The sequence below is a fragment of the Butyrivibrio sp. XPD2002 genome, from assembly GCF_000423945.1.
Lineage (GTDB): Bacteria > Bacillota > Clostridia > Lachnospirales > Lachnospiraceae > Butyrivibrio.
Genome location: NZ_AUIY01000012.1, coordinates 1 through 115,343 on the forward strand (window position 1 = coordinate 1; position 115,343 = coordinate 115,343).

Annotated in this window: 85 protein-coding genes and 1 pseudogene (1 of these 86 running past the window's edge); 78 read left to right on the plus strand and 8 right to left on the minus strand. The window is 42.4% G+C overall.

Going from position 1 to position 115,343, the window contains the following annotated elements; genetic code table 11:
• A pseudogene (locus G587_RS26745) lies at window positions 1–219 on the minus strand (transposase); the annotation flags it as partial.
• 160 nt (window positions 220–379) lie between these two features.
• Between G587_RS26745 and rsmH the strand changes: the two are divergent.
• The 10 genes from rsmH to G587_RS0107190 all read left to right on the plus strand — a co-directional run bounded on the left by rsmH (window position 380) and on the right by G587_RS0107190 (window position 13,020).
• Window positions 380–1,423: a 16S rRNA (cytosine(1402)-N(4))-methyltransferase RsmH gene (gene rsmH / locus G587_RS0107145; protein WP_026491681.1), complete on the plus strand. Its 1,044-nt coding sequence runs from the start codon at window positions 380–382 to the stop codon at window positions 1,421–1,423.
• Window positions 1,424–1,550: 127 nt separating this feature from the next.
• Entirely contained in the window at window positions 1,551–2,957 is a 1,407-nt protein-coding gene (locus G587_RS0107150; RefSeq protein WP_026491682.1) for a PTS transporter subunit EIIC, read from the plus strand.
• Window positions 2,958–2,994: 37 nt separating this feature from the next.
• On the plus strand, window positions 2,995–3,477 hold the full coding sequence (locus G587_RS0107155; protein WP_035786053.1) for a PTS sugar transporter subunit IIA: 483 nt from the start codon (window positions 2,995–2,997) through the stop codon (window positions 3,475–3,477).
• Window positions 3,478–3,518: 41 nt separating this feature from the next.
• Complete coding sequence (gene nagE, locus G587_RS0107160; RefSeq protein WP_026491684.1) at window positions 3,519–4,961, plus strand: N-acetylglucosamine-specific PTS transporter subunit IIBC; 1,443 nt, start codon at window positions 3,519–3,521, stop codon at window positions 4,959–4,961.
• Between the two features lie 223 nt (window positions 4,962–5,184).
• Window positions 5,185–6,159 (plus strand): hypothetical protein, encoded by a 975-nt coding sequence (locus G587_RS0107165; RefSeq protein ID WP_026491685.1) that lies wholly within the window; start codon window positions 5,185–5,187, stop codon window positions 6,157–6,159.
• 24 nt (window positions 6,160–6,183) lie between these two features.
• Complete coding sequence (gene ybaK, locus G587_RS0107170; protein ID WP_026491686.1) at window positions 6,184–6,657, plus strand: Cys-tRNA(Pro) deacylase; 474 nt, start codon at window positions 6,184–6,186, stop codon at window positions 6,655–6,657.
• A gap of 124 nt (window positions 6,658–6,781) precedes the next feature.
• Window positions 6,782–8,551, plus strand: coding sequence for a glycoside hydrolase family 13 protein (locus tag G587_RS0107175; RefSeq protein WP_026491687.1), 1,770 nt, complete (start codon window positions 6,782–6,784; stop codon window positions 8,549–8,551).
• A 104-nt stretch (window positions 8,552–8,655) separates the two neighbouring features.
• On the plus strand, window positions 8,656–9,603 hold the full coding sequence (locus tag G587_RS0107180) for an AAA family ATPase (RefSeq protein WP_026491688.1): 948 nt from the start codon (window positions 8,656–8,658) through the stop codon (window positions 9,601–9,603).
• Between the two features lie 89 nt (window positions 9,604–9,692).
• Window positions 9,693–10,694 carry a DUF58 domain-containing protein gene (locus G587_RS0107185; RefSeq protein ID WP_196812531.1) on the plus strand — a complete coding sequence of 334 codons (1,002 nt, stop codon included), beginning with the start codon at window positions 9,693–9,695 and terminating at the stop codon, window positions 10,692–10,694.
• Window positions 10,648–13,020 (plus strand): transglutaminase-like domain-containing protein, encoded by a 2,373-nt coding sequence (locus G587_RS0107190; RefSeq protein WP_026491690.1) that lies wholly within the window; start codon window positions 10,648–10,650, stop codon window positions 13,018–13,020. The genes G587_RS0107185 and G587_RS0107190 overlap by 47 nt, the downstream gene beginning before the upstream one ends.
• A gap of 3 nt (window positions 13,021–13,023) precedes the next feature.
• Here the strand turns inward: G587_RS0107190 and G587_RS0107195 are convergent, their stop codons facing one another.
• Entirely contained in the window at window positions 13,024–13,875 is an 852-nt protein-coding gene (locus tag G587_RS0107195; RefSeq protein ID WP_035786055.1) for a YitT family protein, read from the minus strand.
• Window positions 13,876–14,191: 316 nt separating this feature from the next.
• Here G587_RS0107195 and G587_RS0107200 point away from each other — a divergent pair, with 316 nt between their 5' ends.
• The 4 genes from G587_RS0107200 to pap all read left to right on the plus strand — a co-directional run bounded on the left by G587_RS0107200 (window position 14,192) and on the right by pap (window position 22,780).
• The gene (locus G587_RS0107200) at window positions 14,192–18,100 is read left to right on the plus strand and encodes an endo-1,4-beta-xylanase (protein ID WP_026491692.1); all 3,909 of its coding nucleotides are present in this window, start codon (window positions 14,192–14,194) and stop codon (window positions 18,098–18,100) included.
• A 120-nt stretch (window positions 18,101–18,220) separates the two neighbouring features.
• The gene (locus tag G587_RS0107205) at window positions 18,221–19,591 is read left to right on the plus strand and encodes a sodium-dependent transporter (RefSeq protein ID WP_026491693.1); all 1,371 of its coding nucleotides are present in this window, start codon (window positions 18,221–18,223) and stop codon (window positions 19,589–19,591) included.
• Window positions 19,592–19,822: 231 nt separating this feature from the next.
• Window positions 19,823–21,205 carry a uracil-xanthine permease family protein gene (locus tag G587_RS0107210; protein ID WP_026491694.1) on the plus strand — a complete coding sequence of 461 codons (1,383 nt, stop codon included), beginning with the start codon at window positions 19,823–19,825 and terminating at the stop codon, window positions 21,203–21,205.
• Between the two features lie 99 nt (window positions 21,206–21,304).
• The gene (gene pap, locus G587_RS0107215) at window positions 21,305–22,780 is read left to right on the plus strand and encodes a polyphosphate:AMP phosphotransferase (protein WP_026491695.1); all 1,476 of its coding nucleotides are present in this window, start codon (window positions 21,305–21,307) and stop codon (window positions 22,778–22,780) included.
• Window positions 22,781–22,835: 55 nt separating this feature from the next.
• Here pap and G587_RS0107220 read toward each other — a convergent pair whose 3' ends face one another.
• On the minus strand, window positions 22,836–24,086 hold the full coding sequence (locus G587_RS0107220; protein WP_026491696.1) for an AraC family transcriptional regulator: 1,251 nt from the start codon (window positions 24,084–24,086) through the stop codon (window positions 22,836–22,838).
• Between the two features lie 325 nt (window positions 24,087–24,411).
• On the opposite strand from G587_RS0107220, the gene G587_RS0107225 reads away from it, so the two are divergent.
• The 26 genes from G587_RS0107225 (at window position 24,412) to G587_RS24275 (ending at window position 59,925) form a co-directional block, all read left to right on the plus strand.
• The gene (locus G587_RS0107225) at window positions 24,412–26,367 is read left to right on the plus strand and encodes an ABC transporter substrate-binding protein (RefSeq protein WP_026491697.1); all 1,956 of its coding nucleotides are present in this window, start codon (window positions 24,412–24,414) and stop codon (window positions 26,365–26,367) included.
• 141 nt (window positions 26,368–26,508) lie between these two features.
• Window positions 26,509–27,513 (plus strand): ABC transporter permease, encoded by a 1,005-nt coding sequence (locus G587_RS0107230; protein ID WP_026491698.1) that lies wholly within the window; start codon window positions 26,509–26,511, stop codon window positions 27,511–27,513.
• A gap of 16 nt (window positions 27,514–27,529) precedes the next feature.
• Window positions 27,530–28,774, plus strand: coding sequence for an ABC transporter permease (locus G587_RS0107235; protein WP_026491699.1), 1,245 nt, complete (start codon window positions 27,530–27,532; stop codon window positions 28,772–28,774).
• A 19-nt stretch (window positions 28,775–28,793) separates the two neighbouring features.
• Window positions 28,794–29,837: an ABC transporter ATP-binding protein gene (locus G587_RS0107240; protein ID WP_026491700.1), complete on the plus strand. Its 1,044-nt coding sequence runs from the start codon at window positions 28,794–28,796 to the stop codon at window positions 29,835–29,837.
• A complete protein-coding gene (locus tag G587_RS0107245; RefSeq protein WP_081679364.1) occupies window positions 29,794–30,660 on the plus strand; it encodes an ABC transporter ATP-binding protein in 867 nt (288 codons plus the stop codon). Before G587_RS0107240 ends, G587_RS0107245 begins: the two co-directional genes overlap by 44 nt.
• Window positions 30,661–30,884: 224 nt before the next feature.
• Window positions 30,885–31,871 carry a diaminopimelate dehydrogenase gene (locus tag G587_RS0107250; protein ID WP_026491702.1) on the plus strand — a complete coding sequence of 329 codons (987 nt, stop codon included), beginning with the start codon at window positions 30,885–30,887 and terminating at the stop codon, window positions 31,869–31,871.
• A 135-nt stretch (window positions 31,872–32,006) separates the two neighbouring features.
• Window positions 32,007–32,996: a helix-turn-helix transcriptional regulator gene (locus G587_RS0107255; RefSeq protein WP_026491703.1), complete on the plus strand. Its 990-nt coding sequence runs from the start codon at window positions 32,007–32,009 to the stop codon at window positions 32,994–32,996.
• A gap of 82 nt (window positions 32,997–33,078) precedes the next feature.
• Window positions 33,079–34,743, plus strand: a complete 1,665-nt coding sequence (locus G587_RS0107260; protein ID WP_026491704.1) for a SulP family inorganic anion transporter — start codon at window positions 33,079–33,081, stop codon at window positions 34,741–34,743.
• A 96-nt stretch (window positions 34,744–34,839) separates the two neighbouring features.
• Window positions 34,840–36,486 (plus strand): ABC transporter substrate-binding protein, encoded by a 1,647-nt coding sequence (locus tag G587_RS0107265; protein ID WP_026491705.1) that lies wholly within the window; start codon window positions 34,840–34,842, stop codon window positions 36,484–36,486.
• Window positions 36,483–37,406: an ABC transporter permease gene (locus G587_RS0107270; RefSeq protein ID WP_026491706.1), complete on the plus strand. Its 924-nt coding sequence runs from the start codon at window positions 36,483–36,485 to the stop codon at window positions 37,404–37,406. The genes G587_RS0107265 and G587_RS0107270 overlap by 4 nt, the downstream gene beginning before the upstream one ends.
• The gene (locus G587_RS0107275) at window positions 37,403–38,224 is read left to right on the plus strand and encodes an ABC transporter permease (protein WP_026491707.1); all 822 of its coding nucleotides are present in this window, start codon (window positions 37,403–37,405) and stop codon (window positions 38,222–38,224) included. Before G587_RS0107270 ends, G587_RS0107275 begins: the two co-directional genes overlap by 4 nt.
• 3 nt (window positions 38,225–38,227) lie before the next feature.
• On the plus strand, window positions 38,228–38,977 hold the full coding sequence (locus G587_RS0107280; protein ID WP_026491708.1) for an ATP-binding cassette domain-containing protein: 750 nt from the start codon (window positions 38,228–38,230) through the stop codon (window positions 38,975–38,977).
• Window positions 38,978–38,991: 14 nt separating this feature from the next.
• Window positions 38,992–39,732, plus strand: a complete 741-nt coding sequence (locus G587_RS0107285) for an ABC transporter ATP-binding protein (protein ID WP_026491709.1) — start codon at window positions 38,992–38,994, stop codon at window positions 39,730–39,732.
• 33 nt (window positions 39,733–39,765) lie between these two features.
• Complete coding sequence (locus G587_RS26180) at window positions 39,766–40,554, plus strand: class I SAM-dependent methyltransferase (protein WP_051200866.1); 789 nt, start codon at window positions 39,766–39,768, stop codon at window positions 40,552–40,554.
• Window positions 40,555–41,325, plus strand: a complete 771-nt coding sequence (locus tag G587_RS26185) for a class I SAM-dependent methyltransferase (protein ID WP_026491711.1) — start codon at window positions 40,555–40,557, stop codon at window positions 41,323–41,325.
• A gap of 115 nt (window positions 41,326–41,440) precedes the next feature.
• Window positions 41,441–42,670, plus strand: coding sequence for a DUF2130 domain-containing protein (locus G587_RS0107300; protein WP_026491712.1), 1,230 nt, complete (start codon window positions 41,441–41,443; stop codon window positions 42,668–42,670).
• Window positions 42,671–43,029: 359 nt separating this feature from the next.
• The gene (locus G587_RS0107310) at window positions 43,030–45,594 is read left to right on the plus strand and encodes a glycoside hydrolase family 2 TIM barrel-domain containing protein (RefSeq protein ID WP_026491714.1); all 2,565 of its coding nucleotides are present in this window, start codon (window positions 43,030–43,032) and stop codon (window positions 45,592–45,594) included.
• A 24-nt stretch (window positions 45,595–45,618) separates the two neighbouring features.
• On the plus strand, window positions 45,619–47,964 hold the full coding sequence (locus tag G587_RS21755) for a glycoside hydrolase family 95 protein (protein ID WP_051200868.1): 2,346 nt from the start codon (window positions 45,619–45,621) through the stop codon (window positions 47,962–47,964).
• On the plus strand, window positions 47,961–50,309 hold the full coding sequence (locus G587_RS0107320; protein ID WP_026491715.1) for a glycoside hydrolase family 31 protein: 2,349 nt from the start codon (window positions 47,961–47,963) through the stop codon (window positions 50,307–50,309). The genes G587_RS21755 and G587_RS0107320 overlap by 4 nt, the downstream gene beginning before the upstream one ends.
• Before the next feature lie 49 nt (window positions 50,310–50,358).
• Window positions 50,359–51,414 (plus strand): glycosyltransferase family 4 protein, encoded by a 1,056-nt coding sequence (locus G587_RS0107325; protein ID WP_081679368.1) that lies wholly within the window; start codon window positions 50,359–50,361, stop codon window positions 51,412–51,414.
• A 202-nt stretch (window positions 51,415–51,616) separates the two neighbouring features.
• Window positions 51,617–51,985 carry an ACT domain-containing protein gene (locus G587_RS0107330; RefSeq protein ID WP_026491717.1) on the plus strand — a complete coding sequence of 123 codons (369 nt, stop codon included), beginning with the start codon at window positions 51,617–51,619 and terminating at the stop codon, window positions 51,983–51,985.
• 68 nt (window positions 51,986–52,053) lie between these two features.
• Window positions 52,054–53,616: a carboxypeptidase M32 gene (locus tag G587_RS0107335; RefSeq protein ID WP_026491718.1), complete on the plus strand. Its 1,563-nt coding sequence runs from the start codon at window positions 52,054–52,056 to the stop codon at window positions 53,614–53,616.
• A 33-nt stretch (window positions 53,617–53,649) separates the two neighbouring features.
• Window positions 53,650–55,170: an ATP-binding protein gene (locus tag G587_RS21760; RefSeq protein ID WP_051200870.1), complete on the plus strand. Its 1,521-nt coding sequence runs from the start codon at window positions 53,650–53,652 to the stop codon at window positions 55,168–55,170.
• 27 nt (window positions 55,171–55,197) lie between these two features.
• Complete coding sequence (locus G587_RS0107345) at window positions 55,198–57,012, plus strand: ATP-binding response regulator (protein WP_026491719.1); 1,815 nt, start codon at window positions 55,198–55,200, stop codon at window positions 57,010–57,012.
• 10 nt (window positions 57,013–57,022) lie between these two features.
• Window positions 57,023–57,391 (plus strand): response regulator, encoded by a 369-nt coding sequence (locus tag G587_RS24270; RefSeq protein ID WP_051200871.1) that lies wholly within the window; start codon window positions 57,023–57,025, stop codon window positions 57,389–57,391.
• Window positions 57,392–57,438: 47 nt separating this feature from the next.
• Window positions 57,439–59,925, plus strand: a complete 2,487-nt coding sequence (locus G587_RS24275) for an HD domain-containing phosphohydrolase (RefSeq protein ID WP_051200872.1) — start codon at window positions 57,439–57,441, stop codon at window positions 59,923–59,925.
• On the opposite strand, the gene G587_RS0107360 is transcribed toward G587_RS24275, so the two are convergent.
• Window positions 59,922–60,641 (minus strand): LytR/AlgR family response regulator transcription factor, encoded by a 720-nt coding sequence (locus G587_RS0107360; RefSeq protein ID WP_026491720.1) that lies wholly within the window; start codon window positions 60,639–60,641, stop codon window positions 59,922–59,924. The genes G587_RS24275 and G587_RS0107360 overlap by 4 nt on opposite strands.
• Before the next feature lie 328 nt (window positions 60,642–60,969).
• Here G587_RS0107360 and G587_RS0107365 point away from each other — a divergent pair, with 328 nt between their 5' ends.
• The 6 genes from G587_RS0107365 (at window position 60,970) to G587_RS0107390 (ending at window position 72,707) form a co-directional block, all read left to right on the plus strand.
• Window positions 60,970–61,515 (plus strand): hypothetical protein, encoded by a 546-nt coding sequence (locus G587_RS0107365; protein ID WP_196812532.1) that lies wholly within the window; start codon window positions 60,970–60,972, stop codon window positions 61,513–61,515.
• The gene (locus G587_RS0107370) at window positions 61,512–63,152 is read left to right on the plus strand and encodes a diguanylate cyclase (protein ID WP_026491722.1); all 1,641 of its coding nucleotides are present in this window, start codon (window positions 61,512–61,514) and stop codon (window positions 63,150–63,152) included. Before G587_RS0107365 ends, G587_RS0107370 begins: the two co-directional genes overlap by 4 nt.
• Before the next feature lie 250 nt (window positions 63,153–63,402).
• The gene (locus G587_RS0107375; RefSeq protein WP_026491723.1) at window positions 63,403–70,698 is read left to right on the plus strand and encodes an InlB B-repeat-containing protein; all 7,296 of its coding nucleotides are present in this window, start codon (window positions 63,403–63,405) and stop codon (window positions 70,696–70,698) included.
• A gap of 86 nt (window positions 70,699–70,784) precedes the next feature.
• Complete coding sequence (locus G587_RS0107380; protein ID WP_026491724.1) at window positions 70,785–70,964, plus strand: hypothetical protein; 180 nt, start codon at window positions 70,785–70,787, stop codon at window positions 70,962–70,964.
• A 181-nt stretch (window positions 70,965–71,145) separates the two neighbouring features.
• On the plus strand, window positions 71,146–72,120 hold the full coding sequence (locus G587_RS0107385) for a nucleoside hydrolase (protein ID WP_026491725.1): 975 nt from the start codon (window positions 71,146–71,148) through the stop codon (window positions 72,118–72,120).
• Between the two features lie 23 nt (window positions 72,121–72,143).
• A complete protein-coding gene (locus tag G587_RS0107390) occupies window positions 72,144–72,707 on the plus strand; it encodes an ECF transporter S component (protein ID WP_026491726.1) in 564 nt (187 codons plus the stop codon).
• 6 nt (window positions 72,708–72,713) lie between these two features.
• Here the strand turns inward: G587_RS0107390 and G587_RS0107395 are convergent, their stop codons facing one another.
• The 3 genes from G587_RS0107395 to G587_RS0107405 all read right to left on the minus strand — a co-directional run bounded on the left by G587_RS0107395 (window position 72,714) and on the right by G587_RS0107405 (window position 75,719).
• Window positions 72,714–73,358, minus strand: a complete 645-nt coding sequence (locus tag G587_RS0107395) for an SDR family NAD(P)-dependent oxidoreductase (RefSeq protein WP_026491727.1) — start codon at window positions 73,356–73,358, stop codon at window positions 72,714–72,716.
• A 130-nt stretch (window positions 73,359–73,488) separates the two neighbouring features.
• Window positions 73,489–74,589: a hypothetical protein gene (locus G587_RS24280; protein WP_051200873.1), complete on the minus strand. Its 1,101-nt coding sequence runs from the start codon at window positions 74,587–74,589 to the stop codon at window positions 73,489–73,491.
• 269 nt (window positions 74,590–74,858) lie between these two features.
• Window positions 74,859–75,719, minus strand: coding sequence for a YitT family protein (locus tag G587_RS0107405; RefSeq protein WP_026491728.1), 861 nt, complete (start codon window positions 75,717–75,719; stop codon window positions 74,859–74,861).
• 82 nt (window positions 75,720–75,801) lie between these two features.
• Between G587_RS0107405 and G587_RS0107410 the strand changes: the two genes are divergently transcribed.
• The 27 genes from G587_RS0107410 to G587_RS0107540 all read left to right on the plus strand — a co-directional run bounded on the left by G587_RS0107410 (window position 75,802) and on the right by G587_RS0107540 (window position 108,805).
• A complete protein-coding gene (locus G587_RS0107410; RefSeq protein WP_196812533.1) occupies window positions 75,802–76,458 on the plus strand; it encodes a sugar transferase in 657 nt (218 codons plus the stop codon).
• Window positions 76,459–76,466: 8 nt separating this feature from the next.
• Window positions 76,467–77,462: an ATP-grasp domain-containing protein gene (locus tag G587_RS0107415; protein ID WP_196812534.1), complete on the plus strand. Its 996-nt coding sequence runs from the start codon at window positions 76,467–76,469 to the stop codon at window positions 77,460–77,462.
• A 3-nt stretch (window positions 77,463–77,465) separates the two neighbouring features.
• On the plus strand, window positions 77,466–78,572 hold the full coding sequence (locus G587_RS0107420) for a glycosyltransferase family 4 protein (protein ID WP_026491731.1): 1,107 nt from the start codon (window positions 77,466–77,468) through the stop codon (window positions 78,570–78,572).
• An 89-nt stretch (window positions 78,573–78,661) separates the two neighbouring features.
• On the plus strand, window positions 78,662–79,978 hold the full coding sequence (locus G587_RS0107425) for a nucleotide sugar dehydrogenase (protein WP_026491732.1): 1,317 nt from the start codon (window positions 78,662–78,664) through the stop codon (window positions 79,976–79,978).
• Between the two features lie 77 nt (window positions 79,979–80,055).
• Window positions 80,056–80,859, plus strand: a complete 804-nt coding sequence (locus G587_RS0107430; protein ID WP_026491733.1) for a DUF2334 domain-containing protein — start codon at window positions 80,056–80,058, stop codon at window positions 80,857–80,859.
• 2 nt (window positions 80,860–80,861) lie between these two features.
• Window positions 80,862–82,139, plus strand: coding sequence for a glycosyltransferase (locus tag G587_RS0107435; protein WP_026491734.1), 1,278 nt, complete (start codon window positions 80,862–80,864; stop codon window positions 82,137–82,139).
• A gap of 31 nt (window positions 82,140–82,170) precedes the next feature.
• The gene (locus G587_RS0107440) at window positions 82,171–83,406 is read left to right on the plus strand and encodes a glycosyltransferase (RefSeq protein WP_035786056.1); all 1,236 of its coding nucleotides are present in this window, start codon (window positions 82,171–82,173) and stop codon (window positions 83,404–83,406) included.
• A gap of 25 nt (window positions 83,407–83,431) precedes the next feature.
• Entirely contained in the window at window positions 83,432–84,526 is a 1,095-nt protein-coding gene (locus tag G587_RS0107445) for a glycosyltransferase family 4 protein (RefSeq protein WP_035786057.1), read from the plus strand.
• A 77-nt stretch (window positions 84,527–84,603) separates the two neighbouring features.
• On the plus strand, window positions 84,604–86,553 hold the full coding sequence (gene asnB, locus G587_RS0107450) for an asparagine synthase (glutamine-hydrolyzing) (RefSeq protein ID WP_026491737.1): 1,950 nt from the start codon (window positions 84,604–84,606) through the stop codon (window positions 86,551–86,553).
• Window positions 86,538–87,791 (plus strand): glycosyltransferase, encoded by a 1,254-nt coding sequence (locus G587_RS0107455; RefSeq protein ID WP_035786059.1) that lies wholly within the window; start codon window positions 86,538–86,540, stop codon window positions 87,789–87,791. Before asnB ends, G587_RS0107455 begins: the two co-directional genes overlap by 16 nt.
• An 85-nt stretch (window positions 87,792–87,876) precedes the next feature.
• Window positions 87,877–89,331, plus strand: coding sequence for an MBOAT family O-acyltransferase (locus tag G587_RS0107460; RefSeq protein ID WP_242830049.1), 1,455 nt, complete (start codon window positions 87,877–87,879; stop codon window positions 89,329–89,331).
• Window positions 89,332–89,346: 15 nt separating this feature from the next.
• Window positions 89,347–90,456 (plus strand): hypothetical protein, encoded by a 1,110-nt coding sequence (locus tag G587_RS21780; protein ID WP_051200874.1) that lies wholly within the window; start codon window positions 89,347–89,349, stop codon window positions 90,454–90,456.
• Window positions 90,457–90,471: 15 nt separating this feature from the next.
• A complete protein-coding gene (locus tag G587_RS0107470) occupies window positions 90,472–91,515 on the plus strand; it encodes a glycosyltransferase family 2 protein (protein WP_026491740.1) in 1,044 nt (347 codons plus the stop codon).
• A 48-nt stretch (window positions 91,516–91,563) separates the two neighbouring features.
• Window positions 91,564–92,433 carry an alpha-1,2-fucosyltransferase gene (locus tag G587_RS0107475; RefSeq protein WP_051200875.1) on the plus strand — a complete coding sequence of 290 codons (870 nt, stop codon included), beginning with the start codon at window positions 91,564–91,566 and terminating at the stop codon, window positions 92,431–92,433.
• Window positions 92,434–92,446: 13 nt separating this feature from the next.
• Window positions 92,447–94,270, plus strand: a complete 1,824-nt coding sequence (locus G587_RS0107480; protein ID WP_026491742.1) for an ABC transporter ATP-binding protein — start codon at window positions 92,447–92,449, stop codon at window positions 94,268–94,270.
• Window positions 94,239–95,405: a hypothetical protein gene (locus G587_RS0107485; protein WP_026491743.1), complete on the plus strand. Its 1,167-nt coding sequence runs from the start codon at window positions 94,239–94,241 to the stop codon at window positions 95,403–95,405. The genes G587_RS0107480 and G587_RS0107485 overlap by 32 nt, the downstream gene beginning before the upstream one ends.
• A gap of 27 nt (window positions 95,406–95,432) precedes the next feature.
• Entirely contained in the window at window positions 95,433–96,842 is a 1,410-nt protein-coding gene (locus G587_RS0107490; protein ID WP_026491744.1) for a sugar transferase, read from the plus strand.
• Between the two features lie 14 nt (window positions 96,843–96,856).
• Window positions 96,857–97,891, plus strand: coding sequence for a glycosyltransferase family 2 protein (locus G587_RS0107495; protein ID WP_026491745.1), 1,035 nt, complete (start codon window positions 96,857–96,859; stop codon window positions 97,889–97,891).
• Window positions 97,891–98,934, plus strand: coding sequence for a glycosyltransferase family 2 protein (locus tag G587_RS0107500; protein ID WP_026491746.1), 1,044 nt, complete (start codon window positions 97,891–97,893; stop codon window positions 98,932–98,934). Before G587_RS0107495 ends, G587_RS0107500 begins: the two co-directional genes overlap by 1 nt.
• Complete coding sequence (locus tag G587_RS0107505) at window positions 98,931–100,340, plus strand: DUF3329 domain-containing protein (protein ID WP_026491747.1); 1,410 nt, start codon at window positions 98,931–98,933, stop codon at window positions 100,338–100,340. The genes G587_RS0107500 and G587_RS0107505 overlap by 4 nt, the downstream gene beginning before the upstream one ends.
• 14 nt (window positions 100,341–100,354) lie before the next feature.
• The gene (locus tag G587_RS0107510; RefSeq protein ID WP_026491748.1) at window positions 100,355–101,566 is read left to right on the plus strand and encodes a polysaccharide pyruvyl transferase family protein; all 1,212 of its coding nucleotides are present in this window, start codon (window positions 100,355–100,357) and stop codon (window positions 101,564–101,566) included.
• The gene (locus G587_RS0107515; RefSeq protein ID WP_026491749.1) at window positions 101,566–102,480 is read left to right on the plus strand and encodes an alpha-1,2-fucosyltransferase; all 915 of its coding nucleotides are present in this window, start codon (window positions 101,566–101,568) and stop codon (window positions 102,478–102,480) included. The genes G587_RS0107510 and G587_RS0107515 overlap by 1 nt, the downstream gene beginning before the upstream one ends.
• Before the next feature lie 45 nt (window positions 102,481–102,525).
• Entirely contained in the window at window positions 102,526–103,335 is an 810-nt protein-coding gene (locus tag G587_RS0107520) for a DUF4422 domain-containing protein (RefSeq protein WP_026491750.1), read from the plus strand.
• Between the two features lie 27 nt (window positions 103,336–103,362).
• Window positions 103,363–106,128, plus strand: coding sequence for a sulfatase-like hydrolase/transferase (locus G587_RS24285; RefSeq protein ID WP_051200876.1), 2,766 nt, complete (start codon window positions 103,363–103,365; stop codon window positions 106,126–106,128).
• Window positions 106,129–106,185: 57 nt separating this feature from the next.
• Window positions 106,186–107,109, plus strand: a complete 924-nt coding sequence (locus tag G587_RS21790) for a LicD family protein (protein WP_051200877.1) — start codon at window positions 106,186–106,188, stop codon at window positions 107,107–107,109.
• A 134-nt stretch (window positions 107,110–107,243) separates the two neighbouring features.
• The gene (locus tag G587_RS0107535; protein WP_026491751.1) at window positions 107,244–107,969 is read left to right on the plus strand and encodes an IspD/TarI family cytidylyltransferase; all 726 of its coding nucleotides are present in this window, start codon (window positions 107,244–107,246) and stop codon (window positions 107,967–107,969) included.
• Window positions 107,966–108,805, plus strand: a complete 840-nt coding sequence (locus G587_RS0107540) for a LicD family protein (RefSeq protein WP_026491752.1) — start codon at window positions 107,966–107,968, stop codon at window positions 108,803–108,805. The genes G587_RS0107535 and G587_RS0107540 overlap by 4 nt, the downstream gene beginning before the upstream one ends.
• Before the next feature lie 44 nt (window positions 108,806–108,849).
• Here G587_RS0107540 and G587_RS24290 read toward each other — a convergent pair whose 3' ends face one another.
• Complete coding sequence (locus G587_RS24290) at window positions 108,850–109,803, minus strand: glycosyltransferase family 2 protein (RefSeq protein WP_051200878.1); 954 nt, start codon at window positions 109,801–109,803, stop codon at window positions 108,850–108,852.
• 110 nt (window positions 109,804–109,913) lie between these two features.
• Between G587_RS24290 and G587_RS0107550 the strand changes: the two genes are divergently transcribed.
• The 5 genes from G587_RS0107550 to G587_RS0107570 form a co-directional block, all read left to right on the plus strand.
• Window positions 109,914–111,629, plus strand: a complete 1,716-nt coding sequence (locus G587_RS0107550) for a CgeB family protein (protein WP_026491753.1) — start codon at window positions 109,914–109,916, stop codon at window positions 111,627–111,629.
• Window positions 111,630–111,709: 80 nt separating this feature from the next.
• Window positions 111,710–112,513, plus strand: a complete 804-nt coding sequence (locus tag G587_RS0107555; RefSeq protein WP_051200879.1) for an ABC transporter permease — start codon at window positions 111,710–111,712, stop codon at window positions 112,511–112,513.
• Window positions 112,514–112,536: 23 nt separating this feature from the next.
• The gene (locus G587_RS21800; protein WP_081673397.1) at window positions 112,537–113,478 is read left to right on the plus strand and encodes an ABC transporter ATP-binding protein; all 942 of its coding nucleotides are present in this window, start codon (window positions 112,537–112,539) and stop codon (window positions 113,476–113,478) included.
• 1 nt (window position 113,479) lies between these two features.
• Window positions 113,480–114,580, plus strand: a complete 1,101-nt coding sequence (locus G587_RS0107565; protein WP_026491755.1) for a glycosyltransferase family 2 protein — start codon at window positions 113,480–113,482, stop codon at window positions 114,578–114,580.
• A protein-coding gene (locus G587_RS0107570) for an NAD-dependent epimerase/dehydratase family protein (RefSeq protein WP_026491756.1) crosses the window boundary here: on the plus strand, window positions 114,577–115,343 show its 5' portion. The gene runs 283 nt beyond the window's last position; 767 of the gene's 1,050 nt are visible here — the first part of the coding sequence; its start codon is at window positions 114,577–114,579; its stop codon lies beyond the right edge, outside the window. Before G587_RS0107565 ends, G587_RS0107570 begins: the two co-directional genes overlap by 4 nt.

Here is a 115,343-nt window from a genome sequence, read left to right on the forward strand (position 1 = left end):
ACGCCACTGAAGGTAAGCCATGAAATCCCTGTAATCCCAGGGCTCTACATTCAGAATCAAAGGGAGCTTATCAATCTTAAATTTTTGATATTTGGGAGAATGAGAATCCTCATAAGCCCACTGTTTAAGCGGAATATATCTACAGATAAAGTTGATCAACCAGCAGTTTTGTTGATAGAGCTGATGGATGATTTCAAGTAAATAAAGTATAATGTTCACGAGCATTGTTTCCTTTGCGGGATGTTTTCTTGGTCGTTAACATTATACCAAAAGGGAGGTCAATGCTCTTTTTATTTTGAACTCCCGAAAAATAGAGGATTTATAAAGAAAAAAGGAGTGTCGATTAGACACTACCTGGTAAATGGAGAAGGATAGATAAATGGAAGAAAAAGAACATAAGAGAAGGGTTCATTACTCAGGTAAATACCCAAAGAAATTTGAAGAAAAATATAAAGAGCATAACCCTGAAAAGTATGCCGATACTGTGGCTCATGTTATAGCAAAGGGCTCCACTCCTGCAGGAATGCATATCTCAATTATGGTTAAGGAGATTCTGGATTTCCTTGATATTAAGCCGGGGCAGAAGGGACTCGACTGCACCCTGGGATATGGCGGACATACCTCCAAAATGCTGGAGAAGCTTCAGGGGAGCGGATGTATCTACGGTCTTGATGTTGATCCTATTGAATCCAAAAAGACAGTTGAGAGGCTTAGGGCAGCAGGCTTTGGTGAGGATGTTTTCCAGTTCAGACTGATCAACTTTGCCAATATAGATGAGGTTTCAAAAGAGGTGGGCAAGTTTGATTTTGTTCTCGCTGATCTTGGAGTATCCTCCATGCAGATAGATGACCCGAAGAGAGGCTTTTCATATAAGATAGACGGACCGCTGGATCTGCGTCTCGACCCCGACCATGGAGAGTCGGCAGCAGAGAGACTTCACAATATCACCAAAGAGGAGTTTATTGGAATGATGGTAGAAAATTCCGATGAGCCCTATGCCAAGGAGATAGCGGATAAGGTATTCTCACTTATGAGTAAAGGAAAGCCCATGGACACCACTAAAGAGCTCAGGGAAGCAATAGAGTCTGCGCTGTGGAAGGTTCCGAAGGAAGAGAAGGATCAGGCTATAAAGAAATCCTGCGCAAGAGTTTTTCAGGCGCTGCGCATAGATGTAAACAGTGAGTTTGAGGTTCTCTATTCTTTCCTTGAAAAGCTTCCGACTATTCTTAATCCCGGTGGACGTGTGGCGATTCTGACCTTCCATTCGGGAGAGGACAGACTGGTGAAAAAGTCCTTTAAGGAATTAAAGAAAAATGGCGTATACAGCGATGTTTCAAGTGATGTGATACGTCCATCCCAGGAGGAGTGCAGGCTGAATCCAAGAAGTAAATCTACAAAAATGAGATGGGCAATAAAGATATAAAAAATGACGTTATATGGTATAATGTAATTATATTTAAGTGATGATTTTGCATGATGTTTTACTGGATAAATAGCAAGGCTTATTGAAGCATAAGACGTGGTACGTATAGCACAGCGGAGACATAGAGATGAACTGTGATGCGATATGTAAACAACTGCTGAAATTCCTTGGGGGTAAAGAGAATGTCATAAACAGTGAAGCCTGTATGACAAGGCTCAGGGTTGATGTTCATGATCTTTCTAGGGTGGACATAGATGCAATAAAAAAAGTTGAAGGCGTGCTTGGAGTTATTGAGGGCGACACTCTGCAGATAGTGTTTGGCCCCGGTAAGGTTAATGAAGTTCATGAGGCATTCTCTCAGCTTCTGGGTGGCACAGATCCTTCTGTTTATGATGTTGCCAAGGAGAACAAGACAGCTCAGAAGGCTAAGCACGACAAACCTGTGCAACGCTTTTTAAAACGAATCGGTGACATTTTTGTTCCGCTCCTACCGGGAATCGTGGCGTGCGGACTTATCAATGGTATAACCAATGTCATAAAGGTTGCTTCCGGAGGAGCATTTAGCGGTTTGTGGTGGTATGAGAGTATTCGTACTATGGGATGGGCCGTTTTTACTTACCTTCCGATATTTGTTGGCTATACCGCGGCGAAGGAGTTTGGCGGATCTCCTGTGCTCGGAGGTATTGCGGGAGCGATATGTATATCCAATCCGTCGATGCCGCTTCTTGCAACCTATGGCAACAGTCAGATAATACTTCCAATGACAGGGCAGCCGTACAACCCCGCTCATGGTGGTCTTATCGCAGCATTTATCGCCGGTGCAGCATTTGCATTTCTTGAGAAGAAGATTCGAAAGATAATGCCCAAAATGATTGATACCTTTATCAGTCCGTTGCTTGTTCTGATAATAGGTGTCGTAGCAATCGTGGCAATTATCCAGCCGCTTAGCGCTGTTCTGACAAAGGGAATTTATAATGTCATAGAATTTGTCTATGGCAAAACGGGATTTATCGGTGGCTATATTCTTTCAGCAGGATTTCTTCCGCTGGTGGCGACCGGACTTCACCAGGCACTTATACCTATTCATGCCATGCTAAATGACCCGTCAGGACCGACAGGTGGAATCAACTATCTGTTACCCATCCTTATGATGGCAGGAGGCGGGCAGGTAGGAAGTGGTTTTGCACTTTATTTTAAGACGAAAAATAAGAAGCTGAAGGGCTTCATACGTGATTCCATACCGGTTGGAATTCTGGGGGTTGGGGAACCCCTGATGTATGCGGTTACTCTTCCGCTGGGTAAATCTTTTATAACAGCTTGTCTTGGCTCCGGCTTTGGGGGTGTTGCTGCATCTCTTTTCCATATCGGAGCAGTAGCGCAGGGAGCTTCAGGATTGTTCGGACTACTTATTGTTGAGCCTGGAAAACAGGTACAATACGTGATAGCAATGCTCATTTCATATACTGCAGGATTTATTCTCACCTGGTTCTTCGGGGTGGATGAAAAGAGAATAAATGAAGTGTATGGGGAGTAAATACATAAACGTTTTTCTTATACAAGGGGGCTTCTGAATGGGTTTATTCAACAAAATTTTCCAGGGCAATAAAATTGAAATTGCTTCTCCTGTAAACGGAGAAATTGTACCTATATCACAGGTCAGTGATCCTACCTTTTCCGAGGAGATGGTGGGTAAAGGTGTTGCAATCATACCTTCTGATGGCAAATTCTACGCACCCGCTGATGGAGCACTGATATCACTGTTCCCGACAGGTCATGCTTTTTGCATAAATACTGTTGATGGAGCAGAGCTTTTGGTGCACATAGGGCTTGATACCGTTAACCTGAAGGGTGAATTTTTCACGACACATGCGACACAGGGAACAGATGTTAAAAAGGGAGATCTTATAGTTGAGGTGGACCTTGATGGCGTTAAAAATGCAGGATACGAGGTCATTACACCGGTTGTTATTTCAAACCACAGCAAATTCTCAAAGTTTGAGAAGAAGTCCGGAGCCGTTGCTGCCGGGGATACAGCTATTCTTTTAAGTAAATGATATTGTAGTGACAATTTCATAAATAAAGGAGGAAAAGTGGTATGATGAAGTATTTGCAAAAGATCGGTAAATCTCTAATGCTTCCTGTTGCAGTTCTTCCTGCGGCAGGTATTCTCTATGGTATTGGTTATTGGATCGATCCGACGGGATGGGGTGCTAATAACATTTTAGCGGCGTTTTTCATTAAGGCCGCATCTGCTATTATCGACCAGATTCCTATTTTGTTCGCTATCGGTGTATCTGTGGGAATGGCACAGGATCATGATGGAACCAGCGCTCTGGCAGGTCTTGTTTCATTTCTTATGATCACAACACTCCTTAGCACCGGTGCTGTAGCTATGTATAAGCACGTTGACCCCTCTGAGGTTAATGCAGCCTTTGGTAAGATCAGTAACGCGTTTATTGGTATCCTTTCCGGTGTAATCGGTTCCTCGTGCTACAACAGATTCAAGGATACGAAGCTTCCGGACTGGCTGGCATTCTTTAGTGGAAAGAGATGCGTAGCAATTGTTACCGCTGGTGCTTCAGTAATTGCATCTGTAATTCTGTACTTTGTATGGCCTGTTATCTATGGCGCACTTGTTCTGTTCGGAACTACTATTTTAGGTCTTGGCCCCATCGGCGCAGGTATCTATGTAATGCTTAACAGAGCACTTATTCCTTTAGGACTCCACCATGCTCTTAATGCAGTATTCTGGTTCGATACAGCAGGAATCAATGACCTTGGTCTTTTCTGGTCAGGTGCTGAAGGCGCGGTAAAGGGCGTTACAGGTCAGTATATGACTGGATTCTTCCCTGTTATGATGTTTGGTCTTCCTGCAGGTGCTCTTGCAATGTATCACACAGCCAAGGATTCCAAGAAAAAGACAGCAGCGTCCCTTCTTATGGCAGGCGCTCTTGCATCATTTTTCACAGGTATCACAGAGCCCCTTGAGTTCGCATTTATGTTTATTGCTCCGGGACTTTATCTTGTACATGCTGTTTTGGCAGGTATTTCCGCTATCATATGTGCAATATTGCCCTTCAGACTTGGATTTAACTTCTCAGCAGGTCTTGTAGACTGGGTACTTAGCTTCAAGGCACCGATGGCTGTTAATCCTCTGTTACTTATTCCGATAGGCCTTGTATTTGCTGTAGTTTACTACGTTGTATTCCGCTTCGTAATCGTGAAGTTCGATCTTAAGACACCCGGACGTTTCGAGGACGAGGATGAGGATGAAAACAATATCCAGCTCGCAAACGATGATTTCACAGCAATCGCACAGCTTGTTCTTGAAGGCCTTGGAGGAAAAGAGAACATTAAGGAGCTTGATTACTGTGCAACCAGAATCCGTACAGAGATAGTTGACTATACAAAGGTTGATGAGAAGACTATAAAGAAGGCAGGAATCGCAGGTGTTATAAGACCTTCCAAGACAACGGTTCAGGTTATCGTAGGACCTAAGGTTCAGTTTGTACATGATGAGATGAAGAAGATGCTGTAACAGGCAGATATAGAACTGATTTTAGTGTAAGACTGACAGTTTAAAAACTAAATAATTGATAATGAAAAGGGCATTTGAGATAAATCTTGAATGCCCTTTTTATGTCCTGGTTTGAAAAAGTTTACAAAAAAATCCGGGATGCTATTAAGTTATTTTGCATATTATCCGAAATATGGGATGAAAGCTGTAACTATGCCCTTTTATGAACACAAGGAGGTGTTTCATGAAGATACAGCAGAACATGGATGTGCAGAATTTCTTTATACGAAGTCAGTTTGGCGCTGATTCTGCGCTCAAATCCAAAAAGAATGATAAAAAGAATAAATCGAATCCACTGTCCCAGTTTGTAGATAAGGCATCTGATGAAACAAAGGGTGTTTCTGTGCAGATGAGGCATATGATAAGGAGCCTTAAGGAGGAGCAGACTGAGAAGACTTTGAATAATGCTTCCTCCAAGGATAAGCTGAATGGTTTTTTGCAGCAATCAGGTTCACCTGAAGCTGCTAAGGAAGAAGAGGTTTCTACGCCTCCAAAGTATAACTACAAGACAGTTGCAACCAAGATACAACAGGCGAAGAATTCCCTTAGTGCAGGCCAGGCTGTGCTTGCAGCAAAGCGGGAGACTCAGAAGATAAGAAGGATGATATCCGCAGGAAACGGTGATCCTGAGGAGCTTCAGATTGCTCTCACACACGCAAAGCGCATGGAGATGGTTGCCAGGAAAAAGAAGCATCACTTAGAGCTTGAGGAGCTTGTTAAGTATACCCAGAAGCTGGATGATGAGCTTGATAAGCAGGAAGAGGCAGCAGCATCCATGGAACAGGCGATGGTTTTTGCAAAAGAAGAAGAGGTGTCTGAAAAAGAGGATGAGATATTCGATGCCAGAATAGAAATGCTCGATGAAGTACTTGAAAATATGAAAGAAAGTGGAGTAGCATTATCTGATGATAAGCTTACTGAATTAAATGAGATGATTTCTGAATTCGGTGAGGAGGAGCTTGAGGAACTTGAGGAATCCATGGAGATGTTTGAGAATATGGAAATCGTGGATCCCCATATGAGTAAAGAGGACTTAGAAGACCTAAAGAGAAAGCACAGGGCATCGGAAGATAAAGCCATTATGAAAGCCAACATGGATTATCTTAAGGACATGATAAAGTATGTGTCGACCATGCCATCCATAGATATTCAGGTATAAAGGGTCCGGAGGAGTGAAAATATTATGGCAAAAGAAGAAAAAACAAACGTAATGAGAGTTCTTGATGGCAAGAAAATCGCCTATGAGAGCCATGCATATAAGCCGGATGCAACCATGAGCGGCGAGGAGATAGCCGGTATTCTTGGGGAGAACCCGGATAAGGTTTTCAAGACTCTCGTGACCCAGGGGAAAAGCGGGCAGTACTATGTTTTTGTCGTTCCTGTTAAGGAGGAGCTGAATTTAAAGAAGGCAGCATCAGCAGCTTCAGAAAAATCTGTTAGCATGATAAAGCAGAAGGAGCTGCTTCCACTCACGGGATATGTTCATGGCGGATGCTCTCCTATAGGAATGAAAAAGCAGTTTAAGACCTTCATTCACGAAACTGCAAAAAACTATGACAAGGTCTTTGTCAGCGCAGGGAAGGTCGGCTATCAGATAGAGCTTTCTCCTGAGGATCTTATTGCAGTCGTAGGTGCAAACCCGTCTGATATAGTCTGATTTTTCAAGAAAAAATTTAATTAGGATGGTCTATTTTTAATTGTAAAAAATAGGTATTGATTTCTGATTTACTATGGGGTATAGTTTTTATTGCAACGGAAAACGTTTTCCGAAAGGAGTGACTATGAATTTAAGTGCTATTTACCATAGAATGTCAGAGCAGTACTGCTATTCCATCGATCAGGACCAGCTCGTTATAAATATAAAGACCGGCTATGATGTGGACAGAATATATATCATTTACGGTGATCCCTATGACGCGGGAATAATGGGTGGATGCGAGCGCTGGAGCGGACAGAGAGAAGAGATATATTACAAAAAGAGACTCAAGGATCACATCTGGTGGACCACCACTTTAAGACCTGAATTCAAGAGATGCAAGTATTACTTTGAAATTCATTCAAAGGATGAATGTATCAACTACTTTGAGGATGGCTTTTACACAGAGGAAGAGATGATGATGGATGGCAAGACTCTGTCCTATTTCATCATGCCCTGGATGAATCCTGCTGATGTTTGCAGGACTCCTGCGTGGGTTAACGATACTGTGTGGTATCAGATTTTTCCTGAGAGATTCTGTAATGGAGACAAGAGCATTGACCCAGAAAATGTACTTCCCTGGCAGTCAGGTAAGGTAGAGCTTCATGACTACTACGGAGGAGATATAAAAGGTATCAGGGATAAGATCCCTTATCTTAAAGAGCTTGGGATTACGGGAATATATTTAAATCCTATATTCGAGGCCCACAGTAACCACAAATATAACACCAGGGATTACAAGAAGGTTGATCCGCACTTTGGAACAAATGAAGACCTTAAGCTCCTTGTGAAGGAAGCGCACGAAGCAGGAATCCGTATTATGCTTGATGCGGTTTTCAATCATACAGGGGCAGACCATCCCATGTGGGTGGATATTCTTGAAAAGGGTGAGACCTCTGAGTATGCGGACTGGTACATGATAAACAAGTGGCCAATTGAGCAGGGAAGAGATACCAGAGATGGAAGATATTATTCCTTTGCCTTTGCAGAATATATGCCTAAGCTCAATACCAGTAACCCTGCGGTTCAGGATTATCTTCTTGATATCATCAGATTTTGGATAGAGGAATTTGATATAGACGGACTCAGGTTCGATGTAGGTAATGAGATATCCCATTCATTCCTGAAGGCAGTCCGCTATATGACAAAGAGAATGAAGGACGACTTTTATCTGTTGGGAGAAATATGGCATGATTCCATATCCTGGCTTCAGGGAGATGAATATGACTCAGTAATGAACTATCCGTTATCCACAGCCATTGCAGATTTCTGGGTTTACAAAAACAGAGGCAGGGAGACCTTTGAATATGATATAAACAGATGCTTTACAATGTACTATTCACAGGTAAACGATGTTCTCTTTAATCTGCTGGACTCCCATGATACAAACAGGCTTTTTGAAAAGTGCGGAAGGAATGTTGACATATTCTATCAGCAGCTTGCGGTACTTTTTACTATGCCGGGAAGTCCCTGCATATATTACGGAACTGAGGTCATAATGGACGGCTCCTACGACCCCGATTGCAGAAGATGCATGCCGTGGGATGAGATAGATGCGGGTAAGTTTGATGCTGAAATCTCTGATATGAAGAAGCTTGTTAGCATGAGAAAGAGCATGGAGTCCTGCAAGAGCAGGAATTTCCATTTCCCCAATGATGTTAAGGAGGACAGAGTTATCTCTTACATCAAGCATGGTGAAAATGAAAGCCTGCAGGTTTATCTAAACTGCGAAGAAGCTGATGTTCAGATAGATATAAGTAAATTTAACGGAGTCGTTTATTCCCGCAAGTGGAATCAGACAGAGTCCGAAATAGGTACTTTGGAAAAGAACGGAATACTGATTCTTAAGGCATAAGAAAATACAGCTGGTTTTTTACGAAAACTACGAAATTTTCTGCACAAATTTGTTTTTGTGGTAAAATGATTTTTAATACTATATCGTAAAGTTTTGGGGGAAATATGGAAAAAATCAGTGTTGGGGCAAGGGATAAAATTGAACTTTTAACAAATAATATGAAGAACCGCCTGATCGGGAAGGATGATGTTATAAGGAAGGTTATAACAGTGCTTCTCGCGGGCGGTCATGTTCTTTTAGAGGATGTTCCGGGAGTTGGTAAGACCTCCCTGGCAAGGGCGCTCTCGGATTCTCTGTCATGTAGTTTTTCCAGAATTCAGTGTACACCGGATACAATGCCATCCGATATAACAGGACTGTCCATTTATCATATGGAAAAGGGAGAGTTTGAGGTTCTTCCGGGGCCTATTGTGAATCAGATAGTGCTGGCAGATGAGATAAACAGAACCTCTCCGAAGACTCAGGCATCACTTCTTGAAGCCATGGAGGAGAGACAGGTCACAATCGATGGCAATACAATTCCGATTCCGGAGCCGTTTATGGTTATAGGAACCCAGAACCCAATGGAGATGGCGGGAACCTATCCGCTTCCTGAGGCGCAGCTTGACAGATTCATGATGAAGCTCTCAGTCGGTTATCCTGCAGAGGAGAGTTCTGTGCAGATAGCATCGGAATTTTTAAATGGATCTCTACATGCAAAGACTGAGCAGGTTCTTGACGCGGAGGATATCATTTCCATGAAGACGGAAGTGAACGGAGTTGAGATTCATAAGGATCTTGTGGATTATGCCGTGAAGGTTATCGAGGAGACGAGAAAGCATCACAGCATAAAGTGCGGTGCCAGCACAAGAGCGCTTTTGGATCTCCTCAGGGCGTCCCAGGCAAGGGCGTATATCGAGGGCAGGGATTACTGCATTCCGCTTGATATTATGGAGACGGCAAAGGATGTTCTTCCCCACAGAATGATTCTGTCAGCGGAAGCCAAGATGAATAAAATGACCCAAGAGACAGTTATTTTGCAGATTCTGAACAATCATCCGGTGCCGCAATGAAAGTAAATTATAAAAGACTTTTTGTTTTCTTAATTATCCTGATAGCAGCTGTAATCTGGGCATCATATATGGGAGGTGCTCTCCCGTACATGTGTCTTTTCAGCGTGCTTTTCTATTTACCGATTTCCGCTGTTTATATTTTGATAAGTAATCATTTTTTTCAGGTGTTTCAGGAGCTTCCTTCCAGAAGAGTTATGAAAAACGAGGAGCAGCCCTACAGGCTTACTATAGAAAACGCCGGTCCCTTCAGAATAAATGATGTGCAGCTTCAGACTGAGGAGGAGCTTACGACAACGAGCTTCAAATCCGAGGATGAGAGCTCATCAGGTAATGAAAAAAAGCCGGTGATAAACTTGACTCCAGGGGAGAGAGTTCTTATAGAGGGGCTTATTAACTGTAAGTATGCAGGAAATTATGATGTGGGACTTTTAAGGGCGATGTTTTTTGATCCCTTTGAAATATACGGTGCATCCTTTTCTATTCCAGAGCCCTATCGTGTGACCGTAATGCCCATGATAACGGATATTGCAAACAGCGCTCTGGATTTTGAGAATCTGAAAAACTCAAGCAGGATTAAGAGCATTATCTTAAGGGAGCCTACTCCCGGAAATGACATGAGACCTTACAGACCGGGGGATCCGATAAAACAGATTCACTGGAAGGCTACAGCCTCAGCGGGTGAGCTTATAACAAGGACGCCTGAGGTTCTTGACATTAAGAGGATAGCGCTGGTACTTATTGCGGAAAATGGTATATCCCAAAAGAATGAGCCGCAGTTCATAAAACGGAGAGATTATTTTCTGGAGTTTGCGGTGTCAGCGGTGTACTACCATGCGCAGAAGGGTGAGAGCATACATGTGGTATATCCAAGGGGAGAGATAAAGAATATTCAGGTGGCATCCTTGGAGAGCTTTTCCGAGTTCTATGAGGATATATCTAAAGGACCTTTTTATAACAGAGAAAGTGACATAGAGAAGCTGGAAAAACAAAGCGAGAGTATGGCGGAAAATGAGCAGGACGGCATTATCATCACAGTCAGAGAAAGTGAATACGGCACAGAACATTTTCTGGAAATCAGAAACGGCAATTGAGCGTATCCTTTTGGTATTATCAGGAGTTTTACTGTGGAAACCGGGATTTTGGCTTATCCTGCTTGTTTGCTATGGGCTTTTTGAGGGGATTCTTTTACTTGGAAGATATGCTCAGAAAAAGGGGATCCTTATCGGAGCTCAGGTGGTTGTGACAGGGGCTTTGCTTCTGCTGTTCCATGAGATTCCTGTGATATATCAGGCGGAGGATGCAGAAGAGGAGGTTTCCTATCTGTCTTCAATAGGTATCATAGCGTCGCTGGCACTTGCTGCTTACGTGATCCTTGTACTACTATCAAAGATTCCTGTGGCAATGGGTGTGCTCATAGTGGCGGCGGATGTCTATATCGTGATAAAAAGCATTTATGGATATCCCCTTGAAAGGGCAGCAGTTGCAGCAGCAATAACACTTACGATTTTGGAGCTGTGGAGAGCTACTGCATTTTTGTCGGATAAGATAAATAAAAAAGATCGGGAAGTCAGTTATATGGGCGGAAGGCGGGAGAGTCTTGGCTATCGCTGGCTTGTCCTCTTTGTACTTTTAGAGGTACTGGTTTTTTCAGTTCCTGTTAATGAGAAGCCGATTGACTGGAGCTTCGTGTACAGGATAGGATATCGGGTGCGGGATGGCATAGAGACTCTTGCTGAAAATACAGGCTATTACCTCTCCGGAATAGGAGAAGGATCCCAGTATCAGAGTGGATATAGCGGCTTTTCGCTGGTGCCGGGAGAGATAAGCGGAAGCACCCGTGAGGAGCTCTATATCACAACGGAGGGGACAAAGAACAGCCTCTATCTTGCAGGTCATATAGATGGAGATCAGGCAGGAATTTCCGAGGAGATGAAGGGCGAGAGACTCCTTGATTTCCTGTATGCGCTGTATTCTCATGATGTCACCAGGGAAGAGGCAAGGTGCTTTGGACGGGTGATGAAGCTTACGATTGAATTTGGATACCTCAGGACCAGGGATATCATCAGACCCGCAAATACGCTGATCATCGATTATCTGAAGAAGGATGAGATTGCGGAGGATGGGCTTCAGTTTAAGAAGACACACAAAAAGGGCTGCAGGTATGATGTGTCGTATCTGAATGTGGATTACGGCAGCAGGTATCTTGAAAAAATCATGAGAACGGCAGCTAAGTCTGAGATGCCTTCCTATAGTGAGATGGAGGATTATTGCGGAAAGCTGTATGACTTTCAGCTTAGCAGATGTGTCACTGAGGCAGAATATAAGAAGTGGACCGAAAGGAAGGAGGATTTTACAGAGTATCTTGATCCGGGAGAGCTGGCAACCTCAAGAATGAAGGAGCTTGCAGATGATATCACCAGGGATGCGGAAAATGAGTATGACGCCTGCAGACGAATAGAGAAATACTTAAGGCAATACAAGTATTCAACAAATCCCGGAAAAGGACAAAGTGCATCAGAAAATAAGCAGGCTTCCGGCGAGGATAATTTTATAGAGAGATTTCTCTTTGAGACCGGGGAGGGGTATTGCGTTCACTATGCTTCTTCCATGGTGGAGCTTTTGAGGCTTAGCGGGATTCCTGCCCGTTATGTGGAAGGCTATTGCTACACTTTTCCTGAGGTAAGGCATGATATCTTCACTGTGACAGGAGACAGAGCCCATGCATGGGTTGAAGCCTATGTTGATGGTGTGGGTTGGGTTCCCTTTGAACCTACCACGGCAAGGAGAACTTCAATTGATTCTTCCTGGAACTATACATTTACTGAGGAAGAGCAGGCAGATGAAGCGGATGTAACTGCAGAATATGAAGCAGAACAGTTTGTACCTGATATTCCTGATAATACGGCAGCTAATCTGACTGGAGATGAATCCGGGGATGAAGAAGAGCCCAAAAGACATGTAATAGATGTAACGGTCATGGCAAAGACAATCGGGATAATACTGGCAGGACTTGTTATCTATGCGCTACTTATGTGGGCAGCGATTGTTATAATCAGGGCTTTGAGATATAGAAATTCTCCCCTTGCTGGTAAGCTTGAGAAAAACATAAAGGATATTCTCTGGTTTATGGACAGAGAGTTCATAGGTAAGGGAGAGCAGGCAAGGGTTCTGGAGGATTATGTTCTTGCGCTTCCTTCAGGAGAAACAGTAAGAGGAGATCGCCTTGAGATCACCGATCTTAAAGAGCTGTCAGGGCATATTTTTTCCGTTTATTACAGGCAGAGGTTTGCCGGAAGATCTGCAACAGGAGCTGAAGTCAGAGATTCCGAGTATTTAAAGAAGCATCTTATGAAGAGATATATACAGAAAAAATTACCCGGTAATAAGCTTAGAATGAGAATGAAGGCTGAGAGATGAGGACTATAGCAGCGTCATCTTCACATTTTTTCCAATGATCTCATCAATTCCGCTAATTGTGGCAAAGCAGTTAAAATCAGAGAGAATCTCGCGGACCTGTTTTAATTCATATTGAGAAACAACAAGATAGAGAGCTTTGTTGTCACCTCCGATGTAACCTTCAGTGTTCCATTCGGTACAGGTGCGGCCAAGCTCTTTATATATGCGATCTTTTATTGAGTCAACATCATCGTGGGTGAAGATGAAGCAGGCTCTCTGTGCATCGAAGCCCTCTTCAACTCTGGTCATTACAACGGATACAAGGACATAAGTGAGGATAGAGTACAGACCCTTGTTCCATCCATATAAAAATCCAATGATCATGTACAAAACAATATTAAAATACAGAACCTGACGACCGATGGGAATGTGGATTTTGGGACTGAGAATGGAAGCAATTATTTCCGTGCCGTCAAGGCAGCCGCCGTATCTTAACACGATTCCGACACCGACACCAAGGATCAGTCCGCCGAAGGAGACGGCAAGAAGATGTTCGTTGGTTACGTTCGGAGTAGTTTCGAAAAATGCCACAGCTATGGCAAATATTGTCATGGCATAGATTGATCGCAGGACGAAATGAGGTCCCTTTTTCTTCCAACCAAAAAGGAGGAAGGGGACATTTAAAATCCAGGTCAGGATACTCAGTTTGAGACCGGTGAAATTAGAAATGATCATGGAGACACCGACTATGCCTCCGTCAAAGATTTTGTTCGGAGCCAGGAAGTCTTCAATTGCGAAAGCTGCTATGGTTGCGCCTATACCAACCATTATGTAGCTAAAGATATCTGTTTTTAAGTTGTTATTATTTTTCAGCATACTCAATACCAGTTCCTCCCCCGATTGAGGCATCAATAGTAACGGCAAAAAATAATCAAATATCGATATCAATTCAATTATAAAACGTGATTAAGGGGTATAAAAGCAAATAAGTATAAAGAAAAAATAAACATATCTTCGGCAGGAATTTAATTATTCAATATCGTTAAATAATTATTGGCAAAAAGTGATAATAAGACCGCATTTTTTGGTAGGCGTACCGTCATAATTTACAGAATAATATGAATTACGACATTGTGCACTTTGGGGGGATTGCACAAAAGCACACATTTTTATAAGGAGGTTTAAGAAAGGTATGCACAAAAAGATGTTGGGGTTGTCTTCATTGCTCATGGCAGGAATGCTGACAGTTTCATCTGTAGGAACGGGGGCGTTACATGTTTATGCCGCAGAAGAGCCGGCTGTAACAGATTCTGCAGATGAAGAGCAAACGGACGAGGCGCAGGATGACGCAAAGGACGGGGATGTTGCTAAGGATCCTGAAGAGGTTAAGTCCGAAGAAGAGGTTAAGCCTGAGGAGACAAAAGCTGAGGACGAGGAAAAGCCTGCAGAAGAGGCAGCTGATGAGACTCCTGAGGTAGCAGAGACCAAAGAAGAGGTGGCACCTGAAGAGGACAAGGCAGAGGAAGATAAGGATGATGCTGTCAAGGAGAAGACTGAAGGTGAAGATGCTCCTGAGGCCGGCGATGAGGTTGAGCCCAAGAAGGAGTATGAAGTAAGTGAGAATGCTCCTACACTTTATCACAGATGGAAGAAGAATGAGGTAAAGGGTAGGATAGAGTTTTCCGGTCAGTATGATGAATACATCTACGATTTGGGCGAAGATATATCTGCTGAACAGTTAAAGAAGATAACAATCAAGATTAAGGATCAGGAAGGTAAAATAGCCGTTAAATTACATAATGCTGATACCATCAACGTTGGAAATTCTCAGGTTAAGGTAGACTATTTTAATGATCCGCAGGACGAAATTGTTTTTACAAATGATTTTGATGGTTCTGTAAGATATATTGGCATAATGTCGTTGGAGGATAAAGAGTATGGAGTTACTGTTGATGATATAAAGGTTGAAAAGGATGATAAATCTGACGAGCCCGGTGAGTATGAGAAATTCCTTACCTTCGAGGGCGAAGACCTCAAGTTCATCGAGCAGTGGGATGGAGAGGAAGTAGAAGGCTCCGAGCTTGTATTTGATCAGGAATGGCGTGAATACAGACTTGACCTTGGCGAGACAATTCCTGGAGAAGATGTTAAGTCTGTGACATTTACATTCGCTGAGCCTACAAAGAATCTTGCAATAAAGACCTATGGAGGCTTAACAGACGAAGGTAAGCACAAGGAGCTTAAGGCTGATTACGGTAAGAGCGGAAAGACAAGCTATACTTCATATCCCGGAGTAACAGGTGACGTTGATGCTGTTGCAGTTATGGCTATGAGTGAACAGGAATTTCCGTTTACCTGCAAAGTTGAGAAGGTTCAGGTTGTTGTTGATGTAACACCTGAGGAACTCAGACCCAAGAGCGGCGTTGAGTATGATATCGTTGATCTTCGTGATCCGGTGACAGCACTTCTTGGTGATGACTTCATTATCGGTACTGCAGCAAGTTATGATGAATTTGCAGATGATATGGAGATGGAGCTTGCTTATAAGCACTTTAATGGCGTTACACTTGGTAATGAGCTTAAGCCTGATTCAATGCTTAAAAAGAATGCCAAGATCATAACAGTAGAGATCGGTGGTGAGGAAATACAGGTTCCTGAGCTTGACTTCACAACACCTGAGAATCGTCTTGACAGATTTGTTGAGTGGAATGAAAAGAATCCTGATAAGCAGATCAAGATCAGAGGTCATGTACTTGTATGGCATTCACAGACACCGGAGTTCTTCTTCCATGAAGACTACGATACAAGTAAGCCTTATGTAACTCCTGATGTTATGAATAAGCGTCTTGAGTACTACATCAAGAGCGTAGCTGAGCATTTTACTGCTGAAGGAAGCAAGTATGCAGGTATGTTCTATGGTTGGGACGTTGTTAATGAAGCTGTAAGTGACAGCAGAGGGACCTACAGAAATGGTGATGAGAATTCATCATGGTGGAGAGTTTATGAATCACCGGAATTTATCCAGAATGCATTCGTATATGCAAACAAATATATGGATCCGAGCATTGCTCTTTTCTACAATGATTACAATGAGACAGTTTCAAGTAAGGTAGACGGTATCTGCGAGCTCCTTACAACAGTTAAGAATACACCCGGTGCAAGAATTGATGGTATGGGTATGCAGGCTCATTATCAGATCGATGCAGGTCAGCCTTCAATTGCACAGATCAAGGATGCAGCAAAGAGATATGCTAAGATTGTTGATCAGATTCAGATCACAGAGCTTGACTTCAAGGGTGCATCAAGTGCTAAGGATGCAAGACTTGCACAGAGATACAAGGATGTATATGACACAATCAGAAGACTTAGAAATGAAGGCGTAAACTTCACAGGTATGACAATCTGGGGAATCACAGATAAGCATTCATGGCTCCAGACTGCAAACAACAACGGTGGTGGTTCAAACGGAAACTCCAAGCAGTATCCTCTTCTCTTTGATGACTACTACAAGGCAAAGGAATGCTTCTATGCGATAGCAGAGGCAGGAGAGCTTGAGCCTGAAGTAAAGAATATTACACTTGTTCAGAAGCTTAGCGATGATTTCACAGCAGGAGAGTCCTACGAGTTCGGTGAGGGTGAGACTAAGGCTACATTCGTTCCCATGTGGAAGGATGGAGAGTTAGATGTAAAGGTAACCGTCACAGATGCTACAGATGATGCAAATGACAGCTTTACTGTTTTCACAGATGACGGAGCAGGCATCAAGTCTACAACAGTTAAGAGATCAGAAGCAGCAGCTACTGAGACAGGTTATGAGAAGGTACTGGTTATTGATGTAGATGCAGACGCTCTTATGGCTAACGCAGTTAAGATGGATGTTACAGTTACAGACGGTAACAAGACATTTGCATTTGGAGATACAACACTTAAGCAGGCAGAGTCCAGCAAGTACTTTGCAACAACAGTGGTTAAGCCCCTTCTTCCTGTAGGAAAGGGAACAGTAGAGATTGATGGTGATGCTTCTGATGATGCATGGAAGGATGCTACAAAGGTTCAGCTTTCAATCAACACAGGTTCTCCTTCAGCAGCAAGTGCCAAGATCCTTTGGGATGAGGAAAATCTGTATGTTCTTGCAGAGGTTAAGGACGCTGACCTCAACAAGGATAACTCCAATGCATGGGAGCAGGATTCAGTTGAGTTCTTCATCGACGAGAACAATGCTAAGACAAACTCCTATGAGGCAGATGATAAGCAGTACAGAGTAAACTTTGAGAATACACAGAGCTTCAATGGTACAAAGTGTAAGGAAGAAAATATCAAGTCAGCAGCTAAAGTAACTGAGGATGGCTATTTCATCGAAGCAGCCTTCAAGTGGACTGATATTACAGCTGTGACAGGAACAAAGGTTGGATTTGATGTTCAGCTCAATGATGCCGATAAGAGCGGAAAGAGAGTGGGAACAATAAACTGGGCTGACAATTCAGGCCAGGGATATGCATCAACAGCAGGTCTTGGAACACTTCTCCTTACAGATGATACTGCTAATGTTGAGCCCGCTAATGATGAGCCCGCTCCCACAGTTGAGGCAAAGGTTGAGGTTGAGGTTCCTGAAGGAAAGGTTCTTACATACAATGGTAAGGAACAGGTTGGTGTTGTTGATGGCGAAGGCTTCACACTTACAGGCAATAAGGCTGTTAACGCAGGCACATACAAGGCAACCGCAACTCTTAAGGATGGCTTTACATGGAAGGGTGGAAACACAGATAAGAAGACTATCACATGGACAATCAAGAAGGCTGAAAACACAGCTTCTGTAACAGGTAATACTGTTAAGATCAAGAAGTCCAAGGTTAGCAGGAAGTCCGTTAAGTATGCATTATCCAAGTTCGTAAAGGTTGAGCAGGCTGAAGGAGATGTTACTTATGAGAAGGTTAGCGGCAACAAGAAGATCAAGATAAACAACAAGACCGGAAAGGTAACCGTAAAGAAGGGAATCAAGAAGGGAACCTACAAGGTTAAGGTAAAGGTTACAGTAGCAGGAAATGACAACTTCGAAGCTACAGAAGAAACAGTAACATTTAAGGTTAAGATTAAAAAGTAATAAGTAATTATGTAATCGCCTGACCGGCCAAGGCTGGTCAGGTATTTTTCTATGATTGTTTTTTAACAAAGTTTGTAAATTTCTGATATAATAAACTGAATTTATACAGGGAGGTTTCTTATTTTGGAACAAGATAATCGTAGCTCATTTTCAGGGAAGATTGGTTATGTGCTTGCGGCAGCAGGTGCATCTGTAGGACTTGGTAATATATGGAGATTTCCATATCTCTGTGCCAGGTATGGAGGAGGAATATTCCTTCTGGTCTATATTATTCTCGCACTGACCTTTGGATACACAATGATAATTGCCGAGACAGCTATCGGACGTACTACCAAGAAGAGTCCGGTGGGCGCCTTCAGGGAGCTTGGCAAAAATGAACAGATGCAGATCGGCGGATGGATAAATGCCATCATACCTATGCTGATCGTGCCTTACTACTCTGTTATAGGTGGCTGGGTATGCAAATATCTGTATGAGTACATCACGGCAGATGCTGCAACAATAGCGACAGATGATTTTTTTGTAAACTTTATTACTGACGGTTCTAAGGCAGAGCTTTGGTTTATAATCTTTATGCTTCTGGTGGTTCTGGTAATTATCATGGGCGTGGAGAACGGCATTGAAAAGGTGTCAAAATTCATTATGCCCATTCTGCTGATATTGGCTGTGGCTATTTCAGTCTATTCTGTATCAAGACCCGGAGCTCTTGCAGGTGTTAAATATATGCTTTTACCGGATATGAAGCATTTTTCATGGATGACAGTGGTTTCAGCCATGGGTCAGATGTTCTATTCACTGTCCATAGCCATGGGTATTCTTATTACTTTTGGCTCCTATGTGAAGGATGATGTAAGTATTGAGGAATCAACAAAACAGGTTGAGATTTTTGATACAGGAATCGCTGTACTTGCCAGTCTTATGATCATACCTGCAGTATTTTCATTTTCAGGCGGAGATCCGGACAGCCTTAACGCAGGTCCTTCACTTATGTTCATTACAATGCCCAAGATTTTTGCAAGCATGGGCTTTGGAAGAGTTATAGGAATTCTTTTCTTTGCACTGGTTCTTTTTGCAGCAGTGACAAGTGCTATCGCTCTTACAGAGAGTGCTGTTTCTACATTCACTGATGAGTTTAAGTGCAGCAGAGGAAAAGCTACAGGAATAATGGTTCTTATAATGGTAGGCTTGGGAAGTCTTTCCTCACTGGGAAATGGTCCGCTTTCAAACATCACCATTTTTAAGATGCAGTTCCTTGATTTCTTTGACTTCCTTACAAACTCAGTTATGATGCCTATAGCTGCATTCGCTATCTGCATGCTGGTTGTTAATCATATGGGAGTTGAGAAGGTTGAAGAAGAGGTTACTCTGAACGGACATCCTTTCAGAAGACGTGCGGTATTCAGATTTATGATCAGATTTTTATGCCCGCTCTTTGTAATCATCATTTTGTTCAGCTCAGTGGCTCAGGTTCTTGGTCTTATAAGATTTTAATTTTTCTACTTTAACTGTAAGTTTGTGCGTGATATAATCATAAGGGCTTTCGGGTAACCCCGGAAGCCCTTTTTTTATTTCATAGATTCCTATGAAATAAAAACGCTCCGCGAGGATGCGCACTCGCGCGAGATGAATTTGTTGCATAAATGCAACCGCGCTCAGCGCGAGAATGCCGCAAGCGGCATTCTATCTCAAATTTTTTAATGTCTCATAACGGAGGAGATGAATATGGGAGAAAAAGGTAGAGCTATTTATGATGCGTCCACATTGGGGAAGAAACGGATGATGATTCTGGGACTTCAGCATATGTTTGCAATGTTTGGCGCGACGATTCTGGTACCGATACTGGTCAATGGTTATTTTCATGGCGAGGGACTTTCGGTACAGGTAACACTGTTTTTTGCAGGTGTTGGAACTCTTCTGTTCCATATATTTGCTAAATTCAAGGTTCCTGCATTTTTGGGTTCTTCATTTGCTTTCCTTGGAGGCTTCGCTACTGTAGCTGAGCTGAACACAGGTAAATTTGCAAATATGACATACGGTGAGAAGCTTCCGTATGCTTGCGGCGGTATTGTTGTAGCAGGATTTCTTTATCTTGTTCTTTCTTTATTTATTAAGCTGGTGGGAGTTAAGAATGTTATGCATTTCCTTCCTCCTGTAGTTACAGGTCCCATCATCATTTGTATAGGACTTTCTCTTGCACCCTCTGCAGTTAGTAATGCAGCAGTTAATCCTTTCCTTGCAGTAATTGCACTGGCTATCGTAATTGCCTTCAATATCTGGGGAAAGGGTATGTGGAAGATCATTCCTATCCTTATGGGTGTTGTTATTTCTTATCTTATTGCACTTGCAATGCACCTGCTTGGAATGACAAATGTCGACGGCAGTGCAATTTTGGATTTTGCTCCTATCGCTTCTGCAAGCTGGGTTGGACTTCCTCCCTTCATCATTGCAAAGTTTGACATCTCTGCAATCCTTGTAATGGCACCTATCGCTCTGGCAACAATGATGGAGCATGTTGGAGATATCTCTGCTATATCCGCTACAACAGGTAATAACTTCCTTGAGGAGCCCGGACTTCACAGAACTCTCTGGGGTGACGGCCTAGCAACTGCTCTTGCAGGATGCTTCGGAGGCCCTGCAAATACTACTTACGGTGAGAACACCGGAGTACTTGAGCTCTCAAAGGTTTATGATCCCAAGGTAGTAAGACTTGCAGCTTTCTATGCTATTATAATCAGTTTCATTCCTAAGATCACAGACGTTATAGGAACAATGCCCACAGCCATCATCGGTGGAATAAGTTTCGTTCTCTACGGAATGATCTCAGCTATCGGTATCAGAAATGTAGTAGAGAACAAGGTTGACTTCACAAAGTCAAGAAACCTTATTGTGGCTGCTGTTATTCTCGTAACAGGACTTGGCTTCACTGAAGGATTTACCTTTACAATTGGCAATACTTCCGTTACTCTTACTTCACTTGCTCTTGCAGCTATTTTCGGAATTGCACTTAATGCAGTTCTTCCCGGAAATGATTACAGCTTTGGTGAGAATTATCAGGGCGATATCAACAGAGGCGTAAGCTTTAACAATATTCCTAAGGAAGACTAAAACGGAATATTAAACTTTTCTAAACAAGATATAGTAAGCACCATATGTGGTATGATTACCATATATGGTGCTTATTTTCTTATATTAAGGGGGTTACGTATGCTGAAGGATTTCGTAGCAACTGATATTCCGGAAGAGGAAGAACTGAAAGCTAAGCTGAAGGAAGAGCGTTCAAAATTATCCGCTTTTCAGATGAAGATAAAAGAGGCAGGACTTCCTGTAATGGTACTGTTTGAGGGCTGGAATGCCGCAGGAAAAGGGGCTGTTATAGGTAAGGTAATACGAAACATCGATCCCAGATTTTTCAAGGTGGCAACGTTAGACAGAGAGCCCAGCCATGAGGAAAAGAGATATCCCTTCTTATATAGATATATGAAGGAGATTCCTGAGGCGGGAAAGTTTCAGTTTTTTGATACCTGCTGGATGGAGGAAATAGTTGACGGAGTTCTCCAGGGCAGCATGGATGAAGAGACCTATGCCACAAGAATACATTCTATAAATGTAATTGAGAGGCAGCTCTGTGACAATGGATATCTTGTTGTGAAGTTCTTCATGAATATATCCAAGAAGGAACAGAAAAAGCGCATGGATCACCTTCTGGACAACAAGAATACCAGCTGGCGTGTGACGGATGCGGATATAAAGCAGAATAAGCAATATGATGATATTCAGGAGGTCTATGACAGATACCTGTCTGATACAAACCAGTCAAGAACTCCCTGGTATATCATAGATGCAACGGATAGAAAGTTTGCAGAGCTCCAGGTTTTGCAGTTCCTTAATCAGGGAATAGACATAGCTCTTAAGAATCACGCACTCAATGTGCCGATTTTGCAGAATACCTTTCCTATGGAGAAGGTTCAGAAGCTGTCTGATATTCCGCTTAATGATAAGTTCCTTACAGATGAGGAGTACAAGCTTGAATTAAAGAAGCTTCAGAAGGAGCTAAAGAACCTTGGTCCCAAGATATACAGAAAGAAAGTGCCTGTAATCATCGCTTATGAGGGCTGGGATGCAGCAGGTAAGGGCGGAAATATCAAGAGGATAACGGCTGCGCTTGATCCCAGAGATTATGTGGTTGAGCCCATTGCAAGTCCGGAGCCTCATGAAAAGGCAAGGCACTATCTCTGGAGATTCTGGACAAGGCTGCCAAAGACAGGGCATATCACCATATTTGACAGAACCTGGTACGGCAGGGTAATGGTTGAGAGGCTTGAGGGCTTCTGTTCGGAAAATGACTGGCAGAGAGCTTACAATGAGATAAATGAGTTTGAGAAGGAACTTCATGACTGGGGCGCAGTTATCATCAAATTCTGGGTTCAGATTGATAAGGATACTCAGCTTGCCCGCTTCACAGACAGGCAGAACACGGCTGAGAAGCAGTGGAAGATAACGGATGAGGACTGGAGAAACCGTGAAAAATGGGATCTCTATGAAGAGGCAATTGATGAGATGATAGCAAAGACCAGTACGAGCTTTGCTCCATGGCATATCTTAGAATCAGTTGATAAGAAATATGCAAGAATAAAGGCGCTCAGGATTGTGATAGATGAAATAAAAAAGGTGCTGAAATAATAAGAAATAAAATAACCCGTCAGGTGGAAAGATTACCTCCTGACGGGATTTTACTTTAATTGGACATTACATTCTTCTGAAGTGCCCGCTCTCTATACTCCTTGGGAGTAAGATCTGTTTTCTTTTTAAATATACAGTTGAAATAACTCTGTGAGCTGAAATTAAGGAGCGTACTGATCTCCAGATAGGACAGCTCTGTATTTGTCAGCAGGTGCTTGGCTTCGTTCACCCTGAGATCCTGCATGAAATCTGTGATGGAAGAGCCGGTCTCCTTATTAAACAGTGCGGACAGATATTTGGCTGAGATGTGAAGCTCCTTGGCAAGCTCATCCAGACTTATCTTGTCAGGAAGACGCTCTATGATGCGCTGTATGCACTTGTTTGTCATAGGTGAGTAGGAATCGTTTGTATATTTACCCATGTCATGTGAATTGCGGGCAAACTCGATTGCACATTTCTCAACGATCTTGGATATTGCATCGTAGCTTTTAGCCTCTACCAGCTTTCTGGAATATTTCTGATATCTGTTGTAGCAGGAGATGTTGTCGTTTCCGCTATCATGTGAAGCAACTCTTGCCAGAGTAAGAAGCTCGGAAGCTATTACCTTGCAGCTCTGAACAGATGCTTTATTAGGGAAGAGAATACTTGTGGTATGCTCGTCCTTAAACATTGAATAAAGCTGATAAGTATTGCCGTTGGTGATATAAACCTGGAAAAGATCTTCAAGTCTGCAGATCTCTGAAACCTCTGTGGATTCTAATGCTTCATATTCTGAAGCGGATTCAAATTCACTATTTTCATCAGAGGAATACTTCTCTATTACAGTAGATAAATTACCGGTTTCAAAGGTGGGCGGTGCCACATCAATAACCTGCTTAAGAAAATTGGTGATCTCAAGCTTGAAATCCTCGGTTCCCATTACGGGAAGAGCTCGGGAGAGAACACGTTTTTGTTCTGCGAACAGATTACCTGAAAAGCCCAGCTCCGGCCAGATGTTTTCTGTGGGATTAACTGTAAGTACGGGACCAACAACCATTGTATAGGTGCTATGCTTTCCTATAGAATAGGAAAATTCAAAATACATTACATAGGGATTATCCAGATTGAGATGATAACCTTCTATTGAATGTGCGACCATGAAGTTTCTGGCAAGAGGGCGCACGCACTCAAAAAGGTTGAGGATAGCGGCGGTAGAAAAGTTGGTATACGCCACATCCAGATTCTGATCAAAGAACCATATTGGGACTTTTTTCTCCTGGTAATAACTCTCCAGTCTCCATTTAACTAAAGAAGTATTTGTCTGCATAAAGTATTTTCCATGACCCCTCAAAACAACTCTTACGCTCCCAAAAACATACTAATATGGTAATAAAAATACCAAGGTAAATTCTACATGAAAATGTGCGAAAAAACAAATTAATTGAGCAATATTTGTTATAACCGCAAGTATTGATTGTGAAAAGTGATATATAAAAGGTAGTTAAATTTGGATTAAATGTTAAAAATGAACAAAAGCGGAAATTTTTTTATAGATGTGGAATTTTTGATATAAAGACTTATGAACAAAATATTAAAATTCTATTATCAAAATATGAGCATGAGCTCACGATTAAACGAAAGGGAGGTAAGTTATGAAAAAGAACTTACAAAAGGTCATGTCACTTTTGTGCGTATCCGCTATTTCACTTTCTATGATCGCTGGATGTGGCGGCGGAAACAATGGTGGCACAACAACTGAGACTCCGGCAGCAACAACTGAGGAAGCTTCAACAGAAACATCTACTGAAGCTGCTGATGCTACAGCTGAGGAGAGTACAGAAGCAACAGAAGAGACAACAGAAGAGACCACCGAGGAAACTACAGAAGAAACAACAGAAGCTGCTGCAGACGGTGAGTCAACACCCAGAAATGAGACTCTTTATGAGGCTGGTCAGCAGTGGGGAACAATCAACGACTGGAACCCGATGTCAGCTAACTCAAACAACGGACTTGCTCTTTCAGCTAACGAGTCAGCTCGTGAACTTGTTTATGAGACACTTTTCATGTTCAATTCACTTGATGGCAAGCTCTATCCTCTTCTTGGATCAGAGTACAGCTGGAACGATGATCAGACAGAGCTTACTGTAAAGCTCAATCCCGATGCTAAATGGAGCGATGGCTCAGCTTTCACAGCTGAAGACGTAGCTTATACTTACGACACACATGTGAAGTATCAGTCTTCACAGGGTGCTGATTTCTCAACTTATGTTGATTCTGTAGAAGCTGTTGATGATTCAACAGTTCTCATCAAGGCTAAGGTTGAAAACGGCGTTGCTGTTAACCCTCTTAAGGTTACTTCAATCCTCAATACAATGTACATGATGCAGAAGGCTTATCTGCAGACTGTAGAGGAGAGAAACGGTGAGGATGCTGATAAGGTTAAACAGGATACTATGGAAGATCTTGTTCACACAGGCCCTTATGCTCCTTACATTTCTAACGACCAGAAGGCAGTTCTTCAGAGAGATGACAACTATTGGGGACAGGCAGACTCCATGTGGGGTAAGCTTCCCGTTCCGAAGTACATCGCTCACACAATCTATAAGGACAATGCAGCAGGTCAGGTTGCGCTTTCTCAGGGCGAAGTTGATGTCTGCCAGCAGTTCATCACAGATGTACAGAACCTGTGGCTCGAAGATAATCTTCCGATTTCCACATGGCTCGATGATGCACCTTACGGCGCATGCGAAGTAATGCCTTCAATGTTCTTCAACACAGAGAGAGAAGGACTTGATCAGAAGGAAGTTCGTCGTGCAATCGCTATGGCAGTTGATTATGAGCAGATCATTGCATCCGCTATGTCAGGCCAGTCACCTACATTTGCTGAGTATCCGAGATCAGTTGTTGGACCTACAGACGGCGAGAGAAAGTATGTAGATTTCGATGCTATCGCAGATCTTCAGTGGGATAACGCAGACGTTGACGGCGCTAACAAGCTCCTTGACGATGCAGGAATCGTTGATAGTGACGGCGATGGAATCCGTGAGTACAACGGCAAGAACCTTTCCTTCAAGGCTGAGTGCCCTACAGGATGGTCAGACTGGAACGCTTCTATGGAAATCGTAGCAGCAGCCGGCGAGAAGATTGGTATTGATATCCAGACATACTTCCCTGAGGCTTCTTCCTTCTACGATGACATGACAACATGTAACTTCGATATCTGCATGTGGTCAACACCCGGCGCAGGCGTTATGAACCCTTACTCAAAGGGAATGTTCTACTTCTCAGAAGAGTATGCAAAGCTTGCATCTAACTGGAGTGGTAACTTCGGTCACTACATGAACGATGATGCTGAGAAGATCCTTGAGGCTCTTCCTGCAGAGACAGACGAAGCTAAGCTTAAAGAGTACTATACAGAACTTTCAAGAATCCTTCTTGATGAGTGCCCTGCAGTTGCTCTTATGTATCGTCCTACATTGTTCTATGCTGTAAACGAGTCTGTATGGACAAACTATCCTGCAGCTGATGATGGAAGAAATATTCCTCCGACAGACTGCACAGATGGTTATGGTATTGCAGCACTTTACGAGCTTGAGCTTGTTGAGTAATACATAAACTAAATACTAGATTTAGGTAAACTGGGGCTGCCGTTAGTGGCAAAAAACGCTTGCGGCAGCCTTTTTATACGAAAAAATAAGCAAAAAATGGTAATGTAACCGGCGTATGATTGCAGAAGGGAGGTTTTTCAATTGAAAGGGTATAAAAAATACTATGGTCAGAAATTGTTCTGGTATTTTCTGACACTCATTTTCGCCGTAATCCTCAATTTCATTCTGCCGCGCCTGATGCCCGGAAATCCTGTTTCCGCTATAGCATCAAAGGCAGTAAGCGGTATGACAGATTCAACGGCTATTCAGAAGGTTTTAAATGATTATGCAGCAAAGTTCGGTATCAACGAACCTATGTACAAACAGTTCTTTATGTGGCTTGGAAATGCATTAAAGGGTGATTTTGGTGTTTCCTTCAGCCAATATCCTAGACCTGTATCCGACATTATTGCCAAGGCTGTTTGGTGGACAGTAGCTCTGCAGCTTCCTGCAATTATTGTTGGTTGGATACTTGGTAATCTCCTCGGAGCGATTGCTGCTTATATCAAAGGTGCTTTTGATAAGGTAATCCTTCCTGTTTTCCTTTTCATCGGAAATATACCGGCATTCGGAATGGCAACAGTTCTTCTTTATCTCTTTGCTATCAGACTTAAGATCGCACCTTCATCAGGTGGTTACGGATATGATCTTATTCCGAATATGAGCTGGACATTTATTAAATCGATTATCGCGCACTACCAGCTTCCTTTCTGGTCAATCGTTCTTATAACAATCGGCGGACAGGCAATCGGTATGCGTTCAATGTCAATATATGAGTTAAATGCAGACTATGTAAAATACTCAAGATTCCTTGGTATCAAGGACAGAAAGATCGTAGGTTATGTGTTCAGAAACGCTATGCTTCCTCAGATCACAGGACTTGCTCTTTCACTTGGAACAATGATGGGTGGTGCTCTCGTTGCAGAGATGATCTTCTCCTATCCCGGACTTGGAATGACACTTCTTACAGCTGTAAACGGTCAGGATTATCCGCTGCTTTCAGCATGTACACTTATTATTACTATCATGGTTCTTATAGCTAACCTTGCGGTTGAACTCCTCTATGGTGTTATCGATCCTCGAGTTAAGGCTAACCAGTTAGATTAAGAAAGGGGAATGAAAGATGAAAAATACAATTAAACAGATTTTCCATTCCGGTAAATTCCTCTTTGGTTTTGTAATTTTTATGTTCATACTGCTTACGGTTATCATCTATCCTATTTTTGTAACAGCTGATCCGTTGCAGATGATAGGACAGGGTAACTTCTTTAAACCGGGTACTTATGTATCTGTTGAGGAATCAACACTGGAAAAGTCATATACATTACAGATTCCCAAGCAGTTTTCAAAGCTTGAGATGGTACTTGATATTGATACAAGAGCAAATATTCAGGACTTCCTTATTAAGCAGGCAGGCGTTGCTGAAGCAGATATCGACGTAACTAATGCTGAGGAGCTTGTAGCATTATGGAAAGCTAATTATGATCCCAATACAAAGTATAAGGGACTTACAACAGCTAAGAGAAAGGCTCTTAAGAGACTTGATAACCAGATTACAGCAGCTATGAAAGAATCCGGAGTTATCATTGCAGAGAAAAATGAAGAGGGTGAGCTTAAACAGAGTAAGGTCATCAAGGATACAGATTATGTAAACATTAGCGATGTTACAACAAAGACCTTCCTTCTTGGAACTGATAACTTTGGTCGTGACGTTTTGACAGAGCTTGTTGCAGCAGCAAAGTCTTCATTAAAGATTGGTCTTCTTGCAGGACTTATCGCTACAGCAATTGGTCTTCTCCTTGGACTTCTTGCAGGATACGTTGGCGGACTTGTTGATAACATCATCATTTTCATCACAAACCTGTTTACTGTTATTCCTTCTTTCGTAATCCTTATCCTCATTTCTTACTCAGTAGGAGATAAGGCAAGAGGTATTGCAATGGTTGGTATTATCATCGGTATTACATCCTGGCCCTGGACAACACGTTCAGTTCGTTCACAGGTAATATCACTTAGAAACCGCGATCACGTTAACTTATCAAAACTGTCCGGACACAGCATGTTCAGGATCATCTTCACAGATATCCTTCCTTACATCGCTTCCTACGTTGTAATGGCTATGATCCTTCAGATCTCATCAGGAATCCTTGCTGAGGCACAGCTTTCCATGATCGGTCTTGGACCTGCTACAACAAAGACAGCAACTCTGGGACTTATGATGCAGTGGGCTATGCAGTATTCAGCACATCTGAATGGTTCATGGTGGGCATACTTCCCGGTAGTAATTCTGATAGCGCTGATTTCATTCTCCTTAAACCTTATGAACACAGGAATGGATCAGGTATTCAACCCGCAGCTTCGTGATTGATGGAAAGGAAAGGTTAAGTATGGGAAAAGTAATGCTTGAGGTTAAAGACCTCAAAACAAAATATGTAACCAGATTCCATGAGGATGTGTATGCGGTTGATGGTGTTTCCCTTAAGGTAGAAGAAGGAAAATCACTTGGTATTGCCGGAGAGTCCGGATGTGGTAAATCAACACTTGCACTTTCACTTATGGGTTACTATTTCGCCCCACTTCATTATATAAGTGGAGATATCATAGTAGACGGTCAGACAATTTCAAATATGAAGCCCGACGATGTACGTCGTAAGATACTTGGTAACGAGATCGCATACATCCCTCAGGCAGCTATGAATGCTCTGAACCCTACACAGAAGATTATTCGTTTCGTTGAGGATGTTATTCATGCTCATGGAATCAAGATGACAAAAAAAGAGATTTACGATATGGCAAGAGAGCGTTTTGCTGAGCTTGGTCTTCCGGAGGATGTACTTGAAAAGCATGCAGTTGAGCTCTCAGGTGGTATGAAACAGCGTACCGTTATTGCAATATCAACAATTCTTTCACCTAAGGTACTTATTGCCGACGAGCCTTCATCAGCTCTTGACGTTACATCTCAGAAGATGGTTATCAGAATGATGAGACAGCTTATGGAAAAGGGCTACATCAAGTCCATGATCTTCATCACACATGAGCTTCCCCTTCTGTACAATGTAACAGATGATATCGCAGTAATGTATGCTGGACAGTTCGTAGAACTTGGAACAGCCAAGGAGATGGTATTCGATCCGGTTCACCCTTATGCTAAGGGACTTATGGGATCCATCATCGTTCCTGAGGAAGGAATGAAAGCGCATGAGCTTACAGCTCTTCGCGGAACACCTCCGAACCTCAAGAACCCTCCGAAGGGATGCAGATTTGCTCCCAGATGTCCATATGCAGTACCTACATGTACAGCTATGGCACCGGATGAAAAAGAATTTGAGAATGGCAGATGTTATCGCTGCCTGATGTCAGTAAGAAAACTTAGGGAGGTATATGCTAATGGCAACGAATCAAAACCAGAGCCCGAAACAGAATTTGACTGATGCTAATAAGCCGGCACCGAAGCCTTGCCTCTCAGGAAGAGGATTAACAAAGGTATTTGGCCTTGGTAAAACTCAGAAAGTAGCAGTAGATCATGTTGATTTTGACTTCAATGAAGGCGAGATCGTTTCTATAGTAGGTGAGTCAGGAAGTGGAAAGACAACTCTTTCAAAGATGCTTCTTGGACTTTTGAGCACAACTGAAGGAACAATTGAATATCAGGGAAAGCCCCGTGATATAAGCACAAATGCTAAGAAGAAGGAGTATTGGAAAAACATCCAGCCCATCTTCCAGGATCCGTTTTCATCCTACAATATCTTCTATAAGATTGATGCGGTTCTTGATGACTGCTTAAACATGAGAGGCTTCAAGAATCTTCCTGAAGAGCAGAAGATACAGATGAAGACAGAGGCCTGTAGCTTCGTTAACCTTAAGTATGCAGAGCTTACAAACAAGTATCCCTTCGAGCTTTCAGGTGGACAGATGCAGAGACTTATGATCGCAAGAATCTTCCTTCTTAAGCCGAAGATCCTTATGGCCGATGAGCCTACATCCATGATCGATGCCTGCTCAAGAGCAACAATCCTCGATATGCTCTTAAAGCTTCGTGATGAGATCAATATGACAATCATTTTCATCACACACGACATCGGACTTGCTTATTACATCTCCGACAAGGTATATATCATGGAGCATGGCAAATTTGTTGAGTCCGGCACTGCTGAGGAGGTTATCATCAATCCTCAGGCTGATTACACAAAGAGACTTATCAGCGACGTACCGAAGATCTACGAGAAGTGGGATCTTGATACGGTAGTCAGCTGATAAAAACCGACAAACTTAAGCTTTTGACCTACCTTATAATGATTAGTGTATGCTTCGGATACCCCGCTGTTATGGCGGGGTATTTGAGTTTAGGCGAAAGGTGATCTGATTTTGATTTATCACGTTAAAAGACTAAAATTTTGTGTAGATTTTTTTATATTAAATGGCGTATAATGCGGTTTATGGAGTTTCGTTGTGAGCATAGGCTCACGGAAGGAGGATGAATGAGCACTAGAATCGGTATTATCGGATATGGAAATCTTGGAAAGGGAGTGGAACTCGCTGTAAAGGAAGCAAAGGACATGGAGCTTGTTGCTGTATTTACAAGAAGAGATCCCTCATCATTAACAATAAAGACTCAGGGCATCCCTGTTGTTTCTGTAAGTGAAGTTGAGAACTGGAAGGATAAGATTGACGTAATGATCCTTTGCGGCGGAAGCGCAACAGATCTTCCTGTTCAGACACCTGAGTATGCAAAGCTTTTCAATGTTGTAGACAGCTTTGATACACACGCAAGAATTCCCGAGCATTTTGCTAATGTTGACGCAGCTGCAAAGGAAGCTGGCAAGGTTGCGGTTATCTCATGCGGATGGGATCCCGGAATGTTCTCCCTTGCAAGAGTTTACTCAAATGCAATCCTTCCTGACGGAAATGATTATACATTCTGGGGAAAGGGTGTATCACAGGGACATTCTGATGCCATCAGAAGAATCGAAGGTGTCAAGAATGCAAAGCAGTACACAATCCCTGTTGAGAACGCACTTGAAGCAGTAAGAAGCGGTAAGAATCCTGAGCTTACAACAAGAGATAAGCACACTAGAGAATGCTTTGTTGTTCTTGAGGATGGCGCAGATGCTGCAAAGGTAGAGAAGGAAATCAAGGAGATGCCCAACTACTTTGCTGATTATGACACAACAGTACACTTCATCAGTGAAGAAGAGCTTCTTAAGAACCACAGCGGAATGGCTCATGGCGGTTTCGTATTCAGAACAGGTAAGACAGGCGCTGACAAGGAACACAATCATGTAATTGAGTACAGCTTAAAACTTGATTCAAATCCGGAATTTACAACAAGCGTACTTGTTGCAGTAGCAAGAGCAGCAGCTCGTATGAACAAGGAAGGCCAGACAGGCTGCAAGACAATGCTTGATATTCCTCCGGCATACCTTTCAGATAAGAGCGGAGAAGAGCTCAGAGCACATCTTTTATAATTTTACGATACCTAAAAGGAAGGCTTTATGTCTTCCTTTTTTGATTGCAATAAAACACACAAAAGTTTACTATATAAAGAGAACTATCTTTTCAGTATTTTACGTGACAAATGATGATTTTTTAGGAGATGAATTATGCCAAAGGGAACAAATCAGAAGCTTAAACTTTATTATCTGTCAAAAATACTTATGGAAGAGACTGATGATGAGCATGGACTTACCATGCCGGACCTTCTTAGCGAGCTGGAAGCCTATGGCGTATCAGCAGACAGAAAGAGTATTTATACGGATATAGAGGCTCTTAATGACATAGGTCTTGATATTGTCGGTGAAAAGAGTGGCAAGTACTATGTTTATCACATAGGAAGCAGAAAATTTGAGCTTGCTGAGCTAAAGCTCCTTATTGATGCTGTTCAGTCCTTCAAGTTCATTACTGAAAAGAAGTCAAATACGCTTATTAAGAAGCTGACTACCTTTGCAAGCATGTATGAGGCTTCGCAGCTTGAGCGTCAGCTTGCCGTTCAGGGCAGAATTAAGACCATGAACGAGAGTATCTACTATACGGTAGATGATATTCATGCTGCAATTTTGAACAATAAGAAGATCAGCTTCAGGTATATGACCTGGGATACGAATAAGAAACTTGTTCCCAGAAAGGATAAGACATATGTAATAAGTCCCTGGAGACTTACCTGGAATGATGAGAATTATTACCTTATAGCCTTTGATTCCGAGTCAGGTATTATCAAGCATTACCGCGTGGATAAGATGGACAGGCTTGAGATCCTTGATGAGAAGCGCGAAGGAAAAGAACATTTTAAAGCCTTTGATCTTGCTGCATATACAAACAGAGCCTTCGGAATGTTTGGTGGCGATGGGACAATGGTTACCCTGTCTATTAAGGATGAGATGATAGGCATTCTGATTGACAGGTTCGGAAAAGATATATCTGTTAAGCCGTCTAAGAAAAAGGGATGGACAGATGTCAGAGTTGAAGTGGCTGTGAGCGATCAGTTTTTCGGATGGATATTTGGACTTGGTACCAACGTAAAAATCACGGCGCCTGCTTCTGTAGTAAAAGCGTACAAGGAAGAGATAGATAATCTCATAGAATTCTACAAATAAAATAATGCTCCCATTTATGAAACTGTGCTATAATTTGTCTGCATTTTTGCTAATGTTTCATTAAATGGGAGATTTTTTAATTATGAAAAAGGACAAAATCAAGCCGATGCTGTTTTCCGTGATGAAAAAGTACACGGCGAAACAGTTTACTACTGATGTTATTTCCGGAATAATAGTTGCGATCATTGCGCTTCCTCTGTCAATAGCCCTTGCGCTTGCATCAGGCGTTGGACCGGAGGAAGGCCTCTATACTGCAATCGTTGCAGGCTTTATTATTTCATTCCTTGGTGGAAGCCGTGTTCAGATCGCAGGCCCTACAGCAGCATTTGCAACGATCGTTGCGGGCATAGTTGCCACAAACGGAATGGAAGGTCTTATGATGGCCACCATCATAGCCGGTATTCTACTTATTCTTATGGGACTTTTGAGACTTGGAACTCTCATCAAATTTATCCCCTACACAATCACAACAGGATTTACCGCAGGTATCGCGGTTACTATTCTTATTGGACAGATCAAGGATTTCCTCGGACTTACATATCCCAAGGGAACAGTTACTATCGAAACAACTGAAAAGCTTGAAGCTATTGTGAAGAACATAGCGACTATCAACTATCAGGCCCTGATAGTAGGTGTGGTTTGTCTTGCAGTTCTGGTTATCTGGCCCAAGTTCTTTGAGAAGATTCCGGCTTCACTTATAGCTGTTATCGTGGGAATCCTTATGGTAAAAGTACTTGGAATGAAGGTTAATACCATAGGTGACCTTTATACAATAAACGGTGGACTTCCTAAGTTCCATGCTCCTGTATTCAGCTGGCAGCTTATAAGAGCCTCATTTTCAAACGGTTTTACAATTGCTATCCTCGCAGCTATCGAATCACTTCTTTCAGCTGTAGTTGCAGATGGCATGATAGGCTCACACCACAGATCAAATATGGAGCTTATCGCTCAGGGTTGCGGTAATATCGGTTCAGTTCTGTTTGGAGGTATTCCTGCAACAGGTGCTATTGCAAGAACGGCAGCCAATATTAAAAACGGTGGTAGAACACCTATAGCAGGTATTGTCCATTCAATAGTTCTCTGCCTTGTGCTTGTGGTTCTTATGCCTTATGCAGCACTTATTCCCATGCCTACTATTGCGGCTATTCTTTTCCAGGTTGCCTACAATATGTGTCAGTGGAGACCTTTCACACATCTTTGTAAGACAGCTCCTAAGAGTGACATTATCGTGCTTGTATCTACTTTTGTTCTTACAGTAGTATTTGACCTTGTTGTGGCTATCGAAGTTGGTATGGTTCTTGCTTGCCTCCTTTTTATGAAGAGAATGAGCGAAGAGACTTCAGTTCGCGGATGGACTTATGTGGATCCTGATGATGACGATCTTGAAAAGAATGATCCTGACAGCATTGATCTTAAGGTTGTGCCTAAGCATGTCCGTGTTTATGAGATCAACGGCCCCATGTTCTTTGGTGATGCAGATGCTCTTGCAGGCATTACAACCAAGGAATTTACCAAGTGCCTTGTTATCAGAATGAGGAGTGTTCCTGCACTTGATGCTACAGCTATGAGATCACTTGAGATGCTCTATGATGACTGCAAGAGTAAGGGTGTACGCCTTATCTTTTCACATGTTAACGAGCAGCCCATGAGAACTATGGAGAAGGACGGCTTTGTTGAAAAGGTAGGAAGAGAGAACTTCGCTGCACATATTGATGAAGCCCTTGAAAAGGCAGCTGAAACAAAATAAATGAAAAGATATAACCCCCCAGGGGGCTTATAATATATTTTTTGTTGTACTAAACTTCTATTCGTGACTAATGATCATGAATAGGAGTTTTTTATTATGAAGAAAAAAGTTTTATCTATTTTACTTACCGCAGCTATAGCGCTTAGTGCAGTAGGCTGTGGAGGCACAGGTAATACAAATACCGAAAGCTCAAATGAAAGTGCTGAGAGCACAGAGACTACCGGAGATCAGTCAGATGCTGAGACAGGTAGCGAGGGAGCAGATCATGCTGAGGCAGATAGTCAGGATGCAGCAACTGAGGAATCAGCAGCATCCGATGGAACAAAGATCCTTAAAACTGCAGCATCATTTGCATATCCCAGCCTTGATGTGCACAAGGAATACTATGGCTGGTATACATCAATCTATGGTGTTTCCGAGGCGCTTTTCAAAATGAATGAAAATATGGAAGCAGCACCATGCCTTGCTAAGGATGCTACAGTTGACGGTAGTGTCTGGACAATCACATTAAATGATGGCGTTGCATTTTCTAACGGAACACCCCTTACAGCTGAGATGGTAGTTAAGAATCTTCAGAGAGTAGCAGAGGTGAATGAGCGCTTTGCTTATCTTGCAGATTTCGAGATGTCAGCAGTTGATGACAAGACCATCATAATTGATACAAAGGAAGTTTATCCCACACTTCGTAACGAGCTTGCCAGCCCTGAGCTTGGAATGGTGGATCTTGATGCTACAACAGATTTTGATAACGATCCCATTTGTACAGGTCCTTTTGTAATTTCAAGCTTCCAGCCTGAGGGTGACGTAGAAGTTGCAAAGAATGAGAATTACTGGGGAGGAGATGTAAAGCTTGACGGCGCTGTATTCTACTACATGCAGGAGGATGATCCGAAGCTTCTTGCAATGCAGAGCGGTGAGATCGATTGCTACAACAGCGTATCTTCAGCAGCACTTGCCGTATACGAGCAGGAGCCTGAAAATTACAACGTGGTATCTATTCCCGGTGCAAGACTTCAGTTCTACATCCTTAATGAGAATACTCTCGATGATGCTGTAAGGCAGGCGATTAACCTCACTGTAGATAAGGATAAGATTGCTGAGTACTTATCAGGAACAGTTTCACCTGCAGTAGGACCTTTCAGCACAAGCGCTGAGTATGGTAAGGTTACGGTACCTGCTGTGGACACAGATAAGGCTAAGGAGGTTCTTGAGGCGGATGGTTACACACTTGGAAGTGATGGCATCTATGAAAAAGATGGCCAGAAGCTTTCCATCAATATTAAGTACTATGCAGCAAGAGCTCTTGATACACTTGCGCTTCTGATTCAGGAGCAGCTCAAGGCAGTTGGAATTGACTCAGTGCTTGGAGTGGAGGAAGATCCCGATTCAACATACATTGCAAACAGTGACTTTGATCTTGCGCTTTATTGCATGATCGCAGATAAGTCAGGTGATCCGCTTTATTTCATCGAATCAACTCTTAAGGACGGTTCATATTATGACTGCGGCGGATTTGATGATGCTCATTGCGAGGAGCTTATCGATCAGCTGAAATTTGAGACGGATACCACAAAGAGAGCAGAGCTTGCAAATGAGATTGTTCAGATAGCAATCGATGATAACGCCTTCGGATATGTTGGACTTTTCAATAATACAACAGTCCTTCGTCCCGGTGTATCAGGTTTTGCTGAGGATATTCCGTTTGATTTCTACGGAATAGATGCGGAGACAGATATTAAATGATAAAAAAGGCGATTGTAAAAATTGTCAGTTTGATTTCCATATTGATAGTTTTGAGCTTCTTTGTATTTGCACTTCTATATCTGGCACCCGGTGATCCCGCAGAGAAGAGACTTACCTCTCAGGGAGTTGCGGTAACCAAGGAAGTGCTTGACGCAGAACGTGAAAGACTCGGTCTTTTAAAGCCATTCCTCGTTAGATACGGGGAGTGGCTTGTCCGCGTTATCAGAGGAGATTTCGGAGTGTCCTTTAAGGACGATATGCCTGTAGCACCAAAGCTTTATGCAGGACTTAAAAACACGACTATTCTCGCTATGACAAGTCTGCTCCTTTCTCTTGCAATATCATTTTGGTTATCAATTCTTTCAGCAATCCGAAAGAATGGTATTGCGGACAATATCATAAGGCTCTTTTCCTTTATTGGTAATTCGCTGCCAAACTTCCTCATATCCGTTTTGCTCATGTATTTTTTGTGTATAAAAATCAAGCTTTTTCCGGTAATTGCAAAGGGAAATGTTCAGGGGCTCTTCATGCCTGTAATGTCACTTTCAATTCCCATGACCTGCAGGTTTATCAGGCAGATGCGCACGGAATTTCTGACACAGATGAAAGCGGATTATGTTGTCGGAATGTGGGGCCGGGGTGTAAAGGGAAGATACATAGTGATTAATATTTTGAGAAATTCCATCGGACATATTTTCACTATAATAGCGTTGCAGATCGGAACGCTTATGGGAGGAAGTGTTGTAATTGAGACTATTTTCAGGTGGCCAGGCATAGGTAAGCTTGTTATGGATTCAATTACGGCGAGAGATTACCCTGTAATAATGGGCTTTGTAATAATAATGGGAACAATATATGTGGTGATAAATCAGCTATCAGATATACTTAGTCACTGCATGGATCCAAGGACTAATTTATGAAACATGGAACGCGTAGAGAGAAAAGGCTTAGAAACAGAATAATTGCCACGGCTGTGCTTGCACTTTTGATAATTCTTGCGACTACATTTGCTGGGATTCTGGCTCCAAATGATCCTTATGCCACAAGCGCATCCTCTATAAGAATGGCACCGGGGGCACAGTATCCCTTTGGAACGGATAACCTTGGGAGATGCGTTTTTTCAAGAGTTTTGTATGGCGGAAGAACTACGATTGCTGCTACCTTTCTGCTGGTATTCATCTCGTTTTTGATAGGAACCGTGATAGGAATGTTGTGCGGATACTATGGTGGAATTCTTGATACAGTGCTTATGAGACTTGCGGACATTATGCTAGCCTTTCCTCAGATGGTGGTTGCAATTGCAGTAGCGGGAATATTAAATGCCGGAATGACAGGAGCCATGGTGGCCCTTGGAATTACTATGTGGGTCAGCTTTGCGAGACTCGCGAGGAGCCATACCTTTTCAATAAAAAATGAGGCTTACATTCAGGCTGCCTTTTTCGCGGGAAAGAGTGATTTTTATATAATCATGGTTCATATATTTCCCAATCTTCTGGCGCCTGTTCTGACAAATGCACTGACTCAGATAGGAACGACCATGATAGGTTTATCGGGCCTGTCGTTTTTGGGGCTTGGTGTTGTACCGCCAAAGGCTGAATGGGGCTCCATGATAAGTGAAGGAAGGGCGTATATTCAGATAGCGCCATGGGCAGTTCTTTTCCCGGCACTTGCGACGATTATCACAATTATTATCTTCAATTATCTTGGGGATGCTGTGATGGATTACATGGAGGTGTGACAAATGGCAGAGAGTTTACTTCAGATCAGGAATCTGTCCGCCTCCTATGATGAAAGCTTTGTGCTGAAGGGGATTGACTTAACCGTGTATAAAGGCGAGATACTCTGTATCGTCGGCGAGAGCGGATCCGGAAAGTCTACACTGATAAAGGCAATATGCAGTGACAAGAGCGTCAGGGTGACGGAGGGGGACATTTTATTCAGAGAGAAAAGATGTGGTCATGAACTTCTTGGCAGCAGCATAGGACTTGTTCAACAAAATCCTGAGGGAGCATTTAATCCGCTAAGGGCCTTTGATGTCCAGTTTAAGGAAACTTTGAAGAGTCACAAACGTGAACTCGATAAGAAAAAGCTTTCCGGGATTTTTACAACCCTTGGACTTAAGGATGCTGAAAAGCTGCTGAAGATGAAACCCTTTGAAATGAGTGGAGGCATGAATCAGAGAATGGCCATAGCAGCGTCTCTTATACTAGAGCCAGAGCTCCTTTTGTGTGACGAGATAACCAGTGCTCTGGATGTGTCAACCGCTATTGCTGCTGTGGATGAGCTATTAAGGCTTCGCAGTGAGCTTGGGGTTACCATCGTTTTTGTAACTCACAACCTGGGAATAGCAGCCAATATTGCGGATAGAGTGGCTATTATGTACCAGGGGAAAATTGTTGAGATTGGAGATGCCGGTGATGTCCTTAGGAATCCGAAGCATGATTATACAAAGGGACTTTTAAGGGATGTTCCGAAGCTAAAACTAAGTTAAAGGCGATGTAAGATATGGTTTTACTTGAGGGTAAAAATCTTAATAAATGTTTCAATGATAAGCAGGGGTACACCAATGCCCTGAAGGATGTGAGCTTTTCGTTAAACAAGGGCGAAGTCCTTGGCGTAGTCGGCGAGAGCGGCTCGGGAAAGAGTACTCTTTTGAGGGTGGTTTCGGGAATGATTCCGCCAACAGGAGGATCCCTCCTTTATAAGGGTGAAGAATATACAGGGAAAAGGCCCAGGAAGACAGGCGAGTTCCTTCAGGTGATCTTCCAGAATGCAAAGAGCTCCTTTGACCCGAGAATGACTATGGAAAAAGCCATTTTGGAAAATGGAAGAGGAAAAAAGGACAGGGCTGAGATCTTAGAGCTTCTTAAGCTGGTTGGCCTCGAGGAGAGACAGCTTTCAAAAAGGGCAGGGGAGCTTTCCGGCGGTCAGTGCCAGAGAATGTCAATTGCAAGAGCTTTTTATTCGGAAGCTGAAATACTTCTCTGTGATGAAATAACCAGTGCGCTTGATGTATCTACCCAGGCGAGGGTAGTTGAGCTATTACAGAAATTAAAAAGTGATGGGAAGTTGTCAGCGATTTTCATATCCCATGACATTGCACTTGTCAGCATGATCTGTGACAAAATCATGGTGATGAAGGGCGGAAGATGCGTGGAACAGGGAACAACTGCTGAGGTTATTGGCAGCCCTAAGGATGAGTATACAAAGCTACTGATTGACAGTGCCAGAAGACAGAGTGTATAAGATTGTAATTGGCATAATGAGTAAGGATTGAAAATGTTTAGTAATAAGAATTCTATAAGTATAAAAAATCACGAATATTGGATTGATAGAGCCAGTGGGTACTCTGAGGTCAACAGGGAAGAGCTTGATGGCGACCAGAGGAAAAGGTGGTCTAAACTGCTTGATGAAGAAATAATGGAGCATTTTGGTATTTCTCCGGATGATAGAAGAAATATCAGAATTCTTGATATTGGTGCAGGCCCCGGTTTTATTTCTATAATTCTCGCAGAGCTGGGATACAGCGTGACTGCGGCAGATTTTGCCAGGACCATGCTTAAGGAAGCAAAGAAGAATGCGGGAGAGCTTGCAGATAGAATTGAATTCAGGACAGAGAATGCCATGGAACTGGGATTTGCTGATGACAGCTTTGATGTGGTCTTTTCAAGGAATCTCACATGGAATCTTCCGGATCCTCAAAAGGCCTATGGTGAATGGATGAGAGTTCTTAAAAACGGAGGTATGATGCTTGTTTTTGATGCCAACTGGTATGCTTATCTTCGCGATGAAGATAAGAAGGCGCAGTATGAGCAGGATAGAGTCAATGTGAAGGAAAAGGGCTTTGGAGATTATAATATAGGTGACAATTTTGATGTCATGGAGCATATAGCTGAGAAGCTTCCGCTTACCGGGATAGACAGACCTGCCTGGGATGTGGACTATTTTCGTAAAAACAGGGTGAAATCCGTAACAAGTATAGAAGACATAGGTTCAAGGGTTTACACGGAAAAAGAGCTGGTAAACTATGCATCGACTCCTATGTTTATGGTAAAGGTTGTTTTATAAATGAGTGAATTAAAGTACATTCCCTTTGAGGAAGAGTCAGAGGGTATTAAGGATAGAGTAACGAACTATTGGACAGAGAGAGCTGAGAGCTTTTTCGAACAGAGACAGCATGAGCTTAACAGTTCAAAGGCAGGAAAGTGGCTGTTTGAAATAAAGAAAAAGATGGGAGAGGCTTTCGGAGACAGAACTCTTAAGATTCTTGATGTTGGCTGCGGCGCCGGATATTTTCCTGTGCTTCTTGGAAAAGAAGGACAGGAAGTAACGGGGATAGACCTTACGCAGAAGATGATAGATGAGGCAAGGGAGCTTATCAGGCTTAACGGACCATATGAGAAATCGGTTGAGGTCAAAGTGATGGATGCGGAGGAGCTTTCCTTCGAGGATGAGACCTTCGACATGGTAATCACAAGGAATCTTACCTGGACACTGCCCCATCCTGTGGAGGCGTATAAGGAATGGCTTAGGGTACTGAAAAAAGGAGGGCTTCTTCTTAATTTCGACGCTGAATACGCCAAGGGTGCGCATAACCTTAAGACATTAGAGAATCTGGCTCACAGAAATATAAGCGATAAGCTTAAGGACGAATGCCATGAGATATATCATATGCTTACAATAAGCGCTTTAGACAGACCTGAGTGGGACAGGGAGATCCTGGAGAGACTGGGATACTGTAATATCCAGTGTGATACAGGATTTGCGGATAGAATTTTCTCTGAGAAGGATGAATTCTATATTCCGGATAGGATGTTTATGATAAGTGCAAGGAAATAGAGCCGTAGGGCTCTTTTTTCATATTACGCGATTGGTGTGTTCGGATCTGACATGATAAGTTATACTATATTTTAGGGGATAATAGTAATTCAAGATATATTCCGGGAGGATTGAAATGGCAGAACTAAAGTGTCCACATTGCGGACAGGTATTTTCTGTGGATGATACAGAGCTAAGCTCGATTGTGAGCCAGATAAGGGATGAGGAGTTTAACAAGGATGTTGAGAAGCGAATAAATGAACTTCAGCAGCATCTTGGGGAAAAGCACAAGCTGGAGCTGGATGCAGTTAACTCTGATCTGAAGCTTAAGATGCAAGCGGAATTTGAGAAGCAGCTACAGCAGCTTCGTTCAGAGCATGAAAAGGAACTCGGTAAACTTAGGGAGGTGGTTTCCAAGGCTGAGCTGGAAAAGCAGAAGCTTACGGGACAGATTGAGAGAGCTGAAGATAAGCAGAAGGCAGCAGTTCTTGAGGCTGTAAAAGAAGTTGAGGATGAAAAGCGTGACCTTGAGAGAAATCTTCAGGCAGAAAAAGAGAAGTCTCAGATTCTTCTCGCCCAGAAGGATGAGCAGATAGAATTCTATAAGGATTTAAAGACAAAGATGTCCACTAAGATGGTTGGTGAAACCTTGGAGCAGCACTGTGAGATACAGTTTAATCAGCTTAGGGCAACCGCTTTTAATAATGCATATTTTGAGAAGGACAATGATGCCAGATCCGGAAGTAAGGGTGATTATATTTACCGCGAGAACGACGAATTCGGTAATGAAATCATATCTATCATGTTTGAGATGAAAAACGAGATGGATACTACTTCCACAAAGCATAAGAATGAGGACTTCTTCAAGGAACTTGATAAGGACAGAAGGGAGAAAAACTGCGAATATGCCGTTCTGGTATCTCTTCTTGAGTCTGACAGTGAACTCTACAATGCAGGAATAGTGGATGTTTCCTACAAATATGACAAGATGTATGTTGTAAGACCCCAGTGCTTTATCCCGATGATCACACTGCTCAGGAATGCTGCAATGAATGCACTCATGTACAAACAGGAGCTTGCAGAGATCAGGAACCAGGATATTGATATTTCCAATTTCGAGGACAGTCTTTTAAAGTTCAAGGATGACTTTGGAAGAAATTATGAGCTTGCTCATTCTCACTTTGATAAGGCTATAGATGAAATTGATAAGACTATACAACACCTTGAAAAGGTTAAGAAAGAACTTCAGGGTTCAGATAATCAGCTTAGGATTGCCAACAATAAGGTGGATGAGGTAAGTGTTAAGAGATTAACCAGGGGGAATCCAACAATGCAGGCAAAGTTCGAAGGACTTCAAAAAAAGTAAGTGTAAAAAAATTAGAGGGGGAGTGCTTTGGATAAAAGAAAACGGTTACAGAGGAAGGGCAGAAATCTTGGGGTTATTCTGCTGTCTTTACCCACACTGATTTGGTATGTAATATTCTGTTATTTGTCTATGTTCGGAATCGTAATTGCTTTTAAGCGATATAAACCGATTCCGGGCAAACTTAAAACGCCAGCTGGTCTGCATTTTTTCAGTTCCGGGGTCCAATGAGGCTCCGGTCTTTTATTTGAGCAAGAAATGAATATAAGAAGTAAAGAATTGAATATATATTTGTGCGTAGATTTATAAATAATTAAAGTTAGAAACAATATAGCATTATTCGAAATTGGGAGATTTGGTGTATGAAAAATATATGCATTGATGAAAATTGGACATTTAGAAGAGGGTTTGTAGATTCTCTTGGAGCACTTAAAGAGGATCCCGGGACATTGGTTAATATTCCACATGATGGAATGATTGGAACGGATGTATCACCTGATGCGCCTGCAAAATCTGACAGCGGGTATTTCGTTGGAGGCCTTACAAACTATACCAAATATATAATGATTCCAAAGGAATGGGAAAATGAGTGTGTGGGGTTAAAATTTGACGGTGCAATGATGAATGTCACTATCGATGTAAACGGCTGTAAGGTAGGAAGTCAGCACTACGGATATGCACCTTTTTATGTAGACCTTACGGATTATGTAACCTTTGGAGAGGAAAATCGCGTAACGATTAACTGTAATACCAGTATGCATGTAAATTCCCGCTGGTACACAGGCTCTGGATTATATCGCGGTGTGAACCTATGCCATGGACCCAGAGTTCATATAGTTAATGACGGAGTATTTGTTTATACAAAGGAAGTAGCAGAGGGCTATGCTTTTGCAGAGGCTGAGGTTACTGTGAAAAATGAGACACTTCAAAACAGACTGGTTGAAGTAGAGATAACTGTGTCCAGAGAAGTTTCAAGTAAAAAGACAGACGAAGCTTCAAAGGGGAAATGCATAACATCTGAAATTATAGATGAAGAGGCGGCAGAAGTTGTTAGCAGAGCAAAGCGTGTAATTCAAATCAATTCCGGAAAATCAGAGACGGCAAAAATAACATTGAATATTAAAAATCCTGCGTTATGGAACGCTGATAACCCAAACCTCTATAAGGTAAAGGTTCAGGTAAAGAGTCTCGGAGTATATCGCACCCATTTTATTCCTGAAAAAACAGATGATATCGATGAGGCTGAAACTCTTTTTGGAATAAGAACAATAACGGCTGATTCTGTAAGTGGGCTTAGAATCAACGGGCAAACAGTTAAGCTAAAGGGCGGATGCCTTCATCACGACAATGGCCTTCTTGGCAGTGTTTCCTTATATGAAACCGAAGCACGAAAAATAAAGAAGCTGAAGGAAGTGGGCTTTAACGCAATCAGAACTGCTCATAATCCGCCGTCCGCAGCGCTCATAGAGGCCTGCGACAGGCTTGGGATGTACGTCTTCGACGAAGCTTTTGATGCCTGGGGTATGGCAAAGCGCGGTGGTGATTACAGTCAGTTCTTTGAAAACGACTGGAAGAAGGATTTAGTAGCTTTTGTAAAAAGGGATAGAAGCCATCCGTCTGTTATTTTATGGTCAACGGGTAATGAGATTCCTGAGCGAGGAGGACTTGATAACGGCTATACCCTTGCTACAGAGCTTGCAAATACAATAAGAAGTCTTGATGGTACAAGACCTGTAAGTAATGGAATCTGTTCTCTTTGGAGCGGCCTTGATGATGAGCTTATGAAAAATCAGAGCCAGAAACAGAATTCATCAGAAGGTCTTATTGATACGAGCTGGGAGACTATAACTGAACCCTTTACTAACGGGCTTGATGTAGTGGGTTATAACTACATGGAAGAATTATATGAACGCGATCATGAGATGTTCCCGGAGAGAGTAATCTTAGGATCTGAGAACTTCCCTAAGGAAATTGGTTTCAGGTGGCCGCTTGTGGAAAAGCTACCATATGTTATTGGTGAGTTCACCTGGACCGCCTGGGATTATATTGGAGAAGCAGGAATAGGTAAGTCTGATCACATTGATGAGAATGATCCGAGAATAAAAACAGGTGGTTGGTATCTCATGCCTCCTACGGCTTCTCCCTATCCATGGAGACTTGCCAATGATGCGGACTTCGATATCACCGGACATATGCTTCCGCAGGGGGTCTACAGGAGCATTGTGTGGGGGAGTGATAAAACACACCTGTTTTCAATGCATCCGGATACCTTTGGAAAAACTGAGATGATGACAATGTGGGGATTTACGGCAGTTACAGAAAGCTGGAATTATAAAGGGTACGAGGGTAAGCCCATAAGGCTTGTAGTATTCTCAAATGCCGATGAAGTGGAAGTTTTTGTTAACGGTGAATCTATTGGAAGAAAGCCTGTCAGCACTAAGCGACCCATGCCAAACTCCGCATATTTCGATACAGTTTATGCTTCCGGAAAGGTGGAGGCAATAAGTTATGTTGGGGGAAAGGAAGTAAGCAGAGATATCCTACAGACGACAGGAACCCCTGCAAAAGTACGCCTCATACCGGAAAAGAAGCAGATGAAGGCTGATGGACACGACGTGGTCTATGTGGGAATTGAAATTGTTGATAGTGAAGGAAATGTAATTCCTGATGCGGAAATAACACTAAAGGCTGAATTGAAGTTTGATTCAGCTGATGGGCAGGGAAAAGATGCATCAGGGTGCGCATGCCTTGCAGGTTTTGGCTCAGGAAATCCCATAACGGAGGATAACTACACCGATGGCGAGACAGTAACCTTCCGCGGCAGGGCAACAGCTATCCTTAGAGCCGGATACGAGCAGGGAAAGTCTCAGCTTAAGATCTTTGCAGAGGGGTTAGAGGCAGTTCAAGAGGATTTTGATTTGGTATGAAAAATGGGTATGAGGAAAGTTAATATGGAGAAAAACTTAAGTTTATGGTATGAGCAGCCGGCCTCTAAATGGGAGGAGGCGCTTCCTGTGGGAAACGGAAGGCTCGGAGCCATGGTGATGGGCGGCGTTTCAAGGGAAGTAATTTATTTAAATGAAGATAGTATCTGGAGCGGAAAACCAACGGACAGAATAAATAAGGATGCCAGAAAATATCTGGATGAAATACGAAAGCTTATTAGACAGGGAAGAATACCTGAAGCAGAGAAACTATCGCTTTTGGCGCTTTCAGGAACTCCCAATTCCGAGAGGTCTTATGAGACAGCAGGAGAGTTTGTTCTCGAATTTGATGGAGTTACAGATTATAAAAATTACAAAAGAGAACTGGATCTTGAAACGGGCTGCGCCTTAGTTTCATATGAGGCAGACGGAATAAAATATACCAGGGAGTTTATTGCTTCCTTTCCTGATCAGATTATGGCTTATCACCTTAAGGCAGAAGGGGGAAAGCTGAACTTAACAGCCAGACTGGACAGATGTCACAACAGGTTGGATGAAGTGTGGGCAGAGACTGATGAAATCGGTTTTAGGGTGGAGACAGGAACCGGAATTCCTTTTGCTGTAGGAGTAAAGGCAAGGGTGACGGATGGAGAAGTGTTCACTATCGGGGAGCACCTTGTGGTAAAAGATGCCTCGGAGGTACTTCTTCTGATAGATTTCCGGACGGAGTTTTATTGTGGCGATTACGATTATACATGCGGAAATACCAGGGCTTATTTGAAAAATGACTCGTTAAATTCTGAAGATAAGGCGGGTTCAGTAATCAATAATGTTGACTATGCTGCAAAGAAGAGCTGGAGCGACATATTTGCAGATCATGTGAGTGAATTCAGGCGAGGATTTGGTACTCTATCGCTAAGGCTTGGTGATGATATTGTGGATAGGCAGTGTTTGCCTACCGACAAGCGACTTCAGGCTTTAAAAAACGGGGAAAAGGACCCGGATCTTTTTGCACTTTATTTCCAATACGGAAGATATCTTCTTTTTTCATCGAGTCGTGGAAAGTGCCTTCCCGCAAACCTGCAGGGGATATGGAATAACAGCATGACTCCGCCCTGGGATGGCAAGTTTACAATAAATATAAATGCGGAGATGAATTACTGGATTGCGGAGAGCGGGAATCTCTCTGAATGCCATATGCCCTTTTTCTATTTTTTGAAAAGAGTATGCGATAATGGCAAAAAGACTGCCAAAGAAATGTATGGCTGCAGAGGTTCTGTGGCTCATCATAACTCCGATATTTACGCGGATACTGCACCGCAGGACCACTACATTCCTGCAACCTTCTGGGTCATGGGTGAAGCATGGATGGCGACACACATATGGGAGCACTATCTCTATACCGGGGATAGGGAATTTTTGAGGAATTATTTTGAAATCATGTCCGAATGTGTGGATTTCTTTGAGGATTTTCTGATAGAAAATGAGCTGGGTGAGCTTGTTACATCACCCTCTGTCTCTCCTGAAAATGTTTATATCATGGAGGATGGAACAAGGGGATGCCTTTGCGAAGGCGCAACCATGGACATAGAGATTCTGATGGAGCTTCTGAATGGCTACATAGATGCGTGCGAAGTTCTTGGAGTGAATGATAAGGCAGTAGGAAAAGTCCGGAAAATCCTTGAGAGACTTCCTAAAATCAAAATCGGTAAATACGGGCAGATTCAGGAGTGGATGGAAGATTACGATGAGCTTGAACCGGGTCACAGGCATATTTCCCATCTTTACGGAGTGTATCCAGGAAGCTCAATAAGCTATGAAAAAACGCCTGAACTTATGGATGCAGCTAGAGTTACATTGGAGAGAAGACTTGCAAACGGGGGAGGTCACACTGGCTGGTCGAGGGCGTGGATTATCGGACTCTGGGCACATTTCCTTGAAGGCGAAAAGGTATACGAAAATCTTGAAGCCCTGCTTTGCCAGGGAACCTTTGACAATATGATGGATAATCATCCATACGGAGCTGGGGCAGTTTTTCAGATTGACGGCAATCTTGGGGCTTCAGCAGCTATCCTTGAGATGCTGGTGCAATGCAGAGACGGTTATGTAAAGCTTCTTCCGGCACTTCCCAAAGAGTTTTCGGAGGGAAGCATCAGTGGAGTGTGCCTTCGAGGCGGATTTGAGCTTTCTATGGAGTGGAAGGATATGAAGGTGACAAACTGGGAGATAACACGCAGAAAATCAGGAAATGATCATATGACTAATGATGCAGGATCAAAGGATGAAAGGTTTTCAAATACAAGTAATGCCGGTAAAGGTCTGACAGAATTAACGGTTCTGGTTAATGGGGAAGAGCAGGTGCTTAAATTATGATGGATGTAATTCCTGCAAAGGACAGAAGTATTTCAAAGGTATATGAGAAAAATGGGGCTGTTTTCATGGAGTCGGAAACAGGGACTCTCCGGGTGATTCCGCAGAAGGGCGGAATAGTGAGGGTGTCATTTTCCTGTGATGGAGAGTTTTGTGAAAAGCAGGGAGAGGATTTTAAAGATTACTCGGGAAGTATTGAGTATACGCTGGTAGAAGATACAGGAAGCTATGCTAAGAGTAGCGAGTGCCCCAGAATAAAAACTTCTGAGGGAGAAGTGCGCATAGACAAGGCTACAGGAGCCGTAGCTTTTTATAATGCATCAGGTGAGCTCCTCTTGTCTGAAAGAGGTAAGAATCCGAGAGAGCTTGAAGAAATCACACTTTACAGAATAGTAAATGCAGATAATGCACAGATTGAGGAAATCGTAACCGCAGACGGAGTAAAGAAAAAGGTTAAGGCCGCTGACCGCGAGGAATATGGCACAGCGTATAAGACCAGAACCTTTTTTGAATTCGATGATGAGGAAGTTCTGACGGGCTTTGGTCAGGGTGAAAATGGTGAGTGGAACTTAAGAAACAGTACCTACTACGTCCATCAGGGGAACAGGAAAATTGCCATGCCCATGATGGTTTCAAGTAAAAACTATGGACTGCTGTTTAGTACAGAGTCGCTTATCATGTTTTCTGAAAATGCTGGGAAGGCCTTTGTCCAGACTGAGGCAGATTTCTATCTCGATTACTATTTCCTTTTCGGCAAGGATCTTTTTGATGTTGTGAAAAACTACAGGAGACTGACAGGGAAGGCTTCAATGCTTCCTTTGTGGGCTTATGGCTATATCCAGTCCAAGGAGCGTTACAAAAGTCAGGCTGAGATTTTGGAGACTGCTGATGAATTTCGAAAAAGAAATATCGGTGTGGATTGTCTTGTTCTGGACTGGATGAGCTGGGAGGATGGAAAATGGGGACAGAAGAGCTTTGATGCCAAGAGATTCCCTGATCCAAAGGCGATGACTGATGAACTTCATGAAAAAGGAATACATTTCATGATGTCTATCTGGCCGAACATGAGTGAGGGTACAGAGAATAACAGGGAGTTTAAGGAGAGAGGCCTTCTCCTTCCGGGAATGAGTATATATAACGCCTTTTCACAGGAGGCAAGAGATTTATACTGGTCACAGGTTGAAAGAGCACTCTATTCCGAAGGCGTTGATTCCTGGTGGTGCGATTCAAGTGAGCCAATAACTCCGGAGTGGGAACACAGCATTGAACCCGCAGATAGTGATAAATACTTTGAATTCAAGGAAAATGCTGCAGACATAATGCCCCTTGAAAAGGCTAATGCTTTCAGTAAATATCATGCTCGGACAATATGGGACGGGCAGAGAAAATGTACGAATGCTAAGCGCGTTGTGAATCTTACAAGAAGCGGCTGGGCAGGAAGCCAGAAATACGGAACCGTTCTATGGTCCGGGGATATTTCTGCAAGCTGGGAGACATTGGCCGGGCAGGTAAGGGCAGGGCTTCAAGTGGCTGCAAGCGGTGTGCCTTATTGGACACTTGATATTGGTGCATTTTTCGTAAAAAACGGTGTTCAGTGGTACTGGGATGGTGATTATCCTAACGGAATAGATAATGAATATAAAAAGCTGTATGTAAGATGGTTTGAGTATGCAGCATTTCTGCCGGTTTTCAGAGCACATGGGACTGATGTGGAAAGAGAACCCTGGGCATTTGGAGACAGTGGAGATGAGTATTATGAAGCCATCTGCAATACAATAAGAACCAGATACAGACTCATTCCGTATATATATTCAATTGCGGCAGCAGCGCATTTCGAGGATAAGCCGATCATGCGACCACTTATGTTTGATTTTCATGAGGATAAAAAGGCGATATCCATTTCGGATCAGTTCATGTTGGGAGATTGTCTTATGGTATGTCCGCTGGTTAGTGACTGCGATGAGCGGAGAGTTTATCTGCCGGAGGGCTGCGGCTGGTATGATTTTTACACAAACCAGTATTATAAAGGTGGACAGGAAATAGTATATGAATGTAAACTTGACAGGATACCGGTCTTTGTGATGGAAGGCTCGCTCATTCCTGTAAAAGAGCCACTTGGAAGTACAGATTTTATGAAAAATAAGGACATAGAGGTTTTGGTTTATCCTGGAAGAGATGCTATATTTAAACTGTATGAGGATGCAGGTGACGGATATGGCTACGAGCAGGGAGAGTACTGCGTGATAACCCTTGTATGGGAAGACTTTGAGAAGAAGTTTTCTTATTCATCTGAGGGTGATAAGAGCTTTAAACCCGAGATAAAATATACTGTTATAGATGAGGAATGATTCGTTAATGAGTGCACAAACCACTTCAAAGAAAAAACTTAAAGTATGTATGATAGTGCAGGATCCTAACGTTAAAGGGGGGATTGCTGCTGTCACCGGTGGCTACTACAATAGCCGCCTGGAGAAGGATTTTGATATTACATATGTTGAGTCATATTGCGACGGTGGAAAGCTGACTAAGCTGTTTAAAGCACTTAAGGCATATCGTGAATTTCGTCATGTACTTAGGACAAACAGGCCCGATTTAGTGCATGTGCATTCATCCTTTGGACCCAGTTTTTTCAGAAAATATCCCATAATTCAGATGGCATATAATGCCGGAATACCGATTGTAAACCACATACACGGTTCTGCACTTGATGAGCTCTACACCAATGCCCCTGATTGGAAAAAGCGCATGGTCGAAAAGAGCTATGGAGAGTGTTCAAAGCTGATTGTGCTATCCGAGGAGTGGAAAAAGAAGATATCAGCAATTGTACCTGCTGAAAAGATAGAAGTCGTTCCTAATTACAGCGTGATCGTTCCGGAGATGATCTCTGAAAAATCCTTGGAAGAACGTTTTGCAAAAAAACAGATCCTGTATCTGGGACGTTTCGATGAATTGAAGGGTGTCGTTGATATTCCTGCGATTGCGGATATAGTAAAGAGAAAATTTCCTGAGGTAAAATTTGTTCTTGGCGGCACCGGTGAGACAGGCCCCACGGAAAATGAGATAAAAAGGCTGCATCTTGAGGATACAGTTCTTATGCCGGGATGGATTCGAGGTGATGAGAAGCTGAAGCTTTTAAAGGAAAGCTCGATATTCCTTCTTCCATCCCACATGGAAGCAATGCCTATGTCAATTCTTGAAGCAATGGGCTATGCGCTTCCTATTGTGTCGTGCGAGGTGGGAGGAATTCCTCAGGTTGTGTCAAAGGATGTGAACGGGAGACTCTATCGCCCGCAGGATGTCGATGGAATGGCTGACGGAATTATTTCGTATTTTTCAGACAAGGCATCCTGGGAAGAGGCCAGCAGGCAAAGCCTAAGGCTTGCTGATGAAGGCTATAGTTTTGAGACACATCTTAATAAGCTGGAAGAGATATACCATTCGGTATGCTCGTAATCAATATGGATTTAGGGCTGATATAAAACAGGTCTGTTGCAAAGATTATTTTTCTTGTGTGACAGGCTTGTTTTTAATTTCATAGCTTCCGTTGAAAATCCCCGTCACACAGATTTTTACACATAAATTGTGGTAAAATAATAACAAATATGCGACAAAGCATTTATCTTAATTCATACATGTTCTAAAAAGGAGAATTCACATGGAACTTAAGAAAATAAATAAGGATTTCACTGTATGTAAGGTTAAAAATCTTGATCATGTAGATATGAGTAAAGAATTTATTTTTGTAAGTAAGACGGATGAGGAAATATCCCTTGTCTGTGAGACTGTGGATGTTCCTTCAAATACCACGGATAGAAGTGATGGATTTAAAGCCTTTAGGATTGAGGGTAAGCTTGATTTTTCACTTATTGGAATTCTTTCCAAGATATCAACAGCGCTGGCTAAGAACAATATTGGAATTTTTGCGATATCTACCTATAACACGGACTATATCCTTGTGAAAAATGAGGACTTCGAGAAGGCAGAGGCTGTTCTTGATGAGAAGGGCTACAGGATCACGGAATAAGTGGTAAAGGAGAACTACTAACGGTAAGACCAAATAAAAAATATAAACACAGAAGGGAACTATTGATCATGAACTCAGAAACAAAAAAGAACTTAGACTTCGTACAGGCGGTGCTTAAGGAGGCAGAGATGTATGCTCATGCAAGCCGTCTTTTGACATATGACCAGGAGACAATCTGCCCTGAAAAAGGAATGGAGGAGCAGGGAGAGATCACAGCATTTTTGCAGAATCAGGTATTCAAGCTCCAGAAGCAGCCAAAATTTGAAGAAGCAATGCTCTACATCTACGAGCACAGAGATGAGCTTGAGGAGTTTGACAGAGTGTGTGCAGAGCAGCTCTACAGGGATTATGCAAAGACCAGGAACATCACCACAGAGAAGCAACTTGAGTTTTCAAGGATAATGAACAAGGCATTTGTAGACTGGTCAGCAGCAAGAAAAGCTTCAGATTTTTCAATGTTTGCAGATTCTCTTAAAAAGGTAAGAGACGCAAACATCGAGATGATAAAGCTTCGTGACCCCAAGGATATGGAAGATCTAAATGGAAAGAAGAATGCACCTAGTCTTGATCCGGATAACAAATATTATGTGATGGGACAGCTCATAGGTGACTACGAGCGGGGAATCACCATAGAAGAGCTGGACGAGTGCTTTGAGCACTGCAAGGAGAGACTTGTTCCGCTTCTTAAAAAGATCATGAGTAGCAAGAAGAAAATCCGCACAGATTTCATGCACAAAGAGGTTACCGAAGAGCAGCAGAGAAGGATGACGGATTATCTTATCAGTGTGATCGGCTACGACCTTACAAGAGGTGCATATTCCACATCTGAGCATCCCTTCACAGACTGGATGGGTAAGAATGATATCCGTATAACAACTCATTATTATCCGACAGACTTTGCAGCCAGCATGTACTCTATCATTCATGAGGGCGGACACGCTTTATTTGAGATGCTTCAGCCTGAGGAGAATTATGACCACTTCATAGAGGGTGGCAAAACTCTTGGCATGCATGAGTCAGTTTCAAGAATGTATGAGAACAGACTTGGAAGATCAAAGAGCTTTATCAAGCTGATCTATCCCAAGACCTGTGAGATATTCCCCGAGGCAATGGAGGGAGTATCAGAGGAGGAATTCTACGAGGCAATAAACGTAGTTGAGCCTTCACTTATAAGAACGGAGTCAGATGAATTTACATACACCTTCCACATCATAATCAGATATGAGATTGAGAAGGAGATAATAAGCGGAGACATCGATATCGCGGATATCCCGCGCAGATGGAGAGAGAAATATGAGGAATATCTCGGAGTATCTCCCAAGACAGACAGAGAGGGCGTGCTCCAGGATGTTCACTGGGCATCAGGCTTTGGATACTTCCCTACATACTCAATGGGAAATATGTACAATGCCATGTACTATAACCGCATGAAAAATGAGATCGATATCGACAAGGCAGTTGAAAGCGGAGACTTTGCTACCATCAACAACTGGATGAAGGAAAACGTATTTAAGAAGGCAGACAGACTTTCACCTGCAGAGTGGATAAAGGATATCACAGGAAGAGACTTCACAGCGGATGACTTCCTTGACTATCTTGAGGAGAAGTACTCAGGACTATATGAACTTTAATAGATAACAGATAGGGATAAGGCTTTAACTTTTATGAAGATTATTGCACATCGTGTAAAGTTCATACTGTACCTTATATTCATGCTCGTAAGTCTCTTTCTGGGAGGTGTGGCAATAGCCTACAGATGGGAGATTTTGTGGGTTTTATTCTTTACGCTTCTTTTTGCGCTTTTCCTGGTGCTTGCAGGCTATGTGTATATGTCCAGTCAGAGGGACAGTGCCTACGAGGTTCTCAGAAAGCAGAAGGAAAATGATGAAGAGGACGCCAGAAGAAGAATGGCATATTTTGCAAATATGTCTCATGAGATAAGGACACCCATTAACGCCATCCTTGGATACGACGAGCTTATTCTCAGGGAGTACAATGACCCTGCCCTCAGACAGTATGCCTACAATATCAGATCTGCAGGTAATACGCTGCTTTCTCTGATAAATGATTCGCTGGATTACTCAAGAATCGAAGCCGGTAAGATGGAACTTTTCCCGACAGAGTATGACCTTGGTGTGGTGGTAGAGGATATGATGAGCCTCATCCGCCCCAGGGCGCTGGCGAAGGGGCTTGACCTTAAGGGATATGTGAATGAAAACATCCCCCGCAGGCTTTATGGTGATGCGGACAGATTGAAGCAGTGTATCGCGAATATACTCACAAATGCTGTGAAGTATACAGAGGACGGAGAGATAGATTTCTCAGTTGATTATGAAAGTATTCAGCCCAAGGAGGGAGCTGATGAGCAGGAGATACTTCTTAAGGTTGCTGTCAGAGATACAGGTATCGGTATTAAAAAAGAGGATCTTCAGAGACTTTACAGACCCTTTGAGAGAATTGAGGAAGAGAAGATAAAGTCCATTGAAGGAAGCGGACTTGGAATATCGATCGTAAGGCAGATTTTATCCCTTATGGGGTCGGAGCTTAAGGTTGAAAGTATCTACGGAGAGGGAAGTAATTTCCATTTTGCAATTAAGCAAAAGGTGGTGGGCTATGAACCCATCGGAGATTTTGAGCGGAGCTATGCCAGAAGTGTAATGGATAAATCACACTTCAAGATTGGATTTACAGCTACAGATGCAAGGGTTCTTATAGTTGATGATGCAGAGCTTAACCTTGCAGTTATGGAAGGCCTTCTTAATGGAACGGGAATTCAGGTTGATTCCGCTCTTTCCGCACAGACAGGTCTTGAGTGTGCAAAAGCAAATAAGTATGACATGATTTTTATAGACCTTATGATGCCAGGAATGAATGGTCAGCAGATGACCTCCCTTCTTCGCAGCACTAAGGGAATAAATAAGGAAACACCTTGTGTTGCACTGACAGCCGGTGCCCGCCAGGAGGTTAGAAGCGAATATAAAAAGCAGGGATTTACAGATTATCTGTTAAAACCGATTGTATTTAAGGAACTGGAATCTATCCTTATCAGGTATATTCCTGATGAGAAGATAAAAAGAAAAAAGAGCAGTATAAACAGTAAAAATAAGGCAGCAATCCCTGTTCTTGCAACTGATGAGAAGCTTCAGGAAGCATATAAGATTCTGGCGCAGAGGGAGCCTAAATAATCTGTTGATTATAGAGGTAAGAGAAAATTGATTCTTAAATTCAACATTTTTCTGGAACTGGCGGTGATACCGCTGGACTTCATATTGTGTGTGTTCTTCCTTATGCGCTATAAGGATGACACCAGAGTAAACAGGGAGTTCAAGCTCCTTTCTTTGCTTGTGCTTTTTGGAACAGTTCTTGATGTGGTAAACGCGGTATCTATCAGTCTTGGAAGTGCGGTTCCGCTGATTCCGAGATATGCCCTAAATACGCTTAATTATGTGTCCGCTACCCTTGGTGCTTATCAGTTTGTGCGCTATGTTATTTCCTACGTCGGAGAGCAGTATAGCAGGACAACGGGAGCGTTTATCAACAGGGTTCTTCTGGGAATATATTTCCTTATCATTTTACAAAATATCTTTTTCGGAACTGTCTTTTCATATCTTCCTGAGGGAAATCTTGTGATAGGACCCTTGTACATGCTGGTTGTCTATGCCTATCCACTGTACTACATCATGTGCGGCGGAGTTTTTATCCTAAGTCACAGCGAAAGCTATGCCAGAAAAATGAAATATGCCCTGGCTGCAACATTTGCTTTCGTGGTACTTCTCTATGGCGTTCAGATGTTTTTCTATCAGAATCTTCTTGTAACATTCTTTGTGGCATCACTTGCGTTGCTTGTTATGTTCCTTACACTGGAAACACCGGACTATGCTAAGCTCCGAAGGACCTTGGAGGAGCTGTCTGTGTCCAAAAGAGAGCTTGAGGCATCAAGTATAAGGGCGACAGAGGCAAGCCATGCTAAGTCAAGATTTCTTGCGCAGATGTCCAATGATATCAGAACTCCTGTAAATGCCATAATGGGTTATTCCAATCTGATTCTGGCAGATACAGAGGAGGAGGCTACAAAGGAATACACAAGGCGTGTGAAAATTTCCGCAAAGCGCCTTCTGACTTTCTTTGAGAACGTTCTTAATTATATTTCAGAGGAGACTGATGAAAACGGTCCAAGACGCCTGCCTTCTATGGCGGAGCTTATTGAGCGTACCGATGAAAATGAATTCATTGATGGTGATGCTACAACTAACAGGACAGAAATCAGCGGTGCTTCAGAGATGAGGATTCTCGTGGTGGATGATACTGCCATGAATATGGATATTATGGTGAGAATGCTGACACCTATGGGATTTACCGTCGATACAGCAGCAAACGGGCAGCAGGCGGTCATCCAGGTCAGAAAGTTCAGATATGACCTCATTTTCATGGATCATCTGATGCCTGTCATGGACGGCGTGGAAGCGCTTAAGCACTTAAGGGAAGAGCATCTTTGTGATAATACTCCTGTAATTATGCTGACTGCCAACGCTATTGCCGGGCAGGATGAGGAGTATTTAAGTAAGGGCTTTGCAGCGTATCTTACAAAGCCATTTACAGAGGACATGGTGCTGGATATCCTGAAGCAGTTTTTATCAGGAAAAGGCGAGATACTAAGCGGCGAGATGGACCTTTCAGTATGGGAGAATTTTCAGGAGAAGCTGCCCATGGTCAGAGTCGCAAAGCCAAGAGAATACTTGCTGCATGATATAAAGCTTTATAAAAAGCTCCTGGAAGTTTATTCGAAGGAGGATAAGAGTTCGGAGCTTTCAGCTGCCATAAGACAGGGGAACTATGATGAGAGTCTTGCCCTGATAAGATCCGAGCATGATAAGGCTCAGCTCATTGGAGCAGAGAATCTTGTGAAAATGACAGAGAAGCTTGAAGCACTTTGCAGGAAAAAGGAGTTTGAGCTTCTCCGCGAGAGAATAGGAGCTTTTGTATCAGAGAGAAACGAGCTGGCTAGTGCAATAAGTGAGAGACTGTAGGTGAATCGAATTGAGTAAACAGATTTTAGTTATTGATGATTCCGAAACTGAGAGACTATTTATCTCAGAGCTTGCAAGAAAAATAGAGGATGTAAGCTGCGATGTCGCGGCGAATTTTTCAGAGGCTAAGGACAGGCTTTCAGAGAAAAGCTATGACCTTGTTCTTGTTGATGCCTATATGCCTGAAGGAACGGGAGATAGTCTGTGGAACGAAATCCTGGAGCGGAATCCGGATGAAGATACCAGGCCTCACGCTGTAATTATGGGGCGAGAATCAGACTTTGAGGATGGATATCTTCTGAAAAACGGATTTGCCAATTTTATTGAAAAGCCTGTCGGGTTCAATATGCTAAAGGCTGCTATTTCATTGTATGCATAGCAGCATCTTGCCAGACAGGATGGTAGCGAAACACGAGGGGGAAAAGAATGTTTCTTCATAATCTTTCATTCGGTTTGTCTGCGGTTTTGTATGACTTACTGATATGTATGTTTCTTACAATAACATATACAGATTCTTCCCAGACCACGAAGGCCTTTAGAAAATTTGCCTATTGTCTTATGGCTGCCACGGCTATAGATACGATGACTGCAGCTGCAGAGATGTATTCAACAATGGTTCCTGTTGCGGGACATTACGTTATGCATTCAGTGAATATCCTGTCCGCAACAGTAGCTGCTAATTCCTACGCTGAGTATATCGTAGCATGCGCAAAGGTTGATATAAAGGATACACTTTTGTACAAGATCAATCTGGCTGTCATTATTATCCAGTGTTTTATGATGGTGCAGAATGCTTATACTGGAAATGTTTTTGTCTGCATGGAGGATGGAACCTATGTTACAGGCATGATGTTCCTTGCGTGCTCGCTTCTTCTTCCCTGCTATTATATTCTTCTGGCTACCGGCTTTGTGGTGGTAAACAGGAAGAACTATACACTGCTGCAGTTATTTAGCATTGCTGTGGCGACTATCATGGTAATAGCTATCTACATGCTTCAGATGCTGTGGCTTAAGAATGTTGTACTTATATTCTTTGCTGCATCTGTAGCACTTCTTATTTTGTTATTCACACTGGAGACTCCAGATTATCACAGACTTGAGAAGACGATCGGTAAGCTTGAGATTGCGGAGAAAAAGGCCTACGAAGCAAGAAAAAAGGCAGAGAAGGCAAACGAAGCAAAAAGTGAATTTCTGTCTCAGATGTCCCATGAGATAAGAACTCCCATCAATTCGATTTTGGGATTTGATAACCTTATTCTGGAAAACACAAAGGAAGCCAGAGTAGCTGAGTATGCTTCGAAGATAAAAGGAGCAGGAGAAACTCTGCTGGCATTTTTCAATAATCTTCTCAATCTTATTGCGCAGAATCCGGGAGAGGATGTGGATGTCAGTCAGATGTTTGACTATTCCGCACTTCTTAATACGGATATCGATGAAACCATCGTTCCGATAATGCCTAAGGCGCAGGTACTTGTGGTGGATGATAATTCAATGAATGTGGACCTTCTTCTGAAGATTCTGAATAAAACAGAGGCCCAGATCGATACGGCCGTGGATGGACAGAAGGCTCTGATGAAGCTTAGGAAAAAGACCTACGACCTTGTGGTTATGGATCACATGATGCCCATAATGGACGGCGTTGAGACTCTTAGCATCATGCGCGTTGAGCGTCTTAGTAAGGATGCTCCTGTTATCATGCTCACGGCAGGTGGACTTAGAGGAGATGAAGAGAGATTTAAGGAGCTCGGTTTTGATGCATATCTGACAAAGCCTGTAGTTGCAGATAAGCTGTACAGTCTTCTTATTGATCTGATGCCCTCTAATCTTATAGAGCAGAGAGCTTCTCTGGAACATCTTTTTTACATGGAAAAGAGCAGGAACGCAGAGGAAGAAAAAGAAGCTCCTGCGAATAAGATACCGGCCAGTCTGGAGTCTGCAAATGTGAATATAGCAGATATTTTCCCGGAGCTTAATGTAGAAAATGGTCTGGGCTTCTGCATGGGAGATGAGGAGTTTTACATCTCTCAGATTGAGATGTTTGCAGAGAGCGGAAAAGGCGCTGAACTTACGAAATTTCTGGCTAATGAGGATTTTGATGCATATCTTATTTCTGTTCATTCTTTGAAGAGCACAGCTAAGACGATAGGCGCGGATAAGCTTTCAGAGGAAGCGCTTCTTCTTGAGAATGCCATAAAGGAAGGTAAGCTTGAGGTAGTAAGGGAGGGACATCCTGCCCTCAACGAGCATTTTAATAAGCTAAGCGAAGAACTTCTGAAGGGAGTAAAAAGATATAGTGATGGCGGAGCTGCTCAGGACGGCGCATCGCATGAATATCAGGGAGAGCTGGCTGCAGCAGGGCTTTCTGCACAGATTCTCCTTGCGCTTGCCAATACTGTTGATTCCAGGGATGTAAATAACCCCGGAAGATCCATGCGAGTAGCCAGATATTCTTCTGAGATAGCAAGAAGACTTGGGAAAAGTGAAAATGAGCAGCAAAGCATTTATTATATGGGACTTGTACATGATATAGGTAAGCTTGTTATTCCTGAGAAAATTCTTAGAAAGCCTGACAGCCTGACAGATGACGAGGCTGAGATTGTAAGGCAGCATCCCATAATCGGTTATGAGATTCTGAGAAACATATCCGAGATGCCAGGGCTTGCTACCGGTGCCAGATGGCACCATGAGCGCTATGACGGAACAGGATATCCTGACGGACTTGCCGGGGAAGAAATTCCGATTGAGGCCAGGATCATAGGTATTGCGGACGCTTATGATGCCATGACTTCTGAGAGACCTTATGCGTCTGTTATGCCACCCTTGAGCATAAAACAAGAGCTGGAGAAAAACCGCTCAAAGCAGTTCGACCCGGCTCTTGTAGATATTCTTATTGCAATGATTGACGAAGCTTAAAAATCCTTCATGGCGTATTCGGCAAGCATTCTGTTTGCTTCTCTGACGCTCTCTCTTCTGATGTGGACAGTATCACCGTCCTTCATCTGGAAGATCTGAAGATCCTTGTCCATGCATTTTACATGGGCCAGATTTACCAGATAACTCTGGTGGCATCTCATAAAAGAGTCATCAGGGGTCTGGGCTTCGATGTCATCCAGTTTTCCTGTTAGCTGAAGTGTGGCTCCGTTAGCCATGTGAATATACAAAGTGTGAGCACTCTGCTCGACATAGCATATCTTTTCATAAGAAAAGGTCATGTCCTTGCCGCCTATTCTGACGGAAACTCCACCCTGTGCGCCCTTCATCTGAGCTGCGAGCTGTAAGACTTCGCCTACTTCAACTGGATCAAAGGGCTTCATCAGATATCGGATAACTCTGTTTTTGTACCCCTCCATGGCGTGATCCTGACTGGAGGTCGCAAAAACAATAGGCACAGATGCGTCGATGCTTCGTATCTTGGAGGTCGCATCTATACCGCCCATACCGGGCATGAGAATATCCATAAATATGAGATCATAGATACCGGGGCGGAAAGAACTAAGGAATTCTTCGCCGGATGAAAAAAGATTGATTTCTGTTCCGGGACGACTCTTGTCAATGATAAACTGAAGCTGACGTCTTTGAGTCATCTCGTCGTCACATATAGCGACTTTAATTGTGTCTGAACTAGCCATTGCTTCACCCCTCACGAAAAACAAAGCTTCATTTAATTAAGCTAAATATATAATATCATAAAAATATAGAATTTTGATAGTTTTTAACATAAATATTACGTTTGTCAAGTACGAAATATGAATAAAATAGTTCAAAATCCGTAAACATTCTAAAGGTTCGAGCCGATATAATATATATGTAACTTTATGTTCGGAAGTCCGTAAATTATTATTTTTGGACGGAAGGTGATGGGGAGATATGAAACTATACAGTTTGGGCTACAGAGTAATCACATGCCTGTGCACTTTTTTTGCCATGCTTGTGATTGTTCTGTCCCCTTGCTGCGGTATGAAAACAGAGGCACAATTGACATACCGCAACAGGGTGATTTTTACAGCGCCGAGTGCTGAGAAGATATTTGATGGCACTCCGCTAACTGAACAGATCGATGTGACAGCACAGGGATTGCCAGAGGGCTTTACCTATAAAGCTGTTGCGGAAGGAAGCGTGACTTATCCGGAGGATAATTCCGAGAATAATAATATTGTGACTGACTATGCCATTTTTGATCCCAGTGGATTAAACGTGACAGAGAAGTTTGTTAATGTTGAGCTCAGACCGGGCACACTTAAAATTAGTGAGAAGGAAGAGGTTTTGGGCGCTAAGCGAGGTAAAGACGGCAAAGAGATAGTCGAACAAGTAGTCATCGAAGAAAAAGATGAATCCAATGTTGGAAAAACAGTACAAATTGATGATGAAAAAACGGCAAAATCTGATAAAATAAAAAAGAATGATACTTCAGTAGAACTTATCCTTTACAGTGTTTTAGTATTTATTATGCTTGCTGTTTTTGTTATATTCATGATGGATAGCAACAAAATGAGGGAAAAATGAAATCTATTCAGGAAAAAATAACCTTGCTAACGACAATAGCCATTCTCATTGTTGCTGGTATTGTTGGAGGGACATCAATATTCACGCTTAGTCAGGCGGGCGATTTTTATTCTGCACAGATACTTAATCTAACCTGCCAGACAGAAGCTAATGCGATTGACAGAAGCCTTCTTGATACGGAGGAGGCTGTTAATATTCTTGCTGACTATGCGGTCGAGCGTCTTTTTTCTGTTGAGAAGCTTGCAAATGATGATGCATACAGAGATAGCTATACGGTGCAGCTTACCAATCTTTTTGCAAATATAGCAGAGAATGTTCCGGGAACAGTTTCATATTATGTTCGTTATAATCCGGAGATAATGCCGGGAGACAGTGGCCTTTTCTATAGAAGAGATGACCTTGAAGCTGACTTTTATTATGAACAGCCGGCAGACATCAGTGCCTATGAGTCTGATGATATGGAGCATGTGGGCTGGTGGTATGTGCCTGTTCATAATGGAGAGCCGACCTGGATGGATCCTTATTACAATGCGCTTGTAGATAAGAAACTTATATCCTACATTGTTCCTTTATATGAAAATGGTGTGCTTTTTGGTATCGCAGGAATGGATATAGACTTTCGCGATATGGAGAACCGCGTGGAAGCAATAAAATGCTATGATACAGGATACGCCTGCCTTGCTAACGAAGAGGGTGCTGTATTTTATAATCCGAATTTTGATGCCGGAGTTACCATGGATGAGATGGATATGACCGGTATTTTATCATTCGAGAGTGAAAGTAATGGTGTAGAGCCTTTGTCCTATACTCTCAGCGGACTTCATAAGATGCTGGCCTACAAAACCTTGTCTAATGACATGAGACTTGTCATAACAGCACCTACCAGCGAGATTATGTACATGAGTAACAGGCTCATGAAAAGAATCATAGTTTCTACTATTATAGTACTTCTTATGTTCTTCTTCCTTACTATACTGGTAAGTCGAAGAATTACGGATCCGCTAAAGAGACTTGCTCATGTTGCAAGAGAGATCAATGACGGTAAGTTGGAAGTCACTTTTCCTAAGGAAACCAAGGATGAGGTCGGAGATCTGACCCATGCAATGGAAAAGATGGTACATCATCTCAAACACCACATTGATGATCTAAATTCACTGGCATATCATGATTCTCTCACGGGAGTGAAGAATAAGACGGCTTATGATGATGCTGCGTCAAAGCTTGATATGCAGGAAGGCGAGAAGGAATACGGCATAGTAGTATTCGATGCCAACAATCTTAAAAAGATCAATGATACATACGGACATGAGCGCGGCAATATATATCTTCAAAATGCATGCCGCCTCACCTGTAGAATATTTAAGGGGAGTCCGGTATTCAGAATCGGTGGAGATGAATTTGTAGTAATCCTTCAGGGTGATGACTACGACAATTGTTATAAGCTTCTAAGAGATTTCGATGTAGAAGCTGAACGGCATAATCTCGAAACAGAGAATGAGTGGGAAAAGATCAACATCGCAAAGGGAATGGTGAAGTACGATCCCGAAACTGATTCGAATGTTGAGTCTGTTTTCAAACGGGCAGATGCAAGAATGTATGTTGCCAAGCAGAAAATGAAGCTGGCCGAGATGGGATAATAACATATTGGAAAAGCTTTTGATGATACTGAGGACTGTGGAGAAATCCATGGTCCTTTTTATATGTAATAAATGTTTGAACGGCCATCAGACAATCACATATAAAAAGCATAAAACAAAAAGTTTGTCAAGTACGAAATATGAAGGGATTTGTTCAAATTCCGTAGATTAACACAATGTCTTCTTTTGTATAATGTAAGGTATAAACTTGTAGTTACTATTTATATTTCATGAAGGGGGAAAATCATATATGCGCATGAACATCGCAAGAAAACTTGCTATGCTTCTGGCACTTGTGGTACTTGTAACGACCTGTGGGTCAGATTACAACAGTATCTCAGTTCGTGCTACCTCAGAAGAAGCAATCATCGATTCAGAGAAGCAAGTTAATTCCACAGAAGATAATGATTATAGCTCACTCTTCACCGAGGACATTGGTGATGAGAAGCCCGCAGAGACAGAAGATGTTTCTGAGGAACCGGCTGTAGAAGAAACTGCGCCGGAAGAATATGTTGAACCAGAAGCTCCTGCAGAGGAGCCTCAGGAAGTGGTTCAGGAGGAGACTACAGAGGAAACTCCTGCAGAAGAAGCAGCTCCCGCTGAAGAAAATGCAGATGCTCCCGCTGAAGAAAATGCAGATGCTCCCGCTGAGGAAGCAGCTCCGGCAGAAGAAGCTCCGGCACAGGAGACTCCCGAAGAAGTTCCTGCAGAGACACCTGCAGAAACAGTTGAAACTCCTGCAGAGGTTAGAAACGTAACTGTTACTTATACAGCTACTAAGGGCGGTAAGGTTTCAAGAGATTCTGAAACCATCGATCTCAACGTTGAAGGTGCAGCATTTGAGGGTGCTACAGCTACAGCAAGAAGCGATAAGTATGAGTTCGTAAACTGGACAGATGCTGAAGGAAACGAAGTATCATCTGAGGCTACTTTCGTTCCTGCAAATATCGAAGCAGATGCAACATTCACAGCTAACTTTAAAGCTGCTGAGAATATTGCTGATGATATGCCTGCGCTTTCAGTAACTGATGTACACGCAGGTGGTTTGATCGTGTCTATAAGTGCTGAAGAGGGTGTATTCCCTAAGGATACAGAAGTATCCATTACAGGCATTTCAGATGATCAGGCTATCGCTACTGCACAGGGCAAGCTGGGCGAAGATGTAAAGGCAGCTAAGGGTGTTGATATTACCTTTAATTATGAAGGGAAGGAAATTCAGCCTGCTGATGACAGATATGTTCATGTAAGTCTTGTACTTGATGAAGCTATCGATGCGGAGGACGTTAAAGTACTCCATGATCATGAAGGCGAAGTAGACACAATTGATGCTACTTTAAAAGAAAATGCAGATGGTGATGTAGAGAGCGCAGAGTTTAATTCTAATGAATTCTCTATTTATATTGTTGCGGGTACAGATAAAGAGAAACGTCTCCGTGTTCAGTTCTATAACGGCACAAATAAGATAGCAGAAATGCTGGTTAAGCAGACAGACACTGAGAATGATAACACTTACAAGACGGTTCTGTATGATCCCGGTATAGGAACAATTAACGATGATGTAACCTTTAGAGGATGGACACTTGATAAGGAATATAAGAGCGATTCAGTTTCATACTCTATTGACGAAGTAAGAGAGTATGTTGAGGGAATACTTCCACCTGCTAAGGATGCAGATGAAGCGGATGCAGAACCTGTTACTTTCTATGCAATGTTCTTAAAACAGTACAGGGTGAACTATGTTGATACTCATGGAGTATCTCTTGGTGAGCATTTTGTTAATATAACAGAAAATGCTACAGGAGCTGACCTTGAACAGGAATATACTGTTAATATGGGCTACACTCCTGAAGATAACCATCATGATTTTCAGGGATGGTTTGTCATTGCTGGCCAGGACAACATTGTTACCATGAATGGTGCACCTTACGTTTATGATAAGGATACTGCCCTTGCTAATGAAACTGAACTGGTTATAAAAGGTGATGTAACCTTCTCCGTAAATGCCAGAGCCGGTAACTGGCTTGTTTTTGAGCAGAACGGAAAAGGTGCTACGTATGTTGCACCTCAGTTTATCTATGAATATGATGCTGATGAATCAAAAACACTAACAAAGGATCCTGAAAGTGACCTTGGCATCGTAATGCAGAGAAAGGGCTACACTTTTAAGGGATGGTTTGAGGCTGAGAGAATAGAAGAATACGAGTCAGATGGACAGACTCTGGAGAGGGTAATCCTGAAAGATACTCCATTTGAATTTAGACATACTCTGACTGATAACGTAACAGTTTATGCTAAATGGGAAGCTGATGCTACTGCTCCTTATACTATTATGGTATATAAAGAGGATAATGGCAAAAAGGAATTCGTAACATCATTTGTTGGAACAGGTGAGGTTGGAAAGTCCATAAAGGATACTGCTATAACAGAAGAATCACTTAATGATCTGAGACTTGCAAAATTAGGAACAGATATCGATATAGCAGCTGGTAAGACAAGAACAATCGGTAGTAAACAGCATGTAGTAAATGGTGAAGTATCAGATGCGTTTACCGGATTTACCTATGTTGAATCAAAAACCGAGGACGGAGAAATTACTGCTGAGGGTGATGGTGTTGCAAAAATAGTTTTTGTACCCATGCATTATAACTTCAGATTGTATGTATCCAAACAAGTTGGTGATGTATTAAAAGGTTCCAAAACCGGTCTGAAAATAGATGGAGATGATGATTTCCGTGGTGACTGGGCACAAAAGCTTAATAAACAGACTACGATTGATGGAGCAGAGCCTGCTCAGGATGGTGATTATTATTACTTTACGATAAGTGCTGATTATGGTCATCCTATTTCATGGCCTACATATGCAAGTATTTCAAGTAGCCCTGGTTTCGTTAGCTGGATACTTATGAGATATGCCAAGGCTTATACCGGTAAGGACAAAGGTCAGAATACAATTAAGGGCGATATCGGAATAATGGATGAGCAGATCCTCGGAGATTTGTCCCATGCAGATGGTAACTATGCTACCGCAAGATATCAGGATAACGTTTATAACTGGAAGTACCATATTTTTAAGCAGGATTCCATAACCGGTCTGTATGAAGAAGATGTGGATGCTCTGGTAATATCAAAATCAGCGCAGAATGGTAAAGATTCTCAGCACAACCCGCCTGTTGAAGGATATGTGCTTGACCATGAGGAGTTTTTAGGTTCTACACAGGTAGAGGAAGATGGCAAAACTGTTGTATATTATGAGATAAATTACTACTACAACCCTTTGGAATACACGATCAGCTTCATGGATGGTAACTATGTAAATAGTGATAATGTTAGCGTACAGAACAGAAGCGGTCATCCTTTAAAAACTGTTGAGAAAGTAAAATATAAATCTCAATTGAAGGATTATTATTATGAGCCTACACTTCCTGATGGACAGGAGGGATATTTATTTGAAGGCTGGTATTCTGATGAGGGATGTACTCATCCTTATAATTTTAACGCTGAAACCTCAATAATGCCTATGGGTGGAGTTACAGTATATGCAAAATGGAGAAGGATTGAATATCGTGTATTCCTTCATCCTAATGCAGGAACTGCGGCTGACTCACCGGATTTATCCTGGGGTAGTGATAATCAGGCAATGTGTTTCAAGGTACCTTATGGTCAAAAGATAAGTGCTCCTACAGGAACAGGCAGACCTGGATTCGAATTTGTTGGATGGTTTAGAGATCCTGGCTGCACACAGCCATTTAATGCTTCAGCCTATGCACTCCATGACTCCAATACAGTAGAATATGATAAAACAGAATTCACCGATGAAATGGATAAGTGGGGCAACGGTGCTACTTTTAACAAGGATGCTCAGGAAAACCGTTGGTGGGTTACCAGAAAGCTTGATATTTACGCAAAGTGGAGACATGTTGTAGACGGTGCTCCTGGAATCAATGTAGTATACAGCTCAATTGATCCTGACATCGATGGAAAAGGTCATTCCGGTGGCGAAAGCATTACTCCTCCGGTTGATAGGAAATTATATGTAGATGCTGCTGATGCATATGCTATGCCTGCATCCAAGGCTCCTGAGGGATATGAGTTTGGATATTGGGTAATGCAGAAGTGGAATGATACAAAAAAGGAATATGAGGATGTTACGGTAGATGGAAAAATTACGCCCATCAATCCGGGTACTACATATCAGATTCTTGTAACTAATGCCAGAAAGGAGGAGGATGGCGTAGAAGAGGTTCCTGATGGAAATGGAGGAACTACAACCAAACAGAAATATAAATATACCATTCAGCTTCGTGCAGAGTATGTAAAACCCGATGAAGCAACACCTACATACATTCCCTGGTATGAGAATGATGGAACTGAGGCATTCCAGGTAGATGTAGTTGAAGATGGCAAGAACAAGCTTGGCATAAATGAGGCAGTTAATATTCAGCCAAGACCCCAAAATGCAGTTGGTAAGGATGATTATGACTTCCTTGGATGGGCTAAAGTAAAGATGGGTGAAAGCGAAGCAGAGGCAAAAGCTTTCATGGAAGGAAGCGCAAACTGGACACAGAATCTTACAGCTGCTGATTTCCTATATTACAATGAGGCTGATAACAAGTTCTATGCTGATGCCGGATTTTCAAGCGAAGCAAAACTGGTTGCAGCTGACGAAGCTATGCCTTATCAGGCACTGTTTGCTGTTTGGAAGAAGAAGACTACACAGTATATTATCAACTACTACAAGGATAAGGTTACAAGTGATAACCTGGTAGGTACCAGTGATCCGGTTACAAATATCGAAGTTGGTACAGAAATCACCCTGACAGATAAGGATGTCTTAAATAAATTTAAGACAGATGAAGCACTTGGTGAAAGTGCAACTTACTTCGAGGATGGTGTTCAGCAGGAACCTGTGCCTTATATCCTTAAAGTAGAAAAAGATGATTACAAGAATATTATCGATGTTCTCTATGTTCGTAAGAGTACATCCTACACAATTGAGTATTACAAGGGTAAGAATTTAAGCACTGCAACACATCTTGGTGATGTAGTAAGTGATGGTAATGCCGGTACTACTATTGAAGAGCGCGACATTGATCTGGATGCCAAGAAACCTGCAAATGGTTACAAGTCAGGTGAATGGAAAGAACCTAAAATTGATGGAGCTAATATACTTGTTTTAGATGTCGATGCAAGTAATAATGTCATAAAGGTTCTTTACACACCTATCAAGGTAAAGGTAAAAATCGAAGGTAAGCAGGCAATAACCCAGTATAATGGTTTGGAGCAGTCTACTGACGATATAGAGGTAGATGGTTTCACAAAGGGATACAGGGTTGTATCTATTGAAGCCGAAACGGGTTATACGCACAGTATTACTGAAAACCAGATTGGTCTTGCAGAAGGTGCTAAAGCTGAAGCTCATGGAACAGAGGTTAATGATAGTAATAACACGGAATATCCTGAGCATTATCCGATGGGACTTCATGGAACACCTGGTGAGAGTGATACATTCACATGCAGCTTTGTATGTAACAATACGGATTATGAGGATGTAGAGTTCGAGCTGGTTGAAGATGGCTATCTTAAGATCACACCTGTTGAAGATGAAATAATTGTCACAATTCAGGGTAAACAGGTTGAGACAATGTATACAGGTGAAGAACAGAATACAAACATGTTCCCGATGGAAGGCTTCGATGAAGGTAAGGGATACAGAGTTGTTTCTATTAAGTATGCAGATGGTAGTAATGTAGTAGGAGCTTCTGCAGATGATGTAGCTCTTGTAACTGATGGAACAGACGTAGCAAAAGGTACAGAAGCAAATACACCGGATAATACAGAATATCCTGAGCACTATCCGATGGGACTTCATGGAACACCTGCTGAGACAGATACCTTTGATTGTAGCTTCACCTGGACAAATTACAGATTTACAAATGTAAGCTATGTTGTTGAAGATGGTTGGCTTAAGATTAATCCTTCTGACGAGCTGATTGTTGTAACTATTACAGGTAATAATGACAGCGTTTATTACAATGGTAAAGATCAGTCAGTAAAGGGCTATACAGTAGATTCCATTACAAAGGATGGCGAAGCATTCACTAAGATAACTGCTGACGACATTGCTCTTGTTACAGAAGATACTGATGTGGCTACAGGAAAAGATGTTAAACGTAATGCTACAACTAAGGCTATCGAGAGTTACATGATGAACCTTCATGGAACCCCTGGTGAGGCAGATACCTTTGAATGTAGCTTCAAGTGCACAAACTCTGGTTATAAAAATGTTACTTTTGTTGTCCATGATGGATATATCACTATCAATCCTCTTGAGTTAAAGGTTGAGGTTATTGGTAACAGAGGTGAAGAATTCTATGATGGAAGTGAAAAGCAGGTAACAGGTTATACGCTTAATGTTTTATCCGGAGCTAGTAACGAGGGTGCAGTGAGCGATGGTTCTGCAATGCCTGATGCAAAGGACTTCTTTGATGAGAAGAAAGTTGTATTTACAGGTGAAGATGTGGCAAAGGGAATATATCCTGATACATATCCTATGAACCTTGCGGTAGATCAGTTCAGCTACGACGATCCTAACATCGATGTGACCTTTGAGGTTATTGATGGACAGCTTGTGATCAAGGATTTGCCAGAAGGCAATAAGCTTCATGTCATCGCTCGTACTCCTGATAAGATAGAGATGTACAGTGGTAAGACATGGGTAGGATCAGACTTTGATTACTCAGTTGAAGGAAAAGCTGCTACGACTAATCCTTTAGCTAGGGCACTTAAGTTATTGGGAAGCTTTATTGGAATCGATGCTCATGCGGCAGATGGTGGCAAGAAAATTACAATTAACAATCTGAACTACTATGTATCCGGACTTAGAGTTGAAGTAAAGGCAAGATCTGTTGGTAAATATGTTCTTGATATTGTCAATGAAAACTTTAAGGTAGTTGATGAAAGCGGTAAAGATGTAACTAATCAGTTTGACGATCCTGAAATTATTGTTGGAACGCTTACTATTACACCTAAGCCAATTGAAATTACATCAGCATCAGCAGAGAAGAAATATGACGGAAAGCCGCTTACAAAGCATTCTGCAAAAGAAAATACTGAATGGGGAATCGGTGATGAAGTTAAATATAAATTCACCGGAAGCCAGACTGAAGTAGGAAAGAGCAAGAATAAGTTTAAGGCAAAGCCTGCAAATGACCTGACAGATTTTAACAATTATATAATTACATATAATTATGGAACTCTTAAGGTTACAAATAATACAAACTCAAATAACAATAATGATAACAACCAGGATAATGGTGGAACACCTTCAAATGATGGTGGTAATGTACTTGGCGCAAAACGACCTGCTGATGGCCCTGCAGTTCTTGGAGCAAGGAGAGATGGTGAGCAGCCTGCAGTCCTTGGCGCTAGACGCGGAGGAACAGATGACGGCACTGATACATCAAGAGTGATCGTTCTTCTTATCGCAGCCGGAGCAGTTGCAACACTACTTGCAACAGGCAAAAAGCGCAGAAGTCATGAAGAATAAAAGAACTTCATAAGCATTAAAACTTTTAGGAGCCCTGTCGGAAACGGCAGGGCTTCTTAATACTAATCGGTGAAGGAGAGATATTTTTGATAAAGAAGCTTTTTCCTACAATTCCGAAAATAGAAATAATTCAGGCAAGTACATTGCCTGCCAATAAGGGTTCTGCACATGTTGTGGAAAAACTTGGCTTTTCACTGGTAGTAAGGAATTCTGATGAAGATTGGGGGTATGGCTCACCTACTCCAACAGATAAATGGATAATATAAATTGAGATATTAGCCTTGCATGTTTTGCGATATGGTTGTATAATTCGTATTCGCAATAACCGACAGTTCATTTGTACCTTCCTGTCGTTAAACAAAACCAGGACTACATGGAATAACTATGTCTATTTATGTGGCTCTGCGTTTGCAGGGCCTTTTATTTTGCGTTTTTTATGGAGAAAAAATGAAGAAAATAATTATAGACTGTGATCCGGGAATAGATGATTCCCTGGCAATAATGCTTGCTCTGAACAGTCCTGAAGTTGAGGTTGTGGGAATTACAATAGTTGCGGGTAATTCACCGGTGGAAATGGGCTTTGAAAATGCGAAGAAAGTGCTAAGTTTCCTTGGAAGACTTGATGTTCCTGTTTATGCAGGGGCTTCTAAGCCAAGAGTTAGGGAGTATGTAAATGCGCTGGATACTCACGGTGAGGATGGCCTTGGAGAGAGCTTTTTACCGGATGTGGAAGGACAGGATATTCCTGAAAAATCAGCTGTTCAATTCATGAGAGAAGTCCTTATGGAAGGTGATGTATCGGTAGTAGCATTAGGGCCGTTAACTAATCTTGCCAAGCTTATCGATGAATGCCCGGATGCTTTCCTTAGTATAGAGAGGCTAGTTTCCATGGGAGGGAATTTTAGAAGTCATGGAAACTGTTCTCCGGTGGCAGAATACAATTACTGGGAAGATCCTGACAGTGCTAAGCATGTTTTTGACTTTCTCTATAAGAACAATAGAGAGATAGAGATGGTAGGTCTTGATGTGACAAGAAAAATCGTCCTTACACCTGAAATATTGGAAGACATGAAAAACGCTAATGAGGTGGTAGGAGATTTTGTAGAGAAGATCACAGATTTCTATTTTAAGTTCCATTGGGAATGGGAGCACATTCGTGGCTGCGTAATAAATGATCCGCTGGCTGTTGCACAATTTATAAATCCTGAGATTCTAAAGGGGATACAGGCGTTTACTGAGGTTGAAACAGGCGGAATCAGTATGGGACAGACTGTTGTTGATTCCATGGGATTTTACAAAAAAAGCAGTAATGCGAAGATTTTTACTGAAGTTAATGTAGAAGCTTTTTGGGAACTGTTTTTAACAAGAATTCTTAATGTTTCCTCAGAGGAATATGGGAAATTGTTTTCAAAATATTTTTAATTCATGAAGGAGTATATGAAAAAATGAATACAAATGTAAAGAAACTTACAATGATTGCTGTTGCGGTGGCTATTAACATAGTGGGCAGTAAGATTTCACTGCTGTTTAGCCTTCCGATTTTTCTTGATAGTATAGGAACTATGCTTGCAGCGATAGTTTTAGGTCCCGTTGCAGGAGGAGCTGCAGCATTGGTTGGCGGACTGATAAATGGTGTGCTTGGTGATGTTTATGCTATATACTTTTCATTCAGTGGCGTTGTTATGGGTGTGATTGCAGGATGGTTATTCCATAACAAGAAGAGCACAGTTGTATCAACTCTTTGGAAAACATTTGTTGTAGTACTTCCGGCATCTGCACTGTCTGCATGCATTGAGACTTTCCTGTTTGGTGGAATTACTTCTGCAGCATTTACAACCTTCATAGTTCAGGCTTTGGCTCAGACAGCACTTAAATTATTTGGAGGAGCCTTTGTTACACAGCTTGTTACTGACTATATCGATAAACTGATCGCGATTGTACTGGTTATTGTATGTTCAAAGAGACTTCCTTATGAGATGACGCATTTTGAAACTCAGAATTGTGACTAATGATAGTTACCAAATAAAGTTTGATTTTAGCTGCTCACCATTATCAATTAAAAGATCCTGACCAGTCATGCTTTGATTCACATTGGTTAGGAAATATGAGAAATCCGCAATTTCTTCGGCTGATGCCCAGCGATGGAGAAGGGTTTCGTCAAGGCATTGCTCCATGAGGTTTGGATCATCGATAATATGAGCATTAAGAGGTGTGTATACGCCTCCCGCAGAGATGCTGTTACAGGTAGCGCCGTATTTCGCAAGTCGAAGTGCGGCGTTTTTCATATATGTAACAACTCCACCCTTGCTGGCTGCATATTCCGGGAATTCAGCTCCATTGGATGCGCTGGAGGATGCCATAAAAAGTACAGAGTGAATGCTGTTCTGAAAAGCATATTTTTCAGTGACTGCTATTGTGGCTTTCAAATTAGTGTCTATAACAAGAGGGCCGTCCTGGATTCCTGCATTATTAACCAAAACTTCAATATCGTTCATTTCAGGAAGTTCACCTGTTATGTCAACGAGCATGTGTGTATAGGAAGGCGCAGAATAATCGGTGCCCATAATATCAAAACCTATGACCTCATGACCCATATCAACATATTTTTTTGCAAGTGCAAGACCTATTCCACGGCTTGTTCCGGTGATAAGAATTTTCATAAATTTATACAATTCCTTTCAATTATTATAGACGCTGTTAGTATAGCATTTTTGAGGCTTTATTGTATATGACGATCAGGACGCCCGGTTTATGGACGTCCTGATTATTTGAGGAAACTTATTAAAAATATCAAGCCATTTTTGCAAGGTCAATCTGATGAACAGATCCTGCTTCTCCGGTGGACTCACGGAGGAATATACCGCTGGATTTAAATTGGGCATTGACCATAAAATCAGAGCCCTGCGAGGTAAACCTGGTGTCAGCATGACCAAGGTAAATAGCACCTACATCGGCTTCCTTTAATGTCATCAGAGTATCCTTTCCATCCTCGCCTCGGCACCATACCCTGAGCTTTTCATAGATATCATCATTTTCATCAATCCAGTCGTTGTTATCACTGTTTAGCTCAGCAAGGTCGGCAAAGCCGTTGCCGCTTCTTGTGCCAAAGAGCTCAGACCCGTCATTTATTATTCCGTCTCCGTTCCTGTCATAGGCTAGAAAACCGCTTCCGGGGGCAATATTCTTGACCTCTTCCTCAGTACCATCTGCATCCAGGTCGAAGGAGAAGGTCTGATCGGATATCTCGGTTACTCCTGAGCCTACGTTTATAACGAGGGGATCAATAAGCTGAACGGGACTGATGTTCATAACGCCGATAGCTTCAGTGAACTGCCTTGTCATGTTTATGTTTACTCCGAAGTTAATCTCTCTGCCATCATCGGTTTTGGCAATTCCCTGAGCCTGAAAAGCTGTTTGCTCGACCTCTGTGTGAATATATGTCGTTGTTGAAACCGACATCCACTGATAGGAGCCCTGATTCATCTGCGTGCTCAGGCTGCGCATATATTCCTGCATTCGCATCTTGCCGGCCCCTCTGGTATTTCCGTATAGAATCTGCATGATATTTAGGATTCTTTCCATTATCTGCATACGAATGTTTTCGATTTCGGATACTTTGTTCAGGAGGGGCATATTTTCCTGAACAGCGAATTCTCCATCGGCATTGTAGTTGGTAAATAATGTCTTTTCCTTTTTGTTATCAATATCCTGCACATCCTGATTTTTCTTATCTTCATCATCTTTGCTCTTTTTAAGACCCAGTGCCTTCTTAAAATTGGGAGCTTCCGTTCCCATAATTGAAGCAAATACACTCTTTTCGTGAGAGATGCTGAAGGTTTCCTGATACCTCCTTTCTGAAACAAGGTTAACTGTGCTGCCCGCAATTCTCATAAGCAAACCCTCCAAGCTGTGACTTGCGGCTTCCGTGCCTGATGAAAAAATGTAGCATAGGACTTCGGCTTCGAAGTCCCCGCGCGCCAGCTACGTCTTTAAAACGAAAAAACCAGGCCTAACCCTGTTCTGGGTCTGCCCGGTCAAAATTGAGACTAAAATGGCTCCGCCATATCAGCTCACCATATATTTCGGTCTTTATTCCATATTCTTTAGTGTGAATTAAAAATGTATGATGCATCATGAAAAACAGCAAATAAAAAAGCCCATTAATCTCTGGGCTTTAAGTAGAAGTTTCCCTGAACTCTGTCAGTACGGATTGAATTTATAAATGCATGTTCGTCTAATTCCTTAATGGCAGGTATGAGCTTTCTTGTGTCAGAGGCACTTACCACGGAGTAAACGACCATTTTGTTGTTGTGTTCAAAGGAGCCCTCGCCGTGCATCAGAGTAGCACCATGGTTACTTACTCTATAGATGACTTCGCAGACCTCAGCAGGCTTGTCGGTGATGATGAAAAGCGTTTGCTGCTGATACGTCCTGTACATAATGTGAAGAACCTGCGTTGATACATACTGGAAAATGATGGAGTACAGAGCCTTGTCCCAACCGAATAAAAGACCTGCAACCGTAAGGATTACACAGTTTACTGCCAGTATAATGGGGAAAGCATCAATTCCTTTTCTTTGTGACAAGAAAATTGATATAAAGTCGGTTCCTCCACTGGTGGCATCGACCATAAGGCATATAGATAAGGATACACCTGCAAAGATTCCGCCGAAAATCGCGATAAGAAGCGGATCATCGGTTATGGAAAGGTCGGGTAAAAGGTCGATAAAGAAACCGTTACAAAGAACCATGATCATTGAATATATAGTGAATTTTTTACCTATATAACGAAAACCGATATAGATGGGTATTATGTTCAGAATAACATTTATGGGCGTGTATGGGATTTTTAATGAAAAGAATTTCAGGGCGATACGCTGAATGATAATAGTAAGACCCTGAGCTCCGCCGGGGTAAAGGCCGCCTGCATTGACAAATATCTGGATATTTAAGGCCATCAAAAAAGCAGCTAAAAGAACTACTAAAAGCCTGATGCTGCCACGTTTGAAATCTAACTTCATTAATTAAAGCTCCCTGCAAAACTAAAAATTTGAAATAACATTTCTATAGGTTATAATACAATATTGGAATGGAGATTGAAACATGGAAAACAATAATTATGTAAGAAAAAAGCGAGGAATATATGAGTTTTTTTTCAAGAGACTTATAGATATAGTTCTTTCTTTGACAGTGCTTATCTGTCTTAGCTGGTTATATCTTATACTTGCGGTTCTGGTGAGGGTTAAGCTTGGAAGCCCTGTGATATTCAGACAGCCCAGACCCGGTAAGGATGAAAAGGTTTTTGACCTTTATAAATTCAGGACCATGACGGATAAAAGGGATGCAGAGGGGAATCTTCTTCCCGACGAGGACAGACTTCCTGCCTTTGGTAAAAAGCTCCGTGCCACAAGCCTTGATGAGCTTCCGGAATTTATCAACATTTTAAAGGGAGACATGAGCTTTGTAGGACCAAGACCTCTTTTGGTAAAATATCTTCCTTTATATAATGCGGAGCAGAAGAGAAGACACGAGGTAAGGCCGGGACTCACCGGATGGGCGCAGGTCAACGGAAGAAACCTTCTTAGCTGGGAGGACCGCTTTGAAAAGGATATTTACTACGTTGATCATCTTTCCTTTTTAATGGATTTAAAGATAGTTTTCATGACGGTTGCTGTTGTGCTCAGGCACAATGATGTAAACAGCGCAACGGATGCCACTATGGAGGCATTTACAGGCACACCGGAGAAACGAGAGGAGTAATACATATAATGAACATTTTGTTTACTAGCGTTGGAAGACGCTGCGAGCTTTTAAAGGATTTCAGACAGACACTGGGCGATGATATTAAGATTGTTGTTACCGACAACAGCCCTTATGCGCCGGCACCTGCTTTTGCGGACGTTGTTTACGGAGTTCCACTTATAAATGACATCACATATATCCCTACAATTCTTGAGATCTGTAAGGCAGAGAAAATCGATGCGATCACAACACTTATCGATCCTGAGATTTCAATTCTTGCAGACCACAGAGCTGAGTTTGATGCCCTTGGGGTAGAGGTTCTTGCTCCTTATAAGGAGACAGCAGATCTTTGCTTTGATAAGTATGAGATGTTCAAATATCTTAAGGAAAAGGGTGTGCCCACAGTTCTGACCTTTGGAACCTTTGCTGATTTCAAGGAGAGCTATGATAGAAACGAGATCAAGTTCCCTGTTTTCGTAAAGCCAAGAACAGGAAGCGGCAGCGTTGGAGCAAGGAAGGTTGAGAGCCTTGAGCTTCTTGAGGAGCTTACAGCAAGAGATTCTTCACTTATCATTCAGGAATTCATGGATGGTAAGGACATGGACGCAGATGTGTATGTTGATACCTTTACACATGAGCCTGTAGCCATTTTCTCCAAGAAGAAGATATCAACCACGATCGGAGGCGCTAACAAGACAATATCCTTCAAGGATGAGGCACTTTTCGATTTCGTGAAAAATGCAATGAAGCACTTCAAATTCAACGGACCTCTTGATATGGACCTTTTCTTCAAGGATGGTCAGTACTACTTATCAGAGATCAATCCCAGATTCGGTGGTGCATATCTTCATGCGTATGGCGCAGGAGTTGATTTCCCTAAGCTTATCTATATAAACGTTGTGGAGAAAAAGGCAAATACTCCCATTATCGGAGAGTATGAAGAGGATGTCTGCATGCTTATGTACGACAGTGTCGTAATTGAGAAGCTTGCAGATCTTGAAGGACGTATGAAGAAGGTATAACTAATGCGAATTTTGATAATGGCCAATTATGCAAACGGCCTGTTTCTTTTCAGGAAGGAGCTGCTTAAATCCTTTCTGGATGCGGGGCATGAGGTTCTGATATCCGTTCCGCCAGATGAAAACTGCGTAAAGCTTAAGGATTACTGTACAAAAATTATTGAGACTCCGCTGGAACGCCACGGAATGAATCCTGCCAGGGACTACGGACTTTTTGGGTTTTACAGGCAAATACTTAAAACAGAAAAGCCGGATGTGGCACTGTGCTATACCATTAAGCCCAATATCTACGGAGCTTTGGCCTGCAGACTTTCTAAGGTTCCGTATATCTGCAACATTACGGGACTTGGTATGGCTATTGAAAACGGCGGCATGATGAGCAAGGTGCTCTTGCAGCTATACAAGGTCTCCACCAGCAAGGCTCAGAGAGTATTCTTTCAGAATGAAAGAAATCGCAAATTCATGCAGGATAGAGGCATTGCAGTAAAGAACAGCGGCCTGCTTCCGGGATCCGGAGTTAACCTTACAGAGCACGCTTTTCATAAATATCCAAGCGAAGCGGAAGGAATACATTTTCTTGCAGTGATAAGGATGATGCGTGATAAGGGAATAGAGGAATATCTGGAGACTGCAAAGACGATAACTTCTGAATATAATAACGTATATTTTGATCTTGTGGGCGAGTACGAAGAGGATGAGAGAGCAAAATATGAGCCCATGATCATGGAGCTTGAAAAAGAAGGTAAGCTCAAATACTATGGGCACCTCGACAGCGTTGACCCGGTATTTGCAAAATGTCATGTAGTAGTTCATCCTTCATACCATGAAGGCATGTCAAATGTCCTCCTTGAGGCAGCAGCTTGCGGCAGACCAATTCTTTGCTCGAATATACATGGATGCATAGAAGCGATAGAACCGGATGTGACAGGATATACATTTGAGCCAAAGAGTACCAGTTCTCTTGTTGATTCCATAAAAAAGATGTTAGTCTTGGCTGAAGAGAAACGTTCTAAAATGGGACGTAAGGGACGTGAGTATATGGAAAAACACTTCGACAGACAACTCGTAATCAATGCATATAAAGAAGAACTTGAGAAAATTCGCTTAAAGTAAGATAATAGTAGTGTTCGGGGCAGCTGTCTTGAGCTTATCTTACACCAATGTGGTGGATGAACTAATAATAAAAAAGAGGTTTATAAAAAATGAGTTTATATGAGAAGCTCCTTTCAGGAGAAGAAAAGCTTTCATTAGTTGGACTTGGTTATGTAGGTATGCCTATTGCGGTAGCCTTTGCTAAGAAGATTAAGGTTGTCGGCTACGATTTTAATGCTGAAAAGGTAGAGCTTTATAAGAATGGAATCGACCCCACAAGAGAGGTTGGAGATGCAGCCATTAAGGAGACTGCGGTTGAGTTTACTGCTTATCCCGAGAAGCTTAAGGAGTGCAGATTTCACATCGTTGCGGTTCCTACACCTGTAAATGACGATCATACACCTGATCTTACACCTGTAGAGAGTGCCAGCAGAACTCTTGGAAAATACCTTACAAAGGGTTCAATAGTTGTTTATGAGTCAACTGTTTATCCCGGAGTAACTGAGGATATATGTGTTCCGATCCTTGAGAAGGAATCAGGACTTAAGTGCGGAGTTGATTTCAAGGTTGGTTATTCACCCGAGCGTATCAACCCCGGTGACAAGGTACACAGACTTGAGACTATCGTGAAAATCGTATCCGGCATGGATAAGGAGACCCTGGAAGAGGTTGCAAACGTATATAAGCTTGTAGCCCTGGCAGGTGTTCACGAGGCAGACAGCATCAAGGTTGCAGAGGCTGCTAAGGTTATCGAGAACAGCCAGAGAGATATCAACATCGCTTTCATGAACGAGCTTTCAATGATCTTCCACAAGATGGGAATTGATACAAAGAGCGTACTTGAGGCAGCAGGAACAAAGTGGAACTTCCTCAACTTCAGACCCGGCCTTGTTGGTGGTCACTGTATCGGTGTTGATCCTTATTACCTTACTTATAAGGCTGAGGAGCTTGGCTATCACAGCCAGATCATTCTCTCAGGACGTCGTATCAACGATGATATGGGTAAGTACATCGCAGAGAGCTGCGTAAAGAACCTTATTGCTCAGGATCTTAACGTTAAAAATGCAAGAGTAGCAATCCTTGGCTTTACCTTCAAGGAGAACTGCCCTGATACACGTAACACCAAGGTAATCGATATCTACAACGAGCTTAAGGAGTACGGTATCGATCCCGTTGTGGTTGATCCCGAGGCAGACAGCGCAGAAGCTAAGAGACTCTATGGCATTACCTTTGATAACATGGATGCAGTTAAGGATATGGATGCAGTTATCATGGCAGTTGCACATGAGGAGTTCCTTGACATCACAACAGAGGATATCAAGAAGTGGTACAACCCTGCACACAAGAGAAGAGTCTTCCTTGATGTTAAGGGGATCTATGACAAGAACAGTTTTGATGCTTCAGAGTTCAGCTACTGGAGACTCTGATTAAAAAGCGAATAATATAATTACAAAGAAAACACTAGGGGGATATGCCGCCACCGACAAAGTGGCGGCGTTGTTGTATGAAGATTGTAATTAGACTTGATGACATTTCTCCGGGAATGGACATGGGTAAATTCAGAAGGTTTAAGAGGCTTTTAGATGAAAATCATATAAGGCCTCTTATTGGCGTTGTTCCGGAAAATATGGATCCCAAGCTTGAAAAGCGTGAGACCGATGAGGAAGAGGATGCGCCTGTCAGCAGAAACAGAGCTACTGACCCTGATGACAAGATAAAGGAAAAGGACTATCCCTTCTGGCATCTTGTAAGGAACCTTCAGAGTGAGGGCTGGATAATCGCTATGCATGGTCTTCATCATGTCTATACGACCAACAAGGGAGGTATGCTCCCGCTCAACAAGCAGTCTGAGTTTGCAGGGATTGATCTTGAGAAGCAGATAGCAATGATTGCTGAGGGTAAGAAGATTCTGGGGACCCATGGAATTGCCACAGACTTTTTCATGGCTCCAAGTCACAGCTATGATAGAAACACCATGACGGCTTTGGCAGAGAATGGATTCAGGCGTATTACAGACGGATTTGGTAAAAGGGCCTATCGCAGATTTGATATGACCTTCTATCCTATTTCCTTTAAAAAGGATGCAGTCCTCAAGGATGAAAGTGAGGGCTACACTACTTTTGTTGTTCATACTAACACATTAAATGGGGATGATTTTGCGTTCTATGAGAAGGTATTCGATTCCGGAAAGGTTGTGAGCTGGGATGAATGGCTCTCCCAGGATCCGGTGGAGGCTTCTGGTTTACAGGGTATAAAGGAATATCTCATGGCACGCTTTAAATATATCGCCGTGCATAAAAGGTGGTAACAATGGCAGAACCTATTAGAATATTGCATGTATTTGGAACACTTGGCCTTGGAGGCGCTGAGAGCCGCATCATGGACCTGTACAGACATATCGACAGGGAACGTGTGCAGTTCGATTTTTTGGTGCATGCAGATGCAGAGCCCACAGGTAAAAAATGTCCGACCTCTGATGAACTTATGCAGGTAAGAGAGCCGGATTATTTTGATGCGACTGTGAAAAAGCTTGGTGGCAATATCTACGCACTTCCGAGGTTCCATGGAACAAATGCAAGAGATTATAAAAATGCTGTAAGAATGTTTTTTATGCAGCACAGGGGAGAATGGAAAATGGTGCAGGGGCATATGACCAGCACAGCAGCCATGTATCTTCCGATTGCAAAGAGCTGTGGTATCGGCACCACAATAGCCCATGCAAGAAGCGCAGGAGTTGATCCTGGAATAAAGGGCGTGGTGACAAGAATAATCAGAGCTCCTCTGGCTAAGACAGATACCTGCGATCTCAGATTCGCATGTACCGAGAATGCTGCAAGATCAGTATTTGGAGACACACTTACGGATGAGGGACTGGTAAGGATCATACCCAATGCCATCGACCTCAGAAGATTCGTATACAATCAGGAAATAAGAGATAAGGTAAGAAGAGAGCTGGGCTTATCAAATGCCATCATAATCGGTCATGTTGGAAGATTCCACTATGCCAAGAACCACGAGTATCTTCTTAAGACCTTTGCAGAGTTCTTAAGGATATTAAGCCATGATGATGCCAATTCCTTCAGCATGCTTCACGGAATGAGGATAAGGCTTCTGATGCTTGGCGAGGGACCTCTTATGGATACCATGAAGCAGCTCGCAGCTGACCTTCATATTGAAAAGTATGTGGTGTTCTGTGGAAATAAGAGTAATGCCAACGAGTATTATCAGGCCATGGATTACTTCCTTTTCCCTTCGAGATACGAGGGACTTCCGGGAACAGTTGTGGAGGCTCAGGCAGCAGGTCTGCAGTGCCTTGTTTCCGATTCCATAACACCTGAAGTGGATATCACACCTCTTGTAAGCAGAATGAGTATTGAAGAGCCGCCGGCTGTGTGGGCAAGAAAAATACTTAATGATCTCATGCTAAGGGATTATGAGGAGACTGCAGAAGGAGAAGAGGTGACTCTTCCTATCGGTGACAGAGAGGCATCTTCAGAGCCGGTAATAGAAATGATCAGGAAAGCCGGTTTTGATGTCAGAACTCAGGCTCAGAGGCTGCAAAGCTTTTATCTTACAGGGAAGTTCTAAATGACTTCTATATAGAAACAGGAAAATTTTAATGAAACATCTTTTACTTATCGTGCCGATGCTGCACCAGGGCGGATTCGAGAGAGTCTGCGTGGCAACAGCAAGGCTGATGGAAAAATATTATAAAGTGACTATACTCATCTTTTCCGATAAGGACATAAACTATGACATATCGGGACTTGATGTGGTGAACATTGATGTGCCTGCCACAAGGAAATTCGGTAAGCTTGGCAAGGTAGTCAATGTTTTTCGAAGAGTCAGCAAGGTCAGAAAGTATAAAAAGACCCACAATGTGGATATAGCCTATAGCTTTGGCTCAAGTGCCAACTATGTAAATGTACTTTCAAAGGCCGGAACAAAGACCAAGGTTCTGACAGGACTTCGCTGTTCAACCGACATGGAGAATACAAGGGAAGTCAGTCTCTTTTGTAACAAGGCAGATCAGGTACTGTCCTGCTCCAAGGAGATCATGAGAGAGCTTCTTAGAGAGTATGATTATGAAAAGAGCAGCTATATCTATAATCCCCTTGATACAGAGATGATTAGGGAGAAGGCGAAGGAAGAGGAAGCTCTTCTTAACGCAAGCGATATGTTCGGAAACGGAAAGCTTGTTGAGGATAGTGCAGAACACTGCGTTACACTGATATCTGTCGGAAGACAGGATTACATCAAGGGCTTCTGGCATTTGATAAAGGCCTTTTCAATGGTACTTGGAAAATATCCAAATACCAGACTCTGGATAGTGGGAACAGGCGATTTTGGTGGCCCAAGGAAGCTGGCTGAGGATCTTGGAGTTGCTGAGAAGGTGTTCTTCCCGGGACTTCAGAAGAATCCGTTCCCTTTCGTGAATGCTGCTGATATGTATGTGCTCAGCTCAAACCATGAGGGATTCCCCAATGCGATACTTGAAGCAATGGCACTTGGTAAGCCCTGTGTTGCAGCGGACTGTAAAACAGGTCCCAGAGAGATTCTTCTTAATGAGAAGGAATATGGGGAGCTTATCGCTGCAAAGCCGGATGGAGCTTCTACAGACAGGATAATAGAGGGAGAATTTGGTATAATCGTTCCCGACATGAATCAGAACACGGATCTTGACGCCTCCAACATTACTGAGGATGATAAGATGCTGGCGGAGGGTATCCTTAAGATGCTCTCTGATGAGGAAAAGATGAAGCATTATGGTGAGAAGGCCTATGAGAGGGCTCTTACCTACAACCCCGGTAAGTATGCCGAGGACCTTTTCGATATATTGGAAAAGGTTCAGTGAAATATATGTTAGAATTTAGGTAATTATGAAGAAAATCGCTTTTCATTTAAACAGCCTGGGACAGGGCGGCGCAGAGAGAGTAGTAAGCAATCTGGCCAATCAGTTCGCCAAGGCAGGTTATGAAGTATATATTGCAACAGAGTGGTTTGATGACAACGAGTTCACGCTGGATCCGCGCATCAAAAGGGTTCATGTGGGACTTCGTGATGAGGACGACAGAAAGGGAAGAGTAACAAAGTTCCTTCTAAGAGTTAAATACCTAAGAGAGTTTCTCGAGGAAAACCGCCCTGACGTTCTTGTGGCCTTTGCCCACAGGGCAAATTACAGAGCACTTATGGCTCAAAAGAGCACAAACACTCCAACTGTGATATCAGTCAGAATAAACCCTGTTGGTAATTATGATGCATTTTCAGATAAGATACAGATAAAGTGGTTGTTCCCCAGAGCTGCCGGCTGTGTTTTCCAGACAGAGGAGCAGAAGGCGTTCTTTAAGCCCTATCTGCAGGACAACTCAAGGATAATACTGAATCCCATAAATGCGAAATATCACAGAGTTGTTCATCCCGAGATCAAGGAAAAATCTGTGGTTCACCATGCAAGACTTGTAGATTTCAAGAACCAGCTTATGCTTTGCGACGCCTTTTTGAAGGTTCATGAGAAGCACCCGGATTATGTCCTTAGGATATATGGTGGAGGCTCAGAGGATGGAACCAAGGAAAAGCTGGAAAAGAAGATAGCTGATAACCATGCAGAGGATTTCATGTTTTTAATGGGACCCTGCAACCATATAGATGCGGAGATTCCCAAGGGCGAGGTATATGCCTACAGCTCTGATTATGAGGGATTTCCCAATTCGCTGCTGGAAGCCATGGCTATGGGAATGCCGGTGGTTTCTACAGATTGTCCTCCCGGAGGACCGAGAACTGTCATCAGAGATGGCGAGAACGGATTCCTGGTACCTGTTGGGGATGCGAATGCGCTTGCTGACAGGATTTGCCGCCTGATCGAGGATAAGGACATGGCAAAGCGCTTTGGACAGGAAGCTGCCAAGGTGTATGATATAGCGAATTCTGAGGCGGTTTATGAGCAGTGGAGGGATTATTTGGAGAGTCTGCTGTAAATAGTTCCCCTCATCCGTCAGCTTCGCTGACACCTTCCCCCCAAGGGGAAGGCAATAAAAAATAGAAGGAGACGCCTATGTGCGGAATCTGCGGATATATATCAAGAAACAGAATAACTGAAGATGAACTGCGAGCAATGAATGACACCATGATCCACAGAGGACCTGATGACAATGGTGTGGAGCTGTATCCCGGGAAAAACGGATACACCATAGGATTTGCACAGAGACGACTTTCAATCCTGGATCTTTCGCCCCTTGGGCACCAGCCCATGTCTACGGAGGATGGCAGGATTTCTGTCGTTTTTAATGGGGAGATTTATAACTTCCTTGAACTGAAGGAAGAGCTTAAGGGATATCCCTTTAAATCGACCTGTGATACAGAGGTTATCCTGGCAGGATACTTAAAGTGGGGAGCTGATTTTGCAGACCACATTCACGGAATGTTTGCTATAGCTCTCTATGACAGAGAGACAGAGGATATCTATCTTGTAAGGGACAGAATAGGTAAAAAGCCGCTTTATTACTGGCTTGAAGATGAAAATATAGTTTTCGGATCAGAGCTTAAGCCCATTATGAAGTGCCCCGGCTTTAATGCTGATATCAGGAAATCCATTATTCCCAGATATCTGTATCAGCAGTACATTAACGCTCCTGAGAGCATTTTTGAGAATGTCTGGCAGGTGGAGCCCGGTCAGATGATCGTTTTTAATAATGGTAAGCTCACTAAGAAAAAATACTGGGATGTTAAAAAGGCCTATAAGGAAAGATCAGCCTCCCAGATAAGCTCCTACGAGGAAGCAAAGGAGGGGCTTAAGAGTCGCCTCAAGAAGTCTGTTGCAGATAGAATGATAGCTGATGTGCCTCTTGGAGCATTTTTATCAGGTGGTTATGATTCATCACTTATAACTGCTCTTGCCCAGGAGAACAGTGATTCTCCGGTCAAGACCTTCAGCATTGGCTTCAATGTGCCTGAGTATAACGAGGCTGAGTTTGCTAAGAGAGTGGCCAAGCACCTTGGCACAGACCACACGGAGCTCTATATCGATGAGTCGGAGATGCTGGATCTGGTAGAGAGTATTCCGGATTATTACGATGAGCCCTTTGCGGATGAGTCGGAAATACCCACAATGCTTGTGTGCAAGCTTGCGAGGGAGAAGGTGACTGTTGCGCTCTCTGGTGATGGCGGAGATGAGTTTTTCTGCGGATATAATATATATGAAAATGTTGCGCAGGCTCAAAAGCTCGATATGGCAGGCGGAATCGTAAACGGAATTGGTCAGATCCCTATGGGAGACAAAAAGCTTCTTAATAAGCTTCCCTTCAGGGTTCAGGTAGTTGCAGGTAACAGAGATCCGGAGACCAAGACTCAGTTTTCATCACCCAGCTATATACTCTCTGCACATGCATTTATCACAGGAAAAGAGGCTATGGATGAGCGGCTTACCTACGAGCAGTACATGAGCGGAGCCTTTGGACCGACAGGACTTTTTCCGTGCAAGTATCCTATCGAGTCATCCTACGAGGTAGCAGACTGGCAGATAAGGCGTATGCTTCTTGATATGGATACCTATCTTCCGGGAGATATTCTTGTGAAAATGGACAGAGCATCAATGAAGTACTCTCTTGAGTGCAGATGTCCTATAATGGATACAGAGGTTATGGAGTATAGCTTCTCCATTCCTCATAATTTCAAGTTTGCAGATGGTGATAAAAAGCATATCCTGAAGGATATTGCTTATGATTATATTCCGAGGGACCTTCTGGACAGACCTAAGAAGGGCTTTGGATGTCCTACCGATACATGGCTTAGAGGACCCCTTCGCGACAAGCTTATAGATTACAGCGATGTGAACTTCCTTAAAAATCAGGGCATTTTTGATGCGGAATATACATCACGATTTATCAGAAATTATCTGGAAAAAGGTGACGGTGGTCCTGCTACCGGAGCTAATTATTCCAAGCTGTCCTGGAGCTTTTTCAACTTCCAGCAGTGGTATGAAAGGTATAGATGGCAGAAAAGGTAACTATAAAGAAAAAGCATATAGTTATGTATATAGGCTCACTCAACAAGGGCGGGGCTGAGCGTGTCATGTGCAATCTGGCTGAGTATTTCTACGGTATAGGCTACAAAGTGACGCTTGCTACAACCTATTTGTCCGACGATGAGTATGAGCTTCCTCATGCTGCCTGGAAGGTTCTTAAGAGCGAGGACGATGAGAACGCAGTTAAGGTGCTTAACCCCGATGAAGAGCTAAGATATGTGGATTTAAAGGGCGGTGAGCCCATGGGAATAGGCAGAATTTTCACGGCGCTTATGCCCTATGAGAAGGGAAACCGTGCGCAGAACTTCCATAGAAGGATTGAAAAGCTTACAAATGCCTGGGAGAGATTAAAACCTGATATTATTCTGTCTTTTCTTGGAAAAAATAATGTTATGGCACTGCAGTCGGCGTTATCGCTGGATATTCCTGTGGTTGTGTCAGTAAGGGCAACTCCATCTGAGGAGTACGCTACCCTGGGATTAAAGGCAGCCGTGAAGGTGCTGTTTCCCGCTGCGGCCGGTGTTGTGGTACAGACAACCGGTGCCATGGACTTTTTCGGACCTCTTATCAGAAATAAGTGCAGGGTTCTTCCAAATGCTATAAATGAAGAGTTTATGGCTCATAATGTGGTGCCTTTTGAGGATAGGAAAAAGGTTATCGTATCGGTTGGAAGGCTTGATGATAATAAAAATCAGAAGGTCATAATAAATGCCTTTTCATATTTTGTGAAAAAACATGCTGATTACAGGCTTATGATTTATGGCGACGGTCCTACCAGAGACCTATTAGAGAGGCTCTGCGGTAAGCTCGAGATACTTGATGAAACAGGTAAGGGAGCAGACGGTAAGGTTACGTTTATGGGAAGTGTCGACAGAATTGCTGACAGAATATGCGAGTCTGAGATTTTCGTCCTTACTTCCAAGACGGAGGGTATGCCCAACGCTCTTATAGAGGCTATGTCACTTGGACTTTGCTGCATATCAACGGATTGTCCCTGTGGTGGTCCTGCAGACCTTATTAAGAACGGTAGAAACGGAATCCTTATTCCGATGGATTCTGATGTGAAGATGGCGACTAACATTTTTCATGCCCTGGAAAGACTGGCGGATGATCCTGCTATAGCAAGGAAGATGGGCGGTGCAGCCCTCAGCGTCAGGGAGGAGTATAACCCGGACAGCGTAAATGCAAAGTGGAAAGAATACTTCGAGGAACTTATGTAGGAGATAGCGGATGCAATTTAACTCATACATTTTTATATTGTGCTTTTTGCCGCTATCGCTGATATTTTACTTCGGCTTCCATAAAATGGGGCATAAGAAGCTCTCTTTAACATCACTTCTTGCCATGTCCCTTTGGTTTTACGGGTATTTTAATCCCTATTATCTGCTGATAATATGCAGCTCTATAGCGGTTAATTTTATATTGTCAAAGGCTATGCAGCGCTTTGATAAGGGCGAAGCTGCAAAGAGAAAGCCATATCTGATACTGGGAATTCTGTTTAATGTAGGTCTCATATTCTATTTTAAGTATTACGACTTTTTTATAGAGAATATAAACGCAGCATTCAGAACGGATTTTAATTTAAGACACATAGTACTTCCGCTGGGAATAAGCTTTTTCACCTTCCAGCAGATATCCTTTATTGTTGATGCATACAGAGGGGAGACGGGAGATTATTCCTTCCTCGAGTATGCGCTTTTCGTGTCTTATTTCCCTCAGCTTGTAGCAGGTCCTATAGTTCTTCACTCTGAGCTTATTCCTCAGTTTAGGGATAAGAAAAAGCACAGCGTGAATTTTGACAATCTGTGCCGCGGAATTATGATGTTCACCCGCGGTCTTGCAAAGAAGATGCTGATAGCTGATATGTTCGGAAAAGCTGTGGATTACGGCTTTTCACAGGCAGCGCTTGTTCCAGTGGGAGAGGGGGCGCTCACTATTTCCGAGATAATCATAGTGATGCTGTCCTACACCTTCCAGATATATTTTGACTTTAGCGGCTACAGCGACATGGCAACAGGACTTGGAGCTATGTTTAACTTTGACATTCCCATGAACTTCAATTCACCTTACAAGGCTATATCCGTAGCGGAGTTCTGGAAGCGCTGGCACATGACTTTAACAAGGTTTTTGACTACATATATCTATATTCCTCTTGGTGGTAACAGAAAGGGGAAGCTCAGGACCTATATAAATACCTTTATAGTATTTCTGGTAAGCGGAATATGGCATGGTGCCAACTGGACCTTTATTCTGTGGGGAATGCTCCACGGGGCAGGACAGTGCATAAACAAGCTGACACACGGTTTATATGTAAAGCTCTGTGACAGTGCAAAAAAGGCTCCCCTGGGCGTATTTTTAAGCGGAATTATAAAAGTGTTTAGCTGGATAGTTACATTTATTTTCATAAATGTAGCGTGGCTCCTTTTCAGGGCAGACAGCGTAGCACAGTGGCTTCAGATTTTAAAGCGCCTCTTCGTTCTAAATCTCGATGTGAGATCTGAGATCGTGGAGGGCTTCAGGATCCCTAGATTCAGATATGTGCTTCAACTGCTTCACATGCCAAGCGCTGATATAAATGTGCTTATGACAGGCTGTAGTCTCTCCATGGTGGCAGCTCTGACAGTTTGCCTTTGCTGCAAGAATAATTACGAGAGAAAATACAGGACCAGCGCTGCTTCGCTCGTATTTACATGGGTGTTACTTGTGACCTGTATCGTGTCTATGAGCTCGATCTCGACATTTTTATACTTCAATTTTTAAAAAGGCTGAGGATTAATGACTTCAAAAAAATGGTTCTACAGTATTTTAATACTGGTTATAGCTACATTGGCTCTGGCAGCAGGGCTGGTGTTCTTTGTGGACCCTTTTTTTCACTACAGAGCGCCTAATCCAAAGCTTTTTTATAAGCTATATGACCAGAGATCCCAGAACGACGGAATTACAAGGAATTTCGACTATGATGCTATAATAACCGGGACCTCCATGGCGGAGAACTTCAAGGCTAGCCAGTTTGAGGGAGGACTTGGATTTAGAACTATAAAGGTTCCATACTCAGGGGCTACCTATAAGGAAATAAACGATAATCTCATAGCAGCTTACAATAGTGGTCATAACCCCAAATATGTGCTGAGACCCCTTGATTATTCACTTTTGATGAGGGATAAGGATGAGCTTAGGGATGACATGGGAGATTATCCTTACTGGCTTACAAATGATGATCCATTTGATGATGTGAAGTACTTACTAAATAAGGATGTTATTCTGAGGTATGCGATTCCTGCTTTGACCTCATATTTTCAGGGAAAGAACCCGGGATATACAAGCTTTGATGAGTACAGCTATACCGATGGGGATAATAAATACGGCAAGGAATACGTTCTCTACGGCAAAAAGGAATTTGTGGATCCCGACAGCTTTGAATTATGGATATTGTCAGATGAAGAGAAGAAAATGCTTGAGGGAAACATCGAGCAGAATGTGGTATCTCTTGCAAGAAAGCACCCGGAGACAACATTTTTGTATTTCTTCCCGCCCTATTCGATGGTATATTGGGGAGCCCTCTATGAGGAGGGGCAGCTTGATAAAATACTTGCCTGTAAGCAGGCAGCGATAGAACAGATGCTGGAATGTGATAATATACACATATACAGCTTTACCACTCATACTGAGATAACCGCCGATCTTTCAAGATACAGGGATCAGGCTCATTATGATTATAAGGTAAATGAATTTATAATAGATACTATAGTCAAGTATGAAAATGGCTATGAAAATACTGATATGTTTGAACTATCAGACAGAATTACCAGGGAAAATGCCGATGGCTATTTTATAGAAGAGAGTTATTTACTTAATAACTTTGATTACAATAGCCTTATAGATTAAGAAAGAGTAGAACCTATGCGAGATATTTCTCATTTTTATTTTAAGGGAATACCTGTTTCAGAGCAGCCGCTGATCACAGTTGCGATCACCTGCTACAACGTAGAGAAGTACATGTCCAGGTGTATAGAGTCTGTGATGGCGCAGACCTATGCCAATCTGGATATTCTGATAATAGATGATGGTTCCCGCGACAGGACAGGGGCTATCTGCGATTACTATATGACCCAGGATACAAGAATCCGTGTTGTTCATCAGAGTAATCAGGGCCCCGGAACCGCCAGGAACTACGCCATGGAAGAAGCTATGGGCGAGTACCTTGCTTTCCTTGATGGGGATGACTACGTAGAGAATTATATCTACGAATATATGATGAGTGCGATTCTGGAATCAGGCGCAAAGCTCGCGATCTGCAATTATTTTGAGAATGCAGAGGATATGCCGGTCGAGCTTCATCCTCTAAATGAAAATATGCGTGCAAACTCTATAAGGATGGTAGATTCCAAAGAGCTTATCACTGCCTGCGTTGAGGAATCAGAAGACCTTAAGGTGAAGAGTATGGTGTGGAACAAGCTCTATCACAAGAGTCTCCTTGAGGGCAAGAGCTTTCCTAATATACTCTTCTATGAGGACAGGCGTTTTACATTAGAAATACTGCATGATGCAGGAGAGGCCGTGTTCGTTGACACGCCGCTTTATCATTATATAATAGACAGAAAGGACAGCATCGGCACACAGGAGGGGTTTTTCTGCATCTTTTCAGAGTGGATACCTGCCTGCAACTCGGTTAAGGCGTTCCTTAGGCAGATAGGAATGGAGGATCTGGCTGATACTCAGGATTACCTGATGTACACAAGGCTCCTTGATTTTTATGCGGAGGCTAAGCTGGATAAGACCGGGGATAAGAGCAAATATCTTGAGGACATCACGGCTTATATAGAGAAATGCCGCGACAGCGTTGACAGGATATATGGCAGCAGGATTGCTGATCCTAAGGAGAAAAAGCGGATGCAGAAGTTTTTGGACCACCGCTGGATGTATGATCATTTTCATCTCAAATAAGAGATGTTCTAAAATTAGAAGATAAGCAGTATCACTACAGGGGGATGTATGATAATAATTAGAATGATGGGCGGACTTGGAAACCAGATGTTCCAGTATGCCCTGTATCTTCAGCTCAAGGCATTGGGGAAGGAAGTTAAGATCGATGATGTTTACGGATTTCGCGACGATGAGCAGAGAGATCCGGTGCTTGAAGATATGTTCGGAATCACCTACGACAAGGCTACAGATGCCGAGGTTGTGGACATAACAGATTCCTATCTTGATCTTTTCAGCAGGATCAGAAGAAAGATTTTTGGAAGAAAATCCAAGGAATATGAGGAGCTTACAGGTATATTTGATCCCAAGGTCTTTGAGCTTGAGGAAGCTTATCTGAATGGCTTTTTCCAGAGCGATAAATATTTTCCTGATAAAGAGGTAGTAGCTCAGCTCCGCAAGGAGTTTGCGTTTAAGCCCGAGGAGGTATTCACCTCCGCAGAGAGCTGGGATCTCTACAGACATATTCGTGAGACAGAGTCTGTCAGTATCCATGTGAGAAGAGGTGATTATCTTCTTCCCGGAACAGTGGAGACCTTCGGAGGAATATGTGATACCGATTACTATAAGAGAGCCATTGATCTTATGGTAAAAGAGCATCCGGACGCTATTTTTTATGTGTTTACAAGCGATAAGGAATGGTGTGAGGAAAATGTATCCGGTAAAAAGTTCCGTATCGTTGATACAAAGGAAGAGAATGAGGATGCGGTTGATATGCTCCTTATGAGCCTTTGTAAGCATCACATTCTGGCTAATTCAAGCTACAGCTGGTGGAGTGCCTGGATGAATGATTCTCCGGAAAAGACAGTTATAGTACCGAAGAAGTGGCTTAACAACAAGCCCATGGATGATATATATACTGCGCGTATGACGCGTATTTGATAAAGGAAGTTTTATGAGTTTAAGTAATCCGAAGGAGAATAAGGCCGAGAGTCTTAATCTCCTTTCCAAGATAAATTATATTTTTGATAAAAAGCAGAAAAGGATGCTGGTGATCCTGGGAATCATGATCGTCATCGGTGGTCTGTTTGAGACACTGGGAGTAGGAATGCTGGCTCCGGTTGTCGGAGTTATCACTGATCCTGATGCAGTTCGCGGTAAGATCGAAAAGCTCCCTGTTATAAATGGGCTTCCGAAGGCTATGGGCCTTGATACAAATGCCAAGCTGATATGTGCGATTCTGGCTACACTTATTATCATTTACGTGGTGAAAAACATATACCTTCTGATTTTGGTATATGTGCAGAACAGTTTTATATCCAAAACCCGTAATGATATGATTTCCCGCGTAATGAGGGAGTTTTTGAACAGACCCTACGAGGATTATCTCGGGGCAGATATTCCTACGGTATTTAGAATAACTGATGGCGATATACCGAAAACTTTTTCACTTATGCTGGCTCTTTTAAATCTTTGTACAGAGCTTGTGGTTTCGACGTTTTTGGGAATTTATCTCGTTTATACCAACTGGAAGATGGCGCTTTTGATGATCGTTGTTCTTGGTGGTATGACGGTACTTATCACTAAGGTTCTTAAGCCTGTCATGAATGATATAGGAAAAAAGAACCAGAGCATCGCTTCAAGGATTGCCAAGTGGAGAATCCAGGCTATTTACGGACTTAAGGAAGTTAAGGTCCTTAATCGTGAGGACTTCTTCATAAGAAATTACTATGAATCCGGTAAGATCGGAGCAGATACTGATATCAGATATACTGTCCTCAACAATTCACCAAGATCCCTTATTGAGACAGTTTTCATGGCTGCCGTTTTCGGATTTATAATCGTGTACGTATCAAGAGGCGGAGATACGAAGCTTCTTGTTGAGCATCTGGCAGCGTTTGCTGTGGCCGCTATAAGGCTTATCCCCAGTGCAAACCGTATAAATAACTATATTACCGAGATCGCATATGAGGAGCCTGCGCTTAACTTCGTATATAACAATCTCTCTGAGTCCATGAAGTCAGATAAAAAGATGGCTGCAGAGAGAAGTGCTATCGCAGGACCTGCACTCCAGCTTAATGATAAGATTGAGCTTAAGGGAATAACCTTCGCATATCCCGATGCTGATAAAAATATATTTACCGGAGCAGATATGACAGTTCCCAAGGGCAAATCCGTGGGAATCATGGGATCTTCAGGAGCAGGTAAGTCCACTATAGTTGATATACTTCTTGGACTTCTTCACACGAAGAGTGGTGAGATACTCTGTGATGGACAGAATATTTTCAGCAATTACGAGTCATGGCTTGCTCAGATAGGATACATTCCCCAGAGCATATACCTGATAGATGAGTCCATTCGTGACAACATCGCATTTGGAATAGATGCTGATGAGATTGATGAGGCCAGAATCTGGCAGGTGTGTGAGGAAGCACAGCTTGCAGATTTCATTAAGAGCCTTCCCGAGGGACTTGATACTAAGATTGGTGACCGCGGAGTGAGACTTTCCGGTGGTCAGAGACAGCGAATCGGAATCGCCAGAGCGCTTTATCACAATCCTGAGATTCTGGTATTTGATGAGGCTACAAGTGCTCTTGATAACGAGACTGAGGCAGCAGTTATGGAGGCTATAAACAGCTTCCATGGAAAGAAGACGATGATCATCATCGCTCATAGACTTAACACTATCGAAAAGTGCGACATGATCTATGAGGTTAGGGATGAGAAGATCGTGGAGACAACTCTTGATGGAAAGATCGTTTATCACAAAGCTACGTAATATAGCCTTATATGCAGCGCTTACGATTGAGCTCCTTTTGATGGTTTATGAGAGGAGTGTGCTTCCGTTATCAAGCCCGAAGCAGATATTCAGGATAAGCTTTGTGCTTTCGGTAATCGCGCTTTTACTTACAAAGTACTCACTTAAACAGTGGATAGTTATTGTTATTGTCTGTGCTATCAGCGTGGTCAGCTATAAGATAACGGGGAATAATGATCTCCTCAGATTTTCGGTATTTGTAATAGCCTGCAAGGATGTAGACTTAAAGGCTATGCTCAGATATATTTTTGTGATGACAACGGCAGGTGCGCTGCTGATTGTGGCTATGTCGGTTACCGGCTTTGCAGGTGACATCAGGCTCATCGATGATTTTGGAAGAGAAGCCGGAAGCGAAGTCAGATATACCTTTGGCTTTGGACATCCCAATACTCTTATGAGTGTTGTTTTCTCAATTGAAGTACTGTTTGTTTATCTGATCCGCGATTATAAAAGAGCGGTGAGAAATGGTATAATGGTAGCCATGCTGGCACTTAATGTGATCCTGTATTTCTTTACAGGCTCAAGAACCGGTGTGGCACTTACTGTATTTACGATTGTACTTGCTTTTGCAGTTTATGAGATTAAGTTTTTACAGGAATCTGCTTTTTTGTACGGATTCGGTATAGCTGTGATAGGAGCCTGCGTTGCTTTTTCAGTGTGGGCTGCCAGGATAAGTAAGTACGCTAGAAAAAAGAAATATCCTTTTTATTATAAACTGGATAAGATACTTACCGGTCGAATTCAGTCATTGTATTATGATACAAAGCCCCATAAGGGATCACTTAAGACCTGGAGTCTCTTCGGAGATGAGTTTAGCGGTAATTCCTTCTTTGACATGGGCTGGGTAAGACTGTTTTACTGGTATGGGATAATACCGGCTATACTTATTTTGCTGGTTATTGTCTACTTTATTTATCGTTTGTACCACAGGAGAGATTATGCCACTATGATAATGGTGATCTCTATTAGTGTATTTACTCTGGTAGAAGCAAGCTTTGTTTCTTCATTTATCGGAAGGAATTATCTGCTTCCCATAGCCGGAGTTTATCTGTTTTCAGAGTCCTTATCCGAAAGGAATCGGGCAGATAAAAGCTAGCGGTCATAGAGGAGGAAGGAAAAAGTAGTGCAGGGAAAGACAAAATATCTGGTTAACTATGTGGTTTGGGCAGTTGATATTCTGGCAATAGTGATATCATTTGTTCTTGCTACCTATATTAGATTCTGGAATTTCAGAGACATGCAGGATAAGACCATGCATTTTATTATATGCATTCTTATGGCGCTTATCTGCACGGTCTATACATTCGCAATTGATGCCAACAGAGGTTTTTTAAAGAGAACTATCTGGAAGGAAGGGACTGCTGTAGTAAAGTTTGAGGTTGTCCTTATTCTTGGAACAATTGCCATTGCGTATGTTCTTAAGCTTGCTGAGCAGTTTTCACGTCTGGTAATGCTCTATTTCATTATTTTTGATGTGATTCTGATGCTTGTATTTCATCAGCTTGTTAAGCTCGTTCTTAAAAAGTACTGGGAGAGCGGAGATACTGCCATCAAGCTTCTTGTTGTTTCCGAAAAAGAGATTATGATGCCTACCATAAGACATCTCCAGCACAGACTTGAGATCAACTACTCCATTGAGGGAGCAGTATGTCTTGACGAGGATATGACTGGTGAGGAAATCAGAGGTGTCAACATAATCGCGAACAGGGACAACCTGATAGATACAGTTACTTCCTACCCTGTGGATGAGATCTTTATTTACACACCCAATATCAGTCAGAATTCACTTAATGAGACGATTGCAGCCTTTGGTGACATGGGTGTTACGGTTCACTACTGCGTAGAGCTGCCCAATATTGCAGGAAGTACTTCAGTTGGTAACCTTGCTACCTATTCAGTTATCTCATATATTCACGGAACAGAGAGATACAGAGCGCTTATACTTAAGAGATTTATGGATATTATCGGAGGCTTTGTGGGACTTGTGATTACTGCAATTTTCACACCCTTCGTTGCACTGGCGATCAAGCTTGATTCTCCCGGACCCGTGTTCTTCTCACAGGTTCGTATCGGAAGAAACGGAAGACGTTTCAAGATATATAAGTTTAGAAGTATGAGAACCGATGCTGAGAAGGTAAAGCAGGAGCTTGCTGATCAGAATGAGATGAACGGTCTCATGTTCAAGATGAAGGATGATCCCAGAATTACCAAGGTTGGCGCCTTCATCAGAAAGACAAGTATTGATGAGCTTCCACAGTTCCTCAACATTTTTAAGGGCGATATGAGCCTTGTTGGAACAAGACCACCCACCGAGGATGAGTTTGAGAAGTACAATCAGTATTACCGCAGAAGAATCAGCATGACTCCCGGACTTACAGGAATGTGGCAGATCAGCGGAAGAAGTGATATAGAAGATTTCGACGATGTAGTTAAGCTTGATCTTCAGTATATAGATAACTGGTCCTTGTGGCTGGATATTAAGATTCTTGTTAAAACTGTAGGCGTTGTGTTATTTGGAAGAGGCGCACGCTAAGAAGGAGCTCTTATATGCCAGAAAAAATAGTCAGCGTTATCATAACTGTATATAATATCAAGCAGTATTTTGATGATTGTATGAGAAGCGTGCTTGGACAAACCTATAAAGATATAGAGATAATCCTTGTGGATGACGGAGCAACTGATGGCAGTGGTGAGCTCTGCGATGAGTACGCAAAGAAGGATTCACGAATCAGAGTGATTCACAAGGAGAACGGCGGTCTTATGTCTGCGTGGAGTGCAGGGGTAAAGGCAGCAGAGGGCAGATATGCCCTTTTTATCGATGGCGATGACTGGGTAGATACGGAAATGGTAGAGGAGCTTTTAAAGTACGCATCACCTGACCCTGATATAAAGGAAATCGTCAGCAGCAATTATATTATTGAGAAGAAGAACGAAAAGAGAAAGGCCTCTCACGGAGCAGCGCCCGGAGTCTATGAAAAGGAAAAGCTTTCTGAGCTTAGAACGAGACTCCTTGGCGAAGAGACAAGACCTGTGATAATGTCCAGATGTATGAAGCTGATAACCCGTCAGCTCATATTGGATAACATGCATTATCTTGATTACAGTATCAGGATGGCAGAGGACGTAAATATTATTCTTCCGTGTCTTCTTGATGCGGATAGGCTGACAATACTTGAAGATGGATTCTTTTATCACTACAGAACCATTGGAGAGTCCATGGCCCACGGCTATGATAAGCGCCTTTTGGATAACATAAAGCTTGATTATCATACTTTTCTGGGCATTATGAAGGATAAGGGAGTATCCAATGCCCAGGAGCAGATGGACAAGGAATATGTGAGACTCCTTTTTCTGGTAATGAAGAACGGACTTCGTGCTAATGATCCTGGAGCAACTGCACATATTAAAGACGTTTTTAAATCAGATGAGATTGCAGAAGTAATAAGAAAAACACCTGTAACTGTTTCAGAGAAATCCAATCGATTGGTATATTATGGAATGAAACATCCGATTATACCTGTTATTATTGCGATCAGATTTATTATAAAGATGTATGACAAAGTTACGGCGGGGGCAAACTGATGGATAAGGCCATGACAAGACCTATGGTCAGCATTATCATACCGGCTTATCAGGCACAGGACTCGATAGAAGACTGTGTGAATTCAGTATGCTCACAGGTGATATCATATGAAATAAGTAATGCAGCTAAGGATTACAGCGGTATTATGGAGATCATCATTATAGATGACGGGTCTACCGATAAAACGGCATCTATCTGCGACAGACTTAGCGAAACCAGCGATATTGTTAAAGTGTTACATGTAAAAAATGGCGGTGTATCTAAAGCCAGGAATTTGGGACTGGAGAATTCTGGCGGAAGGTATATCGCTTTTGTTGATGCTGATGATCTGCTGGGAGATACATATATATCGGACCTTCTTAAGAATGCCTTAAAGACCAATGCGGACCTTATAATAATGGATGGAAAGATAGTAACAAATGATATTATTACCGGGCGCAGATACATAGAGGATGGTATTTTAAGTGAGGACACCCATGTTTGGGGTAAGCTGTTTAAGAGAGAGCTTATTTTTGAGGGTGGAAAGGTTGTGAGATTCCCTGAAAATATAACGATAGGCGAGGATATGCTGTTTCTCCTGGAGGTATTGAAGAAGATAGATGATAAAGCCTGCATAAGTCTTATAACAGGTGGCGGTTATAAGTATAACTTCAATGACAGCGGTGCAATGCTTAAGGCTTTTAAGCCCTCATATCTGGACCAGATAACCTGTTGGGAGATGGCAGATAAGGAGCTTTCAGAGCTTGATCTCGGTCTTTCAGAAAGGGCTTCTATAAAATTCGCAGCGATAAGGGTTATGGCTGCGCTTTTAGTGGTGTCGAAATTTGCTAAAACCCTTAATATGAGAGACAATAAAGGCATGACAGTTACTCTTGCGATGAAAGAGGAGGTCGTAGCAAGGGCTAAAGCTATGATAAATAAGGCAAGAGCAGTTAGGGGATGTTATGGCAGATTATCAACAGGCTATAAGATTAAGATAACATTATTCAGCGTAAGCCCTGACCTGTATATGAAACTGTATGGACAATGGAAGAAGATATGATTAGAGAAGAGAACACAAGAAAAAGACTGTTTATAATATCAGTTATAGTGTGCTTTGTGACAATTCTGATATACGAGATGCTGACACCGATGCTTATGGATGACATGAGTTATGGTAAACAGGTTCAGGAGGCAGGAAGCTTTTTGGGACTTTTTGCTCAGGAGCATCACCAGTATATGACCTGGACGGGGCGCTCTGTGGCTCATCTTATGCTTAGGATTTTTATGTATATAGATATGCATACGCTGGGCGGAAGAGTGTTCTTTAATATTGTGGCGGCAGCGGTGTTTACGGCGCTGACACTGCTCATATATCGTAATGCGAACAGTAACATTCGATATGATGTCGGTGCATATCTTTTGGGAGTTCTTCTTATATGGCTTTTTGCAGTATCCTTTGGTCAGACAATTTTATGGGAGACAGGAGCATGTAACTATCTGTTTACAACAACAATTGTTATGGCTATGGTGACTGTTTACAGAAATGTTTATGATAAGTGCCAGGCAGAGGGTGGTGAGGATAAGTCGAAGAAAGCTCTCTCCTGCATTGGGATGTTTCTTCTTGGAGTAGTATCCGGATGGTGTAATGAGAATACCAGCGGTGGTCTGCTTCTTCTTATGATAATTGTCGCTGTTTATTATAAGAAGCTCTATGCCTTTGCTATATCAGCTATGGCTGGAACAGCTGTGGGACTTGGATTTATGGTTCTGGCTCCCGGTAATGCGATCAGAAGTCAGTATATGGAGGAAGCACATACGGGCCTTCTTGGAATGGCAGCCAGATTTCTTAAAATAACATTGGTTCTCAAAGAAGAGTTTATGGTTCTTCTTATAATAATTGCTGTTTTGTTTTTGCTTCTTAAGCTGCAGGGAAAAGTTTTTAAGGATTTAAAGGCGATGATACTTTTTGTATTCATCTTTTTTGCTACATCCTACAGCCTTATCCTTACAGTGACACCTCAGGAGAGAGCGTTCTTTGGTGCAGGAATATTCCTTATAGTGGCTATAGTACAGGGATATTGCAGGATCAGTACCGGAGAGGCGGATAATACAGTAGCCGATGGTAATGCTGATAAATCAGAAAAAACCGTTTTGCTGCAGACTGTTAAATATGGTACAGTAGTCGCTATGGCAATTTACATGCTGTTTACCTATATTGAGAGCGGTGCCAATCTGGCAAGAATATATAGAGAGGAGCAGAACAGGTACAGTTACCTTGAAGAGCAGGCAGCTAAAGGGGAGGAGGATGTTGAAATCCCCATGCTGAGTGATCAGTTTTATACGAAATATACATCTGCCTATACCTGTGATGTCTCAGACGACTGGACCAATTGGAACAATATGATGATCGCGGAGTATTACGGATTTAAAACAGTTTTGGGAGTTGATCCTGATACTGAGGAGTAATAAGGAAAAAGTTTATGGAAAGACAGTTATTATTCTATATGCACGCAGGCAGTGGCAATCACGGGTGCGAAGCAATAGCGGATGCTACTCTTGAAGCCCTTACGGAAGAGTGCAGGAATGAAAATTATATACCGCCTGTAATTATTACAAATAATAAAGAACAGGATATGAAGTATGGTCTTGGAGACAGAGTATCGAAGGGGCAATGCAGCATAATCGAAGAGAGACATATAGCTGAGGATCTGATACCTCATGTTATGTATTATGCCTATAGAAAGGTAACGGGTGATGCGGTATCCTTCTTGAGGTACCAGTTTAAGGATGTTCTGAAGAAGGCATCACAGTATAAGAATCCCATAGCTGTTTCCATAGGAGGAGATAACTATTGTTATCCAGAGATGGTTAATGATCTTAAGCTTGCTCACGAAGCTTTTCTTGAAAAGGGGATGTCATCCATCCTTATGGGATGCTCAGTTGAGCCGGATACGGTGAAGGATTTAAAGGATGACCTTTTGAAGTTTGATCTCATAACAGTAAGGGAATCTATTTCCTACAAGGGAATGATAGATGGAGGAATCCCGGAGGATAAGGTTAAGCTCTGTCCTGATCCGGCGTTTATGCTTCCTGTTAAGAAGGGAAGTCTCCCTGAAGGTTTTGTAAAAGGAAATACTATAGGACTTAATGTCAGTCCCATGGTTCAGGGAAAGGAAGCTTCTCCCGGAATCACCATGGAGAATTACAGGAATCTGATAAGACATATATTAAATGATATTGAGGGATCAAAGGTTTTACTTGTGCCTCATGTGGTTTGGAAGAGTAATGACGACAGACAGCCGCTCACACAGCTCTATGAGGAGTTTAAGGATACCGGAAGGGTTATTCTTGCAGAGGATGCTTCCGCTGAGGAATTAAAGGGACTTATAAGTGAGTGCAGAATTTTTATAGGTGCAAGAACACATTCCACCATAGCTGCATATTCCACCTGCGTTCCGACACTTGTGCTTGGATATTCTGTAAAATCCAGGGGAATTGCAACTGATCTTTTTGGAACCGATGAAAACTATGTTGTGCCTGTTCAGAAGCTGACTTCTGATAAGGATCTTGTAGAGGCCTTTGATTTTATTCTTAAGAATGAGGACGGAATAAGAGAGAGACTTCAGGAGATAATGCCTGAATACAGTAAGCGTGCGGCAGATAATGCGCGTTATATAAAGGAGCTTGTTTAATGCTGATAATACAGATAGCCGGAGGCCTGGGAAACCAGATGCAGCAGTATGCCATGTACAGGAAGCTGCTGAGAGCCGGCGCAGATAAAGATATAAAGCTTGATACAAGCTGGTTTGATAAAAAAACTCAGGACGGTGTTCTTGCTAAGCGAGAGCTGGAGCTTTCATATTTTCAGAATCTCCCTCTTCCTGTGTGCACAGCCGAGGAGAGAGCGTATTTTCTTGACAGAAGCATAGCAAGAAAAGTTTTTGAGAAGGTTATGCCTGCCGCAAGCAAAAGGTTTACTGAGAGTGGCATGTATCATCCGGAGATTTTCAGCCTGCAGGATAAGTATATTGAAGGATATTTTGCCTGCCAGAAATACTACGATGATATTATGGATGAGCTTAGAGAGCTTTTCATATTTCCTACGCATCCTGATACGGATATAAACGTCAGGAATATGGATCTTATGAACGAGATGGAGCTTCGTCCAAGTGTCAGCGTTCATATAAGAAGAGGAGATTACCTCGATCCTGAGAATGCTGCGCTTTTTGGAAATATTGCAACTGATGAGTACTATGAAGGAGCCATGGACTACTTCAGAGCTTTGGATCCTGATACACATTTTTATATTTTTACAAATGACCCTGAGTATGCACGCCAAAAATATGCTGACCCGGAGAGATACACAATTGTGGATCACAACACGGGTAAGTATTCGCTTCTGGATATTCAGCTCATGAGTCACTGCATGGGAAATATCTGTGCAAATTCGACATTTTCATTCTGGGGAGCAAGGCTGAACCGCAGGAAGGATAAGAAGCTTGTAAGAACACTTACCATGAGAAACAACCAACCAGTAGATCCCGAAATCATGCATGATTATTGGGCTGGATGGGTGCTCATGGACAAAGATGGCAAAGTGCGCTAAAATAGTCATTTAGGTATTGATTATAGTAAGAAAAGGAACTGGCGAATGCCTGATATTAAGATCATTATTGCGACCACAAAAAAATACAGAATGCCTGATGATCCGGTCTATATGCCTTTGCAGGTGGGTGCGGTTAATAAGAAGGCCGCGAATACACCTTATGAGAAGGATAACACGGGAGAGAACATTTCTGAGAAGAACAGCAGCTATTGTGAGCTGACAGGTCTCTACTGGGCTTGGAAGAATCTTAAGGCAGATTATATAGGTCTCGTACATTATAGAAGATATTTTGCTTCACCTGAGGCAAGGGGAGAGGATGATCCGTTCAATAAGATTATTGGCGGTGAGGAAGTTAAGAGACTTCTTGAGAAGAACTGTATCATAGTTCCCAAGAAGAGGAAGTATTATATAGAAACTCTTCAATCACACTATGCTCATACACATTACGTGGAGCAGCTGGATGAGACCGGCAAGGTAATTAAGGACCTTTGTCCTGAATATATGGAGTCCTTCGAGAGAGTAATGACTCAGACTTCAGGTCATATGTTTAATATGATGATAATGCGTAAGGACATACTGGATAAGTATTGCGAGTGGCTGTTCAAGATCCTTAATGAGGTTGAGATCAGATATCCCGAGAACAATCTCAGTGCTTATCAGGGCAGATATATAGGTAGAATTGCGGAACTCATATTCAATGTGTGGCTTGATTACCAGGTTACAACAGGAGCTATCCCGAGGTATCAGATTCAGGAGCTTCCATGTGTACACATTGAGAATGTCAACTGGTTTAAAAAGGGAGGAGCATTCCTTGCTGCAAAGCTCTTCCATAAGAAATATGATCACAGTTTCTGATCATTGAGAATTAGTGAGAAGTATAAAGTGGAAAGAAAATCAGGAAAAAGTGCTGCATTTGGCATAATATATTTAATATTTGTATTGATTGTTTCAGGTATTGCGTACAAGCACGTAACTGATTTCACCGGAAAAAGATATATTTTAATAAGTGCGCTGCTGTTTATATTCTCAGTCGCTGCACCTTTCACGTTGGGAAGGAAGAAATGGAAATCCTCTAAGGCAGTAACTGCTGTAGCACTACTTATTTATCCGCTGTTATGCTTTTACTTCACTGAAAAAGCGTTAAGTACCGGATTTGGTTTCATAGAAGCCGGTAAAAAGATTCTTATTGGTAATTATGGACTGTATGCTCTGATCATATGGTTCATATTTGCTTTAACCTTATCTCTTGGCATATCGTTTTTCACAAGCGGTCTGCTGTTTATTTCTTTTGGACTCGCCAATTATTTTACAATTTTATACAGACAGGTTCCTATTCTTGCGGGAGATGTAGCTACTGCAGGAACAGCCCTTAACGTTGCAGGTCATTACACCTATGAGATGGAAATATGCCAGTTTATGGCGATTCAGTTTCTGCTTGCGACTTTGTCATTTGCTCTCTTTTATAAAGTTGAGCGTGAAAACAGGATAAGCATAGGGAAGAGAATTGCTGTAGCAGTCGTTGCTATTGTGATATTTGCAGGTGCTGCAAGATGCGTGGCATTTACTGATTTCCTTGAGAATCAGGGGATTTCCGTCCATGTATGGATTCCGATTAAGACCTACAGACAAAAGGGAGGACTGCTTACCTTCTGCAGAAGCATAAGGAATATGGTGGTTGATAAGCCTGAGGGCTATGATCCTGATAACATTAAGGGACTTATGACGGAATATCCTTCAGATTCAATATCTGATGAAAAGGTAAGGCCCAACGTAATCGCCATTATGAATGAGGCATTTTCTGACCTTCAGGATGTTGGAGATCTTCCTACAAACATGGAAGTGATGCCCTTTTATGACAGCCTTACAGAAAATACCATTAAGGGCTGGAGCTATGTATCTGTTTTTGGCGGCCAGACAGCCAGCAGTGAGTATGAGTTTTTATCTGGAGATTCCATGGCATTTTTGCCCGCAGGAACTACTCCCTATCAGCTTTATATAAAGAGGTTTATGCCTACTCTTACAGGGAACCTTTTACTTGATCACTATTTTAGGGCTATTGCACTTCATCCCTATAAACCAAACGGATATAATCGCAATAACGTATACCCTATTCTTGGCTTTGATGAGTTTATTTCAGCTGAGGATTTTCCTGAAGGTACTCCCATGATGTCAAAGCATATCACGGACAGCGCGGATTATAGCAGGATTATCGAGGAATACGAGAAGGCGAAAGCAGAGAGTGATGAGCCCTTCTACGTTTTTAATGTGACCATGCAAAATCACGGACCTTTTTCAAATGATATGGAAAATGTCCCGGATGAAGTAAAGATTACTGATGAAGAGCTTAACATGGACGGAGTTCAGGATTATCTGAACCTTATTCATGAGAGTGATAAGGCCTTAAAGGACCTGGTTGAGTACTTTGAAAAGGTGGATGAGCCCACAGTTATAGTGATGTTTGGCGATCATGAGCCCGGAGTTGGCAATGCCTTTTATAATAAGCTCGTAGGTGGTAACAAGAATAACCTTGAGGGAGAGGAGCTTTTAAACCTCTACCACACAAAGTTCGTTATCTGGGCGAATTATGATATTCCTGAGGCTGATTACTCTGAGGAAAGCGGAATCAGTATCAACTATCTTCAGGCGCTTATGCTTGATGCGGCAGGCATGAAGATGAGCGGCTATAGTAAGTACCTTCTGGATACCATGAAGGAGGTTCCGATCCTTACTGCAAACGGTTATATCGGTGCAGATGGGAACTTCTATAACACAGATGACGAGAGCTCTCCTTATTATGAGAGACTGCAGCAGTACAGATCCATCGTGTATAACCATCTCTTTGATAAAAAGGGAAGAGTTGATGAATTCTTTGAATATTCAACAAAGAATACCGCTGAAACAGCGAAGGTCAGGGAAGAGCTTATAAAAGAAAAGCATATAGTTCATGCGGGAGGCTTTATAAATTCCGCTGATGGAACTGAGTATAACTATACAAGCAGCGTTGAAGCTATAGAAAATTGTTATAATAAAGGAAATAAGTTTTGCGAGCTGGATTTTTTGATGACAAAGGATAACCAGCTCGTCTGCGCTCATGCGTGGAAGCAGCTATATAAAGACGGGACGCCTCTTGAGGATGCGGTAAGCCTTGATGAGGCTTTATCCTGTAAAATGGAGAACGAGTTCACACCCCTCTGGCTTGGAAGTCTGGTGGATTTTCTAAGGGGCCATGAGGGAATGTACATCGTCACTGACATCAAACAGGACTATAACGCAGAGGGCGCAAAGCAGATAGCAGAGTATTGTCCTGATCTTATGGACAGATTCATAATCCAGGTCTACCACGAGGAAGAGGCTACTGTCATGGAAGAGCTGGGATTTAATAACATAATCTTTACTCTTTACAGAACCGAGGAGGAGGAGAGAACTCCGGAGGCTCTTATGGAGGCAGCAGGTAAGCACGATTTCGTGGCCTGGACAGCAAAGAAAGCCTTCATAAATGAAGATTTTGTGGCAAGTATCAAAGCTACCGGCGTTCCGCTTTATACACACACCGTCAATGATCCACAGGAGATAAAGGATTTTATGGCACTTGGTGTTGATGGATTTTACAGCGATGTTGCTGATTTTGATACTGTGCTTAAGGATTGATGATCCGTAAGTATGCGGGATATGACACTAAAACAAAACAAGAAGGAAAATTGGTAAATGGGAAATAATAAGGCTATGGGAGCGGCTGATAAGCGGCACTTTTTCAAGACCGGCTTTCGCGGAGCCCCCGGCACCTTTGAACTTAATAATGAACAGCTAAAGGAGCTTCAGCAGACACTTCTTGAGATGCTTAAGGATTTCATAGCGGTGTTTGACGAAGAGAACATATTCTATACACTAAGCGGCGGCTCTGTACTCGGCGCTATAAGGCATAAGGGCTTTATTCCCTGGGATGATGACATCGACATAAATATGCCAAGAAAAGATTTTGAGCATTTAAAGCGCATCTTTGATGAAAAGCTCGGAGATAAATATGTACTCTGCGGACCTGAGTTTGGCAGAGGCTATGGCATGAGCCATGTTCAGATAAAGAAAAAGGGAACTACCTACAAGGCCTTTAATGAGCTTACCATGAAGGATACCGGAATTTTCATAGATATATTTGTTCTGGAAAACACCTATGACAATAAGCTAAAAAGGGAGCTTCACGGAACCTGGTGCCTTATGCTTGGATATATTCTGACCTGCAGAAAAACGGCTGAGGATTGGAAGGCACTTGAGCCCTATCTGTCGGTGAATGAGGTGTTAAAGGAAGCCTTTGCAAAGAAGATGAAGATAGGAAGACTCTTTAAGTGGCAGAGCCTTGATAAAGTTGCCAAAAGGGTCATTTATTGGTATTCTTACTGTGGTTTGGAAGACTCGAAGCAGGTTTGTATCCCCAGCGGAAGAAAGCACTATTTTGGCGAGATGTACAATCGCGAGGATATGTGTAAGGCACGGGATGCGGTATTCGAAGGAGTTAATGTAAAGATTCCCAAGGGAACAGAGACTTATATGGAGATTCTATATGGGCCTAATTACATGCAGATTCCGAAGGAAGAGGATCGAGAGATTCATTCAGCTGTGGAGCTGAAATTTTGATATTATAAAGAGACCCTCATCCGTCGCTACGCGACACCTTCCCCCAGAGGGGGAAGGCAATAATATTCTAAAGCCTTCCCCCCTTGGGGGAAGGTGGCACGAAGTGCCGGATGAGGGAAAAGGGAGGAATAAAAATGGCTAATATTGCTATAATAATCGCAGGTGGTTCTGGCCACCGCATGCAGCAGGATATTCCGAAGCAGTTTATAAACGTATATGACAAGCCTGTTCTTATGTATACACTTGAGGGCTTCCAGAAGCACCCTCAGATCGATGCTATCGAGCTTGTGTGCATCGATGGCTGGCAGGATATGGTATGGGCTTATGCGAAGCAGTTCAATATAACAAAGCTTAAGTGGATCGTTCCCGGCGGCGAGAGTGGCCAGGAATCTATAAGAAACGGTGTATTTAACCTTGAGGGCAAGGCTGAGGATGATGACATTATCATAATCCACGATGGAATCAGACCTCTTGTGGACGAGATGGTTCTTTCGGACGTAATCGTTGTTTGTAAAAAGCATGGCAATGCAGTGACATCCCTTCCTTATAACGAGCAGATCTTCGTTGTAAACGATGAGGAAGAGGGAACAACAAGGAAGTATATCCCCAGAGAGACACTTAGAAGAGTATCTACACCTCAGGCTTATAAGTTTGGCAAGCTTGACTGGGCATATCATGAGGCCTTTGAAAAGGGAATCGGTATCAAGGGAAGTGCCTACACCAACACAATGATGGTTGATCTTGGCGAGAAGCTATACTTTGCAGCAGGTTCCGATAAGAATATCAAGCTTACCACCAAGGATGACCTTGAGATGTTCAAGGCTTATCTTAAATCAGATAAGGACAACTGGTTAAAGTGAGAAATAAAGAGACTTTAGGGAAGAGACTTTCCCTTCAGGAAATAAAGGATACACAGCTTAATATCCTCCTTGAGTTTGAGAAGATATGTGATAAAAAGGGACTTACCTTTTATCTATGTGGAGGAAGCCTTCTGGGGGCAGTAAGGCATAAGGGCTTTATTCCCTGGGACGACGATATTGATATCTGCATGACAAGACCTGAGTACAACAGGCTTTGCGAGCTTGCAAGAAACGATGAGCTTGATGGTCCCGAGTGGCTGAAAATTGTCTGCTATGACAATGGAACCTCCAGATATCCCTTCATCAAGGTGCTTGATAAGAGAACTGTGGTATATAACGATTTCTTCAGGGAAGAGGAGTATGACAACCTTTGGATCGATCTTCTTCCGGTGGATGGACTTCCGGATGATGAGGACAAGGTTGCCGAGCTTTACAGGAAGGTTACTACCTATAGAAAGTATGTGCAGATGAAGCACATCAGACCCTTTGAGGGAAAAAGTCTTTCAAAGAAGCTGATAAAGCCATTTCTTTTCCTGTTTGCAAATATAATAAATACTGATAGATATAATGACAAACTGATCACTATTTCTACAGCTTTTCCCTATGAGAAGGCTAAGAACGTGGGAATCGTGACGGAAGGGCTTTACGGAGTCCATGAGGCTATACCGAGAGAAGCCTATGAAAAGGCCATAGAGGTGGAGTTCGAAGGACATACCTTCAAGGCAACCTCATATTGGCATGAATATCTGTGTAATCTTTTCGGGGATTATATGCAGCTTCCTCCCGAGGATAAAAGAAAGACACATGATATGAAAGCCTACAGGTTAAATGACTGATATATAACATACAATATAGAAAAGCAAAAAAATAGGAAACGAAATCATTCGTTTCCTATTAGTTCTTTAAAGGCTGACCATTTGCTCTTTTCTCCCTGAGCTTCGAAGTATTTAATGAGATCATCGGAGAAGAGCTCCTTTATGGCGAATTTGTGTTCCGGAAGTACGGTACCTTTTTCGTTGAAGATTTTGTACCAGCCGAATACATTTTTGAGCTCGTGCTCAAGGATTTCAAAGCGAACCTTATCGTTTACATTGTTATCGTTACAAAGTGCTTCGCAGAGCCTGAAGGAATTTAAGTCGCAGTCAAAATGAGCAGCTCTTTTTCCTACAAGGGAATCACCGTTGTTCTTTCTGTGGAAAACAAAGGAGGGTCTGGTGATCATAACACGCTTAGCCTTTATGCAGACTGTGACATAGAAGGATCTGTCATTTGCGCAGAACAGATCGTTGAATCTGATGTTCTTTTCCAAAAGAAAGCTGCGCTTGTATATACCGTTCCACGGAACTACGTTTATGCAGTAGAGATCCTCGGGTCTGTTATGGAAATCAAGAATTGTATCATAGAGCTCTGATTTGAATCTCGCAAAACGATACTGCTTTCTAAGAGGCAAGCCGTTTTTGGCATTAAATGCAATGCAGCGGGTCTTAAGCATATCAAGGTCATTAGCTACAGCTTTTTTATAGAGCTTTGCGTAGGAGCCGGGGATTACAAAATCATCGGAATCCATGAAGTGAACATACTCGCCCTTTGCAACTTCGAGACCGCGGTTTCTTGAAGGACCGGCGTACAGATTTTTATCATTTCTAAGTACAGTTACATTTGAGTGATTTTTGGCATACTCCTTAAGGATATCCGGTGTGGAATCCGTGGAGCAGTCGTCAACACAAATAACCTCCAGCGGGAAACGCTGAAGGAGAATGCTGTTCAAACATTTACGTATATATTTTTCCGCATTGTAAATCGGAATTATGACCGAAATTTTTGGATCGTTCATTTTAACCTCAAACCGTTTTTATAGTATAGTATATTCTACCAAAGTAATTTGATTATATCTATGCTTTGAATTAGAATTTGAAAAAAGGACATTATTAAGGATATTTTTTTATGCTTTCAAAGGTGAAAAGGGGAATACTGTCCCTGGAGGCGTATGCTGCCAGAGCTAGGGACAAAATGAAAATACAGGAGAGGCTAAGAGGCATACAGGATTTTTCCGGTATGTCTGTTTCTGTAATATATCTTCCGGTTGACAATGCTGATGTAAAACGAAGGTTTGATGAGAGTATTGCAAAGGCTAAGACGAATATTAAATACGAGATGGCAGCCGATGCAGAGACGGCAAAGGGTGAATATCTGGTATTTGTAAACGGTGTGGATGGCGTCTGTGACGGATGGCTGGATTTTCTTGCAGAAGCCTTCGTCAGGGATGAGAACACCGGAATAGCCGGGGGTGTTACCTACTATTCTCCGCAGATGCGAAAGGGAAAGGCCTATAAAACAAGATTTAAGGGTGTTCAGTATCTTCAGAACAATACAGAGACACACGGAATATCCTGTAAGCTTTTAAATGCGGATATAGATAGTGGAGAACAGGGCTTTTGCATCACAAAAACAGATATTCCTTCTATAAATATAATAATGATCAGGGCCGATTTTTATAAGAAGCTTGGAGGTCTGTGCGGATTATACGAGAGTAATTCCTGGGATTTTGCTATTGCTGATCTGTGCTTCATGTCAAAAGCCTATGGAAAGGATAATTATCTTTGCGACTGCTGTCTTGTTTCTGTTTTCAGGGATAAGGCGATACGTAAGGCGAATAATACAGGAAGACCGGTACTTCCGGGAAGATGGAGAAAAAATGCTCTGTCCGGAAAAAGACCAAAGCTCAATAATATGGAGATAGATATATGTGCCTCAATGCCGGGAAATGAGGATGGTAAGTACTGGGGTGATTATCATTACTCCTATGCTCTGCGTGCAGCTCTTGAGAGACAGGGATATATAGTCAATGTCCTGCCGGTAGATGACTGGTACAGAGAGAGCTCAGCCAGAACAGTGATCGTACTCAGAGGAAAACGAGGCTATTACAGGAAAGCGCTGGGAGACGGACAGAGGCTTATCTACTGGACAATATCCCATCCTGCGGATATAAGTGCACCTGAGCTTAACCAGGCTGATTACATTTTTTATGCCTCGGAAATCATGAAGCAGAAATTCTCTGAAAAGGTAGACGTTCCTTCAAGCGTTCTGATGCAGTGTACAGATCCTGAAGCTATGCTCTATAGCGAGGATATAGTTATTCCTACAGGCAATTATTCTCCGGAGCTTCTTTTTGTGGGAAACAGCAGAGGAGTGTTCAGGAAAATACTAAGAGATGTGCTTCCTACAGACCATGACCTTCATGTATATGGAAGACACTGGGAAAAATTCCCGGAGGTTCAGGAGCATGTGATTGCCAATTACATAGATAACGACAAGGTTGCCGGGGTATATCACAATGCAAGGATACTTCTTAATGATCACTGGGATGACATGAGGGAGTATGGCATAATATCCAACAGAATTTTTGATGCCATGTGTGCAGGAGCCTTCGTAATAAGTGATGATGTTCCGGGGCTTGAAGAGGCCTTTGGTGAATGTCTTGTGACCTATACTGACAGAAAGGACTTAAGCGATAAGATTGATTACTATCTCACTCATGAATTTGAGAGAATGAGAATTGCCAGGGCTGGAAGAAAGAGGGTGCTCAATAAGCACACCTTTGATGACAGGGCTGAGAAGATAGCAGAAGTCATAGAAGCTGATAAGTATGCGAAGCTGTAGTGAAGGTTGTAAATCGGAGGAATAATTGCTATTATAGTGGATTAGAATGCCAATAATAGTGATTAAAAAACAAGAGAATTATGAAAATTAGTACAAAAATCAAAAAGAAAATCAGAACAGCAAAGTCCTACAAGTTCTTATTTGAGGAGCTTGTGCAGAGAGACTTTAATCAGAAGTATAAGCGTACAATACTGGGAATGGCGTGGAGTATTCTATCTCCGCTCCTTCATCTTCTTGTAATGAAGGTTGTATTTACGCAGTTCTTTGGAAGAGGTAAGAATTCACTCTATTACACTACCTACCTTTTCTCAGGAAATATAATAATGTCCTTCTATAAGGAAGCTACCAAAAACGGTATGAGCTCCCTTTTCAAGGAGAGAAGGATTTTGCAGAAGATAAATGTACCAAAGTACCTGTTCCTTCTGTCCAAGAATGTGTCGGCATTTGTTAATTTCCTGCTGACGCTGGTAGTGTTCTTTGTATTCTGTTTCTTTGACAAGATACATTTTGGACCTCATATGATACTGATCATCTATCCTATATCAACACTTCTTGTGATGAACATTGGAATAGGAATGATCCTTTCAGCATTATATGTATTTTTCAGAGATATTCAGTATCTGTACGACGTATTCCTGACACTTTTGGGATATCTGTCAGCTATCTTCTATCATGTAGAGGATTTCAATAACATAATGGTACAGAGAGCATTTTTGCTTAACCCTGTTTATGTTGTAATAAAGTACATCAGAACCGTAGTTATTGATTGTCAGATTCCTTCTTTGGAATGTCATGTATTATGTGCTTTTTATGCACTGTTTTACCTGTCAATAGGCTTGTGGATTTACAAGAGATATAACCACGAGTTTGTTTACTACCTGTAATTTCAGGAATAATAGGAGTTTTCATGTCAGTTATTGAATGTAATGATGTCAGTATCCGCTATATCACCGGAGACTTAAAGGCAATCGGATTAAAAGAATTTGTTGTCCGCAAACTCACAGGCAATTATCATGTCGAGGAGTTTTGGGCTGACAGACATATATCCTTCAAGCTTGAGAAGGGAGATATGCTTGGAATCATCGGTTCAAATGGTGCAGGAAAAAGTACCATTCTCAAGGCTATATCTCAGATCCTTCTCCCGGTTGAGGGCTCTATTAAGGTTAATGGTACAATTGCAGCTCTTCTGGAGCTTACAAGTGGCTTTGATGAGGATATGACCGTAAAGGAAAATGCTTATCTTCGCGGAGCCATGCTTGGATATACCAGAGACTTCATGGATGAGAGATATGAAGAGATCATTCAGTTCGCCGAGCTTGAAAAGTTCGAGGACTATCAGTTTAAACAGTTATCAAGCGGTATGCGAAGCAGACTGGCTTTCTCTATTGCCTGCCTCGTTGATCCGGACGTACTCATCCTGGATGAGGTTTTGTCAGTAGGTGACGGAGCTTTCCGTGAGAAGAGCGGTAACAAGATGAGAGAGATCCTTAAAAAGGGTATCACAGCAATTCTCGTATCTCACTCAATTTCACAGGTAAGAGAGCTTTGCGACAAGATACTCTGGCTTGATCATGGTAAGCAGATAGCATTTGGATCTGACGTTGAGAGACTTTGTAATGCGTATGAGGAGTTCCTTCAGACTCAGAAGGTACCTCAGTCAGAGGCTGAAATAGATAAGCTTGCTGCCGATTTCAAAATCCGCAAGGAGAAGGAGATCAAGGAGCAGACCTCTGAGCTTAGGAAGATGATGGGGACAGTTCCTGAGGATGAAGCTTACAGAGCAGCAATAGGATTCCTTAAGGAAAAATATCCCGAAACCCTCAGGGATATTGATAAGTTGAGAGATTAGTATGGAAAAGAAAGTTACGGTTGTTGTTCCTTCATATAATACGGAGAAGCAGATCGAAAAATGTCTCGATACTATCTGTGCACAGACACTTAGTGGTATAGAGATAATCGTAGTTGATGACGGTTCTACAGACAATACTGTTTCTGTTGCAGAGGAATATGCCAAAAAGGACAGCAGAATATCTGTTATAAAAAATCAGCATTCAAATGCCGGCGAGGCAAGAAACACAGGACTTGACAGGGCAGAAGGCGAATATATTGTTTTCTGGGATTCGGATGATTTTTTTGCTTTAACAGCTTTGGAGAAGCTTTATAAAAAGTGTAAGGCAGAGAATGCTGATATCTGTATCTGTGACGCTTTTCATGTTGATGATAAAAGCGGAAAGAGAGTGCTCGGAAACAAGAATAATTATCAGTACCTTGTAAAGGGCAATACCTATAATAGGAAAATCAACCCTGACTACATCCTTAATATAACGACGAATGTACCGTGGAATAAGATGTTCCGCACAGGGTTTATCAAAGATCAGGGGATTCGCTTTCAAAGCATCGAGAGAGCAAACGATGCTTTTTTTACTATGTCAGCGATGACTCTTGCCGAGAGAATAACGATAATAAAGGATCCGCTTATCTACTGGAGAACTAATCAGAAGATAAGCACCACCAGTGATAAATCAAGATCTCCTATGTGTGTATTTAAGGCCTTCGAGGAGACGGAGAGGTTCTTAGAGGAGAGAGGCGTCTATGACGAGGTAAAGAAGAGCTTTTTAAACAGAGCAGTAGACAGCTATCTTTACAGTCTTAAATGTCAGAAAAGCCTCAGCACCATAGATAATTTCAGAGAGTCCTTTGACTATATCAAGAATGAGGCCTTTGGAAAGCTTGGCTGGGATAAAATAGAGCCTACAGATATTTATAAGCAGAATAAATATGAGACATTAAAGCATGTCACTGAGGGCAGCTACGAGGAATACATGATATTCATGGAAGGAGAGCTCCAGGAAAAGTACAATAAGACCATCAATTCCAAGGTGTATAAGCTTGCTAAAAGGATTGCATGGTTTCCGAGAATGCTCAGAAAAAGGATGGGGAAGAAGATATGAGTTTACTGAATAATCCTACATATATAGAGGATATTACGTATATAACAAAGCAGGAGCTCCCCTGGGATAAGCTTACAGGGAAAAGCTTTCTGATATCCGGTGCAACAGGACTTATAGGAAGCTGCCTTATCGATGCACTTACAGCTCTTAATAAGGAGAAGAACCTTGGAATAAAGGTTTATGCCATCGGAAGAAACAGGGATAAGATTGCAGCAAGATTCGATGCGGGCACAGTAACTCCGGTTCAGCAGGATGTTAATAAGCCCTTTTCAGATGAGATAAAGAGTGTGGAGGCAGACTATGTGCTTCACCTTGCAAGTAATACGCATCCGATGCAGTATTCCACAGATCCTATCGGAACTATCATGACTAACCTGATCGGTCTTAACAACATGCTCGAGATAAGCGAAGGAGCAGAGAGATTCCTCTTTGCTTCATCAGTTGAGATTTACGGTGAAAACAGAGGCGATGTGGAGCGCTTTGACGAGAGCTATCTTGGATATATCGACTGCAATACTGCAAGAGCAGGCTATCCTGAGGGTAAGAGAGCCGGAGAAGCTCTTTGTCAGTCATATATTTCCCAGAAGGGTATGGATATAGTTATTCCAAGACTTTCAAGAACCTATGGTCCCACAATGCTCCAGTCAGATACCAAGGCTATTTCACAGTTCATTAAAAAGGGTGTTGCAGCGGAGGATATTGTTCTTAAATCCGAGGGCACACAGCTCTTTTCATACAGCTATGTGGCAGATGCCGTTACAGG

Excerpts from the sequence above, each read along its gene's own strand:
- nagE (WP_026491684.1), top strand. The coding sequence starts at position 3,519 with ATGATGAAGTATTTGCAAAAGATCGGTAAATCTCTAATGCTTCCTGTT.
- G587_RS0107200 (WP_026491692.1), top strand. The coding sequence starts at position 14,192 with ATGCACAAAAAGATGTTGGGGTTGTCTTCATTGCTCATGGCAGGAATG.
- G587_RS0107165 (WP_026491685.1), top strand. The coding sequence starts at position 5,185 with ATGAAGATACAGCAGAACATGGATGTGCAGAATTTCTTTATACGAAGT.
- G587_RS0107270 (WP_026491706.1), top strand. The coding sequence starts at position 36,483 with ATGATAAAAAAGGCGATTGTAAAAATTGTCAGTTTGATTTCCATATTG.
- G587_RS0107280 (WP_026491708.1), top strand. The coding sequence starts at position 38,228 with ATGGCAGAGAGTTTACTTCAGATCAGGAATCTGTCCGCCTCCTATGAT.
- G587_RS24280 (WP_051200873.1), bottom strand. The coding sequence starts at position 74,589 with ATGAGAATTGCGGGCAGCACAGTTAACCTTGTTTCAGAAAGGAGGTAT.
- G587_RS0107505 (WP_026491747.1), top strand. The coding sequence starts at position 98,931 with ATGATTAGAGAAGAGAACACAAGAAAAAGACTGTTTATAATATCAGTT.
- G587_RS0107210 (WP_026491694.1), top strand. The coding sequence starts at position 19,823 with ATGGGAGAAAAAGGTAGAGCTATTTATGATGCGTCCACATTGGGGAAG.
- G587_RS21755 (WP_051200868.1), top strand. The coding sequence starts at position 45,619 with ATGGAGAAAAACTTAAGTTTATGGTATGAGCAGCCGGCCTCTAAATGG.
- G587_RS0107550 (WP_026491753.1), top strand. The coding sequence starts at position 109,914 with ATGCTTTCAAAGGTGAAAAGGGGAATACTGTCCCTGGAGGCGTATGCT.
- G587_RS21790 (WP_051200877.1), top strand. The coding sequence starts at position 106,186 with ATGGGAAATAATAAGGCTATGGGAGCGGCTGATAAGCGGCACTTTTTC.
- G587_RS0107435 (WP_026491734.1), top strand. The coding sequence starts at position 80,862 with ATGGCAGAACCTATTAGAATATTGCATGTATTTGGAACACTTGGCCTT.
- G587_RS0107370 (WP_026491722.1), top strand. The coding sequence starts at position 61,512 with ATGAAATCTATTCAGGAAAAAATAACCTTGCTAACGACAATAGCCATT.
- G587_RS21760 (WP_051200870.1), top strand. The coding sequence starts at position 53,650 with ATGAAGATTATTGCACATCGTGTAAAGTTCATACTGTACCTTATATTC.
- G587_RS24275 (WP_051200872.1), top strand. The coding sequence starts at position 57,439 with ATGTTTCTTCATAATCTTTCATTCGGTTTGTCTGCGGTTTTGTATGAC.
- G587_RS0107365 (WP_196812532.1), top strand. The coding sequence starts at position 60,970 with ATGAAAACAGAGGCACAATTGACATACCGCAACAGGGTGATTTTTACA.
- G587_RS0107410 (WP_196812533.1), top strand. The coding sequence starts at position 75,802 with ATGGAAAACAATAATTATGTAAGAAAAAAGCGAGGAATATATGAGTTT.
- G587_RS0107275 (WP_026491707.1), top strand. The coding sequence starts at position 37,403 with ATGAAACATGGAACGCGTAGAGAGAAAAGGCTTAGAAACAGAATAATT.
- G587_RS0107565 (WP_026491755.1), top strand. The coding sequence starts at position 113,480 with ATGGAAAAGAAAGTTACGGTTGTTGTTCCTTCATATAATACGGAGAAG.
- G587_RS21780 (WP_051200874.1), top strand. The coding sequence starts at position 89,347 with ATGACTTCAAAAAAATGGTTCTACAGTATTTTAATACTGGTTATAGCT.
- G587_RS0107225 (WP_026491697.1), top strand. The coding sequence starts at position 24,412 with ATGAAAAAGAACTTACAAAAGGTCATGTCACTTTTGTGCGTATCCGCT.
- G587_RS0107535 (WP_026491751.1), top strand. The coding sequence starts at position 107,244 with ATGGCTAATATTGCTATAATAATCGCAGGTGGTTCTGGCCACCGCATG.
- G587_RS0107240 (WP_026491700.1), top strand. The coding sequence starts at position 28,794 with ATGGGAAAAGTAATGCTTGAGGTTAAAGACCTCAAAACAAAATATGTA.
- G587_RS0107220 (WP_026491696.1), bottom strand. The coding sequence starts at position 24,086 with ATGCAGACAAATACTTCTTTAGTTAAATGGAGACTGGAGAGTTATTAC.
- G587_RS0107360 (WP_026491720.1), bottom strand. The coding sequence starts at position 60,641 with ATGGCTAGTTCAGACACAATTAAAGTCGCTATATGTGACGACGAGATG.
- pap (WP_026491695.1), top strand. The coding sequence starts at position 21,305 with ATGCTGAAGGATTTCGTAGCAACTGATATTCCGGAAGAGGAAGAACTG.
- rsmH (WP_026491681.1), top strand. The coding sequence starts at position 380 with ATGGAAGAAAAAGAACATAAGAGAAGGGTTCATTACTCAGGTAAATAC.
- G587_RS26180 (WP_051200866.1), top strand. The coding sequence starts at position 39,766 with ATGTTTAGTAATAAGAATTCTATAAGTATAAAAAATCACGAATATTGG.
- G587_RS0107395 (WP_026491727.1), bottom strand. The coding sequence starts at position 73,358 with ATGAAAATTCTTATCACCGGAACAAGCCGTGGAATAGGTCTTGCACTT.
- G587_RS24290 (WP_051200878.1), bottom strand. The coding sequence starts at position 109,803 with ATGAACGATCCAAAAATTTCGGTCATAATTCCGATTTACAATGCGGAA.
- G587_RS0107455 (WP_035786059.1), top strand. The coding sequence starts at position 86,538 with ATGGCAGAAAAGGTAACTATAAAGAAAAAGCATATAGTTATGTATATA.
- G587_RS0107300 (WP_026491712.1), top strand. The coding sequence starts at position 41,441 with ATGGCAGAACTAAAGTGTCCACATTGCGGACAGGTATTTTCTGTGGAT.
- G587_RS0107390 (WP_026491726.1), top strand. The coding sequence starts at position 72,144 with ATGAATACAAATGTAAAGAAACTTACAATGATTGCTGTTGCGGTGGCT.
- G587_RS0107180 (WP_026491688.1), top strand. The coding sequence starts at position 8,656 with ATGGAAAAAATCAGTGTTGGGGCAAGGGATAAAATTGAACTTTTAACA.
- G587_RS0107440 (WP_035786056.1), top strand. The coding sequence starts at position 82,171 with ATGAAACATCTTTTACTTATCGTGCCGATGCTGCACCAGGGCGGATTC.
- G587_RS26185 (WP_026491711.1), top strand. The coding sequence starts at position 40,555 with ATGAGTGAATTAAAGTACATTCCCTTTGAGGAAGAGTCAGAGGGTATT.
- G587_RS0107470 (WP_026491740.1), top strand. The coding sequence starts at position 90,472 with ATGCGAGATATTTCTCATTTTTATTTTAAGGGAATACCTGTTTCAGAG.
- G587_RS0107245 (WP_081679364.1), top strand. The coding sequence starts at position 29,794 with ATGGCAACGAATCAAAACCAGAGCCCGAAACAGAATTTGACTGATGCT.
- G587_RS0107185 (WP_196812531.1), top strand. The coding sequence starts at position 9,693 with ATGTGTCTTTTCAGCGTGCTTTTCTATTTACCGATTTCCGCTGTTTAT.
- G587_RS0107265 (WP_026491705.1), top strand. The coding sequence starts at position 34,840 with ATGAAGAAAAAAGTTTTATCTATTTTACTTACCGCAGCTATAGCGCTT.
- G587_RS0107175 (WP_026491687.1), top strand. The coding sequence starts at position 6,782 with ATGAATTTAAGTGCTATTTACCATAGAATGTCAGAGCAGTACTGCTAT.
- ybaK (WP_026491686.1), top strand. The coding sequence starts at position 6,184 with ATGGCAAAAGAAGAAAAAACAAACGTAATGAGAGTTCTTGATGGCAAG.
- G587_RS0107555 (WP_051200879.1), top strand. The coding sequence starts at position 111,710 with ATGAAAATTAGTACAAAAATCAAAAAGAAAATCAGAACAGCAAAGTCC.
- G587_RS0107520 (WP_026491750.1), top strand. The coding sequence starts at position 102,526 with ATGCCTGATATTAAGATCATTATTGCGACCACAAAAAAATACAGAATG.
- G587_RS0107320 (WP_026491715.1), top strand. The coding sequence starts at position 47,961 with ATGATGGATGTAATTCCTGCAAAGGACAGAAGTATTTCAAAGGTATAT.
- G587_RS0107385 (WP_026491725.1), top strand. The coding sequence starts at position 71,146 with ATGAAGAAAATAATTATAGACTGTGATCCGGGAATAGATGATTCCCTG.
- G587_RS0107150 (WP_026491682.1), top strand. The coding sequence starts at position 1,551 with ATGAACTGTGATGCGATATGTAAACAACTGCTGAAATTCCTTGGGGGT.
- G587_RS0107255 (WP_026491703.1), top strand. The coding sequence starts at position 32,007 with ATGCCAAAGGGAACAAATCAGAAGCTTAAACTTTATTATCTGTCAAAA.
- asnB (WP_026491737.1), top strand. The coding sequence starts at position 84,604 with ATGTGCGGAATCTGCGGATATATATCAAGAAACAGAATAACTGAAGAT.
- G587_RS0107475 (WP_051200875.1), top strand. The coding sequence starts at position 91,564 with ATGATAATAATTAGAATGATGGGCGGACTTGGAAACCAGATGTTCCAG.
- G587_RS0107510 (WP_026491748.1), top strand. The coding sequence starts at position 100,355 with ATGGAAAGACAGTTATTATTCTATATGCACGCAGGCAGTGGCAATCAC.
- G587_RS0107330 (WP_026491717.1), top strand. The coding sequence starts at position 51,617 with ATGGAACTTAAGAAAATAAATAAGGATTTCACTGTATGTAAGGTTAAA.
- G587_RS0107420 (WP_026491731.1), top strand. The coding sequence starts at position 77,466 with ATGCGAATTTTGATAATGGCCAATTATGCAAACGGCCTGTTTCTTTTC.
- G587_RS0107260 (WP_026491704.1), top strand. The coding sequence starts at position 33,079 with ATGAAAAAGGACAAAATCAAGCCGATGCTGTTTTCCGTGATGAAAAAG.
- G587_RS0107405 (WP_026491728.1), bottom strand. The coding sequence starts at position 75,719 with ATGAAGTTAGATTTCAAACGTGGCAGCATCAGGCTTTTAGTAGTTCTT.
- G587_RS0107285 (WP_026491709.1), top strand. The coding sequence starts at position 38,992 with ATGGTTTTACTTGAGGGTAAAAATCTTAATAAATGTTTCAATGATAAG.
- G587_RS0107500 (WP_026491746.1), top strand. The coding sequence starts at position 97,891 with ATGGATAAGGCCATGACAAGACCTATGGTCAGCATTATCATACCGGCT.
- G587_RS0107425 (WP_026491732.1), top strand. The coding sequence starts at position 78,662 with ATGAGTTTATATGAGAAGCTCCTTTCAGGAGAAGAAAAGCTTTCATTA.
- G587_RS0107155 (WP_035786053.1), top strand. The coding sequence starts at position 2,995 with ATGGGTTTATTCAACAAAATTTTCCAGGGCAATAAAATTGAAATTGCT.
- G587_RS0107485 (WP_026491743.1), top strand. The coding sequence starts at position 94,239 with ATGGAAAGATCGTTTATCACAAAGCTACGTAATATAGCCTTATATGCA.
- G587_RS0107250 (WP_026491702.1), top strand. The coding sequence starts at position 30,885 with ATGAGCACTAGAATCGGTATTATCGGATATGGAAATCTTGGAAAGGGA.
- G587_RS0107195 (WP_035786055.1), bottom strand. The coding sequence starts at position 13,875 with ATGCTGAAAAATAATAACAACTTAAAAACAGATATCTTTAGCTACATA.
- G587_RS0107430 (WP_026491733.1), top strand. The coding sequence starts at position 80,056 with ATGAAGATTGTAATTAGACTTGATGACATTTCTCCGGGAATGGACATG.
- G587_RS0107415 (WP_196812534.1), top strand. The coding sequence starts at position 76,467 with ATGAACATTTTGTTTACTAGCGTTGGAAGACGCTGCGAGCTTTTAAAG.
- G587_RS0107445 (WP_035786057.1), top strand. The coding sequence starts at position 83,432 with ATGAAGAAAATCGCTTTTCATTTAAACAGCCTGGGACAGGGCGGCGCA.
- G587_RS0107310 (WP_026491714.1), top strand. The coding sequence starts at position 43,030 with ATGAAAAATATATGCATTGATGAAAATTGGACATTTAGAAGAGGGTTT.
- G587_RS0107495 (WP_026491745.1), top strand. The coding sequence starts at position 96,857 with ATGCCAGAAAAAATAGTCAGCGTTATCATAACTGTATATAATATCAAG.
- G587_RS0107460 (WP_242830049.1), top strand. The coding sequence starts at position 87,877 with ATGGGGCATAAGAAGCTCTCTTTAACATCACTTCTTGCCATGTCCCTT.
- G587_RS0107480 (WP_026491742.1), top strand. The coding sequence starts at position 92,447 with ATGAGTTTAAGTAATCCGAAGGAGAATAAGGCCGAGAGTCTTAATCTC.
- G587_RS0107515 (WP_026491749.1), top strand. The coding sequence starts at position 101,566 with ATGCTGATAATACAGATAGCCGGAGGCCTGGGAAACCAGATGCAGCAG.
- G587_RS0107325 (WP_081679368.1), top strand. The coding sequence starts at position 50,359 with ATGATAGTGCAGGATCCTAACGTTAAAGGGGGGATTGCTGCTGTCACC.
- G587_RS21800 (WP_081673397.1), top strand. The coding sequence starts at position 112,537 with ATGTCAGTTATTGAATGTAATGATGTCAGTATCCGCTATATCACCGGA.
- G587_RS0107235 (WP_026491699.1), top strand. The coding sequence starts at position 27,530 with ATGAAAAATACAATTAAACAGATTTTCCATTCCGGTAAATTCCTCTTT.
- G587_RS0107335 (WP_026491718.1), top strand. The coding sequence starts at position 52,054 with ATGAACTCAGAAACAAAAAAGAACTTAGACTTCGTACAGGCGGTGCTT.
- G587_RS0107375 (WP_026491723.1), top strand. The coding sequence starts at position 63,403 with ATGCGCATGAACATCGCAAGAAAACTTGCTATGCTTCTGGCACTTGTG.